At 64.2% G+C, this 95041-nt stretch carries 81 protein-coding genes and 1 other RNA gene; 57 read left to right on the top strand and 25 right to left on the bottom strand.

The genetic code is table 11. The annotated features are described in order from the left end of the window. Positions 1 to 329: 329 nt before the first annotated feature. From rnr to rpiA, 6 genes are all read left to right on the top strand, one after another. A complete protein-coding gene (rnr, locus tag AWB76_RS30265) occupies positions 330 to 2795 on the top strand; it encodes a ribonuclease R (protein WP_061163779.1) in 2466 nt (821 codons plus the stop codon). 103 nt (positions 2796 to 2898) lie between these two features. Further along, entirely contained in the window at positions 2899 to 3642 is a 744-nt protein-coding gene (gene rlmB / locus AWB76_RS30260) for a 23S rRNA (guanosine(2251)-2'-O)-methyltransferase RlmB (RefSeq protein ID WP_061163778.1), read from the top strand. Positions 3643 to 3666: 24 nt separating this feature from the next. After that, on the top strand, positions 3667 to 4566 hold the full coding sequence (locus tag AWB76_RS30255) for an HNH endonuclease (protein ID WP_061163777.1): 900 nt from the start codon (positions 3667 to 3669) through the stop codon (positions 4564 to 4566). Between the two features lie 5 nt (positions 4567 to 4571). After that, positions 4572 to 5405, top strand: coding sequence for an N-acetylmuramoyl-L-alanine amidase (locus AWB76_RS30250; RefSeq protein ID WP_208606628.1), 834 nt, complete (start codon positions 4572 to 4574; stop codon positions 5403 to 5405). Further along, positions 5402 to 5797 (top strand): SirB2 family protein, encoded by a 396-nt coding sequence (locus AWB76_RS30245; RefSeq protein WP_061163775.1) that lies wholly within the window; start codon positions 5402 to 5404, stop codon positions 5795 to 5797. Before AWB76_RS30250 ends, AWB76_RS30245 begins: the two co-directional genes overlap by 4 nt. A 66-nt stretch (positions 5798 to 5863) precedes the next feature. Next, positions 5864 to 6553 carry a ribose-5-phosphate isomerase RpiA gene (gene rpiA / locus AWB76_RS30240; protein ID WP_061163774.1) on the top strand — a complete coding sequence of 230 codons (690 nt, stop codon included), beginning with the start codon at positions 5864 to 5866 and terminating at the stop codon, positions 6551 to 6553. Positions 6554 to 6620: 67 nt separating this feature from the next. Here the strand turns inward: rpiA and AWB76_RS30235 are convergent, their stop codons facing one another. Beyond that, on the bottom strand, positions 6621 to 8039 hold the full coding sequence (locus tag AWB76_RS30235) for an undecaprenyl-phosphate glucose phosphotransferase (RefSeq protein WP_061163787.1): 1419 nt from the start codon (positions 8037 to 8039) through the stop codon (positions 6621 to 6623). 33 nt (positions 8040 to 8072) lie between these two features. Next, complete coding sequence (locus AWB76_RS30230; protein WP_014191659.1) at positions 8073 to 8819, bottom strand: Crp/Fnr family transcriptional regulator; 747 nt, start codon at positions 8817 to 8819, stop codon at positions 8073 to 8075. 316 nt (positions 8820 to 9135) lie between these two features. Here AWB76_RS30230 and AWB76_RS41200 point away from each other — a divergent pair, with 316 nt between their 5' ends. After that, positions 9136 to 9576 carry a hypothetical protein gene (locus AWB76_RS41200; RefSeq protein WP_157696239.1) on the top strand — a complete coding sequence of 147 codons (441 nt, stop codon included), beginning with the start codon at positions 9136 to 9138 and terminating at the stop codon, positions 9574 to 9576. Positions 9577 to 9787: 211 nt separating this feature from the next. Here AWB76_RS41200 and AWB76_RS30225 read toward each other — a convergent pair whose 3' ends face one another. After that, positions 9788 to 10816, bottom strand: coding sequence for a DUF1839 family protein (locus AWB76_RS30225; RefSeq protein ID WP_061163773.1), 1029 nt, complete (start codon positions 10814 to 10816; stop codon positions 9788 to 9790). A gap of 377 nt (positions 10817 to 11193) precedes the next feature. Here AWB76_RS30225 and AWB76_RS30220 point away from each other — a divergent pair, with 377 nt between their 5' ends. The 4 genes from AWB76_RS30220 (at position 11194) to AWB76_RS30205 (ending at position 15494) form a co-directional block, all read left to right on the top strand. Next, the gene (locus AWB76_RS30220) at positions 11194 to 11727 is read left to right on the top strand and encodes a GNAT family N-acetyltransferase (RefSeq protein ID WP_061163772.1); all 534 of its coding nucleotides are present in this window, start codon (positions 11194 to 11196) and stop codon (positions 11725 to 11727) included. 231 nt (positions 11728 to 11958) lie between these two features. After that, the gene (locus AWB76_RS30215) at positions 11959 to 13110 is read left to right on the top strand and encodes a glycosyltransferase family 4 protein (RefSeq protein ID WP_061163771.1); all 1152 of its coding nucleotides are present in this window, start codon (positions 11959 to 11961) and stop codon (positions 13108 to 13110) included. 483 nt (positions 13111 to 13593) lie between these two features. Continuing rightward, positions 13594 to 14346, top strand: a complete 753-nt coding sequence (locus AWB76_RS30210) for a FadR/GntR family transcriptional regulator (protein ID WP_061163770.1) — start codon at positions 13594 to 13596, stop codon at positions 14344 to 14346. Between the two features lie 146 nt (positions 14347 to 14492). Next, positions 14493 to 15494: a Gfo/Idh/MocA family protein gene (locus AWB76_RS30205; RefSeq protein WP_061163769.1), complete on the top strand. Its 1002-nt coding sequence runs from the start codon at positions 14493 to 14495 to the stop codon at positions 15492 to 15494. A 33-nt stretch (positions 15495 to 15527) separates the two neighbouring features. Here the strand turns inward: AWB76_RS30205 and AWB76_RS30200 are convergent, their stop codons facing one another. From AWB76_RS30200 to AWB76_RS30175, 6 genes are all read right to left on the bottom strand, one after another. Beyond that, positions 15528 to 16187: an amino acid ABC transporter permease gene (locus AWB76_RS30200; protein ID WP_061163786.1), complete on the bottom strand. Its 660-nt coding sequence runs from the start codon at positions 16185 to 16187 to the stop codon at positions 15528 to 15530. 125 nt (positions 16188 to 16312) lie between these two features. Next, positions 16313 to 17113: a cystine ABC transporter substrate-binding protein gene (locus AWB76_RS30195; protein ID WP_061163768.1), complete on the bottom strand. Its 801-nt coding sequence runs from the start codon at positions 17111 to 17113 to the stop codon at positions 16313 to 16315. Between the two features lie 114 nt (positions 17114 to 17227). After that, complete coding sequence (locus tag AWB76_RS30190) at positions 17228 to 18250, bottom strand: quinone-dependent dihydroorotate dehydrogenase (protein ID WP_061163767.1); 1023 nt, start codon at positions 18248 to 18250, stop codon at positions 17228 to 17230. 96 nt (positions 18251 to 18346) lie between these two features. Beyond that, positions 18347 to 19174 (bottom strand): arginyltransferase, encoded by an 828-nt coding sequence (locus tag AWB76_RS30185; RefSeq protein ID WP_061163766.1) that lies wholly within the window; start codon positions 19172 to 19174, stop codon positions 18347 to 18349. Positions 19175 to 19285: 111 nt separating this feature from the next. After that, on the bottom strand, positions 19286 to 20017 hold the full coding sequence (gene aat / locus AWB76_RS30180) for a leucyl/phenylalanyl-tRNA--protein transferase (RefSeq protein ID WP_061163765.1): 732 nt from the start codon (positions 20015 to 20017) through the stop codon (positions 19286 to 19288). Positions 20018 to 20064: 47 nt separating this feature from the next. Beyond that, positions 20065 to 20610: an NUDIX hydrolase gene (locus tag AWB76_RS30175; RefSeq protein ID WP_061163764.1), complete on the bottom strand. Its 546-nt coding sequence runs from the start codon at positions 20608 to 20610 to the stop codon at positions 20065 to 20067. A gap of 241 nt (positions 20611 to 20851) precedes the next feature. Here AWB76_RS30175 and AWB76_RS30170 point away from each other — a divergent pair, with 241 nt between their 5' ends. The 3 genes from AWB76_RS30170 to moaE are packed head-to-tail and all read left to right on the top strand — an operon-like array spanning position 20852 to position 22815. Next, complete coding sequence (locus tag AWB76_RS30170) at positions 20852 to 22078, top strand: molybdopterin molybdotransferase MoeA (protein ID WP_341845315.1); 1227 nt, start codon at positions 20852 to 20854, stop codon at positions 22076 to 22078. Between the two features lie 4 nt (positions 22079 to 22082). Next, positions 22083 to 22340 carry a molybdopterin converting factor subunit 1 gene (gene moaD / locus AWB76_RS30165; protein ID WP_061163762.1) on the top strand — a complete coding sequence of 86 codons (258 nt, stop codon included), beginning with the start codon at positions 22083 to 22085 and terminating at the stop codon, positions 22338 to 22340. Position 22341: 1 nt separating this feature from the next. Then, positions 22342 to 22815 (top strand): molybdopterin synthase catalytic subunit MoaE, encoded by a 474-nt coding sequence (moaE, locus tag AWB76_RS30160; protein WP_061163761.1) that lies wholly within the window; start codon positions 22342 to 22344, stop codon positions 22813 to 22815. A gap of 6 nt (positions 22816 to 22821) precedes the next feature. Here the strand turns inward: moaE and AWB76_RS30155 are convergent, their stop codons facing one another. Continuing rightward, positions 22822 to 23361 (bottom strand): group III truncated hemoglobin, encoded by a 540-nt coding sequence (locus tag AWB76_RS30155; protein ID WP_061163760.1) that lies wholly within the window; start codon positions 23359 to 23361, stop codon positions 22822 to 22824. A 224-nt stretch (positions 23362 to 23585) separates the two neighbouring features. Between AWB76_RS30155 and AWB76_RS30150 the strand changes: the two genes are divergently transcribed. The 4 genes from AWB76_RS30150 to AWB76_RS30135 all read left to right on the top strand — a co-directional run bounded on the left by AWB76_RS30150 (position 23586) and on the right by AWB76_RS30135 (position 28730). Next, positions 23586 to 24089: an Rrf2 family transcriptional regulator gene (locus AWB76_RS30150; protein WP_061163785.1), complete on the top strand. Its 504-nt coding sequence runs from the start codon at positions 23586 to 23588 to the stop codon at positions 24087 to 24089. 178 nt (positions 24090 to 24267) lie between these two features. Beyond that, positions 24268 to 26865, top strand: coding sequence for an ATP-dependent chaperone ClpB (gene clpB / locus AWB76_RS30145; protein WP_061163759.1), 2598 nt, complete (start codon positions 24268 to 24270; stop codon positions 26863 to 26865). A 211-nt stretch (positions 26866 to 27076) separates the two neighbouring features. Beyond that, on the top strand, positions 27077 to 27394 hold the full coding sequence (locus AWB76_RS30140) for a helix-turn-helix domain-containing protein (protein WP_061163758.1): 318 nt from the start codon (positions 27077 to 27079) through the stop codon (positions 27392 to 27394). Continuing rightward, on the top strand, positions 27384 to 28730 hold the full coding sequence (locus AWB76_RS30135) for a HipA domain-containing protein (RefSeq protein ID WP_061163757.1): 1347 nt from the start codon (positions 27384 to 27386) through the stop codon (positions 28728 to 28730). Before AWB76_RS30140 ends, AWB76_RS30135 begins: the two co-directional genes overlap by 11 nt. A 68-nt stretch (positions 28731 to 28798) precedes the next feature. On the opposite strand, the gene AWB76_RS30130 is transcribed toward AWB76_RS30135, so the two are convergent. From AWB76_RS30130 to trxA, 10 genes are all read right to left on the bottom strand, one after another. After that, positions 28799 to 29257, bottom strand: coding sequence for a YidB family protein (locus AWB76_RS30130; protein WP_061163756.1), 459 nt, complete (start codon positions 29255 to 29257; stop codon positions 28799 to 28801). Positions 29258 to 29404: 147 nt separating this feature from the next. Next, complete coding sequence (locus AWB76_RS30125) at positions 29405 to 29989, bottom strand: ComEA family DNA-binding protein (RefSeq protein ID WP_061163755.1); 585 nt, start codon at positions 29987 to 29989, stop codon at positions 29405 to 29407. A gap of 214 nt (positions 29990 to 30203) precedes the next feature. Beyond that, positions 30204 to 32411, bottom strand: a complete 2208-nt coding sequence (gene pbpC / locus AWB76_RS30120; protein WP_074171439.1) for a penicillin-binding protein 1C — start codon at positions 32409 to 32411, stop codon at positions 30204 to 30206. 4 nt (positions 32412 to 32415) lie between these two features. Beyond that, a complete protein-coding gene (locus tag AWB76_RS30115; RefSeq protein WP_061163753.1) occupies positions 32416 to 38424 on the bottom strand; it encodes an alpha-2-macroglobulin family protein in 6009 nt (2002 codons plus the stop codon). Positions 38425 to 38520: 96 nt separating this feature from the next. Further along, complete coding sequence (locus tag AWB76_RS30110) at positions 38521 to 39882, bottom strand: MATE family efflux transporter (protein ID WP_061163752.1); 1362 nt, start codon at positions 39880 to 39882, stop codon at positions 38521 to 38523. Positions 39883 to 39922: 40 nt separating this feature from the next. Next, positions 39923 to 41686: an ArnT family glycosyltransferase gene (locus tag AWB76_RS30105; protein WP_061163751.1), complete on the bottom strand. Its 1764-nt coding sequence runs from the start codon at positions 41684 to 41686 to the stop codon at positions 39923 to 39925. Between the two features lie 256 nt (positions 41687 to 41942). Next, positions 41943 to 42197 carry a type B 50S ribosomal protein L31 gene (locus AWB76_RS30100; RefSeq protein ID WP_061163750.1) on the bottom strand — a complete coding sequence of 85 codons (255 nt, stop codon included), beginning with the start codon at positions 42195 to 42197 and terminating at the stop codon, positions 41943 to 41945. 137 nt (positions 42198 to 42334) lie between these two features. Further along, on the bottom strand, positions 42335 to 43162 hold the full coding sequence (locus AWB76_RS30095; protein WP_061163749.1) for a M90 family metallopeptidase: 828 nt from the start codon (positions 43160 to 43162) through the stop codon (positions 42335 to 42337). 113 nt (positions 43163 to 43275) lie between these two features. Next, positions 43276 to 44541 carry a transcription termination factor Rho gene (gene rho / locus AWB76_RS30090; protein ID WP_061163748.1) on the bottom strand — a complete coding sequence of 422 codons (1266 nt, stop codon included), beginning with the start codon at positions 44539 to 44541 and terminating at the stop codon, positions 43276 to 43278. 258 nt (positions 44542 to 44799) lie between these two features. Further along, positions 44800 to 45126 carry a thioredoxin TrxA gene (trxA, locus tag AWB76_RS30085; protein WP_008349330.1) on the bottom strand — a complete coding sequence of 109 codons (327 nt, stop codon included), beginning with the start codon at positions 45124 to 45126 and terminating at the stop codon, positions 44800 to 44802. A gap of 329 nt (positions 45127 to 45455) precedes the next feature. On the opposite strand from trxA, the gene ffs reads away from it, so the two are divergent. The 10 genes from ffs to AWB76_RS30035 all read left to right on the top strand — a co-directional run bounded on the left by ffs (position 45456) and on the right by AWB76_RS30035 (position 54530). Continuing rightward, positions 45456 to 45554, top strand: an RNA gene (gene ffs / locus AWB76_RS30080) — signal recognition particle sRNA small type. Positions 45555 to 45742: 188 nt separating this feature from the next. Beyond that, the gene (locus AWB76_RS30075) at positions 45743 to 47980 is read left to right on the top strand and encodes a DNA polymerase III subunit gamma/tau (RefSeq protein ID WP_061163784.1); all 2238 of its coding nucleotides are present in this window, start codon (positions 45743 to 45745) and stop codon (positions 47978 to 47980) included. A gap of 105 nt (positions 47981 to 48085) precedes the next feature. Continuing rightward, positions 48086 to 48412: a YbaB/EbfC family nucleoid-associated protein gene (locus AWB76_RS30070; protein ID WP_008349334.1), complete on the top strand. Its 327-nt coding sequence runs from the start codon at positions 48086 to 48088 to the stop codon at positions 48410 to 48412. A 50-nt stretch (positions 48413 to 48462) separates the two neighbouring features. Beyond that, a complete protein-coding gene (gene recR, locus AWB76_RS30065; protein WP_061163747.1) occupies positions 48463 to 49059 on the top strand; it encodes a recombination mediator RecR in 597 nt (198 codons plus the stop codon). 13 nt (positions 49060 to 49072) lie between these two features. After that, positions 49073 to 49297 (top strand): DUF1653 domain-containing protein, encoded by a 225-nt coding sequence (locus AWB76_RS30060; protein ID WP_034473750.1) that lies wholly within the window; start codon positions 49073 to 49075, stop codon positions 49295 to 49297. Positions 49298 to 49325: 28 nt separating this feature from the next. Next, positions 49326 to 50531, top strand: a complete 1206-nt coding sequence (locus AWB76_RS30055; RefSeq protein WP_061163746.1) for a CaiB/BaiF CoA transferase family protein — start codon at positions 49326 to 49328, stop codon at positions 50529 to 50531. A 50-nt stretch (positions 50532 to 50581) separates the two neighbouring features. Beyond that, positions 50582 to 51619, top strand: coding sequence for an ABC transporter substrate-binding protein (locus tag AWB76_RS30050; protein WP_061163745.1), 1038 nt, complete (start codon positions 50582 to 50584; stop codon positions 51617 to 51619). A gap of 3 nt (positions 51620 to 51622) precedes the next feature. Beyond that, complete coding sequence (locus AWB76_RS30045; RefSeq protein WP_061163744.1) at positions 51623 to 52453, top strand: ABC transporter ATP-binding protein; 831 nt, start codon at positions 51623 to 51625, stop codon at positions 52451 to 52453. A 12-nt stretch (positions 52454 to 52465) separates the two neighbouring features. After that, on the top strand, positions 52466 to 53290 hold the full coding sequence (locus AWB76_RS30040) for an ABC transporter permease (protein WP_061163743.1): 825 nt from the start codon (positions 52466 to 52468) through the stop codon (positions 53288 to 53290). 256 nt (positions 53291 to 53546) lie between these two features. Beyond that, positions 53547 to 54530, top strand: a complete 984-nt coding sequence (locus AWB76_RS30035) for a glycosyltransferase family 9 protein (protein WP_061163742.1) — start codon at positions 53547 to 53549, stop codon at positions 54528 to 54530. 10 nt (positions 54531 to 54540) lie between these two features. Here the strand turns inward: AWB76_RS30035 and AWB76_RS30030 are convergent, their stop codons facing one another. After that, a complete protein-coding gene (locus AWB76_RS30030) occupies positions 54541 to 55527 on the bottom strand; it encodes a glycosyltransferase (RefSeq protein ID WP_061163741.1) in 987 nt (328 codons plus the stop codon). A 46-nt stretch (positions 55528 to 55573) separates the two neighbouring features. Further along, positions 55574 to 56548 (bottom strand): NADPH:quinone oxidoreductase family protein, encoded by a 975-nt coding sequence (locus tag AWB76_RS30025; RefSeq protein ID WP_061163740.1) that lies wholly within the window; start codon positions 56546 to 56548, stop codon positions 55574 to 55576. An 80-nt stretch (positions 56549 to 56628) separates the two neighbouring features. Between AWB76_RS30025 and surE the strand changes: the two genes are divergently transcribed. From surE to rlmD, 6 genes are read left to right on the top strand one after another with little or no spacing between them, the layout of a single operon-like run. Continuing rightward, the gene (gene surE / locus AWB76_RS30020; protein ID WP_061163739.1) at positions 56629 to 57387 is read left to right on the top strand and encodes a 5'/3'-nucleotidase SurE; all 759 of its coding nucleotides are present in this window, start codon (positions 56629 to 56631) and stop codon (positions 57385 to 57387) included. Further along, a complete protein-coding gene (locus AWB76_RS30015; RefSeq protein WP_061163783.1) occupies positions 57384 to 58475 on the top strand; it encodes a protein-L-isoaspartate(D-aspartate) O-methyltransferase in 1092 nt (363 codons plus the stop codon). The genes surE and AWB76_RS30015 overlap by 4 nt, the downstream gene beginning before the upstream one ends. 5 nt (positions 58476 to 58480) lie before the next feature. Continuing rightward, positions 58481 to 59446 carry a peptidoglycan DD-metalloendopeptidase family protein gene (locus AWB76_RS30010; RefSeq protein WP_061163738.1) on the top strand — a complete coding sequence of 322 codons (966 nt, stop codon included), beginning with the start codon at positions 58481 to 58483 and terminating at the stop codon, positions 59444 to 59446. A gap of 12 nt (positions 59447 to 59458) precedes the next feature. Further along, positions 59459 to 60556 carry an RNA polymerase sigma factor RpoS gene (rpoS, locus tag AWB76_RS30005; RefSeq protein WP_061163737.1) on the top strand — a complete coding sequence of 366 codons (1098 nt, stop codon included), beginning with the start codon at positions 59459 to 59461 and terminating at the stop codon, positions 60554 to 60556. A gap of 48 nt (positions 60557 to 60604) precedes the next feature. Next, positions 60605 to 61381: a 3'-5' exonuclease gene (locus AWB76_RS30000; protein WP_061163736.1), complete on the top strand. Its 777-nt coding sequence runs from the start codon at positions 60605 to 60607 to the stop codon at positions 61379 to 61381. Positions 61382 to 61440: 59 nt separating this feature from the next. Then, positions 61441 to 62856, top strand: coding sequence for a 23S rRNA (uracil(1939)-C(5))-methyltransferase RlmD (gene rlmD, locus AWB76_RS29995; RefSeq protein ID WP_061163735.1), 1416 nt, complete (start codon positions 61441 to 61443; stop codon positions 62854 to 62856). A 91-nt stretch (positions 62857 to 62947) separates the two neighbouring features. Here the strand turns inward: rlmD and AWB76_RS29990 are convergent, their stop codons facing one another. Then, positions 62948 to 63646 carry a Bax inhibitor-1/YccA family protein gene (locus AWB76_RS29990; RefSeq protein WP_008349366.1) on the bottom strand — a complete coding sequence of 233 codons (699 nt, stop codon included), beginning with the start codon at positions 63644 to 63646 and terminating at the stop codon, positions 62948 to 62950. Positions 63647 to 63984: 338 nt separating this feature from the next. Here AWB76_RS29990 and ndk point away from each other — a divergent pair, with 338 nt between their 5' ends. The 17 genes from ndk (at position 63985) to AWB76_RS29905 (ending at position 83499) form a co-directional block, all read left to right on the top strand. Then, a complete protein-coding gene (gene ndk, locus AWB76_RS29985; protein ID WP_061163734.1) occupies positions 63985 to 64410 on the top strand; it encodes a nucleoside-diphosphate kinase in 426 nt (141 codons plus the stop codon). A gap of 150 nt (positions 64411 to 64560) precedes the next feature. Beyond that, positions 64561 to 65703 (top strand): dual-specificity RNA methyltransferase RlmN, encoded by a 1143-nt coding sequence (rlmN, locus tag AWB76_RS29980; protein ID WP_061163733.1) that lies wholly within the window; start codon positions 64561 to 64563, stop codon positions 65701 to 65703. Positions 65704 to 65847: 144 nt separating this feature from the next. After that, positions 65848 to 66996 (top strand): RodZ domain-containing protein, encoded by a 1149-nt coding sequence (locus tag AWB76_RS29975; protein ID WP_061163732.1) that lies wholly within the window; start codon positions 65848 to 65850, stop codon positions 66994 to 66996. Positions 66997 to 67128: 132 nt separating this feature from the next. Continuing rightward, entirely contained in the window at positions 67129 to 68457 is a 1329-nt protein-coding gene (gene ispG / locus AWB76_RS29970; protein ID WP_061163731.1) for a flavodoxin-dependent (E)-4-hydroxy-3-methylbut-2-enyl-diphosphate synthase, read from the top strand. A gap of 6 nt (positions 68458 to 68463) precedes the next feature. After that, on the top strand, positions 68464 to 69813 hold the full coding sequence (hisS, locus tag AWB76_RS29965) for a histidine--tRNA ligase (RefSeq protein WP_061163730.1): 1350 nt from the start codon (positions 68464 to 68466) through the stop codon (positions 69811 to 69813). 101 nt (positions 69814 to 69914) lie between these two features. Next, positions 69915 to 70544: a tetratricopeptide repeat protein gene (locus tag AWB76_RS29960; RefSeq protein WP_061163729.1), complete on the top strand. Its 630-nt coding sequence runs from the start codon at positions 69915 to 69917 to the stop codon at positions 70542 to 70544. 131 nt (positions 70545 to 70675) lie between these two features. Further along, positions 70676 to 71821 carry an outer membrane protein assembly factor BamB gene (gene bamB, locus AWB76_RS29955; RefSeq protein ID WP_061163782.1) on the top strand — a complete coding sequence of 382 codons (1146 nt, stop codon included), beginning with the start codon at positions 70676 to 70678 and terminating at the stop codon, positions 71819 to 71821. 391 nt (positions 71822 to 72212) lie between these two features. Next, entirely contained in the window at positions 72213 to 73553 is a 1341-nt protein-coding gene (gene der, locus AWB76_RS29950) for a ribosome biogenesis GTPase Der (RefSeq protein WP_061163728.1), read from the top strand. Positions 73554 to 73713: 160 nt separating this feature from the next. Next, complete coding sequence (gene hfq, locus AWB76_RS29945; RefSeq protein WP_008349383.1) at positions 73714 to 73950, top strand: RNA chaperone Hfq; 237 nt, start codon at positions 73714 to 73716, stop codon at positions 73948 to 73950. Positions 73951 to 74036: 86 nt separating this feature from the next. Further along, a complete protein-coding gene (gene hflX / locus AWB76_RS29940; protein WP_061163727.1) occupies positions 74037 to 75305 on the top strand; it encodes a GTPase HflX in 1269 nt (422 codons plus the stop codon). Between the two features lie 60 nt (positions 75306 to 75365). Then, a complete protein-coding gene (hflK, locus tag AWB76_RS29935) occupies positions 75366 to 76742 on the top strand; it encodes an FtsH protease activity modulator HflK (RefSeq protein ID WP_061163781.1) in 1377 nt (458 codons plus the stop codon). 11 nt (positions 76743 to 76753) lie between these two features. After that, a complete protein-coding gene (hflC, locus tag AWB76_RS29930; protein WP_061163726.1) occupies positions 76754 to 77656 on the top strand; it encodes a protease modulator HflC in 903 nt (300 codons plus the stop codon). 57 nt (positions 77657 to 77713) lie between these two features. Then, positions 77714 to 77905 (top strand): DUF2065 domain-containing protein, encoded by a 192-nt coding sequence (locus AWB76_RS29925; RefSeq protein WP_061163725.1) that lies wholly within the window; start codon positions 77714 to 77716, stop codon positions 77903 to 77905. A gap of 123 nt (positions 77906 to 78028) precedes the next feature. Beyond that, on the top strand, positions 78029 to 79180 hold the full coding sequence (locus tag AWB76_RS29920; protein ID WP_061163724.1) for an ATP phosphoribosyltransferase regulatory subunit: 1152 nt from the start codon (positions 78029 to 78031) through the stop codon (positions 79178 to 79180). A 155-nt stretch (positions 79181 to 79335) separates the two neighbouring features. Further along, the gene (locus AWB76_RS29915) at positions 79336 to 80682 is read left to right on the top strand and encodes an adenylosuccinate synthase (protein ID WP_061163723.1); all 1347 of its coding nucleotides are present in this window, start codon (positions 79336 to 79338) and stop codon (positions 80680 to 80682) included. Between the two features lie 100 nt (positions 80683 to 80782). Further along, positions 80783 to 81343, top strand: a complete 561-nt coding sequence (locus AWB76_RS29910; RefSeq protein WP_061163722.1) for a phosphoribosyltransferase — start codon at positions 80783 to 80785, stop codon at positions 81341 to 81343. A 263-nt stretch (positions 81344 to 81606) separates the two neighbouring features. Beyond that, the gene (locus AWB76_RS29905; RefSeq protein ID WP_061163721.1) at positions 81607 to 83499 is read left to right on the top strand and encodes a potassium transporter Kup; all 1893 of its coding nucleotides are present in this window, start codon (positions 81607 to 81609) and stop codon (positions 83497 to 83499) included. Between the two features lie 82 nt (positions 83500 to 83581). On the opposite strand, the gene AWB76_RS29900 is transcribed toward AWB76_RS29905, so the two are convergent. Further along, a complete protein-coding gene (locus AWB76_RS29900; protein ID WP_061163720.1) occupies positions 83582 to 85915 on the bottom strand; it encodes a Tex family protein in 2334 nt (777 codons plus the stop codon). A gap of 272 nt (positions 85916 to 86187) precedes the next feature. Here AWB76_RS29900 and AWB76_RS29895 point away from each other — a divergent pair, with 272 nt between their 5' ends. The 3 genes from AWB76_RS29895 (at position 86188) to yoaA (ending at position 89563) form a co-directional block, all read left to right on the top strand. Then, positions 86188 to 86964 carry a flotillin family protein gene (locus AWB76_RS29895; RefSeq protein WP_082864563.1) on the top strand — a complete coding sequence of 259 codons (777 nt, stop codon included), beginning with the start codon at positions 86188 to 86190 and terminating at the stop codon, positions 86962 to 86964. Positions 86965 to 87065: 101 nt separating this feature from the next. Next, positions 87066 to 87251: a DUF465 domain-containing protein gene (locus AWB76_RS29890; protein WP_061163718.1), complete on the top strand. Its 186-nt coding sequence runs from the start codon at positions 87066 to 87068 to the stop codon at positions 87249 to 87251. An 83-nt stretch (positions 87252 to 87334) separates the two neighbouring features. Further along, positions 87335 to 89563: a DNA repair helicase YoaA gene (gene yoaA, locus AWB76_RS29885; protein ID WP_061163717.1), complete on the top strand. Its 2229-nt coding sequence runs from the start codon at positions 87335 to 87337 to the stop codon at positions 89561 to 89563. Between the two features lie 64 nt (positions 89564 to 89627). On the opposite strand, the gene AWB76_RS29880 is transcribed toward yoaA, so the two are convergent. Beyond that, positions 89628 to 90461, bottom strand: coding sequence for an outer membrane protein assembly factor BamD (locus AWB76_RS29880; protein WP_061163716.1), 834 nt, complete (start codon positions 90459 to 90461; stop codon positions 89628 to 89630). A gap of 97 nt (positions 90462 to 90558) precedes the next feature. Between AWB76_RS29880 and AWB76_RS29875 the strand changes: the two genes are divergently transcribed. The 3 genes from AWB76_RS29875 (at position 90559) to phaC (ending at position 94888) form a co-directional block, all read left to right on the top strand. Further along, entirely contained in the window at positions 90559 to 91722 is a 1164-nt protein-coding gene (locus AWB76_RS29875) for an RluA family pseudouridine synthase (protein ID WP_082864562.1), read from the top strand. Further along, positions 91719 to 92555 (top strand): peptidoglycan editing factor PgeF, encoded by an 837-nt coding sequence (pgeF, locus tag AWB76_RS29870; protein ID WP_061163715.1) that lies wholly within the window; start codon positions 91719 to 91721, stop codon positions 92553 to 92555. The genes AWB76_RS29875 and pgeF overlap by 4 nt, the downstream gene beginning before the upstream one ends. 320 nt (positions 92556 to 92875) lie before the next feature. Beyond that, positions 92876 to 94888, top strand: a complete 2013-nt coding sequence (phaC, locus tag AWB76_RS29865) for a class I poly(R)-hydroxyalkanoic acid synthase (protein WP_061163714.1) — start codon at positions 92876 to 92878, stop codon at positions 94886 to 94888. The last annotated feature ends 153 nt before the right edge of the window (positions 94889 to 95041 follow it).

Here is a 95041-nt window from a genome sequence, read left to right as displayed (position 1 = left end):
GAGAGGACTCGAACCTCCACGGTGTTGCCACCGCTAGGACCTGAACCTAGTGCGTCTACCAATTCCGCCACCTGGGCAAGGGTGCGTGTACTGCAATTGCTGCTTTCGCGTGTTGCTCAACAGCAGAGAACGCAATTATATCGAGTCTCATGCGTCTGTCAAGCGTTACGATGCGATGCGCTCAACGCGGCGCCGGGCGCGGCGGATCGGCCCGCGAGCGCCGTGGCGCTTAAAGTCCGGGTGTTAGAATGGCCCGCAACGATGCGCGCATTATTGGTTGCAAAGCACCGCAAAAGTCCCGTCCAACGAGAAAAATCACGACTACGCCCTTGAGCAAATATCCGTATCCGATTCCCAGCCGCGAAGAGATTCTCGGCGTGCTGCGCACGAGCGAGACACCGCATGCCGCGAACGACATCGCCGAGGCGCTGTCGATCAAGCGCCAGGAGCGCGAAGGATTTTTCAAGCGACTGGCGGCAATGGAACGCGACGGGCAAATCCGCCTCGACAAGCGCGGCCATTATCAATTGACGCATCCGTCGAATTTCGTCGCCGGTCGCGTGCAAGGCCATCGCGACGGCTTCGGCTTCCTGATCCGCGACGACGGCCAGGACGATCTCTTCCTGCCCAACGGCGAAATGCAGAAGGTCATGCACAACGACCGCGTGCTCGCGCGCATTGTCGGGTATGACCGGCGCGGGCGGCCGGAAGGACATATCGTCGAGGTGACGGACCGCGCGAACAAACGCATCATCGGGCGCCTCGTCAACGAGAACGGCGCGCTGATTCTCGTGCCGGAAGACAAGCGTATCGGCCACGACATCCTCATCACGCAGAATGCGAAGAAGGCGAAGGTCGGGCAGGTGGTGTCCGTCGACCTGACGGATTTCCCGAGCCGTCATTCGCAGCCGCTCGGGCGCGTGGTCGAAGTGATCGGCGATATCGACGATCCCGGCATGGAGATCGAGATCGCCGTGCGCAAATACGGCGTGCCGCATGAGTTCAGCGACGCCGCGCTCGCCGTCGCCGCCAAGCTGCCCGACGAAGTGCGCCCGGTGGATATCCGCCATCGCGTGGATTTGCGCGACGTGCCGCTCGTCACCATCGACGGTGAAGACGCCCGCGACTTCGACGATGCCGTGTATTGCGAGCCCGTCGCGGTCGGCCGGGGACAGGGCTATCGCCTGCTGGTGGCGATCGCGGACGTGTCGCACTACGTGCGGCCCAACGAAGCGCTGGATATCGATGCGCTCGATCGCAGCACGTCGGTGTATTTTCCGCGCCGCGTGATTCCGATGCTGCCCGAGAAGCTCTCGAACGGTCTGTGCTCGCTGAATCCCGATGTCGACCGCTGTGTGCTCGTGTGCGACATGGTCATCACCGCGCGCGGCGAGATCAAGGCGTATCAGTTTTATCCCGGCGTCATGCATTCGGCGGCGCGTCTCACGTACACCGAAGTCGCGGCCGTGCTCACCAACACGAAGGGCCCGGAAGCGGCGAAGCGCGCCGATCTCCTGCCGCAGTTGCAGAACCTCTACGGCGTCTACAAGTCGCTGCACGCGGCGCGTCAGAAGCGCGGCGCGATCGACTTCGATACGACCGAGACGTATATCGTCGTGAACTCGCAGGGCAAGATCGAGCAGATCGTGCCGCGTCATCGCAACGATGCGCACCGGCTGATCGAGGAATGCATGCTGGCCGCGAACGTCTGCGCGGCCGACTTCCTGAAGCGCAACAAGCACCCGGGTTTGTATCGCGTGCACGCGGGACCGACGGAAGAGAAGCTCGAGAACCTGCGTGCGTTCCTGCGCGGCGTCGGTTTGACGCTGACCGGCGGCGACAAGCCGCACGCGAGCGATTACGCCGCGCTGATCGCGCAAATCCGCGACCGGCCCGACGCGCAGATGCTGCAGTCGATGGTGCTGCGCTCGATGCAGCAAGCCGTGTACAGCCCGGACAACATCGGCCATTTCGGTCTCGCGTATGAAGCGTACGCGCACTTCACGAGCCCGATCCGGCGCTATCCGGATTTGCTTACGCACCGCGCGATCTATGCGATTTTGCAGGGCAAGAAGTATCTGCCGGAAATCGGTCACGATGTGTCGCTGAGCACCGGCCTCACGAAAGCGGCCCGCGAGATGCAGAAAGCCGACGACACCGCGCGCGGCCGTGCGCGCAACAGCGTCGCGATCTGGGAAGAGCTCGGGTTGCATTGCTCGTCGAACGAGCGCCGCGCCGATGAAGCCTCGCGCGACGTCGAAGCGTGGCTCAAGTGCTACTTCATGCGCGACAAGCTCGGCGAGGAATACGGCGGCATGGTGAACGGCGTGACGTCGTTCGGCATCTTCGTGCAGCTGGATTCGCTGTTCATCGAAGGTCTCGTGCATGTGACCGAGCTCGGCTCGGACTACTTCCAGTACGACGAGATCAAAAACGAGCTGCGCGGCGAGCGCACGGGCATTCGCTACCGGATGTCGGATCGCGTGCGCGTGCAGGTGAGCCGCGTCGATCTCGATGCCCGCAAGATCGACTTCCGTCTCGTGCGCGATACGCCGGTGAAGCCGCCGTCGCCGCGTCCGTCGGCGGGTTCGGGCGATGCCGTCAATGCAGCCACGGGCGCGGCCGGTCCGCGCATCCGTCCGTTCAGCGACGACGATGTCCCGAGCACGCGCGCCCGCGGCGGCACGAAGAAGGGCGCGCCGCTCGCATCGGCTCCGCGCGGCGGTGCGGCGAAGAAGCGTGGTGCGGCGTCGAAGCCGGCATCGCAGGGGCGGCCGGCGCGCAAGAAACGCTAGGGCGGCGCGTTAGCACAGCCGCCATCGAATACGCGCGGTCCGATGCTTCGTGCATCGGACCGCGTCGTGCTTTTCAAGTTTTCACCGAAGGTTCGGATCAGTCATGTCACGTCTCAAGGTTCTATACGGATTTCACGCAGTGACCGCACGTTTGCGCGCGGATGCATCGTCGATCGAGGAGGTGCTGTACGACCCCACGCGCAAGGATCGGCGCATGCAGGATTTTCTGCGGACCGCGAAGGAAGCGGGCGTGCGGCTGATCGCAGCCGATGAAGCGCGTCTCTGGGGTCTGTCGGGCAATGTTCAGCATCAGGGCGTGGTGGCGCGCGCGCACGATCTGCCGCTCGCGCAGAATCTGGCCGAACTGCTCGATGCCATTTCGGGCACGCCGTTGCTGCTGGTGCTCGATGGCGTCACCGATCCGCATAACCTGGGCGCGTGTCTGCGTGTCGCGGATGCGGCGGGCGCGCATGCGGTGATCGCGCCGCGCGATCGCTCGGCGGGTTTGAACGCGACGGCGGCGAAGGTGGCGAGCGGAGCGGCGGAGAGCGTGCCGTATATCACCGTGACGAATCTGGCGCGGGCGCTGCGCGAACTCAAGGATGCCGGCGTGTGGGTGATCGGCACGGCGGGCGAGGCGACGGCGTCGCTTTATGAAACGAAGCTGGACGGTCCGGTGGCGATCGTCGTGGGCGCGGAGGGCGAGGGTATGCGTCGCCTGACCCGCGAGACTTGCGATGAGATCATGAATATTCCGATGGCAGGGACGGTCGAGAGCCTGAATGTATCGGTGGCGAGTGGCGTCTGTCTGTTCGAGGCCGTGCGGCAGAGGGCGGTGAAGAAGTAAGGGCCGAGGTATCGAGCATCGTTCATGGCGTTGAATCAGCTTAGTGATCGGCTCGCGTCCGGGAGTGTGTACACGCGCGAGCAGCTAAAGGGCGTCATCGAGACACAAGACGCGACGCTCAATACGGGCGTATTTCGTCCCGCAGGCTTCGATTCGGTCCTGTTGTTCGTGACCGAGAAGAAAACGCCGGATCGCGTTCAGTATCTCGATAAGCTCGAAGGCGATATCTTGCATTGGCAAGGGCAGAACGCCGGGCGTACCGACGTTTGGATCGTCGAACATCGGGCGCGCGATCTCGAACTGCTGCTGTTCTATCGCACGAAGAAATACGAGTACCCAGGCGCGGGATTCAAATACGAAGGCCTATTCGACTATGTGTCGCATGAAGGCGCGTTGCCGGCGAGTTTTACGCTTCGGCGTGTCGATCAAGCTCAGGCTCAAGCCGAACTCGAAGCCGAGTCCGAAGCCGAAGTTCGACTCGAAGAGAGCGGCGCCTTCGATCCCGCGAGCATCGAAGACGCTCGCAAGAAGACGTTCGCCGCGATCGTCATGCGCCAGGGCCAACCCGCGTTCCGCAGGAAATTGCTCGAAGCCTATGAAAGCCGTTGCGCGTTGAGCGATTGTCCGGTCGAAGAAGTTCTCGAAGCCGCCCATATTTGCCGCTACATGGGCGAAGACACCAATGTCGTGGAGAACGGGCTGCTGCTGCGCGCCGACCTGCACACGCTCTATGACCGCGCGCTGATCGCCATCCATCCCGCCACGCATGCCGTGTCGATTGCGCCCGAGCTCGCGGACAGCGAGTACGGCTCGTTCGCAGGACGTGTGCTTCGCCCGCCGAAGAATCCCGAACATCGGCCGAGCAGCCAAGCGCTCCACGCGCACTGGATGCTCGTGCGATCCATCTGGGAAAAGCGATCATGATGGGCATGAAGAAGGTCATAGGCCTGGCCGCCGCAATATCGGCCTGCCTCCTCACCGCCTGCACCACGACCCAGATCGACCGCGGCACCTACATCGCCGACACGCGCTACCACGCGAAAAACTCCGACTCACGCATCCGCTTCCTCGTGATGCACTACACCGAGATCGACGAAGCCGGGTCCCTCGCGGTGCTCACCGGCGATCAGGTCAGCGTGCATTACGTCGTCCCCGACGTCCCGCGCATCGAGAACGGCGAGCCGGTCGTCTATCAACTGGTGCCGGAAGACAAACGCGCCTGGCACGCCGGCCTGAGTTCGTGGCAAGGCGCAACGGAGCTGAACGCGTCCTCGATCGGCATCGAAAACGTGAACCTCGGCCCGATCGGTCCGCTCAGCGACGGCAAATGGCAGCCGTATCCGCCCGCACAAGTCGACGCGCTCATCAAACTTTCCCGCGATATCGTCGCGCGCTACGCCATTGCGCCGACGCGCGTCGTCGGTCATAGCGACATCGCGCCGCAACGCAAGATCGACCCGGGTCCGCTTTTTCCGTGGCACGCGCTGTACGATGCCGGCGTGGGCGCATGGCCCGACGACGCCACCGTCGCCGCGCATCTCGCCGGCCGCGATCCGAAAGCGCCGTGCGACGTGCGCGCGCTGCAGGACAAGCTCAAGCGCTACGGCTACGACGTCGCGACCGACGGCGTGCTCGACGACAAAACCCGCCGCGTCTTCAGCGCATTCCAGATGCATTTCCGGCCGTCGGACTACGCGGGCAATGCGGACGCGCAAAGCGACGCCATCGCCCAGGCCTTGCTCGATAAATACTTCCCTCAATGAACGATTCGTTTCTGACACTACGCGCGATCCACATGGCGTGCGCGGGCCTTTCCATCGCCGGATTCGTGCTGCGCTGGATCTGGATGCTGACGAATTCGCGCCTTCTCACCGCGCGCGCGACGAAAATCTTCCCGCATATCGTCGATACGCTGCTGCTGCTGAGCGCCATCGCGCTGGTCGCGATCATCGGCTTTTCGGCGAATGCGGCATGGCTCGGCGCGAAAATCGCGGGTCTCGTCGTCTATATCGTGCTCGGCACCTTCGCACTGAAGCGCGGCCGAACCAAGGGCGCGCGCGCCGTCTACGGCGTGCTGGCGATCATCGTGTTCGCATTCATCGCGTCGGGGGCGCGCACGCACGATCCGCTCGGCTTCCTGCACGCGTTTGCATGATCCGCGCGGCTGCGTCGCGCGCTCCGATAAAATCTCAGTTTTCTCCGATAAAGCAGCACCGCCCCCATGACTCAAGACGAACTCAAGCAACTGGTCGGCCAGGCCGCCGCCGACTACGTGAACGCGAACGTGCCCGAAGGCTCGATCATCGGCGTCGGCACCGGATCGACGGCCAACTGCTTCATCGACGCTATCGCGAAGTCGAAGGCGCGCTATCGCGGCGCGGTGTCCAGCTCGCTCGCGACCACGGCGCGGCTCGAATCGCACGGCTTCAAGGTGTTCGATCTGAACGACATCGAAACGCTCTCCATTTACGTCGACGGCGCCGATGAAATCGACGCGAGCGGCGCAATGATCAAGGGCGGCGGCGGCGCGCTCACGCGCGAGAAGATCGTCGCGTCGGTGGCGGACGTGTTCGTGTGCATCGCCGACGCGAGCAAGCGCGTGCCGGTGATGGGCACGTTCCCGCTGCCCGTCGAGGTCGTGCCGATGGCGCGCACCGCGATCGGCCGCAAGCTCGCGGCGCTCGGCGGCGTGCCGATCGTGCGCGTGACGAAGGACGGCTCGCCCTACATCACGGATAACGGCAACGAGATCATCGACGTGAAAGGCCTGTCGATCACCGATCCGCGCGCGCTCGAAGCGCAGATCAACGCGTGGCCGGGCGTCGTGACGGTCGGCCTGTTCGCGGCGCGCGGCGCGAACCTCTGCCTGCTCGGCACGGAGACGGGCGTCGAGCGGATCGACTACAAGTAAGTCTTCAGCGAAAAAAGCGAAAGGCCCGGCGACTCACATCGCCGGGCCTTTTTCGTTGCGCCGCCAATCAATACGCGTTGCGTCCGATGAATCCCTTGAACATCGTCATCGCGACGATCTTGATGTCGAACCAGAACGACCAGTTGTGAATATAGAAGAGGTCGAACTTCACGCGGCTCTGCATCTTCTCGACCTTTTCCGTCGCGCCGCGATAGCCGTTCACCTGCGCCCAGCCGGTAATGCCCGGTTTGATGCGATATCGGAACATGTAGCCGTAGACGAGATCCTTGTACAGATCGTCGTGCTCGATCGCGTGCGGACGCGGGCCGACCACCGACATATGCCCGAACAGCACGTTCAGGAACTGCGGCAACTCGTCGAGGCTCGTGCGCCGCAGGAACGCGCCGACCTTCGTCACGCGCGGATCGTTGCGCGTCGCCTGCGTCACCTGACCGTGCTCCCGATGCACGCCCATCGAACGGAACTTGTAGATGCGAAACGGCCGTCCGTCCGCGCCCTTGCGGTGCTGCGTGAAGAACACCGGGCCCTTCGACGTCGCCTTCACGGCGATCGCGATCGCAATCATCAGCGGCGAGAGCGCGAGCAGCGCCGTTGCGGCGAACAGGCGGTCGAAGAGCATCTTCGGCCACATCTGCAAGGTGTGGACCGGCGACGTCGTCAGGTTGATGGTCGCGAGCCCGGCGATATCGGTCATCGAATGATTGAAAAGCGAAATGCTGCGCGTGTCGGGAATCAGCCGGAGATTCACGAAATCGTGCCGCAGCGCGTGCACGAAGCGGTAGATCGTGTGCTCCTGCGAGAGCGGCAACGCGAGCCACACTTCGTTGATTTCGTCGGCGCGCACCTTGTCGACGAGTTCGTCGAAATCGTTCAGCACCGGCAAACGATTGCCTCCCATGCCGATTGCGCTCGTCGGCGGAGATGCGCCGCTGATGCCGCTCGCGTGCAGTTCTTCGTCGCCGGTCGTATCGAGAATGCACACGGGCGTGAAGCCTTGCTCGGGCGTGCTGCACAGGTGCGCGAGCAACGTCCGCGAGAAACCTTGCGCGCCGACGATCGCCACGGTGCGCTGGTTCAAGCCGCGTCCGCGCATCAGGCGCAAGCCGGAATACACCACCAGCTTCGAAGCGATGATGAGCGCGCCGCAGATGATCGTGGAGTAGGCGAACCAGAGCCGCGACACCGAATCCATCCGATGCAGACTGAACGCGAGCAGCAGGCCCGCCGCGACGACCGCCATCCACGCGAGCGTGACGCGCGCGAGCATCATGGCGAATGGCTTGCCGCGCCAGGTTTCGTACACACCGAAAGCAGGGAAGAGCAGGAGGGCGAGTGCGGAGTTGAACGCGATCAGAAGCCTTTCGATATCGCTGACATCCAGCGAGGAAAAGCGTACGTCATGCGCGATCAACCCGCCCGCGACGATGAGACAGACATCCAGAAGACGCGCCAGCCATGAGAACAAGTCGTGGTTTTTTTCTTGCATTAATCCGAGCCGTTAGACACTTGAGGCGGATGCAGCCTCGGTTGCACGAAGTCGCGGAAGTAGTCGGTCGAACTCCCGCTTGACGAGCCCGTAGCACTCGCATGCGCGTGCTTCCAGGCCCTCGCGATCCACGACCTTGATGCAGCCGCGGCTGTGATGAATGAGACCGGCGTCGTGGAGCTTGCCCGCCGCTTCAGTGACGCCTTCCCGGCGCACGCCGAGCATGTCGGCGATCAGTTGCTGCGTGACTTGCAGTTCGTTTGACGCGGTCCGATCGATTTCGATCAGCAGCCAGCGGCAAAGTTGCTTGTTCAGCGAGTGATGCCGGTTGCACGCCGCCGTCTGCGCGACCTGCGTGAGCAGCGCCTGCATATAGAGCAGCATCAGACGGCGCAGGAAGTCCGAACGGCCGAACTGCTCGCGCAGCGCCTGCGCGCTCATGCGATACGCGAAGCCGGGGCACTGCACCTGCACGCGCGTCGGCATGGTTTCGCCGCCGGTCAGAACAGGCACGCCCGTCATGCCTTCGCGGCCCACGGCCGCAATCTCGACCGAACCGCCGTCCTCCATCGTGTGCAGCAGCGAGATGATGGCGGTCGTCGGGAAGTAGACGTGGTGAATGCGTTGGCCCGAGTCGCAGAGGAGTTGCTCGGTGCGCAGCTGCACGAGTTCGAGATGCGGGGTGAGCGCCTGCCATTCGTGTGCGGGAAGCGCGCCAAGCAGATGGTTGCCGTGCAGATCGGACTGGAGGGTCAGCATGATTTGTTCTCTCTCGTGACTTCGCGCGTTGCGCTTCAATTTTTATTTACTGATGTGACCGTTTTCGAAGATTGCCGCTTGCGACTGTTCGAAGAAGCATCACATCAGCCCCGTAGCCGCCCGTTCGCGCGTGAGTTCGAGTTATTGATCGCGCTGGTCGGGGTTGCGGGTCTCTATTAGCGAGGACTGTGCCAATGCGGGCAATCGCAATGCTGGCGGGGCCTCATAACTCATGCACTTTTTGTGATGCAGCGCAGCGCACCATTTTTGTTTCAGTCTTGAACATCGGTGGTCTTAGGAATACGTGCGAGCACCGATGAGTTTCATCAGTGCAAACCCCCCAAATGGCGGTTCGCGCTTTTCCGACCACCGTGCGACAAGCCTCACAGGTCGACATCCCTTCTACAAGGCACCTCCTTTCGTAGGGACAATGAAAAATGATTCATCTGTGTTCCATCGCATCCGTGGGTTATCGAACGCGCATTTATTCACGCCCGGCTTGATTCCCCGCGCAGCCTTTACTGGCGCGGGTTTGCGGGCGACAGGAAAAGTCTGCCGCAAGGCGTTGCATCATGCGGAAACGTTGCGTGCCTTGCACGACGTGAAAAGTCCGTGGGCTACCCCTCGTCCGCAAGTGCTTTCCGGACGCCTCGCGGAGCGTGAAATAGCCCACACAGGGCTTGCAGGAAGTGTTTCGGCGAACGCGCGAATGGCATTGGACCGTAAAACGTTTGCCCGCGTTTCATCGGATTCGTGATGATGCGCAGTCCATTTCGGTTCGATGCCGGATGCCCCGAAATGTTTCATCGAGGACAATCTCATGCGGAACCGTTTAAGCCGCGCGAAAAAGAGCTCGTGAGAATCGTCGCGAATACATCACGCGGTCATGAAAGCGTTTGTACGACGCGGACGTAAGCGATTGAAAAAACCCTTGAAACAAGGGTTCGAATGTGTTTTTTAGAGAGACGTCAGCGCACGATATCCGCGAGGGGCGGAATGACGCGTTCGTACGCATCCTCGATCACATCGAACGATGTCTCGCAAAGCTCGCGCCGTCCATGTGAAAGCGCGCGCGCGAGCCGGCACTGCATGACCATCGTTTCGCTTGCGATCTTGCGCGCGCCCGCATACGTCTGAACCGGAATATCGAAGCCTTGTTCGCGCATCCATTGCAGATAATGCGCGAGCAGTTCGAAGTTCGCGCCGAGCTGTCTCATCACGTTGAACGCGTAATGGCGCGCGTACGGTTCGCCGCGCGCGATCATCGTGTCGACATGCTCGGGAAACGCCGCGCGCCATCGCGTGATGGGATTGTGCATCGGGCGCCGCAGCAGATGCGCGCACAAAAGGTCGGCCGAGACTTCCGCGAGCGGCGTGCCGGATAACGGCTCGCGAACGCGCTTGACGAATTCGACGTGCGGAAAAAGCGCCGGCTCGGCCGCCGCATTCGAGCGCAATATGCCTTCGTAATCCTCTGCGTCGAGAAGGTGATAACCCGTGTGATGAAAGTAGCCGAGACGCTGCGCATCCTGATCGATCACATCAATGCCGATGGTCGTCTTCGCGTGCTCGCGGTGATACGAAGCGGTGCGCATGTCGGGCAGAAAGAACGCATCGACTTCGACGAGCACGATATTCGCGCGGCGCGTCTGCACGAGCGCGCGTTCTTCGAGCGAATCGAAAACGGAAAGCTCCTGCACCTGCAGGCCGTAAAGTTTTTCGATGTCTTCCGGCGGCAGCTTGCCGAGCGTGAACTGATCGGCTTCGAAGTCCTGAGCGACGGCGAACGCGAGCGCGGCGCGCGGCTCGAGCCCGTTGCCATGCAGGATTTCGATCCACAGGTCGACGGGCGCCACCGCTTCGCGCCAGATGCGCTCGCCGCGATGCAGCGCATGCGCGTGATGGCGCCGCGCGCGCATGCGCAGAGGATCGAGAGACACGACGCGGGAACGACTCGCGCCGGAATCCGTCACACCGCTCGTATGGAACGCGCTCATGCCGTGACCTCGGGCCGGAAAGGCCTGCGTTCGATACCGCGTGCGCGCTCGCGCGAGTGTATTTTTACTTGTGCGTCTCTGTCGCGTTCGATGGCGGTATGCATTGTGATTTTCCCATGAAGGTGCCGTATTACGCGAGCGCTATCGACGCCATGCGACGCGCGCGCGGCGGCCCGCAACCAGGGCCGCGGCGTGGTCGCTTTTATCGTCGGAAAGGCGTCTTTTTCCCCGGAACGCCTTTTTGCGTGTGGTCGGGCTTATTTGAAAGGCGCGCGAGGCTTGGGTCGGTGCGATGGCGCACTGAATTCAGGCGGGTCGGCACGTAACGTTTAATCGTCGCAACGCCGGTAATGACCGGTAAAGCATGGAGATAATCGATGAACTGGAAAACGCTGGATTTCGAACAACTCACTGCGCGAGAGCTTTATTTGATATTGCGCGCGCGCAGTGCGGTGTTCGTCGTCGAACAGTCGCATGTCCATCTCGACCCGGACGGCCGCGATGAAACCGGCCTGCATGTTTTCGCGGCCGAAGACATGAGCCGTTCGATGCCCGTGCTCGCCTATGCGCGCATTCACGCGGGCGACGCGGAAGATCCGGAAGTGGTGGTGGACAAGATTTTGACGAGCCCGCTGCGTCGCGGCGACGGCACCGCGCACGCATTGATCGAGCGCGTGCTCGCGGTGAGCGCCGAGCGCTGGCCCGGCCGCGGCGTACGCCTGACCGCGCCCGTCAGCCTGCGAGGTTTCTACGAGGCGTTCGGCTTTCGCAAGACCGAAGGGCCGTTTCTCGAGCATGGCATGCCGTACATCGGTCTGACGAGAAAGAGCCGGCAGCCGCGCGAAGCATCCGGCGCGAGCAAGGCTCAGTTTGCGGCGAGCGAAAACGCCACGACTTACGAGTTGCTATAAGCGCCACCGGAAGACGCGCTGCGTGCGCCGCAACGGGCGCGCGCGGCGAAAGAAGCCAACGCAGAATCAGCATCACAGGCGTGGACCGTCGGGGCATCGAGGCAATAACAAAGCGATAACAACGCAATAACAACGCGATCGGCGCGGCGCAGTCCGCCCCGTTACGCGCCCTCGAAACAATAAGATCGACGCCGCCGGCATGTGCCGGCGAGCGCTAAAACAGCCTATCTCATGCGAATAGTCCATCTCGCCAATCACGCGCAGACGATCGGCAACGGCGCCGTCAACCTGATGGTCGACCTCGCCTGCATGCAGGCGCGCATGGGGCAGGAGGTCGTGGTCGCATCGTCGGGCGGCGGGTTCGAGCCGCTCCTGCGCCGTCACGGCATCACGCATATTCCGCTGCAGCAGTCGCGCCAGCCGTGGCGCGTGCCGTCGATGATCGCGGGCTTCAATCGTCTCATCGATCGTTTCGATCCCGACATCGTGCACGCGCACATGATGACCGGCGCGCTCATCTCGCGTTTCGGCAGCATGCGGCGGCGCTTCGCGCTCGTGACCACCGTGCATCACGATCTGCAGAAGAGCGCGTCGCTCGTGCGCGCGGGCGACCGCATGGTGGCCGTGAGCCGCGCGCTCGCGCTCGATCTGGAGGCGTGCGGCGTCGGACCGGCGCGCATGTCGGTCGTGCTCAACGGCGCCGTGGGCGCGCCGCGGATCATCACCCGGCCGCCCGCGAAGCCGGTGCGGCTGAAGCATCCGAATATCGTGTGCGTGGCGGGGATGTATCGCAGGAAGGGCATCGCGGATCTCCTGCATGCGTTCGCGCTCGTGTCCGAGCAGTCCGCGAGCGAGCGCGAGTTCATGCCCGAGCCGCATCTGTACCTCGTCGGCGAGGGCCCCGATCGCGGCGCGATGGAAGCGCTCGCGGCCGAGCTCGGCATCGCGGAGGTCACGCACTTCGCCGGCTTCGTCGCCGATGCGCGGCCGTACTACGCGGGCGCGGATGTGTTCGCGCTGCTCTCGCGTCAGGACCCGGGGCCGCTCGTGATCGCGGAGGCGCGCGAGGCGGGCTGCGCGATCGTCGCCACGCGCGCGGGCGGCATCCCCGAAATGCTCGACGAAGGCGCGGCGGGCGTGCTCGTGCCCATTGGCGACATCGAGCAGGCGGCGGCGAAGCTGCGCTGGCTGCTGCTCGACCGGCAGGCGCGCGGTCGGCTCGCGGAGCGCGCACGTCAGAATCTCCAGCCGCTTTCCGTCGAAAGAGTGTGCAACGAATATCTGGCGGTGTATCAGCAAGCGCTTACGGAACGGGAAGGGCTGAAACGCCGGCAGGTCACACTCGATACACGCACGCCCCGAACGACAGATGGCGCGATTTAAGCATAGGGCTGACAAATCGCCCCGCTTGCGCCGCGCCACGGCACTTTCGTCCCAACCTTCGGATCATACAAAAGGCAAATCCGAGCCGCCTTCCGTTCGCGTTCGCACAGAAAGCATACGAGATGCTTGCTCAAATGAGTGCATGATCGGTCCGAGGACAAGAGGACCGGGAAAAAAGCACACGCCGCGCTGCGACGCAGGCATTCTTCAGTTTCCCTGATGAACGCCTGCGCGCGCGCGGCGCGAGCGCAAGACATGCACGTGAAGCGGTAAGAAAGAGAAAAACGAAACAGTGACGTCGAGGTCAGAGGGAATACCCTGTCAGGAAATTCCTCACTGGCATTCGAGGCAACGAAGACGCAACGTATCAAGCACGACGAATGGACCTGTCGGGAACCCGTCGTGCCTTTCGCAGCCCGGGGAAAGCGAAAGCGATGCGCTCATATACACGGCTACGGAACAGGCGAGAAGGGGAGAAGCGAGATGGATGACAACAAAGAGCGATCGCTGGTGGCGAAGGTGATGGACGGACTCGTCTCAGGGATCGTCGAGCAAAAATATGGCGCGATACTGCCACCGCAGGACATCCTCTCGAAGGAGTTCGACGTGAGCCGCACCGTCATGCGCGAGGCGCTGTCGATGCTGCTCGCGCGGCACATGCTGGACGTGCGGCCGAAAACAGGCACGCGGATTCGTCCGATGAGCGACTGGCGCCTCATCGACGAGGACGTGGTGAGCTGGCGTTTTCGCGCAAAGCCGGATCAGACATTTTTGCGCGATGTAATCGAATTCCGCATGCTGATCGAGCCGCGCGCCGCAGCGCTGGCCGCGGCGCGCGCGACGCCCGACGAGATCGCCGGGATTCGCGACGCGTTCGACACGCTGTCGCGTCTGCAGGTCGGCGAGCCGGAATATCAGGCGGCCGATGAAGTGCTGCATACGCGCATCGTCGCAGCGAGCGGCAACCAGTTCTTTCGTCAGATGACGGCGATCGTGCGCGGCGCGCTGGTGACGGTCAATCCGATCGTCGACGGCATCGAATCCGTGCGCGAGGCGACGCTCGCGGCGCAGAAGAGCGTCGTCGAGGCGATCGAGGCGAAGGACCCGGCGGCCGCCGAATCCGCGACGCGCGCGCTCGTCGATCTGGCTGCGGAGGAAGTCGGCCGCGCGTTCTCGCTGGAGCGCGTGAACAGCCAGCCGGCGTCGCCGAACATGAACGCACCCGCGGGCGTGTAGCGATCTCTTAAACAACTCGGAGCGTTGAATGCATCGAGCCGGGACCTGTCCCGGCTTTTTGCCGTCTGCGTCCGCCGCGCGCATTCGTCATGCGATGCAATCAGGCACAATGCGTCGCACGACGAACAGGGTGCACGGAGGAAGGTTTGACCGATACGAACATCGCGAACAAGGACACAGCATCGATTCGCTGGGGCATCGTCGGGGCGGGACGCATCGCGCGGCGCTTCGCCGACAGTCTCACGCACGTCGAAGGCGCGCGGCTCGCGGGCGTGTGGTCGCGCCGCGAGGAACCGGCGCGCGCGCTCGCCGAAGCGTTCGATGCGCGCGCATTCGCCGATTTCGACGCATTGCTCGCCAACATCGACGCGCTCTACATCGCCACCTTGCAGGACAGCCATCCGGCGTACGCGTTGCGCGCATTCGCGGCGGGCAAGCCCGTGCTGTGCGAAAAGCCCGCCGCTGTGAACGCGCGCGAACTGCAACGCATGATCGACGCGGCGCGCTCGGCGAACGTGCTCTTCATGGAAGCGATGAAGCCGCCGTTCTATCCGCTGTATCGCCGCCTGCGCGAGCATTTGCAGAACGATCCGATCGGCGAGATCGGGCTCGTGCGCGCGGGCTGCTCGATGGCGAACGTGCCGCTCGATCATCCGTCGTTCTCGCTCGAAGCGGGCGGCGGCGCGCTGCTCGACATCGGCATCTACGAGGCGTTTCTCGCGGTCGACTGGCTCGGCGAGCCGCTCGACGTGCAGACCATCGGACGGCTCGGCGCGACCGGCGTCGACGTCTTCGCGAGCCTGAACGTGCGACACGAGCGCGGCATCGCGCAATTGTTCTGCGGACTCGATCTGCAAGGCCGCGGCGATGCGCTCATCGGCGGCACGCTCGGCACCGTGACGATCCACGAGAACTGGTGGAATCCGTCGCGCGCGAGCATCGTGTATACGGACGGACGCAGGATCGAACTCGACGAGCCTTTCACCGGCGGCGGCCTCAATTACGAAACCGCGCATTTCTGCGAGCTGCTGCGCGCGGGAGAAACCGAAAGCCCGGTGATGCCGCACGCGATGTCGATGCGCATGATCGCGATCATCGACGCCGCGCGGCGCGATCTGAATCTGACGTTTCCCTTCGAAACCGATTGATGAAAAAAAGCCGCTTTTCAGCGGCTTTTTTGTTTAGTGCCTGCCCGGCAGCGCGAGCCGCCGCTCGAAAATCCGCTGCACGAATTCGAGCACGCTGCACAAAATCCAGTAGACGAACGCTGCCGCGAGATAGAGCGGCAGCGGCTGATAGGTCGCCGCGATCACTTCCTGCGCGCTGCGCAGCAACTCGGTCACAGTGATGACCGACACGAGCGACGTGTCCTTGATCAAGCTGATAAGACTGTTCGACAGGCTCGGCACCGCGATGCGCAGCGCCTGCGGCCCGATCACGTAGCGCAGCGTCTGCGCGCGCGACAGCCCGAGACTATAGGCCGCGAGCCACTGTCCGGCGTGGATGCCGAGAATCGCGCCGCGCATGCTCTCGGACAAATAGGCCGCGACATTCGCCGATAGCGCGATCACGCCGGCGGGCGTCGGTTCGAGCGAGATGCCGAGACTCGGCAGGCCGTAGTAGATGACGAAAATCTGCACGAGCAGCGGCGTCCCGCGCATCACGCTGACATAGCAGCGCCCGATCGCGACGAGCGCGCGATTCTGGCTGATGCCCATCAACGCCAGCGCGACGGCCGCGATGAGGCCGAAGAACATCGAGTAGAGCGCGAACTTGATCGTCAGCAGCGCGCCTTGCGCCAGCACGGGCGCCGATTGAACGAGCAGGGATGTCGTTGACATGTACGGGAAACGGAAATCGGGGATGTGCTCGAATTGAAACAAATCGGCACATCATAAACCGGTGACAAAAACGAAGGGCGGCATCGCCAGACGATGCCGCCCCGGGTGACGCGTCAGATCGCGACTTACTTCGCCGGCTTCGTCACGTCGATGCCGAACCACTTGTCCGAAATCTTCGCGAAGGTGCCGTCGGATTCGAGCTGGGTCATCGCGTCGTCGATCGCCTTCGCGAACTTCGGATTGCCCTTCTTGAACGGAATGCCCGACGGATTGCCCGCGCCGACGTTCGCGCCCGTGCGCAGCGGCAGTTGCGAGTTCTTCAGCAGATACGCGAGCATCAGACGGTCGTTGAGCGCGGCGTCCAGACGGCCGGCGGCGAGGTCACGCAGATACTCGGGCGCGCCCGGATACGTCTTCACGTCGATGCCCGGCACCGACTTCGCCATGTCCATGTAGTTCGTGCCGAGACCGACGCCGAGCTTCTTGCCCTTCAGTTCCTCGAGCGTCTTGAACTCGCGCTTGTCGTCGTTGCGCTGGATCAGCTGCGCGTTCGAGTACGTGTAAGCCGGCGAGAAATCGAGTGTCTGCTTGCGCGCATCGGTGATGCCGACCTGGTTCACGATCACGTCGAACTTGCCGGCCTGCAGACCCGCGATGATGCCGCTCCACTCGGTCGTGACGAACTCGGGCTTCACGCCGAGCTTGGCGGCGACGGCCTTGGCGATATCGACGTCGAAGCCGACCAGCTCACCGTTCGGCGCTTTCGAGTTGAACGGAGGGAAGGTGCCTTCGAGACCGACGCGCAGCGTGCCGCGCTGCTTGACCTGGTCGAGCAGGTCTTCGGCGTGGGCGGCGGTCGTGACGGCGGTGAATGCCGCGCCGATCAGGCTGACGGCGACGAGCTTCTTGAGCGTGGACAGTTTCATCGTGTTGTTTTCCTCTTGATGGGCACAGCGTCTTTTTTAGATGCGGCGATCATAGTGAAAATGCAATCGTCGCGTAATATCGTTTGCTTATGTCTATATGCGGCCGTGGCCGGTTCACGCGAGCGCTTCGACACATTCTTTCACGAGCGCCGGACCGCGATAGATCAGCCCCGTGTAGAGCTGCACCAGCGACGCGCCCGCCGCCAGCTTCGCGCGCGCGTCTTCGCCCGAGAAAATCCCGCCCACGCCGATGATCGGCACATCGGTTCCGACTTCCGCGCGCAGCTTGCGAATCACCTCGTTCGATGCATCGAACACCGGACGCCCCGACAATCCGCCGGCTTCGTCGCCGTGCTTCATGCCGGTCACGGCGGTGCGCGAGAGTGTCGTGTTCGTGGCGATCACGCCGTCGATCTTGTGAGCCAGCAGTGTGCCCGCGATCGACCTGATCTGCTCGTCGTCGAGATCGGGCGCGATCTTCAGCGCGAGCGGCACGAGCTTGCCGTGGAGATCGGACAGACGCGCCTGCTTGTCCTTGAGCGCGCCGAGCAGCGAATCGAGTTCGCCCGCGCCCTGAAGCTGGCGCAGATTCTTCGTGTTTGGCGACGAAATGTTGATCGTCACGTAGCTCGCGAACGGATAGACGCGCTCGAGACAGTACAGATAGTCTTCGGCGGCGCGCTCGATCGGCGTATCGGCGTTCTTGCCGATGTTCAGCCCCAGCACGCCGCGATAATGCGCCGCCTTCACGTTCGCGACGAACTGATCGACGCCGCCATTGTTGAAGCCCATCCGGTTGATGAGCGCGTTCGCCTCGGGCAGCCGGAAGATGCGCGGACGCGGGTTGCCCGGCTGCGCGCGCGGCGTCACGGTGCCCACCTCGATGAAGCCGAAGCCGAGCGCCGCGAGCCCGTCGATGCACGCGCCGTCCTTATCCAGACCCGCCGCGAGGCCGACCGGATTGCGGAACGTGATGCCCATGACATTGCGGGGCGAATCGGGACCGCGCTGGGCGAGCATGCCGGCGAGTCCGGTGCGGCCTGCCGCGCCCAGCATGCGCAGCGTCAGGTGATGAGCGTCTTCCGCGTCCATCTTGAACAGATGCGAACGCGCGATCGGGTAAAGGGAGCTGAACACGAAATGATGGCCGGCGACGGCGAATTTTTTTAAGACCGCTATTTTAGCGGTTTCGGCGGGCGTGCCGGTCCGGCTGCGCCGGCGTGGCGGACGCGGCTACTTCGGCTGCCCCGGACCGTGGATGCGGCCGGGCATCGGCAACGTGCCGGCGGATTGCGTGTTCGCGGGATCGAGCAGCGTCCAGTGGCCATCGATCAAACCTTCCAGCGGCCGGAAATTCGCCTTGTAGGCCATCTTTTCGCTTTCGCGAATCCAGTAGCCGAGATAGACGTGCGGCAAGTCGAGGCTCTTCGCCTGTTCGATCTGCCAGAGGATGTTGAACGTGCCGTAGCTCGTCTTCGGCATATCGGGCTCGAAGAACGTGTACACGGACGAAAGCCCGTCGCCGAGAATGTCGATCATGCTGATCATGCGCAATTCGCCTGGCTCGTCCGGGTGGCCCGGATGCGCAGGCTCGCGGAATTCGACGAGCCGCGAATTGATCCGGCTCTGCAACAGGAATTGCTCGTACTGGTCGCGGCTGTCGCGGTCCATGCCGCCGCCCGCGTGCCGCGCCGACTGATAGCGCATGTAGAGCGCGTAATGCTCCTCGTCGTAGTGCAGCGGCGCGACGCTCGCCACCAGATTGCCGTGCTGCTTCCAGACGCGCCGCTGCGCACGATTCGGTACGAAACGCGCGACCGGCACGCGCACCGGCACGCAGGCGCGGCAGCCGTCGCAATACGGCCGATACGTGAAAACGCCCGAGCGCCGGAAACCGGCCTTGACGAGTTCGGTGTAGACGTCGGAGTTGATCAGATGGCTCGGCGTGGCGACTTGCGAGCGTGCGACACGCCCTTCCAGATAACTGCAAGGGTAGGGCGCTGTTGCATAGAATTGCAGCGCGGAAAGCGGTGACAGCGGCAGCTCGTTCGGATGTGTCACGTTGGCGGCTCTCGCAGGCGTCGTCTCGTCGTTGCCGGCCGGCGCGCGAAGTGCTCTTCAGGCGCGCGGCGGCTGCATGTCATGTGTCGCTCGGCGTCACGTCTGTAGCGTTCAGCGTGCCAGCACGTCGAGAAGGACGGATTTGTCGAAGCGCCAGCCGATCGCCGGGTCCGCCGTCGCCCGCCGCAGATGCGCGACGAACGCGCGGCGCGCGATCTCGCGGCCGCCCAGCGACGCCAGATGCGACGTGTTCTGCTGGCAGTCTATCATCTCAATTTGATTGCGGCGCAAGTGTCCGACGAGCGCCGCGAGCGCGATTTTGGACGCATCGGTCTTGTGCGCGAACATCGATTCGCCGAAGAACATCCGCCCGAACGACACGCCGTACAGCCCGCCCACACGCACGCCGTCGAACCACGTTTCGACGCTGTGCGCGTTGCCCGCGCGATGCAACGTTGTGTAGGCATCGACGATATCGGACGTGATCCACGTGCCGCGCTGGCCGTCGCGCGGCGTGTCGGCGCAGGCGCGCATCACGGCCGCGAAGTCGTCGTCGACGCGGACTTCCCAGGCCGGATCGCGCGCGACGCGCTTCAAGGTCTTGCGCAGCGAATCCGACACCTTGAACTCCGCCGGGAACAGCACCATGCGCGGATCGGGACTCCACCACAGCACCGGCTGGCCGTCCGAATACCACGGGAAGATGCCGCGCCCATAGGCGTCGATGAGCCGCGACGGCAGCAGATCCGCGCTCGCGGCGAGCAGGCCCGGCGCGCCGCTCGACGCGCCGAGCGCGCGCTCGACGGGCGGGAAGGGATCGTCGTCGGCGAGCCAGGGAACCATGTTCTCGGGAGGGCGGCGTTCAGTGGGTTCGTCGGACAGCGATGGAATCAGCCGTCGCGCAGCGTGCGGAAGATGTCGCCCGTGTGCAGCGTGAAGTTGCCGGCGGCGCGGTCGGCGAAGAAAAAGCGCAGCGTCTGGCCGACTGTCGGGAAGGCGATCTCGTCCCACGGAATCTCGTGTTCCGCGAAGAGCTTCACTTCCAGACTCTCTTCGCCGGGATCGACTTCGATATCGAGCAGCCGCGCGAGATAGAACAGATGCACCTGATGCACGTGCGGCACGTTGAGCAGCGTGAACAGGTTCTGGATCTCGACGCGCGCGCCCGCTTCCTCGAGCGTTTCGCGCGCGGCGCCTTCGCTCGTCGTCTCCTGCATTTCCATGAAGCCGGCGGGCAGCGTCCAGTAGCCGTAGCGGGGCTCGATCGCGCGGCGGCAGAGCAGCACCTTGTCGTCCCATACCGGCACGGTGCCCACGACGTTACGCGGATTCTGATAGTGAACGGCGCCACAGTTGTTGCAGACGAAGCGCTCGCGGTTGTCGCCGGGCGGAATGGCGAGACCGACTTCGTGGCCGCAGACGGAGCAGAATTTCATGGAAATGGACGTGGGAAGTGTGCTGCGAGTGTATCACCGCACCGCTGCCGCTTTGAGGCGCGCACATGGATTGCGGTATCAGCCGCGTGGCATGACCGGCTTGCCCGGGACCGGCGGTGCGAAGCCTGCCTTCTCGCTACAATAGTTGACCAGAATTGCAGTGTCCCTTTTCAAGATCAGGACGCCTCGTGCGTCCGAAACGAACGCCATGTCATCCACGCCAGCCGCTTCCCGTCCTCCGATGCTCGCTACCGCCGATGCGTTAGCCCGTTTGCTCGACGCCGCGCGTCAGGTGGACGGGCGCGCGCGCGTCGATACGCTCGATGCGCTCGATCGCGTGCTCGCCGCCGATGTCACCTCGCCGCTCGATGTCCCGCCGATGCACACCAGCGCGATGGACGGTTACGCGGTCCGCGCCGCCGATCTCGCCGGAGCAAGCGAAGCCGCTCCGGTCACGCTGCCGGTGTCGCAGCGCATTCCGGCGGGCCACGCGGCCGAAGCGCTCGCGGCGGGTACGGCCGCGCGCATTTTCACCGGCGCAACGGTGCCGCCGGGCGCGGATGCCGTCGTGATGCAGGAGATGGCGCAAGTTTCGGACGACGGCCGCGTCGCGTTCGCGCAGGCGCCCACGGCGGGCGAATGGATCACGCGGCAAGGCGCGGACATCCGGCGCGATTCGGTCATCCTGCCCGCGGGCACGCGTCTGACGCCGCAGGCGCTCGGACTCGCGGCGTCGGTCGGTTGCGCGCAGCTCGACGTCGTGCGGCCCGTGCGCGTCGCGATCTTTTTCACCGGCGACGAATTGCGCATGCCGGGCGAGCCGCTCGAACCCGGCGCCATCTACAACTCGAACCGCTTCACGCTGCGCGCGCTCCTCGCGAAGCTCGGCTGCGAAGTGACGGATCTGGGCATCGTGCCGGACCGGCTGGACGCGACGCGCGAGACGCTGCGGCGCGCGGCGGCCGATCACGATCTCATCCTGACATGCGGCGGCGTGTCGGTTGGCGAGGAAGATCACGTGAAGCCGGCGGTCGAAGCGGAAGGCCGCATTTCGATGTGGCAGATCGCGATGAAACCGGGCAAGCCGCTCGCGTTCGGCGCGGTGCGGCGCGGCGAAGAAGGAACGGAGGCGTTTTTTATCGGCCTGCCGGGTAATCCGGTGTCGAGTTTCTGCACGTTTCTGCTCTTCGTGCGGCCGTTTCTGCTGCGGCTCGCGGGCGTGAAGCACGTCGCGCCGCGCGTCTACTCGATGCGCGCCGATTTCAGCCAGAAAAAGGGCGATCGCCGCAACGAATTCCTGCGCGCGCGCGTGAACGAGGCGGGCGGGCTCGATCTCTTCGAGAACCAGAGTTCGGCTGTGCTGACATCGACGGTCTGGGGCGACGGTCTCATCGACAATCCGCCGAATCACGCGATCAGCGCGGGCGAGATCGTGCGTTTCATCCCATTTTCAGAACTGATGCGGTAGAGAAATGAAGATCGATTTGAGATTTTTTGCGAGCGTGCGCGAGGCATTGGGCGTCGCGAACGAGACGGTCAGCGTGCCGGACACGGTGGTCAACGTCGGCGACGTGCGCGCGTGGCTGCGCATGCGCGGCGGCGTGTGGGAAGAAGCGCTCGCCGAAGGCCGCGCGCTGCGCATGGCCTGCAATCACGTGATGACGAATCCGCAGCAGCGCATCACCGAGGGCTGCGAAGTCGCGTTCTTTCCGCCGGTCACGGGTGGCTGAGATGAACACGCGCTCCAGAATCCGCGTGCAGGAAGCCGATTTCGACATCAGCGCGGAAGTGGCCGCACTGCGCGCCGACAATCCGAAAGTGGGCGCGGTCGCGTGTTTCGTCGGCACGGTGCGCGATTTGAACGAAGGCAGCGCCGTCGAGACGATGGAGCTCGAGCATTACCCCGGCATGACCGAAAAATCGCTCGAAGCGATCGCCGCTCAGGCGCGCGAGCGCTGGCGCGGCTCGGACGTGCTGATCGTGCATCGCGTGGGCAAGCTCAGGCCGCTCGACCAGATCGTGCTCGTCGCGACGACGGCGATGCATCGCGCGGAAGCGTTCGAGTCGTGCGCCTTCGTGATGGACTACCTCAAGACGCAGGCGCCGTTCTGGAAGAAGGAAAAGACCGAAGCGGGCGAACGCTGGGTCGATGCCCGCGAAACCGACGATGCGGCGCTCGAGCGCTGGCAGGGCGAGCGGTCCTGATCGACGTCATTTTTCGTCGGCGGACTTGCCGATGAACTTCGCCGGAAACGGCTCCGCGTCCGGGCGCTCGGGAAAGCGCGGCTCGGGCGCGTCGCCCGTGCGCTGACGCTTGAGCGCCGCGAGCAATGCCTGCTGCTCCGCGGGAATCTGGTAATCCCAACCGAACCTGCTCAGCTGCAGGCTTTGCGCGATGCGCAGCGCTGGCTCCATGAACTGGACGGCGGCGGCCGGCTCGTAACGCGATTCGACCATGTTCAGAAACAGCGACAGCCAGCGCGCGAAATGGCGCGGCTCGATATCGTCGATCGGCCGATGCGCTTCCTGCACGTTCCCGCGATATTGCTTCGATCCGAGCACGAGGCTCGACCAGAACGTCGTCATTTTGGCGAGATGCTCGTCCCAACGGCCGATGAGCGCGCGCGAAAAAATCGGGCCGAGGAGCGGGTCATCGTCAACCCGGCGATAAAAGGCTTCGACCAGCGCGCGGACATTGGCTTCATTCGGTTCGCGCTCGCGCGGGACGTCGGTGAGGTGTTCGGTGTTCATCGTCGATTGGGTGGAACGGAAAAACTCGGTCGGATAATTTTCAACGAAGATTAACAAGATGACGCAAAATGCTGCTTTCGTTGCACGAAAGCGTCTGTTGCGGTCCCGAAGTGTACGAATTGCATGGTTTTCGGGTCGTCTTCGTGCATTTCGGTCGCAGGCCGCCGACGCCCGGCCCGCCTGGCCGATGCGATTTTGCATTCAACTTCTTCCCGCGCGAGATCATGCGACTCACCGATTACACCGATTATTCGCTGCGCGTCCTGCTGTATCTCTCCGTTCGACCCTCGGTTCTCTCGACGATTCAGGAGATTTCGGATGCCTACGGCATTTCCAAGAATCACTTGATGAAGATCGTCCAGCAGTTGGGCGAACTCGGCTGGGTCGAGACCGTGCGCGGCCGCAACGGCGGACTGAGGCTCTCCGCGCGGTCGCAGCAACTCACGATCGGCGATATCGTGCGCAAGACCGAAAGCGATTTTATGATCGTGGGCTGTTTTGCGGGTCAATCGGATCAGCAGGACGGCGTACCGCAACTACGCTGTGTCATCCAGCCGAGTTGCCGTCTGCGCGGCGTGCTGGCGGCCGCGCGCGACGCGTTTCTCGCCGAACTCGACCGGCACACGATCGGCGAGCTTGCGCATCCGCAAAACGAACTGGCGCGGCTGCTCGGCATCGTCAGCGTCGCGCCCGTCGGCATGATCGGACCGATACGCGCATCCTCCTGACGAATCCACCGCGTTCTCTATTGAACGAAACCCGGACGCCGCGGGTCAATCCTGAACTTGGACGGTTGCCGCCGTCATTGTCGAAGAGCAAAAAGTGCACTTTTCGGGCTAAAGCGTGCTTGAAAGTGACAGAAAGCGCCTCATTTTGATCGTATTCAGAATTGGAGCTTTTCAAAAAATGAGAATCGACAAACTCACCACCAAATTTCAGGAAGCGCTCTCCGACGCGCAAAGTCTCGCCGTCGGGCGCGACAACCAGTACATCGAGCCGGTGCATCTGCTCGCGGCGCTCATCGCGCAGCAGGACGGTTCCGCGCGCTCGTTGCTGGCGCACGCGGGCGTGCAGGTTCAGGCGCTGCAGACGGCGCTGAACGAAGCAATCAACCGTCTGCCGCAAGTTCAGGGCACGGACGGCAATGTTCAAGTGAGCCGCGAGCTTGCGGGCCTGCTCAACGCCGCCGACAAGGAAGCGCAGAAGCTCAACGACACCTACATCGCGAGCGAGATGTTCCTGATCGCCGTTGCGGACGACCGTGGCGAAGCGGGCCGTATCGCGAAGCAGCACGGCCTGACGCGCCGTGCGCTCGAAGCGGCGATCAACGCCGTGCGCGGCGGCGCGCAGGTCAATAGCCAGGACGCGGAAAGTCAGCGCGAGGCGCTCAAGAAATACACCGTCGATCTGACCGAGCGCGCGCGTGCGGGCAAGCTCGATCCGGTGATCGGCCGTGACGACGAAATCCGCCGCTCGATCCAGATCCTGCAACGCCGCACGAAGAACAATCCGGTGCTGATCGGCGAGCCGGGCGTCGGCAAGACGGCGATCGTCGAAGGGCTCGCGCAGCGCATCGTCAATGGCGAAGTGCCGGAAACGCTCAAGGGCAAGCGCGTGCTGTCGCTCGACATGGCGGCGCTGCTCGCGGGCGCGAAGTATCGCGGCGAGTTCGAGGAACGCCTGAAGGCCGTGCTGCACGACATCGCGAAGGACGAAGGGCAGACCATCGTCTTCATCGATGAAATTCATACGATGGTCGGCGCGGGCAAGGCCGAAGGCGCAATGGATGCGGGCAACATGCTGAAGCCGGCGCTCTCGCGCGGCGAGCTGCATTGCATCGGCGCGACCACGCTCGACGAATATCGCAAGTACATCGAAAAGGACGCGGCGCTCGAGCGGCGCTTCCAGAAAGTGCTCGTCGATGAACCGTCGGTCGAAGCGACCATCGCGATCCTGCGCGGCTTGCAGGAGAAGTACGAGCTGCATCACGGCGTCGAGATCACCGATCCGGCGATCGTCGCGGCGGCGGAGTTGTCGCATCGCTACATCACGGACCGCTTTTTGCCGGACAAGGCCATCGATCTGATCGACGAAGCCGCGTCGCGCATCAAGATGGAAATCGATTCGAAGCCCGAAGAGATGGACAAGCTGGATCGCCGTCTCATTCAGTTGAAGATCGAGCGCGAAGCGGTGAAGAAGGAGAAGGACGAGGCATCGCAGAAGCGTCTGCAACTGATCGAAGAGGAAATCGACCGGCTCAATCGCGAGTATTCGGATCTCGAGGAAATCTGGACTGCCGAGAAAGCGGCGGTGCAGGGCAGCGCGCAGTTGAAGGAAGAAATCGAGAAGGTGCGTGCGGATATCACGCGTTTGCAGCGCGAAGGCAAGCTCGAAAAGGTTGCCGAGTTGCAGTACGGCAAGCTGCCCGAACTCGAAGCGCGTCTCAAGCAGGTGACGCAGGCCGAATCGCAGGAGCAGAACAACCCGACGCGTCCGCGTCTCTTGCGCACGCAGGTCGGCGCGGAGGAAATCGCGGAAGTCGTGTCGCGTTCCACCGGCATTCCCGTTTCGCGGATGATGCAGGGCGAGCGCGAGAAGCTCTTGCAGATCGAAGCGAAGCTGCATGAGCGCGTGATCGGTCAGGACGAGGCAATCGGTGCGGTGGCGGATGCGATTCGCCGTTCGCGCGCGGGGCTTTCGGACCCGAACCGTCCGTATGGCTCGTTCCTGTTCCTCGGGCCCACGGGCGTCGGCAAGACGGAACTGTGCAAGGCGCTGGCCGCGTTCCTGTTCGATTCGGAAGATCATCTCATCCGCATCGACATGAGCGAGTTCATGGAGAAGCACAGCGTCGCGCGGTTGATCGGCGCGCCGCCGGGATATGTCGGCTACGAGGAAGGCGGTTATCTGACCGAAGCGGTGCGCCGCAAGCCGTACAGCGTGATCCTGCTCGATGAAATCGAAAAGGCGCATCCGGACGTGTTCAACGTGCTGTTGCAAGTACTCGACGATGGCCGCATGACCGATGGCCAGGGCCGCACCGTCGACTTCAAGAACACGGTGATCGTGATGACGTCGAACCTCGGTTCGCAAGTCATTCAGGGCATGGTCGGCGAGCCGCAGGAAAAGGTGAAGGACGCCGTCTGGGAAGAAGTGAAGCTGCACTTCCGGCCGGAATTCCTGAACCGTATCGACGATGTTGTCGTGTTCCATGCGCTCGATCGCACGAACATCGAGTCGATCGCGAAGATTCAACTGGTGCGTCTGCAGGAGCGGCTGGCGAAGCTCGACATGCAGCTCGACGTGTCGGATGCGGCGCTCGAGCAGATCGGCAAGGTCGGCTACGACCCGTTGTTCGGCGCGCGGCCGCTGAAGCGCGCGATTCAGCAGGAGATCGAAAACCCGATCGCCAAGCTGATTCTCGCGGGACGATTCGGGCCGAAGGACGTCATTCCCGTCGATGTGCGGGAAGGGAAGTTCATGTTCGATCGCGTGGTGCATTAAGGGCGATCGGGCCGTCTCACTCACGGGACGGCCATGCTTGCGAAAAGGCAACGGAGCGATCCGTTGCCTTTTTCTTTTTTGAAAATCCGTTCGATCGCATGGATTCGGTGCGAAAGCGCACCGGACTCACAGAAATCTCGTCGATTGCATGGATTATCGCATCCGGATACACTAATTCGATTCTATCCTTGCGAACGCACGGATTCTCATCATGGAAATCGACATTCGGAACGCGAGTGATATCGGCGTCGCGGTGCGCGCCGCCCGCAAAGCGCAGCGGCTTCGTCAGGACGACGCAGCCGGGAGCATCGGCGTCAGCGAGAGTTTTCTCGGCAAGGTCGAAAAGGGCGCCGAGAGCGTGCATTGGGGCAAGCTCTTCCAGGTCCTCGATGGCTTGGGTGTGCGCGTGAGCGTCGATATACCCGACGAAGCGGGCGAGCTTTTCGCGGGCGAGGAAATCAAGCGTGACGCGCGTGTCGAGCGCGCGGAAAAGCGCCGTCGCGCGCGGGAGGACGCGGATGAATCCTGAGTCCATCGCGACGCCCGAAGGCCGGTGCAATCTGATCGCGAGCATCAACGATGTCGAAGTGGGCGTGCTCAACGCCGACGACGATATCTGGTCCTTCTCCTATCTGCCGACGTGGCGCGACAGCGCGGACGGCTATCCGCTGAGTCCCGCGCTGCCGCTGCAAGCGGACGTGTTGCGCGACGGCAGCACGCGTCGTCCGGTCCAATGGTATTTCGACAATCTGCTTCCGGAGGAAGGCCAGCGCACGCTGCTTGCACGCGACGCAGCCATTCGCAACGAAGCCGATGCCTTCGCGCTGCTCGCGCATTACGGCGCGGAATCGGCGGGTTCGGTGACGCTGCATCCACCCGGCGCGCGCGACGAGCAGCCGCCCGCCGAGCGCCGCTTGCCCGACGAAGCGTTGCAGGCGCGCATCGACGCGTTGCCGCGCGTGCCGCTCACGCACGATGCGCTCAAGCGCATGTCGCTCGCCGGCGCGCAGCACAAGCTCGCGGTGGTGCTGCGCGATGACGCGCTGTTCGAGCCCGCGGGCCGCACGCCGTCGACGCATATCCTGAAGCCGGATCATCAGGACACCGACGACTATCCGCATTCGGTCATCAACGAATGGTTCGTGATGAAGCTCGCCGACAAGCTGCGGCTCGGGGTGCCCGGCGTGCATCGGCGCTACGTGCCGTCGCCGGTGTATCTCGTCGATCGCTTCGATCGGGAATCGCGCGCGGGACAATGGCGCCGGCTGCATAGCATCGACGCGTGCCAGATGCTCGATCTCGCGCGCACGTTCAAGTACGAGCAGGGCAGCGTCGAGCAACTCGCGACACTCGCCGCCCGTTGCCGCAATCAGGCGGCGGCGCGCACGCGGCTTTTCTCGTGGCTCGTGTTCAACGTGGTCGTCGGCAATTCGGACGCGCATCTGAAGAACCTCAGCTTCCTCATCTCGCGCGCCGGCATCCAGCTCGCGCCTTTCTACGATCTGCTGTGCGTGGCCGCCTACGGCACGCCGTCGTATCAAAAGACCGAATGGCCGAAGCGCGCATCGTTCGCGTGGGACATTCTCGGCGCGCGTTACTACGACGACTTCGATCGTGCGCTGCTGCTGCGTGCGGGCGAAGTGCTCGGCATCGCAAGAAAAACAGCGGAGCGTCTATTGGATGCGCTCACGGGTTCGATCGTGCGCGCGGCGGCCGATGTGTACGCGCGCGTCGAAGAAGAGAACGCGGCGCTGCTGGCCAGACGGCCGGAACTCGCCGCGACCCTTGGCGGCGAGCTGATGTGTCTGCGCGTGATCCGCTACACGATCATCGCAGACATGACGCGCAAGCTCGCGGCTGCGTGAAAACAAAAGCCCCGCACGGCGCAACGCCTGCGGGGCTTTCGAGCAAATCAAATGCGCGCAGCGCGCGTTCAGCCCTGCTTCGGCTCTTCGCTCTTGCCGAAGAGACCGGCGAGACCGCCGAGCGAGCTGAGCGCGCCCATCAGATCGAGCTGGCCTTCGGGCGGCACCTGGCCATTCGGCGTCGCGCGATCGACGATATGCGGCAGCACCGCCGCGAGCATGCCCGAGAGTTGATCGCCGGAAACGCCGGCCTTCTGCGCGAGCGCGCCGACGTTGTCCTGACCGAGCACGTTCGTGAGCGTGTCCGGGCTGATGGGCTTGTTCTCGCCTGTGCCGATCCACGACTGGACCACATCGCCCGCGCCGTGCTGCTGGAAGCGCTCGATCAGGCCCATGATGCCGCCCGGCTGGCTATTGACGAAGGCGAGCGCCGCCGCGATCAGCGCAGCCTGGCCGGACTGGGCAGGTTGACCTTGTTGTTGCGACGAATTGCCGAGGGTGGAGGCGAGGATATCGATTAGGCTCATGGCAGTCTCACTACGAGAGGTTGCGGGGTGGGTTCGCCCGCGCCACCGGCTCGGAACCGGGTGTGGCGGCGCGGGCATCGGCCGCGAACGGCCGTTCAAGGATGGTCATTCGAAGGCAATTTCCCTTCGACAAGGTTCCCCGAAGAATTACTGACTGGCGGCCGCGGCGCTGGCGGCCTTATCTTTCTTGCTACGTTTCGATTTGCCGGACTTCGCGTCGCTTGCGGCGGACGGGCTCGATGCGCTCGCGGTCGCCGACGCCGCAGCGTCCTTTTTCGACTTCTTCGACGCCTTCGTTGCCGATGCGGGCGCAGCAGGCGCCGTGGCCGGCGTCTGCGCCGCCGTGGCCGCGGGCGAAGTCGCGGCGGTGGCCGCGGTCGAGGACTTGACCGTCGAGTTCGGCGCGGCGCTGCCGCCTTGCGTCGACGAGGTCGCGGGCTTCGACGTCTTGCCCGTAGGCGGCAGCGACGAACCGCCGACCGTCAGGCCGTTCTGCTCCAGATTCGCCACCGACTTGGTGCCGAGCCCCTTGACGCGGGTCGCGAGATCGTCGGCGTCCTTGAACGGGCCGTTCTTCGTGCGCTCGTCGATGATCGCCTTCGACTTCACCGGCCCGAGACCCTTCACCGCTTCGAGTGCCGCTTGATCGGCGGTATTCACATCGACCGCGGCGAAGGCCGCTCCCATCGACAGCATGAACGCTAGGCACAGCATCAACAGCTTTTTCAGCATGACGGCACTCCAGGCTTGAGAGAATGATTGAATCGATAAGTTCGGGCCAATCGGGAAGATGCCGTTAAGGATAGGGCAAAAAACTGTCCCGAACGATGACGCTCGCATTGTGCACGACCCCGCCGCGCGCACTTCGCTCGCGCACAATCTTTAACGTTGTGAAACGCCGGACGGATGACGTTGCGGTTTTCGCCGATGTGCGTTTCGCCGCGCATCACTTCGATGCAGCCGTTTTCGCGAACGCGCCGCGAACCTCGAAGCCGACTTTATCGACGACATCGCCTTGTGCGTCGACCAGTTCGAGCACGTGCCGGCCCGGCCACGGCAGCCACGCCGCGCGGGCGCCGCGGCCATAAGGCTTGCCGTCGAGCCGCCACGCGAGGCGCGCGCCGCTATCGGCGCGTTCGAACCAGACGCGTTGACGCGCGGGCGGAATGTCCGGGTCGAGCGCGAAGATCGTGCCGTCGGTCGGCGCGCCGATGCGTGCGGCCCGCGCATCGGCATTCGCGCCGCTCGCGCTCCGCGCCGCGTTCGCCGTGAGACCGACGGCGCTCATCTGCGTGCCGCGCACGAACCATTCGCTGCGCGCCGGCTCGATATCGTTCTGATACGTGACGCGCGTCGTCACGACGCCCGCGGGCGCTTGCGGCGCGCGGCTATCCGATCGCCGGTTCAGATACTTGACGATCGCGTTCCACGCCGGCGCCGCGCCCGTCACGCCCGAAACGTCCCACATTGGTGCGCCGTCCGCGTTGCCCACCCACACGCCCACGGTGTATCGCGAAGTGAAACCGACCGCCCAGTTGTCGCGCATGTCCTTGCTGGTGCCGGTTTTCACGGCGCTGAAACTGCGCGTGGCGAGCACGCTGTCGAAGCCGAAGGTGCGGGTGCGGGCGTTGTTGTCGGCGAGGATATCGGTGACGATGAAACTCGCGTCGGGGCTGAAGACGCGCGTGCCCGCCGGCGCCGGCCGATGTTCCGCGAGATCGAAGAAAGGACGTGCGACGCCGCCGTTCGCGAGCGCGCGATACGCATTGGCGAGCGTCGCCAGTGTCACGTCCGCGCTGCCGAGCGCGAGCGAAAAGCCGTAGTAATCGCCCGCTTGCGACAAAGGCAGTCCGAGCGCGACGAGCGTCTTCGCGAAACGATGCGGCGTGACCATCACGAGCGTGCGCACCGCCGGCACGTTCAGCGACGAGCCGAGCGCCGTGCGTACACTCACCCAGCCCTTGAAATCGTGATCGTAGTTCTGCGGAATGTAGAGGCCGCCGCCGGTCGCGAGATCGAGCGGCGCATCGTCGAGCAATGTGGCCGCGGTGACGCGCTTTTCGTCGATTGCCTGCGCATACAGGAAGGGCTTCAGCGTCGAGCCGGCCTGACGCGCCGCGAGCACGGCATCGACTTCCGGCGCGTTCGATAAACCGCCCGCCGAGCCGACCCACGCGAGCACCTCGCCCGAGCGGTTGTCGATCACGATGGCCGCCGCGTCGTGCACGTTGCGCGGATGGGCGCGCGCATTCAGCTCGGCGAGCGTGCGCGCGAGCGTATCGCGAACGAAGCGTTGCAGACGGGCGTCGAGCGTCGAGCGCACGCGCGCGCCTGCGCCCGGATGCACTTCGCCCGCGATGCGCCGCGCGAGATGCGGCGCGAGCGCGTCGTCGCCCTGAGCGAAGGCGGGCGCGGACGCCGTGCGAGTGAGCGTGAGCTGCACGTAGCTGTCGAGATTGGTGCACGGATCGACGTTTCGGGCAACGCCGTGCAGCGCCTGCATGTCGCGCAGGATCACGCAGCTGCGCGCGGCGACTCTCGGATACGGCGCGTTCGGCGCGCGCACGAGCGCGGCGGCGAGGGCCGCTTCGCGTTCGTCGAGACCGGAAGGCGCCTTGCCGAAAAGCGTCTGCGACAGCGCGGACAAACCGACGATCTCGCCGCGAAACGGCACGAGATTCAGATACGCCTCGAGAATCTGATCCTTGCGCCACGTGCGTTCGAGCCACAGCGCGCCGATCGTCTGCTCGGCTTTTTCGCCGATCGAGCGTCGTCCGGCGGGCTTGCCGTCATCGTCGATGAGACCGGTGAGCTGCATCGTCACCGTCGATGCGCCGCGCGTGCGCGTGTTCCACAGATTGCCCCACGCCGCCGCCGCCGCGCCGCGCCAGTCGACGCCCGCGTGCTCGTAGAAGCGCTTGTCCTCCGATACGACGATCGCCTCGCGCAACGCGGGCGACACGTCGGCAAGCGCGATCCAGTCGCCGCGCCGCGCGGTCTTGTCGATGCGCGTGCGCGCAAGCGGCTCGCCGTCGCGTGAGAGCAGCACCCAGTCGGAGCTGCGCCATTTCGCGCGCACGTCGTCGAAACCCGGCTGCGCGTGCGCCGCCGCCGACAGCAGGCACGCGATGACGAGAGCGGTGGCGCGCTTCATCGCGTCACTTCGCGGGCTGCGGTTTGACAACCACTGGCGCATTCGGCAGTGCGCCGAACGTCGGTGGCGCGTAAAGCGCTTCGACGCGCGTCGGCGGCAGGCCGAACGTGCCCGGATTGTTCAGGCGCATCGTGTATTCGACGCTCAGCTTGCCCTTCGGCAGATAGTCGTAATACGCGCGATAGCCGTCGAAACCCCGCTCGATGAACGCCGGCCACACGTTGCGATCCCGCTTTTCGCCCTGCGTCGCCGCTTCCGAGTCGCGGCCGAGGCCGGAGCCGAGTATCGTCGCGCCCGCCGGAATCGGATCGTTGACGACGACCCAGGTCATGTCGCCTTGCGCGTCGATATCGAGATGCACGCGCACGAGATCGCCGCGCGAGAGCACGCCTTTTACCGCCGGATCGACCGGCGTGACGGTCTTCACGATCCGGTAGCCCGCCGCGATCGGCGCCTGCAACGCAACGGCCGCGAGGCTTTCGATCGTCGCCCACGGTTTGCCGGCGCCGTCCTGCGTCAGCGTGAGCGAACCGCTGCTCCACGGCAGCATCACGCTGCGCACGTTCGCGGTCTTCGCTGCCGGCGTGGCCGATGCAGGCGCGGGCGCGGGCGCATCGCTCCAGTTCACGCTTTGCGTCGAAGTGCCGAGTTGAATCGACGTGTGACCCGCGACCGGCGTGCTTTCGAAGAGCCGCGAGAATCTGCCGATGGCGAGCGCGCCCCAGAGATTGGCCGTCGTCGTCTGCCACGCGCCGTTCTTCTGCAACGCGAGCAGGCCGGCGACGACGCGCGGCATCTCGTCTTTCCAGCCGGGCGCATCGGCGAAGATGAGCGCGGTGCGCGCGGCGTTCGTCTCCAGGCCGGTCATGAGCCACCACAGGTTGTCCTCGCGTTCGGTCGAGAACGTGAGGCGCGTGCCCTGATACATCAGCCGCGCGCGGATGACTTGCTCCGCCTGCGCGCGTTTCTCGTCGCGATTCGGAATCTCGTCGACGCGCGACAGGATCGCGTAGTAATCGAGCACCGCCGATGTCGGCCACTGATCCGGCGCGACCGTGATCGACCCGAGCATGCGCGGCTCGGCAAGACCGTAGCGCGACAACGCCTCGATCGCGGCGAGCTTCTCGAAGTCGAGATCGATGCGCGGCGTCCAGAACTTGCGTTCGATCTTGCCGTAGACGAAATTCGCGAGACCCGCCGCCATGCGATTGCGCAGATCGTCGGGCAGGGCGAAACGGCGGTCCTGCTTCGCGGATTCGTCGCTGACGGCGAGCAGATACGCCGTGAGGGCGGGGCTGCCGGTCGGGCGCGCGTCGTCGGCGGGCGGGAAGTAGTTGGCGAGGCCGTCGCGGTCGAGGTACGTCGGCATCTTCGCGAGCACGCCTTGCCATTGCGCCGCGTCCATCAGGCCGAGCGCGCGCGAAGTCTGCTGTTCGAGACAGTTGTACGGATAGCGCTCGAACCAGCGCCGCACGCCCGGCAGTCCGTCCGCGAGTTTCGGCTGCAACGATACGGCGATGCCGCCGCGCACGGCGCCATCGCTCGACTTGCTCGCATCGGCGGGCGGCGCGACGGGCAGCGTGAGCGTGCCGTCGACTTGCGCGATGGTCGCCTGCTGCACGTTCACCGGAATCGCCGGGACGACTCTCTGCGTCAGCTTGACGGCATCGCTCGCGGGCTTGGCGCCTGCCGATCCGGCTTGCTCGGAAGCGGTCACGTTCCATTCGAGCGTCGCGGACGAGTCGATGCCGGGCGCATCGGGCGTCGTCACATCCCACGCCACTTCCTGCGACGATTCCGGCGCAAGCTCGACCGTGCGCGCATCGAGCGAGAGCGTGCCGGCGCGCGGCGTGACGACGACGCGCATCGTCCGCGCGGTCGTGTTGCGCAGCGTGAACTGCGCGCGGAACGTATCGCCGACGCGCACGAGCGGCGGCAATCCCGAAATCAGTTGCAGGTCCTGCGTGCTTTGAATCGATGCGCTTCCGGTGCCGAACTGCCCCGCGCCGACCGCCGCGACCGCGACGATCCGGAATCGCGTGAGCGCGTCGTTGAGCGGAACGTCGACGCTGGCTTCGCCCTTCGCATCGAGCGTGACGCGCGGATTCCACAACAGCAGCGTATCGAAAAGTTCGCGCGTCGCGCTGTGGCCGCCGCCGCCGCCCGCGGGCACCGCCTTGCGCCCGAAGTGACGCCGCCCGATGATTTCCATCTGCGCGGTCGCCGTCTCGACGCCGTATGCGCGCTGCTGCAGCATCGCGTCGAGCACGTCCCAGCTCTGATTCGGCATCAGTTCGAGGAGCGCTTCATCGACGGCCGCGACCGCGATCTGCGTGCCCGCCGGCGCGGGTTTGCCATCGGGCAGCGTGACCTTCACCTTCACGTGCGCCTTGCTGCGCACGGTGTACGACTTCGCATCCGGGTTCACGCTGACCGCGAGCTTGTGCGCGGCCGTGCCGACCTTGATCGACGCGAGCCCGTAACGGAACGCAGGCTTGCTCAGATCGACGAGCGGCGTCGGCGCCTGATACTGACGGCCTTCGTACCAGAACGCGCGCGCCCATTCGACCGGCGCCTTCCATCCCCACGTGAAGAACGAATACCACGGCACTTCGCGGATGCGCCCGCGCAATGCGAGCACCGACACGTAGACGTTCGGCCCCCACGATGGCTCGACCTTCAGCTCGACGGTCGGATCCTTGCCGTTCAGTTCGACGACGCGCGTCTCAACGATGCCTTCGCGCTCGACCGCGACGAGCGCCGTCGCGGAACGGAACGGCATGCGCACCTGGAAGCGTGCGGTTTCGCCGGGCTCGTAGCTGGTTTTTTCGGGCAGCACGTCGATGCGGTCGGTGTTCTCGCCGCCGAACCATAGTTCGTCCGCGCGCGTGACCCAGACGGACGTGCTCGCGTTGGCGGCGCGGCCGTCGCCGTCTTTGGCGATCGCGATGAGATCGACGTTGCCCGCTTCTTTCAGCTTTGCATCGCAGGAAACGATGCCGTGATCGTCGCTCTTGCCGCTGCACAGCGTGCCGAGATCCTTGATCTCGGTGTGGTTGTCGTACGCATAGAAACCGCCGACCATGCGTTTGCGCGAACTCGACATCACGCGCGCGACGGCCTTGATCTCCACCGATACGCCCGCGTGCGGCTTGCCCTGCAGATCGAGCGCGATCGCCTGCACCGGCAGCGCGCCGCCGACCGATACCCAATGTCCCGCCTTCACGCCGACCGCGACCGCGGCGGGCCACAAGATCGTGCCGCCGCTGATGGTCTGCGTTTCGCCGTTCGGATCGGCGAAGCTCGCTTCGAGGGCGAGACGCTTCGGCGATTCCACCGCCGGCAGCGGCTTGATCGTGACCTTGCCGGCGCCGTCGCGATCGAGCGTGACGCGCAATTTGTCGGCAATGAGCTTCGTCGTCGTGTCGGCCTGCTGTTCGCTGTCCTCGTCTTCGGCGGGCGCGCTCGCGCCATCGTTCGCGGGCTTTCGATACGGCGCGAAGCTGAACGCTTCGTATTGCGAAGCGAAGGGCGGCGACACATCGCGCACGAGCGCGGAGACCTGGACCGGCAGATTCGATGCCGGTCCGCCTTGCACATAGTCGAGACGCACCGCGACCGGCGTGTCTTCCGCCGCGACGAGCCCCGGAGATTTGGCGTCGCCCGCCGTGACCGAGCCTTTGAACACCGGAAGACGGAATTCCTCGACGCGGAAACTGCCCGACTCGTACGACTGAGTCACTGTGTTGTCGTTGTCGTCATCGTCGTTCGACGAAGCCGCGCCGTTGTCGAGCGTCACGCTGTACTCGCCGAGCTTCGCGGCGACGGGCACGGTGAAGCTGGAATCGGCGCTATGATCCGCCGCCCATTGAAGCGGCAGATGCCATGTCTGTCCGCTGCCGACGTGCCGGATCGTCACGCGGCCCGGATAGCTCGCCGGGAACGCGAAGCCGTCGAGCGTTTCCACGCGCAGCAGATGCTTCATCGATACGGTTTCGCCCGCGCGCAAGAGCGTGCGGTCGAACACGGTGTGGGCGCGCGTCGTGCGCGCGGCGCTCATGTCGGTCGGCACGTTGAAGCGCCACGATTCGATGCCGCGATTCCAGTCCGACGTCACGAACGCCATATCCGTCCCGGTGACGGGATCGTTCACACGCGCCGACACGAAGAATCCGCCATACGCGAGACTGTGCTCGTTGCATGCGCGCGCGGCCGCGAGCGGCTTGCCGATTTTCGCGATGCCTTGCGCATCCGTTTTCGCGGTGGCGATTTCGTCGCCGTTGCAGTCGGTGATGCGCACGTCCGCGTTCGCGACGGGCTTGCCCTTGTCGAGCGTCGTGACCCACACGAGGCTGTTTTCGCGTCCCTGCTTGAAATGCACGCCCAGATTGGTGACGAGCACCGACGTGCGCACGTACATCGCCTGATGCTTGCCGAGCAGCGACGCGCCGAGCGCGGGCGAGGCCAGTTCGACGACGTAGAAGCCCGGCTTCGTCAGCGGAATGCCGACAACTTCGAACGGGCGCAGCGCTTTGGGATCGGCGGCGGGCAGCGTGAGCGTTTCGACGCCGCGTTGCTTGGCGAGCATCGACAGCGAGCGGATATCGATTTGCGGATCGTTCGATGCCGAGCCATCGCTGTTCGGGATGACGACCGGCGCGATGCCGTTGTCGAGCATCGCGGGCATGCGCGCTTCGATCGTCGAGCGCGACATCGAGATGCCGTCGAACATGTCGACGGCGCGCATCCATGTGCGGATGTCGGCGTCGGCGTCGAGTTTGAGCTTCGTGATCTGCGATGTGCCCGAATCGAGCCCTTGCACATGCAGGTCCGCTTCGACGTGACGCAGCGTCACGGGCAGCATCGCGGGCATGCCGGGTTCCGCGAATCGCTCGATGATGCCGAACGTCCCCGACGAGAATTTCGCGAGCGGCGGCATTGGGGCGGTTGCGGTCTTGAGCGGGAAGAGATCGGCGTTGGCGAGCGTGCGGCCGCTCACGTCCTTCAGATGCGCGGGCGCCTCGATGGTGAGATCGGCGCGCTCGGGCAGCGGCGCGGCGAACTCGACGGCGCTTACTTCGGCATCCTTGTCGCTTTCGTCGAAATGGGGCGACGCGTTGCCTTTCGGGCCGCGCAGCGCGAACTTCTGGGCATCGGCACGGCTGATCGGCGCGCTGAAGTTCAGCCGCAGCGGACGCAGCGGCGTGCAGGGCGCCTTCGCGTTTTCGCGTTCGCACGAGAAGCTCGCCGTGAAAGGCTCGCGCACGTTGAAGTCGAAGCGCTTCTCGACATCGTTCGCGATGCCGCTACGCCCCGTCACGCCCGTGCCGTACACGAGCTGCATTTTCGTCGCGGACGGCAAAGTCTGCTGGCACGCGAGCGTCAGCACGCGATCGCTTTCCTTTTCCAATCGGAAATGTTTGAGCAGGGCGGCGCGAGTGGCGTCGTCGACGGCGCGAACCGGGATGCGGTTGCCCAGCGCGTTCGATTCGCACCAGACGTTCTGAAGCACGGAGGCCTGGGTCGCCGGGCCATTTAGGCGCAGCACGAAGGCCTGATTCTCTTCGATATCGCCATAGCTCGGCATGATGCGCGTGACGAACGGTCCGCCCGTCTGGAACGCGAAATGGCGCGGGCCGGACAGCGCGTTGCCGGCCGTGGATGTGAGGCTGTCAGTGAGATCGAGCGCGCAGCGCACGCCGGGCGGCAGATCGTGTTCGAAGTCGAAAGCCCACGTTTTGGCGTCGATCCAGCGTCCCGAGCCGGCAGTCGCCGATGCCTGCGCGCCGCTGCAGACGACCTTGCCGGGCGCGGCGGCGGCTGCATCGCCGAATGCGATCATCGGTTCATCGAACTTTGCGACGACCTGCCGCACCTGGGCGACCTTGCCTTGCGGCGACACGCTCGCGATGCGGGCAGCATCGGCCTGATGATGCGCGATGCCGAATCCGAATGCGGCGATCAGCGTGGTTGCGGCCAGAATCCATTTTTTTGACGTTGTAATGCGGCTCATCCACTCGCTCCGAGTTTTCCTCGATGCGAAATTCTACTGGAGCCTTACGTCAATCTTTCCGGCAATCGCGAACCATCGACGCTTTTGTACGATTGATCAGTCCGCGTCGACGTTCGGCCGATGCCGCGCGCTCACGCGCCGCCAGTAGAGGAACAGGCCGACGCCCGCCACGCCCAGACTCGCTGAATTCGCGATCCAGAAGCCGCGCGCGCCTTGCAGCCATTCGGGCACGCCGCCGCCCACATCGAAGCCGAGCAGATAGCCGCCGCCCAGGCCGATGCCCCACAGCGCGATCGCGTAGATCACGGTCGGCACGAGCGTCACCTTGTACGCGCGCAGGATGAACGCGGTGGTGATCTGGAGGGCGTCGCAGAAGTGATAGAAGAAGATGATGAGCACGAGCGGCATCGCGGCGGCGATGACGTTCGCATCGGGCGTATAGGCGCCGATGATGTGCGGGCGCGCCGCGATCAGGATCACGCCGTACACGAGCGCGAGCACGCACGCCATGCCGATGCCGTGACGCGAAATCGAGCGGGCGTCGTCGTAGCGTTGCGCGCCGAGCGCCTGCGACACCAGCGTCGACGATGCGATGCCGATCGAAAGCGGCGTCATGTACAGCACCGCGCCGAGATTGCCCGCGATCTGATGGCCGGCGAGCGTCGTCGTGCCGAAGCGCGAGATGAAGAGCGCCATGAACGTGTACGACGTGACCTCGATGAGATAGGAGAGGCCCATCGGAATGCCGAGACGCAGAAGCGCCAACTGGCGCCGCCAGACCGGCCAGCAGAAGTGCGAGAAGATGCCGAACGGGCGAAAGAACTCGAACCTGAACAGCACGGTCATGCCGACGCTCGCGAGCACCCAGTTGATGAGCGTGCTCGCGAGCGCGCAGCCCGGGCCGCCGAGCGCGGGCACGCCGAAGCCGCCGAAGATGAACCACGTGTTGAGCGGAAACTTGAGCAGCAGGCCGCCGACCTGCAGGAACATCACGAGGCGCGGCTTGCCGACCGCGTTCGTGAGCGAACTGTAGACGCGAAACGCGAGGCTCGCGGGCAGGCCGAACGAGAGAATGCGCAGATAGTCGACGGTGCGGTCGTGCAGCGCGGGCGGCGTCTTCGCGAGCGACAGCAGCGGCTCGGGATGAAAGAGCAGCACGAAGCCGATCACGGCGAGCACGGCGGCGAGCCAGAACGCCTGACGCGTCTCCTCGCCGATTTCGCTTTCGCGGCCCGCGCCGAAAAGCTGACCGGCGATCGGCTGCAACGCGACGAGAATCCCCGTCAGGCCGATATACACCGAAATATAGATGGAGCCGCCGAGACCGAGCGCGGCGAGATCGGTCGCGGAGAAGCGGCCGACCATCGCGGTGTCGATGACGCCGAACGCGATCACCGCAAGCTGGCCGATCAGCACCGGCCACGCGAGCGCGGCGATCTTGCGCACGTCGTTCAGCATGCCGGTCGTGCTGCGGGAAGCGGGTAGCGCGCGCATCGCGTTACTGCGCCCGGCGCAGGCTCTTCGGACGCAGCGGTTTCTTCGCCGGCGGCGTGGGACGCTCGATGCGCACGTAGAGACGGAAACGCTCGTCGCGGTCGGCGACGCGCCGGCCTTCCCACACGAGCTTCCACTGGAACGCCGACATCGACGACGGCTCGCCGTAATCCGACGGATCCTGGCGCAGGATCACGTCGCAGTCTTCGTCGAACGCGAAATGCATGCCGCCGAAATAGGCGAAGGTGGCGATCTGCGCGTCGCCCAGCCGCACGGGCGAGATGCAGGTGTAGTCCGGCGGCAGATGATCGGCGATCTGCTCGGCCACGTCGCGATACGTCCGGCTGTAGTTCACGACCGGCAGCCACAGCGTCATGAGCAGCACCCACATGAGCGTCGTGCCCGCGCTCGACAGCACGACGCTGCGCCACAACACCTTCGGATGCCGCGCGAGCCGCCAGCGCGCGAGCAGGAACCAGCAGACCGTCACGGCCACCGCGCACACGAAGGAAATCAGCTTGAACTCGGGATGAAAGCCCGGCGCGAGACGCGCGAGATTGCGGGCCATCGGCGCGGGAAAGCCGAACATGCCGGCGCTCCACACGAGCCAGACAAGCGAGCCGATGATCGTGAAGCTCAGCATCGCGAACCAGTCGATCGCGTTGATCGCGCCGCGCTTGAGCGTGGGCAGCGCGAAGGTCGCGAGCACCGAAAGCGGCGGCAGAAGCAGCATGAAGAGCCGGTTGGTTTCGTGCGCCTGCAGCACGACCAGCACGAGCAACGGCCCGATGATCGACAGCGGCACACCGACGTGCGGCGAGCGGCGCAGCCCGCCCCAGCTGACGAACGCCCAGATCGCGAGCGGCCACGCGGGCCAGGTGAAGAGCGGCAGATTCTTGATCGCGTAGCCGAAGATCGCTCCCGGCGTGCCGGAGAAGAACGAAAAGCTGTTGCGCCACCATTGACGCAGCCACCATTCGCCATCGTCGGGGAAGTAATGGAGCGCGGGGAGCACCCACGCGCCGATCAGCACGATCGCGACCGGCAGGCCGTAGATGATGAGCGGCGCGGCACGGACCTGTTTCACGATGATGGTCATCGCGAGCGTGCAGAGCAGGAGCGCGAACACGAGCACGGGCGAGCTCGACAGCCCGACGACGCCAATCGCCAGGCCCCAGACCAGGCCGCCGTGGATCGGCTTGTCGAGGCTGCGCACGAGAGCGTAGAGGAGCATCGCGGTGCCGGCGAACTGCGCGAGCTGCGGCGTGGTTTCGTGGCCGCGCTCGGCGAGGCCGAAGCACGCGAGCAGGATCAGCAGGGCGCCGTCGGCGAGCGTGCGGCCGTAGTCGCGCGGCTCCGGCTCACCGCCGAAAGCGTATTTGAACGGCTGGGCCTCGTCGCGCCGGCCGAGCAGATAGGCCGAATACCAGACGAACGCGCAGGCGAGACAGAAGAGCAGGCCCGTGACCACGCGCGACGCGTTGCTCGCGTCGACCCACGGGCTCAGCAGACGAATGGCCGATGCGCCGAGCCAGTACATCAGCGGGCCATCGGCGGTTGGCGCCTTGCCGACGAGGTTCGGCAGGAGCCAGTCGCGCGCGTCGCCGTTGGCCATCGTCCACATGACGCCGAAGCCCGCCGCATCCTCGTTCTTCCACGGATCGCGGCCGAACAGGCCGAACGACGCATAGGTGATACAGATGGCGAGCAGCAGCCAGCGCGGCAGGGCGCTGGTGGCGGAGGCGGTCAGACGAACGACAGATCGCATGCGAGAAGGCTTGTTGGAGGACGGTCCGCGGATCTCGCGCGGCGCGAGCGCGGGGCCAAGGCAACCGGCATTGTAGTCGCGCGGTGGCGTTAAGGGCGGTTCATCGATGCTCGCCGTAACCGGGCGCAACAATGCTTACCGAATGCAGCAAAGGCGGGGCCGCCTGTCGACGGCGGCGGCGAAACAGTGACACGATTCGTCAGCGACAAAAAAGGGCAGCCAAAGCTGCCCTTTTTGCTTGAAGCCGAAGCCCGACTTACTTCTTGGTGGAGAAGCGTGCGAACTTGTTGTTGAACTTCTCGACGCGGCCCGCCGTGTCCATGATCTTTTGCTGACCCGTGTAGAACGGATGCGATTCCGACGACACTTCGATCTTCGCGAGCGGGTAGGTCTTGCCGTTGAATTCGGCGGTTTCGCGCGTCTGGATGGTCGAGCGGGTCACGAACTTGAAGTCGTTCGACATGTCGATGAACAGAACTTCGCGGTAATCCGGATGAATGCCTTGTTTCATGGTCTTTCCTGATATCTGGCGGTAGCCAACCCGTTGCACTTGTCTGTGCCGCGCGAGTCACTTGCCTAGGGTCGAAAAACGGCGATTATGCCAGAAAATCAGTCGGTTGACATCTTTTTCGGCGGTTGCGGCGCAACTCACGCGACGAGTGCGCCGATGCCCGCCGGGTCCTGCCGGTAATAGCGCGCGAGCAGCCGGTAGAGCTCGGGATACTCGGTTTCGAACGCCAGCGGCGTCACGAAAAGCGCCTCGCTGCACACCGCGAAGAATTCCGACGGATGATCCGCCGCGTACGGGTCGATCAGCGATTCGCGCTCGAAGCGGCTCCAGCGCCGCTCCGGCACGGCGTCGACGCGCGCGCAGAACTGGTCGTAGGCGTTGTCGAAGATGTCCGACCACGCGGTCGAATCCAGCGGCGCGTGCCAGCGCCGATAGAGCGGCGGATGACCGTCGGCCTCGCCCGTGACCATGTCGATCTTGTGCGCGAACTCGTGGATCACGACGTTGTAGGCGTCGGAGCCATCCGCCATCTGCGCGTCTTCCCACGAAAGGACGACCGGACCGCCTTCCCACGCTTCGCCGCTCGCATCGTGCTCAATTTCGTGCACGACGCCGTCCTGGTCTTCGACCGTCTTCCGGATGATGAACTCGCCCGGATAGACGATCACGCCGACCCATCCGCGATACAGATCGAGGTCGAGATTGAGCACGGGCAAGCAGGCTTGCGCGGCGATCGAGACGATCATCTGATCGGTCAGCTCGAGATCGTGCGCCGTCGAGAATTCCTTCTGCGCGATGAAAAGACTCGCGGTTTCGCGCAAACGCGCGAGGTCGTTCGCGTCCAGATGGCCGAAGCACGGGTACGTGTCGAGCGTGCGCTGCCAGAGCGCGTCGTCGATCGCGTATTTGCGCAGCGTGCGTTCGCGGCGTTGCGCGCCGAACCAGCGGGAAAAGAGGTTGGCCATAGCTCGTTCTTTTTGCTTCGATGATCCGGATTGTACGGAGCGCGGCGCGCGCGAAGCATAAAAAAACCGCCTGACTAAGCAGGCGGTTTTCTGTCTGAAGCAGCGAAGCGGGATCAGCCTCCGCCGCGACGCATCATGTCGAAGAATTCGGCGTTGTTCTTCGTCTGACGGATCTTGTCGAGCAGGAATTCCATGGCTTCGACTTCGTCCATGTCGTGGATGAACTTGCGCAACACCCAGACCTTTTGCAGCAGGTCCGGCTTGATGAGCAGCTCTTCGCGGCGCGTGCCCGACTTGTTCAGGTTGATCGACGGATAGACGCGCTTTTCCGCGAGACGGCGCTCGAGGTGCACTTCCATGTTGCCGGTGCCCTTGAACTCTTCGTAGATCACGTCGTCCATGCGGCTGCCCGTTTCGATGAGCGCCGTGCCGATGATCGTGAGCGAACCGCCTTCCTCGATGTTGCGCGCCGCGCCAAAGAAGCGCTTCGGACGCTGCAGCGCGTTGGCGTCGACACCGCCCGTCAGCACCTTGCCCGAGGCCGGCACGACCGTGTTGTAGGCGCGCGCGAGACGCGTGATCGAGTCGAGCAGAATCACGACGTCGTGCTTCATTTCGACGAGACGCTTCGCCTTTTCGATGACCATTTCGGCCACTTGCACGTGACGCGCGGCGGGTTCGTCGAAGGTCGATGCGATCACTTCGCCGCGCACCGAGCGCTGCATTTCCGTCACTTCTTCCGGGCGCTCGTCGATGAGCAGCACGAAGAGGATGACGTCCGGATGATTCGCCTTCACCGCATGCGCGATGTGCTGCAGCATCACGGTCTTGCCCGACTTCGGCGACGCGACGAGCAGGCCGCGCTGGCCCTTGCCGATCGGCGCGATCATGTCGATGATCCGGCCCGTCACGTTTTCCTCGCCGCGCATTTCGCGCTCGAGCGGCAGCGGCTTGTTCGGATGCAGCGGCGTGAGGTTCTCGAACATGATCTTGTGTTTCGAGGCCTCGGGCGGCTGCCCGTTGACTTTATCCACCTTCACGAGCGCGAAATAACGCTCGCCGTCTTTCGGCGTGCGCACTTCGCCTTCGATCGTGTCGCCGGTGTGCAGATTGAAGCGGCGGATTTGCGACGGGCTGATGTAAATGTCGTCCGTGCTCGCGAGATACGAAGTCTCGGGCGAGCGCAGGAAGCCGAAGCCGTCGGGCAGCACTTCGAGCGTGCCGTCGCCGAAAATCGTGTCGCCGCCCTTGGCGCGCTTTTTAAGAATCGCGAACATGAGTTCCTGCTTGCGCAGGCGGTTCGCATTTTCGATTTCGAGGCCGTTGGCCATCTCGATCAGTGCGGAGACGTGCTGAGACTTGAGCTCGGATAAATGCATACGGATTTCCCGCCAGGGAGAGAGGTGCGACAGAAAGATTTGGGAGAAGAGGTGAGCGGAACCGCTCGAGACTTAATACTTCTTGAACTCTTGTGATTCTAGCATAGCACACGCCACACGAGCCTCGGGTGGGCTTTGGGCGGGGCTTTTCAGCCGATGTTGTCGCGTGACAACATCGGCTGCATCGGATCGCGCTTTTAGCGCGTCATGATGCGCAAGGCAGGCGCCGGGCGATGCCGCCGCCTGCCGGTGATGCCGTTACAGGTTGCTGTCGAGGAACGCGGTGAGTTGCGACTTGGACAAAGCGCCGACCTTCTGAGCGGCGACTGCGCCGTTCTTGAAAAGGATCAGCGTGGGAATGCCGCGCACGCCGAACTTCACCGGCGTCGACTGATGTTCGTCCACGTTGATCTTCGCGATCTGAAGGCGATCGCCATAATCCTTCGCGACTTCGTCGAGGATCGGGGCAATCATCTTGCACGGACCACACCACTCGGCCCAGAAATCGAGCAGGACAGGTTTATCCGACTTGACGACATCCTGTTCGAAAGAAGCGTCGCTGATGTGCTTGATTGATTCGCTCATTGTCTGAATACCTCTATTGATTCGAGGCCCGCGTTTGATTGCTCGCCACGATACACAAAACTGAGAAAATTTTCGTCGCCAACGGGCAGGTTCGGCCCGCGCGCCGTGCGCCAGAATGACTCGCGAACGGCGGCGAATGATCCGCGGAAGGGCGAGATGCACCACTTCCGGGTGATTCAAATGTCATCTTAGCCTAATTTGCTATCCGTTGCCGGGTCCTGATAGGCCGCATCTGAGGCCGAAAACGCAAAGCGCAAGAGAGCGTCGCAATTGCGCGCATTTCTCCGATGCCTTCCGGGCGAGCCGCACCCCGTGGTACACTTCAACGTGACGGGCCTCCTCGCATGGTGGCGCGGTCAACCTGGTCAGGTCGGGAACGAAGCAGCCACAGCCGTTTTCCACCAGTGCCGAGGGTCGGGCTCGTCACCTTCCGCTTTCTTCGCTTTTCCTCTTTCGTTTTCCCTCTCGCGTTTTCCCCAAGATTGTTCGCGCTAAGCGCACCGTCCGTGTGCGATGTTTTCGCGCGTGCGCATTGGCCGAAAGCGTCGTCTTCAGTTCCGCCTGCCGCCTTTTGCTGCGGCGTTTGCGCCAGGTCGTTGCTGATACAATTTCGCGCATGACCTATCAAGTTCTCGCACGCAAATGGCGGCCGAAATCATTCGAGTCGCTCGTCGGCCAGGAGCACGTCGTCCGGGCGCTCACGCACGCGCTGGATGGCGGCCGTCTGCATCACGCGTATCTCTTCACGGGCACGCGCGGCGTCGGCAAGACGACGCTCTCGCGCATCTTCGCGAAGGCGCTCAATTGTGAAACCGGCGTGACGTCGAAGCCGTGCGGCGTGTGCCGCGCGTGCCGGGAAATCGACGAAGGTCGTTTCGTCGATTACGTCGAAATGGATGCGGCGAGCAATCGCGGCGTCGACGAAATGGCGGCGCTGCTCGAACGAGCCGTGTACGCGCCCGTCGATGCGCGCTTCAAGGTCTACATGATCGACGAAGTGCACATGCTCACGAACCACGCCTTCAACGCGATGCTGAAGACGCTGGAAGAGCCGCCGCCGCACGTGAAGTTCATCCTCGCGACCACCGATCCGCAGAAAATTCCGGTCACCGTGCTCTCGCGCTGCCTTCAGTTCAATCTGAAGCAGATGCCGGCGGGGCACATCGTGTCGCATTTGGAGACCATTCTTCAGCAAGAGAACATTTCGTTCGAATCGCAGGCGCTGCGTCTTTTGTCGCGCGCGGCGGACGGCTCCATGCGCGACGCGCTGTCGCTGACCGACCAGGCCATCGCGTATTCGGCGAATCAGGTCACCGAGGAAGCCGTGCGCGGCATGCTCGGCGCACTCGATCAAAGCTATCTGATCCGCCTCATCGATGCGCTCGCTAGCGGCGACGGCGCGGGCGTGCTCGCGATCGCCGACGAAATGGCGCTGCGCAGTCTGTCTTTCTCGACGGCGCTGCAGGATCTCGCGAGTCTTTTGCATCGGATCGGCTGGGCGCAGTTCGCGCCGACGTCGGTGCTGGATGAATGGCCCGAGGCGGCGGACATCCGCCGCTTCGCGGACATGTTGTCCGCCGAGCAGGTCCAGCTTTTCTATCAGATCGCCACGGTCGGGCGCAGCGAGCTCGGTCTCGCGCCCGACGAATACGCCGGCTTCACGATGACCCTCTTGCGCATGCTCGCGTTCGAGCCGGCGGGTGGACCGGGAGGCGGCATCGTGAGCACGCCTTCGGGCGCGAAGCCCGCGCGCAGCGCAGCGCTTGCCGGTGCGATGGCCGAGCGTGCCGTCGCGCCCGCGCCGGTGGCAAAAGCGCCGGCGCCTGCCGTGGAAGCGGTCATCGTCAAGGCGAAGGAAACGCAGCCGGTCGAAAGCGTCGTCGAAAGCGTGAAGCCTTCCGCGCCCGTCGAAACGAGCGAGCCGGTGCCCGCCAAACCGGCGCCGATGCCGAGCGCCGCGCGACAGGCCGTCGATGAAGCAGCGCCTGCTGCTTCGCGTGTCGCGGATGAAGCCGCGAACTCGCGCGCGGCAGGCGGCGCGAGCGCCGCGCTCGAAGTGCTGCGCAGCGCGGGCATGCGTCTGTCGTCCGATCGCGGCGCGCGCGTTGCATCCGCCGCGCCGACGTCGGCTCCCGGCGCGACCAAACCCGTCGCGAAACCGGCTGCGCAAGTTCAGGTGCCGACGCCTCGCCGCGCACCGCCGGCCGCGCCCGAACCGAAGCCCGCGGCGAGCAACGCGGGCAAGTCGAACGTCGTGCCGCCGTGGGAAGACATGCCGCCCGACGACTATCCGCCAGCGGGATCGGAAGCCGAATATTTCATGCCGCCCGACGACGGCTTCGTACCCGCCTTCGACAGCGGTCCGGACGACATGCGCTTCGGCGCGGAGCCGGCCGCGAAGCCCGCGCCCGTGATCGACACGCCGCCGCTGCCGCCTGCCGTGCCGCTCGATGCGCTTGGCGTGTCCGTCGAATGGGCCGTGCTCGCCGTCGATCTGCCGTTGAAGGGCGTCGCCTATCAGCTCGCGTTCAACAGCGAACTCACCGCCTGCGACGCGAATTCCGTCACGCTCGCGGTTCCGGTCCAGATGTACACCGACGCCATGCACGTCACGAAGCTCAAGGCCGCGCTTGCTGAAAAGCTCGGCCGAGCGATCGAAGTCAACGTCGACGTCGCGCCCGCGCGCCGCACCGCCGCCGCGCTCGATGCCGCCGAGCGCGCGCGTCGCCAGCAGGAAGCCGAGCAGGAGATCAAGCAGGACCCGTTCGTGCAATCGCTGATCCGCGATTTCGGCGCGAGCATCGTGCAGGGTTCGATCAAGCCGATCTCCGCGTCGGGCGCGAATCCGTCGTGAATTGAAGCGCGCGGCGCGTGGGTTTATGTCGCGCCGCCGCACTGAATATCGGGCGCGCGCATCGCGCGTGCTTTTGCCACACGTTTTCCAGGAAGGAGCCGAACCATGATGAAGAACCAACTCGCCGGGCTGATGAAACAAGCCCAGCAGATGCAGGAAAACATGAAGAAGATGCAGGATCAGCTCGCGCAGATCGAGGTCGAGGGCCAGTCCGGCGCCGGTCTCGTGAAGGTGACGATGACCTGCAAGAACGACGTGCGCCGCGTGCAGATCGATCCGAGCCTGCTCGCCGACGACAAGGACATGCTGGAAGACCTCGTCGCCGCCGCGTTCAACGACGCCGTGCGTAAGGCCGAAGCCACCACGCAAGAGAAAATGAGCGGCATGACGGCCGGCATGCCGATGCCGCCGGGCTTCAAACTGCCGTTCTGAGCGCGCGCGCCGAAGCGGTTCGGCGCGTTTCGATGTCGAATGAAGGACACATGAAACAACCTTCCGCCCTGTCGGCGCTCGTGGAAGCGCTGCGCGCGCTGCCCGGCGTCGGACCGAAGTCCGCGCAGCGCATGGCTTATCACCTGATGCAGCACGACCGCGCCGCCGCCGAAAAGCTCGGCAATTCGCTGCTGTTCGCGACCGAGCATCTGAAGCACTGCGAGAAGTGCAACACTTTCACGGAAAGCGACATCTGCGAAGTCTGCAGCGACGAAGAGCGCGATCCGGCTTTGCTGTGCGTCGTCGAGACGCCTGCCGACCAGATCATGCTCGAACAGACGCTCACGTATCGCGGGCTCTATTTCGTGCTGATGGGGCGGCTCAGTCCGCTCGACGGCATCGGGCCGAAGGAGATCCACTTCGAGCGGCTCATCAACCGCGCGCTCGACGGCGAAGTGCAGGAAGTCGTGCTCGCCACCAACTTCACCAACGAAGGTGAAGCCACCGCGCACTATCTCGCGCAAACGCTCAAGAGCAAAGGGCTGAAGGTGACGCGGCTCGCGCGCGGCGTGCCTGTCGGCGGCGAGCTCGAATATGTCGATGCGGGCACGATCGCGCGCGCGATGCTCGATCGCCGCTCCGTTTAAAGGAATCGAATCGATGACAGAGACCGAAGCGCTCGCTCTAGCGACGCATCGTCATTACAAGGGCGGGCTGTACCGCGTGATCGGCGTCGCGCGGCATTCGGAGACCGAGGAAGCGATGATCGTCTACGAACACCTGTGGCCGCACGAGCGCGGCTTGTGGGTGCGCCCCGCCGCGATGTTCAACGAAACGCTCGCCGACGGCACGCCGCGCTTCAAGCCGCTCGATATCCCGTTGTAAAGGCCCGCAAAAAAAAGGAGACACGACCATGAGCGCAACGACGGGACCACTCGCGGGCGTGAAGGTACTGGAACTGGGCACGCTCATCGCCGGTCCGTTCGCCGCGCGTTTCATGGGCGAGTTCGGCGCCGACGTCATCAAGATCGAAGATCCGAATGGCGGCGATCCGCTGCGCAAGTGGCGCAAGCTCTATCCGGAAGTGGGCGGCACGTCGCTCTGGTGGGCCGTGCAGGCGCGCAACAAGAAATCCGTGACGGTGAATCTCAAGGCCGACGAGGGCAAGGAGATCGTGCGGCGGCTTGCGAAGGAAGCCGATGTCGTCATCGAAAATTTCCGGCCGGGTCTGCTCGAAAAGCTCGGGCTCGGCTATGAAGTGTTGTCCGCCGACAATCCCGGTCTCGTGATGGTGCGGCTCTCCGGTTACGGGCAGACCGGTCCGTATCGCGATCGTCCGGGCTTCGGCGCGATCGCGGAATCGATGGGCGGGCTGCGTCATATCACCGGCTATCCGGATCTGCCGCCGCCGCGCATCGGCATTTCCATTGGCGACTCCATCGCGGCGCTGCACGGTGTGATCGGCGCGCTGATGGCGCTGCACCACAAGCAGGTGAACGGCGGCAAAGGGCAGGTCGTCGATGTCGCGCTGTACGAAGCCGTCTTCAACATGATGGAAAGCGTCGTGCCGGAATACGGCGTGTACGGCATGGTGCGCGAGCGCACGGGCGCGTCGCTGCCGGGCATCGTGCCGTCGAATACGTATCCGTGCCGCGATGGCAGCATCGTGATCGGCGGCAACAGCGATCCCATCTTCAAGCGCCTCATGAACGCGATCGATCGCGCGGATCTCGCCGACGATCCCGCGCTCGCATCGAACGACGGACGCGTGCCGCGCACGCAGGAAATCGACGACGCCATCGCCGCGTGGCTCTCGACGCGCAGCATCGACGAAGCGCTCGCCGTGCTCAACGCCGCCGACGTCCCGGCGGGCCGCATCTACAGCGTGGCCGACATGTTCACCGATCCGCAATACATCGCGCGGCAGATGCTGCAACGTTTCCCGTGGCAGGACGGCCACGAGATCACGCTGCCGAACGTGACGCCGAAGCTCTCGGAAACGCCGGGCGAAACGCGCTGGCTCGGGCCGCAACTCGGTGAACATACGGATGAAGTACTTCAAACGCTCGGGTATGATGCCGACGATATTGCGCGGCTGCGCGCGGCCAAGGTGATCTGAGCCTCGAGCCGGACAGCGCTGACAACGATAAAACCAGGAGACACACAACGATGAAACGCAGAACGTTCATCGCGAGCGGCGCCGTGCTCGCGGGCGGGGCCATGTCGGGCATGCCGCTCGCGTTCGGGCAGAGCAAGCTGGAGCAGACCAAGGTATCCATTGCGGTCGGCGGCAAGAATCTCTTCTACTATCTGCCGCTCACGATCGCGGAGCGTCGCAACTATTTCAAGGACGAAGGGCTCGACATCGAAATCGCCGATTTCGCGGGCGGCGCGAAGGCGCTGCAGGCGGCGGTCGGCGGCAGCGCGGATGTCGTGTCCGGCGCGTTCGAGCACACGTTGCTGCTCCAGGCGAAGAATCAGTACTTCCGCGAATTCGTGCTGCAAGGGCGCGCGCCGCAGATCGTGCTTGCCGTGTCGAAGAAGGCGATGCCGAACTACAAGTCGGTCGCGGACCTGAAGGGCAAGAAAATCGGCGTGACGGCGCCGGGTTCGTCGACGTCGATCATGGCGAGCTTCGTGCTCGCGCAGGCCGGGCTGAAGGCGACCGATGTGTCGTTCATCGGCGTCGGCGCGGGCGCGGGCGCAATCGCCGCGCTGCAATCCGGCCAGATCGACGCCATCGCCAATCTCGATCCGGTGATGACCAAGCTCGATCGCGCGGGCGATATCCGCATTGTGTCGGACACGCGCACGCTCGCCGATACCGTCAAGGTGTTCGGCGGCAACATGCCGGCGGGATGCCTGTACGCGTCGCAGAGCTTCATCACGAAGAATCCCAACACGACGCAGGCGCTCACCAACGCGATGGTCCGCGCGCTGAAGTGGCTGCAGACGGCGTCGGGCAAGGACCTCATTTCGACGGTGCCGGAAAGCTATCTGCTCGGCGATCGCGCGCTGTATCTCGATTCGTGGCAGCACGTGAAAGAGGCGCTGTCGCCCGATGGCCTGATGCCCGCCGATGGTCCCGCGACGTCGCTCAAGACGCTTCAGGCCTTCGACGAAACGGTGAAGGGCAAGCCGATCGACCTGTCGAAGGCCTGGACCAACGACTTCGTCAAGAAGGCGCTCGCTACGGTCAAGGTCTGATCGATGCCGTCGCCATCGAAATATGCGCTCGAACTCGCGGATGTCACCTGCACGTTCGCGTCGCGCGAGAATCGCCGTGATCGCTATACGGCGGTCCGCGATACGACGCTCGCGATCGCGCCGGGCGAATTCGTGTCCGTGGTCGGGCCGACCGGCTGCGGCAAGTCGACGTTGCTCAACGTGTCGGCGGGGCTGCTCGAGCCATCGTCGGGGACGGTGAGCGTCTTCGGCGAGAAGCTGAAGGGCATCAACCGGCGCGCGGGCTACATGTTCCAGGCCGACGGTCTGATGCCGTGGCGCAGCGCGCTCGACAACGTGACGGCCGGCCTCGCGTTTCAGGGCGTGCCGAAGGCCGAAGCCGGCAAGCGCGGCGAGGAATGGCTGAAGCGCGTGGGTCTCGGCGGCTTCGGCGATCGCTATCCGCATCAATTGTCGGGCGGCATGAGAAAGCGCGTCGCGATGGCGCAGACGCTCATCCTCGATCCCGACATCATCCTGATGGACGAGCCGTTCTCCGCGCTCGACATCCAGACCCGTCAGCTGATGGAAAACGAGCTGCTCGATCTGTGGGCCGCGAAGCGTAAGGCCGTGCTCTTCATCACGCACGATCTGGACGAGGCGATTTCGCTGTCCGACCGCGTCGTCGTGCTGGCGGCCGGACCCGGTACGCATCCGATCGGCGAATTCGTGATCGATCTGCCGCGCCCGCGCGATGTCGCCGAGATCCGCTCGCATCCACGCTTCGTCGAACTGCACGCGCAGATCTGGGGCGTGCTGCGCGAGGAAGTGTTGAAGGGCTATCAGCAGCAGCTGAAGCCCGCCGCCGCCGAATAAGACGATACGACCATGTGGAACAAGCTGCGCCCGAATCGAGCGAATCTCATCGTGTGGCAATGGCTGTTGCTGCTCGCGTGCTTCGTGCTGTGGTACGTGCTGACGAGCCCGACGCTCCTGCCGCCTTTCTATTTCGACGACGCCGACAAGGCCGCGTTCTTTTTCGGCGAGCCGCAGAAAGTGCTCGTGCGCATCTGGGAGTGGTTCACAGGCGGCGAGATCTACATCCATCTGTGGGTGACGCTGATCGAGACGGTGCTGGCGTTCGTCATCGGCACGGTGACGGGACTGGGCGTCGGACTCTGGCTCGCGCTCGCGCCGACGACGAGCGCGCTCCTCGATCCCTACATCAAGGCGGCCAATTCGATGCCGCGCGTGATTCTCGCGCCGATCTTCGCGGTGTGGTTCGGCCTCGGCATCTGGTCGAAGGTCGCGCTGGGCGTGACGCTCGTGTTTTTCATCGTGTTCTTCAACGTGTATCAGGGCGTGAAGGAAGTCAGTCCGGTCGTGCTCGCGAACGCGCGCATGCTCGGTGCGAATCGCAAGCAATTGCTGCGGCACGTCTATCTGCCGAGCGCGACGAGCTGGGTGTTTTCCAGTCTGCATACGTCGGTGGGACTGGCGTTCGTCGGCTCGGTGGTCGGCGAATATCTCGGCTCGGCGCGTGGCGTCGGTTATCTGATTCTGCAGGCCGAAGGCACCTTCGATATCAACACGGTGTTCGCGGGCATTCTCGTGCTGACCGCGTTCGCGCTGGTGCTCGATGGCATCGTCGCGCTGGTCGAGCGCAGGCTCATGAAGTGGCAGCCGAAGAGCGGCGAGACCGAGAAGCTTTAATGGCACCGGCGCGCGCCCGATAACGCGCCGCAAACCGTGCCAGACCGATTTCGGATTAACCGTTCTGGCACGGCATCGTCGACATCGCTATCATGCTGAGCTGGACAGGCGTCCCGCGGCTGGCGGCAACAGGCCGGCCGTGATTCGGGTGAACGGACGCCGCAGGCACATCAAGTCGTAACGCAAATCGCGCGACACTCTGCAGCCGGACACCATGCGCGCCATCTGCGCGGCGTCCGTTCCCGCGAGACCAACAATGAAACTGCGAACTGGCGGTTCGATTGCGGTGGTATTGCCATCGCCGATCGGCGACAGCCTCATCGGGCTTGTCCTCGTCGACAATCTCATCCGCAATGGATATCGCCCCGTCGTGTTCGGCTGGGTCGCGGAGCAGCTCGCCGACTGGTTTCCGCAGGTGACGGTAGGGCGTCCCGACGCCTGGCAGCGCGCTTTCGACACGGTGATCGAGCTTCGCCCGACCGATTACGCATCGGCATTGAGCCGCTCGGGCAAGACGCTCTGCCTCGCGGCGCTGCCGGAATACGGCGGCTCGAAGCACATGGTGGACCGTATCGTCGATATCGCGAGCAACGTGCTGGGCCTCTCCGATGTCACGCGCGAAAACGGCCTCGTCGTGCCGGCCGGCGTCATGCGCGGGCGGTTCGATAATCGCGTCGTGATTCATCCGACCGGCAGTCATCCCGAAAAGATGTGGAGCCGCAAGAAGTTTCTGGCGCTCTCGCGTGTGCTCTCGCGTCGCCGGTTGCAGCCGAGCTTTCTCGTCGCGCCGGCCGAGTTCAGCGTCTGGAGCGATATCGCGCAGGAAGGGTGTGAGGTCAACGCGCTGCCGCAACTGAGCGAAGTCGCGGCGTGGATCGCGGAGTCGTCGTGGTTCATCGGCAACGATTCCGGTCTCGGGCATCTCGCGTCCTGCATCGGCGTGCCCACGTTGTCGCTGTTCATGCGTCAGGGTCTCGCGCGCTCGTGGCGTCCGGGCTGGGGTCCGGGCGCGGTCGTGTTGCCGCCGTCGTTGCTGCCCTTCGGCGGGCTTCGCGAACGGCTGTGGCAACGTCTGCTCACCGTGCGCCGTGTGACGTCGGCGTTTCAGACGCTGCACGGCAAGCATGCGCGCGCGTTGCATCACTACGCGGCGGCCGATTTCGGCGATGCCGCATCCACGCAGGCGACACACGCCGCGCGCATCGGCATGCTGCCCGGCGCGCAATCGCGGCGCTTCTGACCGGACCCGTCTACGCCGCGAAGCGCGAATAGACGCGCCAGCAGCGAAGCGCGCGCCACATTTCGCTGGCATTGGTCGCGCCCTTCAGCATCACGCGGACATACCCCGATTGCAGGAACTGCCGCGCGAAAGGCTTGCGCAGTTCGTCGTCGTTCAGACGCTTTCGCAGCACGTGCAACAGATGACCGCTCTCGCGGTTGGCCTGGCGCAGCAGAATCCGGCTCAGCGTCCGATCGGTCTGCGGATCGAGCGCGGCGGTCACGAGCGCGTCGATCACGCGCAGATAACCGGCGGCGCGGCGCGCGACGGCGGCATGCGAAGGCGAATTCGTGATCGATGCCGGATTGCGCCGATAGCCATAGAAAGCTTCGCGCACGAAGCCGACGCGTTGCGCGCGCAGTCCGGTCTGCAATGCCCAGATGATGTCCTCGTGCACGACGCCTTCCTCGAAGCGCAGTCCGTGCTTTGCGACGAAATCGCGTCGCACGCATTGCAGCCAGACGCAGACGACCCAGTCGTCGTTCGGCACGGTGCGCTTGAGCCACGTCGCGCCGTCGCAGATTTCGCCCCACGGCTGGCGTTCGTACATCGGTTGCGGATCGGCGGGCGGCGGCAGGGCTTCGAAGCTGAAGCCGTTGCCGATCACGACATCGAGTTCATGCCGGCGGCCGTAGTCGATCCACGTGCGCAGCGCGCCGGGCTTCATCCAGTCGTCGCCGTCCGCGAACGCGATCCATTCGCCGCGCGCGAGCGTCAGCCCGGCATTGCGCGTCGCCGATACGCCGCGATTGTCCTGCGCCACGACGCGGATGCGCGCATCGCGCGCCGCCATCGATTCGAGCACGGCGAGGCTGCCGTCCGTCGCGCCGTCACAGATCGCGATGATTTCGAGATCGACGCCTGCCTGATCGAGCACCGAGCGCAGCAGCGCGTCGATCCACGCCTCGCAGTTGTAGACCGGCACGATGACGCTGACGTCGGGGCGTGTGCTCGTCATCTCGATTCGAAGGAAGTCTGAAAGGGCGCGATGGTAGCAGTCCGCGTTACGGCTCGATCACGATCTTGCCGGTCACGCGGCGATTCATCATGTCGTCGAGGGCTTGCGGGGTTTCGTCGAGCGAATAACGTTTCGTGACGACCGGCCGCAGCGTGCCTGACTTGATCCAGTCGACCATCGTCGCGAATTCCTGATCGGCGAGCGCGTGCTCGCGCTGCATGTGGCCGCCCCAGAACACGCCGACGATGCTCGCGCCTTTCAGCAGCGCGAGATTGAGCGGCAGCTTCGGAATCTCGCCATTCGCGAAGCCGACGACGAGATACCGCCCCCGCCAGCCGATACTGCGAAACACCGGTTCCGCATACGCACCGCCGACGGGATCGAAAACGACATCCGGCCCGTTGCCGCCGGTCAGCGCCTTGATGCGCTCGCGCAGATCTTCGCGCGCATAGTCGATGACTTCATCGGCGCCATGTTCGCGGCAGAACGCGAGCTTCTCCGCACTCGACGCCGCCGCGATCACGCGCGCACCGATGATCTTGCCGATCTGGATCGCCGCGATGCCGACGCCACCCGCCGCGCCGAGCACGAGCAGCGTGTCGCCGGCCTTGAGCGCGCCGCGATCGACGAGCGCGTGATACGACGTGCCGTAGGCGAGCGTGAACGCGGCGGCATCGGCGAGATCGACGTCATCGGGCAACACGATGCAATCCGTCGCCTTCGCGCGCGCCTGTTCCGCGAACGCGCCTTGTGCGGTGTAGGCGGCCACGCGCATGCCGGGCGCGAGACGCGTGACACCAGCGCCGACTTCGCGCACGATGCCCGCGAACTCCGCGCCGGGCGTGAACGGCAACGGCGGCTTGAACTGATATTTGTTCTGGATGATGAGCACGTCGGGGAAATTCACGCTTGCTGCTTTGACGTCGATGACGACTTCGCCTGCTTCCGGATGCAGGTCGGGCAGCGTTTCGATCGAAAGCGTGTCGGGCAATCCGTGTTCGTTGCATCGTACGGCGCGCATGGTTTCTCCTCGTTGAACTGGGCTCAGTGTATGGCAGTTCGAGTCGTCGTCGCGCCACTTTCCTCGGTTACAATCGCCGGATGCGAATCCTACTCAGCAACGACGACGGTTATCTGGCGCGCGGCATCAATGTGCTGCACGACGTCCTGCAGCCGCTCGGCGAAGTGACGGTGATGGCGCCCGAGCAGAACTGCAGCGGCTCGTCCAACTCGCTCACGCTGTCGCGGCCCCTGAGCGTTCATCAGGCGCCGAACGGTTTCAATTTCGTGAACGGTACGCCGACCGATTCCGTGCACATCGCGCTCACGGGCATGCTCGAGCAGCAGCCCGATCTCGTCGTGTCGGGCATCAACAATGGCCAGAACGTCGGCGAAGACACGCTGTACTCGGGCACGGTCGCGGCCGCCACCGAAGGCTTCATGTTCGGCATCCCGGCGATCGCGTTCTCGCTCGTCGGACGCGACTGGCTTCATCTTGACGACGCCGCGCGCGTCGCGGCCGAGATCGTCGCGCATTTCCTCGAACATCCGATGCCGGGCCATCCGTTGCTGAACGTGAACATCCCGAGCCTGCCTTACGATCAACTGCGTGAATGGAAAGTGACGCGCCTCGGCAAGCGCCATCCGTCGCAGCCTGTGATCCGGCAAACCGATCCGCGCGGCAACCCGATCTACTGGATCGGCCCGTCGGGCGACGCGCTCGACGCGAGCGAAGGCACGGACTTTCATGCGGTCGCGAACGGCTTCGTGTCGATCACGCCGCTGCAGCTCGATCTGACTCATACGAAGCTCATGGCCGAGACGCGCGAATGGGCGCGCGCCGGGAGCGCTCGCACATGAGCGACGAGCGCGCCAAGCGCTTTCCGCTGGCGCTCGCGGATCTGGTTCGCGAGCCGCGCAAGCCCGCGGCGCGCCCGCAGGATTCGCGCGGCAAGCAAGCCGCCGTCGCCGCGCTCAAGCCCGCGACGCCGCAGCCAGCGAAGCCTGCCGGATCATCGACATCGCGCGCGGCCAACGCGACGATGAAAAATCCCGCGACGGCCGCGGCGTCCGCGAAGCCGGCCACGTCGGTTTTTCCCGCGCGTTCCGGCGCGAAGACTGCAATTAACGCAGCGAAACCGGTTCCGTCCGCGAGCAAGAGCGCGGCGCAGACGCATCATTCGGCGCATGCGCCGCGCACGAGCGCATTGCGCACCGCGCCGAGGACCGCCGAGCGTGATTCGAACGCCGCTTCGACCGCGACGAAAAAAGGCGCGCCCAATGTCGCGCTCGCGAGCACGCAGACGCTGACGTCGGAACGGGTGCGCGAGCGCATGGTCGAACGCCTGCGATCGAACGGCATCACCGATCCGCGCGTGCTGAACGCCATGTCCGTCGTGCCGCGCCACATGTTCGTCGATCCGGGGCTCGCCGCGCAGGCTTATGAAGACGCCGCGCTGCCGATCGGTCATCACCAGACCATCTCGAAGCCGTCGGTCGTCGCGCGCATGATCGAGCTGGTCGCGACGGGACGCGTATTGAACAAGGTGCTGGAGATCGGCACCGGCTGTGGCTATCAGGCGGCGGTGCTGTCGCAAGTTGCCACTGAGGTTTATTCGATCGAACGCGTGCGTCCGTTGTCGGAGCGCGCAAAGCTCAATCTTCGGCCGTTGCGTGTGCCGAACATCCGGCTGCATTACGGCGATGGCCGCCTCGGCTTGCCCGCGGCCGCGCCGTTCGACGCGATCGTGATCGCGTGCGCGGGCCTCGACGTGCCGCAGGCCTTGCTCGATCAACTGGCGGTGGGCGGCAAGCTTGTCGCGCCGGTCGGATCGCAGGCCGCGCAGTCGCAGGTGCTGACGCTCGTCACGCGTGTGTCGGCGACGCACTGGCGGGAAGAGCAGCTCGATCGCGTTTTCTTTGTACCCTTAAAATCCGGAGTGATTTGACACCGATGAGTATCCTGCGTGCTTTGCGAGATGGAAGTGCGGACCTGTCCTTGAGCGCGGCGCAGCGCGGCGTGTGCGTGCTGGCGTTGTCCGCGCTGGCGGCGTGTTCGACGCGCATGGACATGGCGCCGGTCGTCGACAGAACGGGCGCGCCCATCGGCACGACGGGGGCGCAGACGCCGGACAACGGCCCGCCGCCGCCGGGCTATTACCGTGTGAAGCCGGGCGACACCCTATATCGGATCGCACTGGAAAACGGTCAGAATTATCACGACATCGCGGCGTGGAACAACCTGACCAACCCGAATCAGATCGAAGTCGGTCAGTTGATGCGCGTGGCGCCGCCGGGCGCGAACGTCGCGGCGGCCACGCCCGGTGTGGCGACCGCGCCGATCGTGGGCGGCGGCGTGCAGACGCAGCCGTTGAACGGCGCGAACGCGTACGCGAGCCCGCAGCCGGGCGCGACTGCGCAGCCGCCGTACTACGGCGCGAATTCCGGCATGGGCGCGGCGCCCGGAACGGCCGGCGCGGCAGCGGGCATGGCATCGGCGCCGGGTGCTCCGGGCGTGCCTGGCGCGGATGCGAACGCGACCGCGGCCGCTGCGCAGCCTGCGTTCATCTGGCCGGCGCGCGGTCCGATCATCGGCACGTTCGACGACGCGAAGAACAAGGGTTTGAATATTGGCGGTGCGGCGGGAGATCCGGTGAACGCATCGGCGGATGGCCGAGTGGTTTACTCCGGAAATGGGCTGCGCGGCTATGGCAATCTCATTATCATCAAACACGACGCGACTTTTCTTACGGCGTACGCACATAACCGTGCTTTGATGGTAAAAGAGGGGGACGCGGTAACTAAAGGGCAGAAGATCGCTGAGATGGGGAACAGCGATTCGGACCGCGTGATGTTGCATTTCGAAGTTCGCCGGCAGGGAAAACCTGTTGACCCACTGAAGTATTTGCCGCCGCAATAAAGCGAAACCATCATGCCAAAAACGAAGCGCCGCCTGCCGCAAGCCGAGACTGAGTCGATCAGCCGACCTTTGCAAGTGTCGGTGGAAGACGGTGCTTCGACCCAGGATGAAGAGATCGACAACGTCGATGTCGACGTCGATTCAGAGGAAGAGGGCGGCAGTCGCGAAAAAAGCCGCGAGGAAGCAGGCGAAGGCGCAAACGATTCCGCGCCGGACGCCGACGATTTCCGCTCGATTCTGCAGGCCGAACTCACGGCCGACACCATCCAGCATTACCTGAACCGCATCAGCGTGAAGCCGCTATTGACCGTCGAGGAAGAGCAGCGTTATTCGCGGCTCGCGAAGGCGGGCGAATTCGACGCGCGGCAGGTCATGATCGAGCGCAATCTGCGGCTCGTCGTCAGCATCGCGAAGGGTTATCTCAATCGCGGCGTGCCTTTGCTCGATCTGATCGAGGAAGGCAATCTCGGCCTCATGCACGCCATCGAGAAATTCGATCCGACGCGCGGCTTCCGGTTTTCGACCTACGCCACCTGGTGGATTCGCCAGAGCATCGAGCGCGCAATCATGAATCAGGCGCGCACGGTGCGTCTGCCGGTGCACGTGATCCGCGAACTGAATCAGGTGCTGCGGGCGAAGCGTCATCTGGAAAAAAATTCCGCCAATTCGAACGACAGCGTTGCGCCCGAGCGCCGCGACGCGAGCATCGACGATATTGCGTATCTCACCGGCAAGACGCCCGAGGAAGTCACCGATATCCTCGCGCTCAACGAGCACACGGCTTCGCTCGACGCGCCGCTCGACCTCGATCCGGGCAGCAGCCTGCTCGATCTGCTTTCGGACGACCAGAGCCAGTCGCCGGACGCGGAAGTGCAGCATCGCGAACTGGAGTCGCTCACGCGGCTGTGGCTGTCGCGTCTGTCCGACAAACACCGGCACGTAATCGAACGGCGTTTCGGGCTGAACCATATCGAGCCCGCGACGCTCGAAGAGCTCGCCGACGAAATGGGTCTCACGCGCGAACGCGTGCGCCAGATCCAGCAGGAGGCGCTCGTGCGGCTCAAACGCTTTTTCGCATCCAACGGCGTTCGCAAGGACGCCGTGCTTTAACGCTTATGCGACGCCTCGCAGGTTCGGGGCGTCGCGTTTCAGGATTCAATGACACCGATTCTCGTTTTCGATATCGAGACCATTCCCGATGTCGACGGCATTCGCCGTCTCGAAGATTTGCCCGACGATCTCTCCGACCGCGAGGTTGCCGAACATGCGTTCGAAGCGCGCCGCGAGCGCGTCGGCAATGACTTTCTGCCGCATCATCTGCAGCGCGTCGCGGCGATTTCCTGCGTGTTTCGCGACAACACCGGCTTTCGCGTGCGCTCGCTCGGCACGACCGCCGACCGCGAAGCCGCGCTGATTCAGTCGTTTTATCGCGTGATCGAGAAATACACGCCGCAGCTCGTGTCGTGGAACGGCGGCGGCTTCGATCTGCCCGTGCTCCATTACCGGGCGCTCGTGCACGGCATCGCCGCGCCGCGCTACTGGGATCTCGGCCAGGACGATCGCGAGTTCAAGTTCAACAATTACATCAGCCGCTACCATATGCGGCACATCGACCTGATGGACGTGCTCGCGATGTATCAGGCGCGCGCCAACGCCCCGCTCGACGCGCTCGCGAAGCTGTGCGGGTTTCCCGGCAAGCTCGGCATGGACGGCGGCAAGGTCTGGGACGCGTATTGCGACGGTCATATCGACGAAATCCGCAACTATTGCGAGACTGATGTCGTCAACACGTATCTGATGTACTGCCGTTTCCAGATGATGCGCGGCGGTTTCACGCCCGACGAGTACGCCGACGAAATCAACTTCGTGAAGAACGCGCTCGCGCAGGAAACGTCGCCGCACTGGGCGCAATATCTGGCGGCGTTCGCCAAATGAGCGCGTGACGTTCGTCTACAATCTCGCCTTTGCCCCACGAAAAGTCAGGAAGTACGCAGGTGTCCGAAGCCGCTCGAAAAACTACGCATCGCCGCTGCGCCGCGCCGGCGAAATCCGTCACGCCCGATCCGAACTTCGTCGCGCCCGAGATCGAAATCGAGTCGCTCGATATGGAAGCGCGCGGCGTCGGCCGCACGGTCAACGAGGACGGTGAGCCGGGCAAGGTCATCTTCGTCGAGGGCGCGCTGCCCGGCGAACGGGTGAGCTATTCGAGCTATCGCAAGAAGCCGAGCTTCGAGCAGGCGCAAGTGGTGAGCGTGCTGCGCGAAAGCGTGATCCGCGCGAAGCCGAAGTGCCAGTTTTTCGGCATTTGCGGCGGCTGCTCCATGCAGCATCTCGACGTGCGCGCGCAGATCGCCGTGAAGCAGCGCGTGCTCGAGGACAACCTGCAGCATCTGTCGAAACTGCGCGCGGAGACCATGTTCCGGCCGATTCACGGGCCGTCGTGGGGATACCGTTATCGCGCGCGGCTGACCGTGCGGCACGTCGAGAAGAAGGGCGGCGTGCTGGTCGGTTTCCACGAGCGCAAAAGTAGCTATGTCGCCGACATGACGAGCTGCGAAGTGCTTCCGCCGCACGTTTCCGCGATGCTCGTGCCGCTGCGCCATCTCGTGGCGGGGCTGTCGATCCGCGATCGCATGCCGCAGATCGAGCTGGCGGTCGGTTCGGATATGACGGCGCTCGTGCTGCGCATTCTGGAGCCGCTGACCGAAGCCGACGAAGCGCTCCTGCGCACGTTCGCCGACGAACACGGCGTGCAGTGGTGGCTCCAGCCGAAGGGTCCGGACACGGTTTATCAGTTCTACCCTCTCGATAGCGAACTGGCTTACACGCTGCCGGAATTCAATATCCGCATGCCGTTCAAGCCGACGGATTTCACGCAGGTCAATCACCAGATCAATCGCGTGCTGGTGAGCCGGGCGCTTAGCCTGCTCGCACCGGAGAAAACCGATCGCGTGCTGGATCTGTTTTGCGGCATCGGCAATTTCACGCTGCCGCTCGCGCGCGTGTCGCGCGAAGTGGTGGGGATCGAAGGCAGCCAGGCGCTGACGGCCCGCGCGCTGGAGAATGCGAAGGCAAATGGCGTCGATGGCCACACGTCGTTCGCGTGCCGAAATCTCTTCGAAGTCACCGCCGACGACCTGCGCGCGCTCGGCCCCTTCGACAAATTCCTCATCGATCCGCCGCGCGAAGGCGCGCTTGCCGTGTGTAAGGCGCTGGCGGACATCGCCCAGAGCGGCGACGGACCGTTGCCGGAGCGCATCGTCTATGTGTCGTGCAATCCGGCGACGCTCGCCCGCGATGCCGGCCTGCTCGTGCACGAAGCGGGTTACCGGATGAAGGGCGCGGGCGTGGTCAACATGTTCCCGCACACGTCGCACGTCGAATCGATCGCGTTGTTCGAACGCGACTGATCCGGCGGCAGGCGATCGCAGGCACAAAAAAACCGGCCCGAAGGCCGGTTTTTCGTTTCAGCGCGTCGAATCGCCGATCGCCGATCGCCGATCAGTTGCGGTTGCCGCCGAAGATGCCGAGCAGCGCCAGCAGGTTCGTGAACACGTTGTACAGGTCGAGGTAGATTGCGAGCGTGGCGCTGATGTAGTTCGTCTCGCCGCCATTCACCACGCGTTGCACGTCGAACAGCATATACGCCGAGAAGATCACGATGGCGAGCACGGAGATGGTCATCATCAGCGCGGGCAGTTGCAGGAAGATGTTCGCGAACGCGGCCAGCAGAATGACGATCACGCCCATGAACAGGAACTTGCCGAGGCCCGAGAAATCACGCTTGCTGACGGTGGCGATGGTCGCCATGGCCGCGAAGATCACGCCCGTGCCGCCGAACGCCATCATGATCAGCTGTGGCCCGTTCGAGAAGCCGAGAATGAAGCTCAGCAGACGCGAAAGCATCAGGCCCATGAAGAACGTGAAGCCGAGCAGGACGACCACGCCCATGCCGCTGTTCTTGGTTTTCTCGATCGCGAACATGAAACCGAACGCGATCGCGAGAAACGCGATGAAGCTCATGGCCGGGCTGGTGGCCGCGAACAGCGAGAAGCCCGTCGCGACGCCGACCCATGCGCCGAGCACCGTCGGCACCATCGACAGCGCGAGCAGCCAGTAGGTGTTGCGCAGCACGCGGTTGCGCACCTCGACCGAGGTGACGCTGCCATTACGGCCAAAGCTATAGGGTGATTCGTTCATGGTTTCTCCTTGCTCCAATTGTCTGTCGTTCGGTCTTCCCGCGACTTTTTCCGTCACACACGAATGATAAGGTGCGCGGACTTAAGCCAGTATTAGAACCGCTTTGATGCCGCTGCTTCGTGCAGTTCCCGTTGCAATGCCACGTTTCGTTCCAATATGGCCCCGCCGCGCGCCGATTTCAATAGATCGAAAGGCTAATTCGGCCGTCCGGACGCTCAAGTCCTCGCAGGGTTTGATCCTTACGATGACGTAAGGTTTCAATCGCAATCATACCTTGCTTCGTGCTACAATTGTCGATTCGTTTTAATCCGTAAACCGTTCATTTTTTGGAGTTTTTCATGGCGATCGAGCGCACCCTGTCGATTATCAAGCCGGACGCAGTGGCAAAGAACGTTATCGGCCAGATCTACAGCCGTTTCGAGAACGCAGGTCTGAAGATCATTGCGTCGCGTATGGTTCACCTGTCGCGCGCCGACGCCGAGAAGTTCTACGCCGTGCACGCCGCACGTCCGTTCTTCAAGGATCTCGTCGAATTCATGATTTCGGGCCCGGTCATGATTCAAGTGCTGGAAGGCGAAAACGCCATCCTGAAGAACCGCGACCTGATGGGCGCGACCGATCCGAAGAAGGCGGACAAGGGCACGATCCGCGCCGACTTCGCTGACAGCATCGACGCGAACGCCGTGCACGGTTCGGACGCAGCGGAAACGGCGGCGCAGGAAGTTGCATTCTTCTTCCCGCAAGTGAACGTCTACTCGCGTTAATTTTCGCGTTGTAAGCCGCGGTGGTCTTTCGGTCATCGCGTGCATCGCGCCTCGACGCAATAAAAAGCGGTACGACAAGAAGCAGGAATTGGCGCGAACGGTCCCGGGAAGCAGATTCCGGGCTTCGCAATCTGAAATGGCAGACTTGACATGACGAGCAGCACCACCGTCAATCTTCTCGATCTCGACGCCGCCGGGCTCACCGCGTATTGCGCGAGCCTGGGCGAAAAGCCGTTTCGCGCCAAGCAATTGCAGCGCTGGATCCACCAGTACGGTGCCGAAGACTTCGACGGCATGACGGATCTCGCGAAATCGCTGCGCGAAAAACTCAAGGGCCGCGCCAATATGGCGATGCCCGACATCATTAGCGACCACGTTTCCGCCGACGGCACCCGCAAGTGGCTGATCGACGTCGGTAACGGCAACGCGGTCGAAACCGTGTTCATCCCCGAAGAAACGCGCGGCACGCTGTGCGTGTCGTCGCAGGCGGGCTGCGCGGTGAACTGCCGGTTCTGTTCCACCGGCAAGCAGGGCTTTTCCCGCAACCTGACGACGGCCGAGATCATCGGCCAGTTGCGCATGGCGGAGTTCGCGCTGCGCAAGTCGCTCGGGCGCGAAGTCGGCGGGCCGGGCAAGGGCGAGCGCGTCGTGACGAATGTCGTGATGATGGGCATGGGCGAGCCGATGCTCAACTACGACGCCGTCGTGCCGGCCATGCGGCTGATGCTCGACGACAACGCCTACGGCCTGTCGCGCCGTCGCGTGACCTTGTCCACGTCCGGCGTCGTGCCGATGATGGACCGCCTCGCAGCCGATTTGCCGGTGGCGCTCGCGGTGTCGCTGCACGCGCCGAACGATCCGCTGCGCGACATGCTGGTGCCGCTCAACAAGAAGTACCCGTTGCGCGAGCTGATGGCCGCGTGCCAGCGTTATCTGAAGGTCGCGCCGCGCGACTTCATCACGTTCGAATATTGCATGCTCGACGGCGTCAACGACACCGAGGCGCACGCGCATGAACTGCTCGCCGTGACGCGCGACGTCCCGTGTAAATTCAACCTGATCCCGTTCAATCCGTTCCCGGAATCGGGCCTGACGCGCTCGAAGAACGAACAGATCAAGCGGTTCGCGCAGGTTCTGATGGACGCGGGCGTGGTCACCACCGTGCGCAAGACGCGCGGCGACGATATCGACGCCGCCTGTGGCCAGCTTGCGGGCGCGGTGCAGGATCGCACGCGTCTTGCCGAGCGCATGGGCCGTGCGGGAAGCAGGACGATCGAAGTTCGGGCGGTCTGACACGCCGCCCGGATGCGGTACGAAAAACCGAACATTTTGTTATAAAGCGGTCTGCCATGGCGCTGCGGCTGTATCGTTCGCGTGGTTTTAGAAACCGAACGGCGCAATGGCGCTATAGAGAAGAATCGATACGAGGAATTTGGCATGAGTGAGCCGCAGCACCCGACGCCTTTTGGCAGTCATTCCGATAACCGGCCCGGCAGTCATCATGACGCTCAGGGCGGTGCGGAAGGCGCGGCATCGAATCCGGGTCAGACGGGGAATCTGGACTCGATACAGGCGGTTGGCGCGCGTCTCGCGCAGCTCCGCCAGGCGAAAGCATGGTCGATCGACGACGTTTCCGCGCGCCTGAAGGTGTCGCCGCAGAAGCTGCTCGCGCTCGAAGCGGGCGATATAAGCCATTTGCCCGATCGCACGTTCGCGGCGGGCATCGTGCGTAGTTACGCGAAGATTCTGGGTGCCGATCCCGCGCCGTTCACGCAGGCGTTCCGGCGCGACGGCGGTGACATCGAGCAGAATCTGAAGGTTCCGGCGTCGGCGGGCACGGGTCTGCCGCGCGCGCGCGTGTCGGTGCCGCTCGGCAATTCGTCGGGCCGCAAGCGTTCGTGGATCTGGGGCGTGCTGGCAATCATCGTCGTGCTGGCTGCGCTCGTGATGTGGCACACCGGCGGCGACTCGAGCAACTGGCTCGCACGACTGAAGGCGGCGACGGGCCTCGGCTTGTCGTCGACGTCCGCGCCGGCGGCGGGATCGAACGAATCGTCGGGCACGACTTCCGCGCCCACGCCGGACGAGGCCGCCGCGGCCAACACCGGCGAAGCGTCGCTGCCCGAAGTGGCGGCGGCGCCCGGCGAGCAGCCGATGCCGCGTCCGCTCGGCACGAATGCACTGCCGGCTTCGTCATCGACGCTGTCCGCGGTGCAGGGCGCGAGCGCGCCGGCTGCGGCGGCGCCCGCATCGGCTGCGAAGGGTGCGTCGGCTGCGAAAGCTGCATCGGCTGTCGCGACTGCGGCGGCGGCATCCGCGCCGGCCGTGGCGGGCAGCGGCTCGGGTGCAATCGAATTGAAAGTCAAGGAAGATAGCTGGTTCAGCGTGCGCGGCAAGGACGGCAAGGAACTGTTCTCCGGTCTCGTTCACGCGGGCAGCACGCAGCGCGTGGAAGGCGAGGCGCCGTTCAAGGTGACCGTCGGCAACGTGAAGGGCGTCGAGTCCTTGTCGGTCGACGACGAACCCGTCGATGCCAAGCGCTATTCATCCGCACGCGGAAACGTCGCGCGACTCTCGCTGCCCTGAGCTTGCGAGATCGACCGGTTCGGCGCGGCGGACAAGTCGAGGGCGTCACGGTGCAGGCCGTGACGCCCGTTTGAGGTTCCACAGACGCAACCCGGCGCCGTATCGGCGGCAAGGTTGCAAAAGGGTTTTTCGATGCAATCCGAAGCTCAATCCCTGATCAGCAGCAAGATTTGTTCGACCGAGCCGGTCTTCGGCGGTCCGTTGCCGCGCCGTTCATCGCATGCCGTCGACGTGCGCTGGGGCGGTCAGCTCGTGACGATCGGCGGCGACGCGCCGGTGCGCGTGCAGTCGATGACCAACACCGACACCGCCGACGCCATCGGCACCGCCATCCAGATCAAGGAACTGGCGCAGGCGGGCTCCGAACTCGTGCGCATCACGGTGAACACGCCGGAAGCGGCGGCCGCCGTGCCGCATATCCGCGAGCAGCTCGACCGCATGGGCGTGACGGTGCCGCTCGTCGGCGATTTCCATTACAACGGCCACCTGCTGCTGCGCGACCATCCCGCGTGCGCGGAGACGCTGTCGAAGTACCGCATCAATCCGGGCAACGTCGGCCAGGGCGCAAAGCGCGACACGCAATTCGCGCAGATGATCGAAGCCGCGATCAACTATGACAAGCCGGTGCGCATCGGCGTGAACTGGGGCAGTCTCGACCAGGACCTGCTCGCGCGCATGATGGACGAAAACGCCGCGCGTTCGAATCCGTGGGAACTGCAAAGCGTGATGTACGAGGCGCTGATTCAATCGGCGGTCGGCTCGGCGGAACGCGCGGTCGAACTCGGTCTCGGCCGAGACAAGATCATCCTGTCGTGCAAGGTCAGCGGCGTGCAGGATCTGATCGCCGTGTACCGCGAACTGGCGAAGCGTTGCAGCTTCGCGCTGCACTTGGGTCTCACCGAAGCGGGCATGGGCTCGAAGGGCATCGTCGCATCGACGGCGGCGCTTTCGGTGCTGCTGCAGGAAGGCATCGGCGACACCATTCGCATCTCGCTCACGCCGGAACCGGGCGGCGCGCGCACGGGCGAAGTCGTCGTCGGCCAGGAAATCCTCCAGACGATGGGCCTGCGTTCCTTCACGCCGATGGTCATCGCGTGCCCCGGCTGCGGCCGCACGACGAGCACGCTGTTCCAGGAGCTCGCGTCGCAGATTCAGACGTATCTGCGCAGCTCGATGCCCACGTGGCGCGACCAGTACCCCGGCGTCGAGAAGATGCACGTCGCGGTGATGGGCTGCATCGTCAACGGGCCGGGCGAATCGAAGCACGCGAACATCGGCATCAGCTTGCCGGGTTCGGGCGAGAATCCGGCGGCGCCCGTTTTCGTCGACGGCGTGAAGGTGAAGACGCTGCGCGGCGAGCGCATCGCCGAGGAATTCCAGCAAATCGTCAGCGACTATGTCGAGCGCACCTACGGGCAGGAAGCAGGCAAGCGCGAAGAGACGTCCACCGCAACCCTTTGAAGACAGATGACTGAACAGAAGAAACGGCTCGAGAAACTGAGCGGCGTGAAGGGCATGAACGACATCCTCCCGCAGGATGCCGCGTTGTGGGATTTCTTCGAAACCACCGTCAAGTCGATGCTGCGCGCATACGGCTATCAGAACATCCGCACGCCGATCGTCGAGCATACGCAGTTGTTCACGCGCGGTATCGGTGAAGTGACCGACATCGTCGAGAAGGAGATGTACAGCTTCACGGATGCGCTCAACGGCGAGCATCTGACCATGCGCCCGGAGAACACGGCGGCGGTCGTGCGCGCGACCATCGAGCACAATCTTCTGTACGACGGCCCGAAGCGCCTGTGGTACGTCGGCCCGATGTTCCGTCACGAGCGTCCGCAGCGCGGGCGTTATCGCCAGTTCCATCAGGTCGGCGTGGAAGCGCTCGGCTTCGCGGGACCGGATACCGACGCCGAAATCATCATGATGTGCCAGCGTCTGTGGGACGACCTCGGACTCACCGGCATTCGCCTCGAGCTGAACTCGCTCGGCCAGGCGGAAGAGCGCGCGGCGCATCGCAAGGAACTGATCGCGTATCTGGAGCAGCACGCCGATTCGCTCGATGAGGAAGCGAAGCGCCGTCTCTATACGAATCCGCTGCGCGTGCTCGACACGAAGAATCCGGCGATGCAGGAGATCGCGCAGAACGCGCCGAAGCTCGTCGATTTTCTCGGGGATGAGTCGCGCAAGCATTTCGAAGGCGTGCAGCGGCTGCTCAAGGCGAACAACATTCCGTTCACGATCAATCCGCGTCTCGTGCGCGGTCTCGACTACTACAACCTCACCGTGTTCGAGTGGGTCACCGACAAGCTCGGCGCGCAGGGCACGGTCGCGGGCGGCGGCCGCTACGATCCGCTCATCGAGCAGCTCGGCGGCAAGCCGACGGCCGCCTGCGGCTGGGCGATGGGCGTCGAACGTATTCTCGAACTGCTGAAGGAAGAGCAACTCGTGCCGGAAGCCGAAGGCACGGACGTGTATGTCGTGCATCAGGGCGAGAAGGCGGCGGAGCAGGCGTTCATCGTCGCGGAGCGGCTGCGCGACACGGGCCTCGACGTCATCCTGCATTGCAGCCCGGACGGCGCGTCCGCGAGCTTCAAGTCGCAGATGAAAAAGGCCGATGCGAGCGGCGCGGCATTCGCCGTGGTGCTTGGAGAGGACGAACTCGCGCAAGGTATGATCGGCGTCAAATCGCTGCGCCGTTCGGTCGACGAAACGTCCGGCGGGCAAAAGAACGAGCAGGTGAACGTTCCGGCGGAAGACTTGACCGAATACCTAATCAATGCGATGGTTGCAACCGCCGATGACGAGGGTGCCTGAGATTCAGGCGCATGGCTGCGCGCCGGTGTGGATCGGGACGATCCGGCATCGCGCGCGGCACTCGTTGAGGGAATTGAAACGCAGGAAGGATTAGCTGGACGATGAGCTATCACGACGAACAAGAATCACTCGAAAGCGTAAAGGCCTGGTGGGCCAAATGGGGTAACACCACGACCTGGATTGTGCTCGTGGCGCTCGTCATTGGCGCCGGGTACAACGGATGGAATTTCTGGCAGCGCCGTCAGGCAGCCGAAGCGTCGGTGCTCTACGACCATCTGCAGCAGGCCGTCGACGGTAACGATCAGGCGCTGGTCACGCGCGTCGCGGCCGACATGGAAGACAAGTTCGGCAGCACGGGTTACGCGCAGATGACGGCGCTCGCGGCCGCGAAGTCGCTTTACATGGCGGGCAACACGGCGGGCGCGAAGGCGCAGTTGCAGTGGGCCATCGACCACGCGAAGGACGACGAGTACAAGCAGATCGCGAAGCTGCGTCTCGCGCTCGTGCTGCTCGACGAAAAGAATTACGACGCAGGCCTGAAGCTGCTGGCGGAGCAACCGCTCGAAGCGTTCAAGGGCGTGATCGCCGACCGCCGGGGCGACCTGCTCGCCGCGCAGGGCAAGCGCGATGACGCGCGCGCGGCCTACAAGGTCGCGCTCGGGGCGCTGCCCGAGAACGACACGTCCGCGCGCCAACTGATTCAGTTCAAGCTCGACGCACTCGGCGGCTGATCCGCATCGATTCAATCGGTATCCGTCGATCCAGCCATCAGTCAATCAGCCGCCCGCCACAGCGTCGCGATGAAGCGACGCGGCGGGCAGCGTCGATCAACCCCATTCACCTTTTCATGTTGCGTCCATCGATGACTTTTTTGAAACGCTATGCAGTGCCGCTCGCTTGCGCGATGACCGTCTTGTTGACCGCTTGCTCGTCGACCAAGGATGAACGCCGCGTGCCGGTACCGCTCGCGGACTTCAAGCCGGTGTTGAACGTCAACCAGGCGTGGAAGGCGAGCGTCGGCAAGGCCGGCCGCTATCTGTTCTCGCCGGTCGCGGTGGGCGATTACGTCTACGCCGCGGGCGCGAACGGCTCGGTTGCCAAGATCGACGCGAAGACCGGTCAGGACGTTTGGCGCGTTAAGCTCAAGGACGATCTGTCGGCGGGCGTCGGCAGCGACGGCAATCTGACGGCCGTGGGCGGCCTGAAGGGTCAGGTCGACGTGCTCGGCCCCGACGGCAAGCTGCTGTGGACGGCCACCGCGCCGGGCGAAATCGTCTCGCCGCCGCTCGTCGGCAACGATCTCGTGATCGTGCGCACGATCGACGGCAAGGTCATCGCGTTCAACGCGCAGACCGGCGAGCAGAAGTGGGTCTTCCAGTTGCGCGCCGTGCCGCTGAATCTGCGTGTCGCGGCGGGCATGACGTTCGCCGGCAATCAGGCGGTGCTCGCGGGCTTCCCGGGCGGCACGTTCGCGGCGATCAACCTGCAGACGGGCGACGCCTACTGGCAGGCGCCGGTGTCGTATCCGAAGGGCGTGACGGAAGTCGAGCGCATCAACGACGTGACCGGCGCGCCGGGGCTCGTCGGCGCGCAGACCTGCGCCGTGACGTTCCAGGGCCGCATCGGCTGCTTCGATGCCAACTCGGGCCGCCCGGTTTGGGAAAAGAACTTCTCGAGCAACAGTGGTCTCGCGCAGGACGAGCAGATCGTCGCGGCCGGCGACGACTGGTCGGTGGTCAACGCGTTCCGCGCGTCGGACGGCTCGCAGATCTGGAAGACGGACGTGCTGAAGAACCGCGATGTCAGCGTGCCGTTCATTCTCGGCCGCGCGGTCATCGTGGGCGACTACAAGGGCTTCGTGCACTTCCTGAACACGGAAAACGGCCAGGTGGTCGGCCGCGCGCCGACCGACGGCAGCGCGATCACCGCGGCGCCTGTGCTGGCGGGCAATACGCTCGTCGTGCAGACGAACGACGGCGATATCTACGGTTTCCGCCCGAGCAACTGATCGAAACCGGGGCCGCGAGCGGGAGACGCTCTCGCGGTCCAGGGCGTCAAGCGCATCGTCGATGTCCGACGGCGCGGCAGGCTCGCCACGACGGGCCGCACGAGAAAGAAGCGTTGCGCCGCGCGCGCATCGCGATAAAACCCGCATGCAAAAGCAGGGTGGCACGAATGAAGCGCGTCGCGCGATGGCGCCACGCAAGACGAGCCTCGGCCGAGGCAAGACCGGCGAACGACCGCCGACGATTCGACGAGCCGGCGCGCCTCGCGTGCGGCAGGCCGAATCCATGATAATTTTCGACAAGCGCAGCCATTGCGCGGCGTAGCGGAACGCAACGAGACGTTTGTACCGCCCGTTCCGCGTTCGCCTTGCGTTCAACCTTGAACAAAATCAGATGAAACCCGTGATTGCCCTCGTCGGGCGCCCCAATGTTGGGAAATCGACTCTTTTCAACCGGCTGACGCGCTCGCGCGACGCGCTCGTCGCCGACTTGCCCGGTCTGACCCGCGACCGCCACTACGGCGAAGGCCGCGTGGGCGGCGAACGGCCGTATCTCGTCGTGGACACGGGCGGCTTCGAGCCGGTCGCGAAGGACGGCATCCTGCACGAAATGGCGCGGCAGACGCGGCAGGCCGTGGAAGAGGCCGATATCGTCGTGTTCATCGTCGATGGCCGCAACGGGCTCGCGCCGCAGGACAAGTCGATCGCCGATTACCTGCGCAAGACCGGCCGGCCGCTCTTTCTCGTCGTGAACAAGGCCGAGGGCATGAAGTACTCGGCGGTCGCTGCGGACTTCTACGAGCTCGGTCTCGGCGATCCGCGCGCGATCTCGGCGGCGCACGGCGACGGCGTCGTGGAGATGATCAACGACGCGCTCGACATCGCGTACAAGGATCAGCCGGAAGAGACGGACGAAGAGAAGGCGCAGCACGGCGTCAAGATCGCGATCGTCGGGCGTCCGAACGTCGGCAAGTCGACGCTCGTGAACACGCTGATCGGCGAAGAGCGCGTGATCGCGTTCGACATGCCGGGCACCACGCGCGACTCGATCTATGTTGATTTCGAGCGCCAAGGCCGCAAATACACGTTGATCGACACGGCCGGCCTGCGCCGGCGCGGCAAGGTGTTCGAAGCGATCGAGAAGTTTTCGGTCGTGAAGACGCTGCAGTCGATCGCGGACGCGAACGTCGTCATCCTCCTGCTCGATGCGCAGCAGGACATCTCCGAGCAGGACGCGCACATCGCTGGGTTCGTGGTCGAGCAAGGCCGCGCGCTCGTGGTGGGCGTGAACAAGTGGGACGGTCTGGATTCGCATGTGCGTGAGCGCACGAAAGCGGACCTGACGCGCAAGCTCAAGTTTTTGGACTTTGCTAAATTCCACTACGTTTCCGCGCTGGAGAAGACGGGCATCGGCGCGTTGATGAAATCGGTCGACGACGCCTACGCTGCCGCGATGGCCAAACTGCCGACGCCGAAGCTCACGCGCGCGCTCATCGAGGCGGTGGAATTTCAGCAGCCGCGTCGTCGCGGCCCGGTGCGTCCGAAGCTGCGTTATGCGCACCAGGGCGGGCAAAATCCGCCGATCATCGTCGTACACGGCAATGCGCTCGACGCGATCACGGAGACGTACAAGCGTTATCTGGAAGGACGTTTTCGCGAAACTTTTGGACTCGCCGGCACTCCACTTCGCATAGAGTTCCGGTCGAGTCACAACCCTTACGCGGACAAGGACTGAGAACCGCGCGAGCCTTACGTTTCGGTGCTGTCGGCCATTTGGCCGACCCGGCGCCGAAAACGTGGAACAGCGAAAATCAGCTATAGTGTAGCGATTGTCGGCGGATCTCTTTTTCTTCGTCCACAATACTTCCAACCTGCAAAAAAATACGGAGTTTGCTATGAGCAACAAAGGGCAATTGTTACAAGACCCGTTTTTGAACGCACTGCGTAAAGAGCATGTGCCGGTCTCCATCTATTTGGTCAACGGCATCAAGCTTCAAGGCAACATCGAATCTTTCGACCAGTACGTCGTGTTGCTCCGAAATACGGTTACCCAAATGGTCTACAAGCACGCCATTTCGACGGTCGTGCCGGCCCGCCCGGTGAATTTCCACCCGGACGCTGAACCGTCCTAAACCTCGTCGCGGCCGGCGCGAATTGTCCATTCAAAAGCGAACATTAAGCAACTCGCCGGTCGCTTCAAATATCCGAATACATTAATTTGATCAACGCAGCGCTTGTCGGCATCGACTTCGGAAAGATCGATTTCGAAGCCAGTCTGGAAGAACTCAGCCTGCTCGCACAAAGTGCGGGCGCCCATCCCGCCGTCACGCTCACCGGCCGCCGTCAGAGTCCCGATGCCAAGATGTTCATCGGCAGCGGCAAGGTCGAGGAACTGCGTCTGCAGTGCGAAGCGAACGACGTCGAACTCGTCATCTTCAATCACGCCCTCGCGCCCGCGCAGCAGCGCAATCTCGAAGTCGCGCTGAATCGCCGCGTGGTCGACCGCACGAGCCTCATTCTCGATATCTTCGCGCAGCGCGCCCGCAGTCACGAAGGCAAGCTGCAGGTCGAGCTCGCGCAACTGCAATATCTGTCGACGCGACTCATTCGCGCGTGGACTCACCTCGAACGTCAGAAGGGCGGTATCGGCCTGCGCGGCCCCGGCGAAACGCAGCTCGAAACCGACCGCCGGCTGATCGGCGAGCGCATCAAGGCGCTCAAGTCGCGGCTCGAAAAGCTGCGTCGTCAGCACGGCACGCAGCGCCGCCAGCGCGTGCGTAACCGCACGATGTCGGTGTCGCTCGTCGGCTATACGAACGCGGGCAAGTCCACGTTGTTCAACGCGCTCACGAAGGCGCAGGCGTACGCGGCCAACCAGCTTTTCGCCACGCTGGATACCACGTCGCGCCGCGTGTTCCTCGGCGAGGAAGCGGGGCATGTCGTCGTGTCGGATACGGTGGGGTTCATCCGCGAATTGCCGCACCAGCTCGTCGCCGCCTTCCGCGCCACGCTCGAAGAAACCATTCACGCGGACGTGCTGCTGCATGTCGTCGATGCATCGAGCGCGGTGCGCCTCGATCAGATCGATCAGGTGAACGAGGTGTTGCGCGGCATCGGCGCGGACAATATCCGGCAGATCCTCGTGTTCAACAAGATCGATGCGGTGCCTGAGCTCGCGGCCCGTGGCGAGGCGGTTGAAAGGGACGAGTATGGTAATATTTCGCGCGTTTTCTTGAGTGCACGCACGGGTCAGGGGCTCGATGCGCTGCGCGCTGCCATCGCCGAAATTGCCACGGCGGAATCCGAAGAAACCGATGCGGGCCTACCCAGCGTGCTCGCCGAATTTCCCGAGCCGCACGAGGCGTCCGAAGAAACGCAATCCACGCAGTCCGGGTCAAACGCCACACAGGGCACGAACGCGCAGCCGGATGACCGCCGGCAGTCCGTTGAGCGTGACGATCACGAGGTTCCCGAGCACGGACATTGAGTGGCTTCGGAATCGAATCGACCCAGCGTCGACCCCGGCTGTCTAATGGTGAATCACCGAGTGAACGACTACAAAGAGCGGACTAACCGGCAAGCTGAACATGCCGTCTTTTCGATCAACGATCCGCGCTGGGGGCGGGGCGACGGCAATGGCGTGAAGAACGACACGAAGCGTCCGCAGGACGGCAAGCGCCCGAACGGCAAGGACGAAGGTCCGCCCGATCTCGACGAGATGTGGCGCGAATTCAACCGCCGCATCGCGGGCGTGTTCGGCAGGAAGCCTGGCAACGGCGGGTCGCGCGAGAATGGCCGCGGCACGAAGATCGGGCTTGGCATCGTCATCGGCGTGCTGATCGCCATCTATCTCGGCAGCGGCGTGTTCGTCGTGCAGGACGGCCATGTCGGCGTGGTCTCGCAGTTCGGGCAATATCGTCAGACGGTCCCGCAAGGCATTCACTGGCGGCTGCCGTATCCGTTTCAGTCGAGCGAAATCGTCGATACGTCGCAAATCCGCTCCGTCGAAGTCGGGCGCGGCACGGCGCTCTCGCAGGGCAATGTGCGCGACGCGTCGGTTCTGACCAACGACGCGGATATCGTCGACGTGCGCTTCGCCGTTCAGTACCAGATCAAGTCGCCCACGGATTTCCTGTTCCGCAGCATCAATGCCGACGACAGCGTCACGCAGGCCGCGCAGTCGGCGATCCGCGAGATCGCGGGCGGCCTCTCGACGGACGACATGCTCTACAAGGATCGCGAAGCGCTGCGCTCGCGGTTGATGGAAACCATCCAGCGTTCGCTCGACACCTACCGCACCGGTCTGCAGGTGACGGGCGTCGCGGTGCAGAGCGTGCAGGTCCCGCAACAGGTGCAGTCGGCGTTCGAGGAAGCGGCGCGCGTGCGTCAGGACAACGAGCGCGCCCGCGATACCGCGCAAGCCTATGCGGATCAACTTCTGCCGCGCGCGAAGGCCGATGCTGGCAAGCTGATCGACGAGGCGAGGGCATACAGCAATCGCCAGGTCACGCAGGCGCAGGGCGACGCCGAGCGCTTCAAGGAGGTCTACGCAGAATACGCGAAGGCGCCCGCGGTCATCCGCCAACGCATGTACCTGGACACGATGCAGCAGATCTACTCGCGCACGACGAAAGTGTTCGTCGACAGCAAGGCCGGCAATAACGTGGTGTATCTGCCGCTCGACAAGCTCGTCGAAGCCAATCGGCAGCAGGCGAAGGAATCGGCGGACGCGGCGAGCGCGCCTGCCGCCACGGAAGCGCCTCAGGCGCGTGCGCAGGGCGCGGTGAGCGCGTCGGCGCCCGCAGCGGCTGCGCCCGCCAGCGCGGCAAGTGCCGCCAGCGGCGCGAGCGCGAATGCCGGCGGCGATCCGCTGCGCTCGCGCGACGCATTCCGCTCCCGCAGTCGTCAAGACGACCTGCAATAAGGAGCGCGAACATGAATCGAATTTTTGCGCTCATCGTCGCAGTCGTGATCGTGCTGTTCATCGGATCGTCGATGATCTTCACCGTCGACGAAAGACATGCCGCCGTCGTCGCCGCTCATGGCGAAGGCAGTCCGCGTCTCGAAGGCCCCGGTTTGCACTTCAAGCTGCCGCCGCCGTTCCAGACGCTTACGCTCATCGACACGCGCACGCTCACCATCGACGAATCCGGCGCCGACCGTTTCTCGACGTCGGACAAGAACGAAGTGCTGGTCAACACGGTGGTCAAGTACCGTGTCGCCGATCCCCTGAAGCTCTTCGAAAGCAACGAAAAGAACACGCAGACGGCCGAGGAGCGCATCACCGCGCTCACCCGCACCGCGCTCGCGAGCAGCTTCGCGAAGCGTTCGCTGACCGATGCGCTCGGCGCTCAGCAGGCGATCGAAACCGACGCGCAGAAGAGTGTCGAAGGCGCGGCGGCGGCGTTCGGCGTGCAACTGGTCGATCTGCAGATGACGCGCATCGACTTTCCGTCGGCGGTGGCCGATTCGGTCTACAAGCGCATGATCGCGGCGCGCCAGCAGGCGGCGGCGAACGAGCGCGCGAAGGGCACGGCGGAAGCGGACAAGATCAAGGCCGACGCGGAACGCACGCAGCAGGCCATCCTCGCGGACGCCTACAGCCAGGCGCAGTCGATCAAGGGCGAAGGAGACAGCAAGGCGGCGGCCATAGCGGCCGATGCGTACGGACGCGATCCGCAGTTCTACCAGTTCTATCAGAGCCTCGAAGCGTATAAGAAGACGTTCAAGCCGGGCGACGTGATCGTCGTCGACCCGAGCAGCGATTTCTTTCGCTTCATGAAGAGCCCGACCGGCGGCGCGACGGACACGTCGGCGCCGGCCACGGCGAAGCGCTGATTCCCGTGCGCGCCACGCGGCCGGCAGAGACTGGCCGCGCGGCATATAAGAATTCCCTTGGACATGGCCGAGACGTTACTGCTCGCTCTTGCGTTGATGCTGATCATCGAAGGTATGTTTCCCTTCGTTTTTCCGACCGCGTGGCGCGATACCTTTCGCCGCATCGCGGAGCGGCCGATTCACCACATCCGCATCGGCGGGCTGGTCGCGATGGTGCTCGGCCTGATCCTGCTCCTGATCGCAACGTGAGCCGCGCCCGGCAGCGCGCCGCCATTTCGCCTATCTTGTCCTTATCCTTTCGTCCCTGACCGCTCAAGTCCGCGAGCGCCGCGCGAACCTCGCCGAGCCTCGCGTCCCGTAGGAAACGTATCGATGTCCACCTGGTTACTTCCCGAGAATATTGCCGACGTCTTGCCGTCGGAAGCCCGCAAGATCGAAGAGTTGCGCCGATGCCTGCTCGACCGTTTCCGTTCGTACGGCTACGAGCTCGTCATGCCGCCGATGCTCGAGTATCTCGAGTCGCTGCTCACGAGCGGCGGCAGCGACCTGAATCTGCGCACCTTCAAGCTCGTCGATCAATTGTCCGGCCGCACGCTCGGCCTGCGCGCGGACATCACGCCGCAGGTGTCGCGCATCGACGCGCACTTGCTGAACCGTCAGGGCGTGACGCGCTTGTGCTACGCGGGCGTCGTGCTGCATACGCGTCCGCGCGGGCTGCACGCGACGCGCGAGCAGATTCAGATCGGCGCGGAAATCTACGGTCACGCCGGGCTGGAAGCGGACCTCGAAATCCAGCAACTGATGCTCGATTCGCTGCATCTCGCAGGTCTGAAGAAAGTGCGTCTCGACTTGTGCCACGCGGGCGTGCTCGCGGCGCTGCTGGAACTGGAGCCGGCGGCGGCGTCGCTCGGCGAAGCGCTCTACGACGCGCTCGCGAGCAAGGACGTGCCGCGTCTGCACGAACTGACTGCGCATCTTGGCCAGGTGCCGCGCGAGGCGCTGCGCGCGCTGCCGTCGCTGTACGGCGATGCATCGGTGCTGCAGATCGCGCGTGGCCGTCTGCCGAATCTGCCGGTGATCGCGCGCGCGCTCGACGATCTCGCGTTCCTCGCGGGCAAGGTCGAAGGCGCGGAGGTGATGATCGATCTCGCGGATCTGCGCGGCTACGCGTATCACAGCGGCGTGATGTTCTCGGCCTATGTCGACGGCGTGCCGAACGCGGTCGCCCGCGGCGGCCGGTACGACGACGTCGGTCTTGCCTACGGCCGCGCCCGTCCCGCGACGGGTTTCTCGCTCGATCTGCGCGAAGTCGCGCGCATTTCGCCGATGGACGCGCGCGGCAGCGCGATCCTCGCGCCGTGGAAGCACGACGAACCGCTGCGCGCGGCGATTCTCGCGCTGCGCGACGCGGGCGAAGTGGTGATCCAGGCGCTGCCCGGCCACGAGCACGATCTGGACGAATTCGCGTTCGACCGCGTGCTCGTCGAGCGCGACGGCACGTGGACGGTAGAAACGCGTTCCTGAAGCGGCTGATGAATACAGTCGCTTGATCGGCAAGGGATTTTCTTTAGCCGATTCCAATCGCGCGAGCGTGACGAAATCGCGAAACGCGGCCCGAAAAACTCGGAACCTCGCGCGAACATAGGTAAAATACGTTTTTAACCAGCTAACGAATCAACATGTCTGCCAGTGCAGTGAATGTGAACCCGGGGCGCAACGTCGTCGTGGTGGGCACCCAGTGGGGTGATGAGGGCAAAGGCAAGATCGTCGACTGGCTGACGGACCACGCCCAGGGCGTCGTGCGCTTCCAGGGCGGTCACAACGCCGGTCATACGCTCATCATCGGCGGCAAGAAGACCATTCTGCGCCTCATTCCGTCGGGCATCATGCGCGCGGGCACGGCCTGTTACATCGGCAATGGCGTCGTGTTGTCGCCGGAAGCGCTGTTCAAGGAAATCGACGAGCTGGAAGCAGCCGGCGTCGACGTCCAGAAGCGCCTCTTCATCTCCGAAGCCGCCACGCTCGTTCTCCCGTACCACGTCGCCATCGATCAGGCGCGCGAAGCCAAACGCGGTGCCGGCAAAATCGGCACGACCGGACGCGGCATCGGCCCGGCGTACGAAGACAAAGTGGCCCGTCGCGGCCTGCGCGTGCAGGACCTCTTCGACCGCGCCGTGTTCGAAGAACGTCTGCGCGAGGCGCTCGACTTCCATAACTTCGTGCTCACGCAGTATCTCGGCGCGAAGGCCGTCGACTTCCAGGAAACGCTCGACACGATGCTCGGCTACGCCGACCGTCTCGCGCCCATGGTCACGGACGTCTCCCGCCGCCTCTACGATGCGAACCACGGCGGCAGCAACCTGCTGTTCGAAGGCGCGCAAGGCACACTGCTCGATATCGATCACGGCACGTATCCGTACGTCACGTCGAGCAATTGCGTCGCGGGCGCGGCGACGGCGGGCGCGGGCATCGGGCCGCAGCGTCTGAACTACATTCTCGGCATCACCAAGGCGTATTGCACGCGCGTCGGCTCGGGTCCGTTCCCGAGCGAGCTGTACGACGCCGACAATCCGCAGCGTCAGGATCAGGTCGGCCTGAACCTCGCGACCGTCGGCAAGGAATTCGGTTCGGTCACGGGCCGCCCGCGCCGCACCGGCTGGCTCGATGCCGCCGCGCTGCGCCGCTCGATCCAGATCAACGGCATTTCGGGCCTGTGCATCACGAAGCTCGACGTGCTCGACGGCCTCGACGAAGTGAAGCTCTGCACGGGCTACACGCTCGACGGCAAGCCGGTCGACATCCTGCCGCGCGGCGCATCGGAAGTCGCGCGCTGCGAGCCGGTGTATGAAACCTTCGGCGGCTGGAAGGAAAGCACCATCGGCATCACGCAATGGGACGGCCTGCCGGAAAACGCGCGCGCCTATCTGACGCGCGTGCAGGACGTGGCGGGCGTGCCGATCGACATGGTGTCGACCGGTCCGGACCGTGACGAAACCATCCTGCTTCGCCATCCGTTCAAGGTCTGAGCGCCGTAAGCGCTTCGACCCGGACCGGACGCTGTAAAGAATGTGGCCGCATCAGCGGCCACATTTCGTATATAACCTAAGCATTTGAAAGAGCCTCACCATGATCGCGATGACGGACCCGCGCAACGACGAAAAGAACCTCTGGGTCGGCTGGGATGAATATCACCGGCTGATCGAACTGCTCGCCCTGAAGGTGCACGAATCGGGCTGGAAGTTCGACCAGATCCTATGCCTCGCGCGCGGCGGCCTGCGCGTGGGCGATCAGCTTTCGCGCATCTACGATCTGCCGCTCGCCATTCTCGCGACGAGCTCGTATCGCGAAGCGGCGGGCACGGAGCAGGGCGATCTCGACATCGCGCAATACATCACGATGACGCGCGGCGATCTGTCCGGCAACGTGCTGCTCGTCGACGATCTGGTCGATTCGGGCGTCACGCTCGCGCGCGTGCAGGAGCATCTGAAGGAGCGTTATCCGGCGATCACCGCGGTGCGCTCGGCGGTGCTCTGGTACAAGGCGTGCTCCAAGGTCAAGCCCGACTACCACGTTCAGCATCTTGAAACGAATCCGTGGATTCATCAGCCATTCGAAGAATGGGACACGGTCCGTCCGCACAACCTCGGCGCATGGATCAAGCGCGGCACGCAAAACGGCCGCGGATGAATCGCGACGTCTGATTGTTTCGGATGACAACGCCGTTGCGCCGGGCGCCATGCCGGGTACAACGGCGTTTTTCTTTGACCGAAGCGAAGGCGGCGCGCGGAAAATCGCCATGAGCGCGCCTGCCGACGCGTGCGGGGCACGATGCTACACTCTCATTCGCGTCTCTCGTGGCGCTCGAGCAACACGCGAGGGGACGTTTTCGCGTGCGACGTTAGATAGAATGGCGTTCGTTTCTTTCCGCTCTGGACGGATATCTCGCTTTTATGACTAACACGACTCACGCGCACGAGCATAAACAACCCTTGCCCTCGCTTGCGCTTGCGGCCATCGGCGTCGTTTTCGGCGACATCGGCACGAGTCCACTCTACTCACTGAAGGAAGCCTTCAGCCCGTCTCACGGGATCGCCTTGTCCGAAGCGTCGATTCTCGGCGTGATCTCCTTGCTCTTCTGGGCGATCGTCATGGTCGTCGCCGTCAAGTACGTGCTCTTCGTCATGCGCGCCGACAACAACGGCGAAGGCGGCGTGTTCGCCATGACCACGCTCGCGCTGCGCAGCGTGAAGGAAGCGGGCAAGGTCTCCGGCGTGCTGATGATGCTCGGTATCTTCGGCGCATGCATGTTCTATGGCGATGCGGTCATCACACCGGCGATGTCGGTCATTTCCGCCGTCGAAGGTCTGGAAATCGCCGCGCCCAAGCTCTCGCCTTATGTGCTGCCCATTACCATCGTCATTCTGATCCTGCTCTTCTGGATTCAGCGGCATGGCACGGCGGTGGTCGGCAAGCTCTTCGGCCCGATCATGGTCGTCTGGTTCGTGACGCTCGCGGTGATGGGCGGCGCGCATATCGTGATCGAGCCGCGCATCATCGCCGCGCTCAATCCGTACTACGCGGCTTCCTTCATGGCGCAGCATGTGCTGCAGGCGTATATCGTGCTCGGGTCGGTCGTGCTCGTGCTGACCGGCGCCGAGGCGCTGTACGCGGACATGGGCCACTTCGGCGCAAAGCCGATCCGCTACGGCTGGTACGGCCTCGTGATGCCGTCGCTGCTGCTCAACTATTTCGGGCAGGGCGCGCTGCTGATGCACGACCCGAAAGCCATCGAAAGCCCGTTCTTCCTGCTCGCGCCCGATTGGGCCTTGCTGCCGCTCGTGATCCTGTCGACGGTCGCGACCGTGATCGCATCGCAGGCGGTCATTTCCGGCGCCTATTCGCTGACGAGCCAGGCGATCCAGCTCGGCTACGTGCCGCGCATGAAGATCCTGCATACGTCGGAACTGGCGATCGGCCAGATCTATATTCCGCTCGTCAACTGGATGCTGCTGTTCATCATCCTGTGCATCGTGGTCGGCTTCAAAAGCTCCGAGAATCTCGCGGCTGCGTACGGTCTCGCCGTCACCGCGACCATGTTGACGACCACCATTCTCGTTTCGGTCGTGATGGTGAACCTGTGGGGCTGGAACCGCTGGCTCGTCGGCGGGATGATCACGGTGTTCCTCGTGATCGACGTCGGCTTCTTCGGCGCGAGCCTGCTCAAGATCGAGCAGGGCGGCTGGCTGCCGCTGTGTATCGGCGGGGCGCTCTTCTTCCTGCTGATGACCTGGTACAAGGGCCGCATGATCGTGAAGGATCGCACGGCCGCGGACGGCATTCCGCTGATGCCGTTCCTGCAAGGGCTGCTCGCGCATCCCCCGCATCGCGTGTCGGGCACGGCGATCTATCTCACCGGCAGCGACTCGCTCGTGCCCGTGAGCCTCTTGCACAACCTGAAGCACAACAAGGTGCTGCACGAGCGCACCATTTTCATGAACTTCACGACGCGCGACATTCCTTATGTCGATGACGCCCATCGTCTGGAAGTGAAGGATATCGGCGGCGGGCTGTTCCTCGTGAAGGCGGCGTACGGCTTCAACGAGACGCCGGACGTGAAGGCCGTGCTCGAACAGATCACGCGTACGCATGCAATGACCTTCGAGCTGATGGACACGTCGTTTTTCATGGCGCGCGAAACCGTCGTGCCGACGGAGCTGCCGGGCATGTCGGTCTGGCGCGAGCGCGTGTTCGCGTGGATGCACCAGAACGCGGCCAAGCCGACGGATTTCTTCAGTATTCCCGCGAATCGCGTCGTCGAACTCGGCACGAAGATCGAGATCTGACGCTTCGGCATCCGGAAGCGCAAAAGAAAAACCCCACGTTGGAAAACGTGGGGTTTTTTTCTGACGGCTTATCGCGTTAGCGTTAGCGTTTCAGTTTGGCGAACGCCGCGGCCATTGCACCGGCCGGTTCCGGCTCGCGACGCTGCTGCGGACGCTGGCCCGACCGACGATCCTGCGAACCGCGCGATTGCGACGCACCCGCGCCGCCCGTCGAAGATGCCGGCGCGAGGTCATCGTCGAGACGCATGGTGAGCGAAATGCGCTGGCGCTTCACGTCGGTCTCCAGCACCTTTACCTTGACGATCTGGCCGGCCTTCACGACTTCGTGCGGGTCCTTGATGAACTTCGTGGACAGCGCCGAGACGTGCACGAGGCCGTCCTGATGCACGCCGATATCGACGAATGCGCCGAATGCCGCAACGTTCGTCACCACGCCTTCGAGAATCATGCCCGGCACGAGGTCCGAAATCTTCTCGATGCCTTCCTTGAAGGTCGCGGTCTTGAACTCGGGGCGCGGGTCGCGGCCGGGCTTTTCCAGCTCGGCGAGGATGTCGCGCACGGTCGGCAGGCCGAAACGATCGTCGACGAATTCGGTCGGAGAAAGGCCCGTCAACGCTTCGCGCTTGCCGAGCACATCGCCGATATGCTTCTTGATCTTCGCGAGAATGCGCTCGACGACCGGATACGCTTCAGGGTGCACCGACGAACGATCCAGCGGATTTTCGCCGTTGTTGATGCGCAAAAAGCCGGCTGCCTGCTCGAAGGTCTTGTCGCCGAGACGCGGCACTTTCTTCAGATGCTCACGCGACGGGAACGGCCCGTTGGCATCGCGATAATCGACGATATTGCGCGCGAGCGTCGCGTTCAGCCCCGACACGCGCGCGAGCAGCGCGACGGATGCCGTGTTCGCATCGACGCCGACGGCGTTCACGCAATCCTCCACGACCGCATCGAGCGAACGCGCGAGTTCGCGCTGATTCACGTCATGCTGATACTGGCCGACGCCGATCGCCTTCGGCTCGATCTTGACGAGCTCGGCGAGCGGGTCTTGCAGACGCCGTGCAATCGACACCGCGCCGCGCAGCGACACGTCCATCTCGGGAAACTCCTTCGCGGCGAGCTCGGACGCGGAATACACCGACGCGCCCGCTTCCGACACGACGATCTTCTGCAGCTTCAAATCCGGATGCTTCGCGATGAGCTCGCTCGCGAGCTTGTCGGTTTCGCGCGACGCCGTGCCGTTGCCGATCGACACGAGCTCGGCCTGCGTCGCCTGCGCGATGCGCGCCAGCTTCGCGAGAGAGCCGTCCCAGTCGCGGCGCGGCTCGTGCGGATAGATGGTGTCGGTCGCGAGCACCTTGCCGGTGCGATCGACGACCGCGACCTTCACGCCCGTGCGCAGTCCCGGATCGAGGCCGATGACGGCCTTCGGACCGGCGGGCGCCGCGAGCAGCAAGTCCTTCAGATTACGCGCGAAGACGCGAATGGCTTCGTGCTCGGCTTCTTCGCGCAATTGCGTGAGCAATTCAGTTTCGATATGCGGCTGCACCTTCACTCGCCAGCACCAGCGGCAGACGTCGGAGAGCCATTTGTCCGCCGCGCGTCCGCGATTTGCGATGCCGAAGTGCTGCGCGATCATCGCTTCGCCCGGATGCGGAACCTGCGCGTCGAGCTCTTCGCCGAGACCGAGCTTGACGCTCAGGACGCCCGCGTTGCGGCCACGGAACAGCGCGAGCGCGCGGTGCGACGGCACGGTGCGGATCGTTTCACTGTAGTCGTAATAGTCCCGGAATTTTTCGCCTTCCTCGCCTTGCTTGCCGTCCACCACGCTCGACATGACGAGTCCCTGGCTGAACAGATGCTCGCGCAGCTTGCCGAGAATCTCGGCGGTTTCGCCAAACTGCTCGGAGAGGATGTCGCGCGCGCCGTCGAGCGCGGCTTTGGTATCGGCGACGCCTTTTTCCGCATCGACGAACTTCGCGGCTTCGGCCTGAGGATCGAGCGTGGGATCGGCGAGGAGCGCCTGTGCAAGCGGCTCGAGACCGGCTTCGCGGGCGATCTGCGCGCGCGTGCGGCGCTTGGGCTTGTACGGCAGATAGAGGTCTTCCAGCACCTGTTTGCTGTCCGCGCCTTCGATCGCGCCGCGCAGCTCGGCGGTGAGCTTGCCTTGCTCGTCGATGCTTTGCAGGATCGTCGCCCGGCGATCTTCGAGTTCGCGCAAGTACAGCAGGCGCTCTTCGAGCGTGCGCAGTTGCGTATCGTCGAGATTGCCGGTGACTTCCTTGCGATACCGGGCGATGAACGGGACAGTCGAGCCTTCGTCCAGAAGCTCCACGGCGGCGGCGACTTGACGCGGCTGCACGGTGAGTTCGGTGGCAATGCGCTGTACGATCTTGAGTGCTACGGTTTCCGTCATGTTTCTGCGCTGTCTGTGGCTCGCCGGCGAGATTCGCGCCGCGTGCGCGGACTCGCGAGAGCGAGACGCCGCGGGCGGAAGACCGTAAGACGAGCCAGGTTCGATCCGGGCTGCTGAGCGGGGCATTTTGCCATAAATGGCGGAGCGCTCCGGCGCGCGGTGATAGAATTTGGGCATCGCACAAGCCGTTTCGCACCTGATTCTTTATCACGTTGCCGTCCATCCATTTGCCCAACTTTCGCCTTTCAACCGCGCCGCTCGCCGCGGCTGTCTTGCTGCTGTGCGCAGCGGGCGCATTCGCGCCGCAGCGCGCGTTCGCTCAGGCCGCCAAGCCGATCGATCCCGGCACTTCCGTGAGCACGCGTCCGCTCGACGCGGCAGCCCCCGGCTCACCGGCCGACGATTCGCTCAAAGCCGATTTCGCCCAGCGCCAGAAAGTGCTCGACCGCCGCACCGAGGAAAACAACTATCGCTACGGCGTGCAGGAGCACGACTGCTACAGCAAGTTCTTCGTGAATCACTGTCTCGACAACGCCCGCAACGCGATGCGCGAAACGCGCCAGCAGATCCGCCAGGAACAGCTTGCGCTCGACGACGAGCGACGCGCCGACCGCGCGAAGCAACGCGACCAGCAGACGGCGATCAAACGGGCGCAATACGAGGCGGAAGCGCCGCAGCGCGCTGCGAACGAGAAGGCGAGCCAGCAGGCCTACGAGGACAAGCAGCGTCAGAACGCGCTGGCCGCCGCCCAGCGCGAAGCCGACGCGCCGCAGCGCGCGGCCAACCAGGCGGCGTACGATCGCAAGCAGGCGGACTATCAGAAGCAGCTCGACGACGCGCGTGCGCGCGGCGTGCAGGACGCGCAGGAACGCGAGCAAAAGGCGCAGCGCTACGAGCAGAAGCAGCAGGAAGCCGCGCAGCATCGCGCGGAGGTGGAAGCACGTCAGAAGGAAGCCGCGAGAAAGGCGCAGGAAAAGGCGCAGCAGCAGGAACAGGAGCGCCAGGAGCAACTGAAAGTGCAGCAGCAACAACAGCAGCAAGGTAAATAGGGCGATCGGGCTCGTCGTGCGGGCCCGCGCCAAGTGGATGAAAGGAGGCGAGCATGCAGCAGCGCTTGAGTGACACCCCGCGCGCACCTCGACAACCCGCCATGGATGCCGCACTGCTGCGCGATCGCATCGCGCAATTGCAGGAAGAGCATCACAGTCTGGACACGCTGATCGAAAAAATGTCCGGCATCGACGACCTGGAGCTGAGGCGGCTGAAAAAGCGCAAGCTCAAGGTGAAGGACACCATCCTCCTGCTGCAATTGCAGCTGGACTCGGACGCGCACTGAACGCCGCGTGCCGGCAGCGGGCTCGTGCCGGCGACGGCGCCTCGCGCGCGGCCGCGCCGCAAACCCGCAGGATTTAGCACGCCTTGAACTCACCCGCACAACCCGGCGACGACGCCAACGCGCCGCTCGCGCTCACCGACAAACGCGGCGTCGAGCTGGACGCCATCTTTTCAGCGCAAGGCCTGCTCGCGCGCGCGATCGACGGTTATCGGCCGCGCGCCTCGCAGATCGAAATGGCGCGCTCGGTCGCCGCCGCGATGGAAGCGTCCGGCCGCGCGATGCCCGAGCCCGCGATGTTCGAGGCGCAGCGCCGCCCCGCGCGCAAGCTCGGTCCATCCGACAAACCCTACGCACCCGACGAACAGCCGGCCGATGACATCGGCATCGCGACGGCGAAGGCGGCCATCGACGGCGGCGAGAATACGCTCATCGTCGAGGCCGGAACGGGTACCGGCAAGACCTATGCGTATCTCGTGCCGGCCATGCTGTGGGGCGGCAAGGTGATCGTGTCGACGGGCACGAAGCATCTTCAGGACCAGCTTTTTCAGCGCGACATCCCGACCGTGCGCGACGCGCTCGCCGTCCCGGTATCGGTGGCGATGCTCAAGGGACGCGCCAACTATCTGTGCCATTATTACCTGGAGCGCACCGCCGACAACGGCCGTCTGCCGAGCCGGCAGGATACGTCGCATCTGCAGGAAATCGTCCGTTTCGCGAAGATCACGCGCACCGGCGACAAGGCCGAGCTCGCGAGCGTGCCGGAGAATTCGCCCGTCTGGCCGATGGTCACCTCCACGCGCGACAACTGCCTCGGCCAGGAGTGCCCGCATTACAAGGAATGCTTCGTGATGCAGGCGCGCAAGGAGGCGCAGCAGGCGGACATCGTCGTGGTGAATCACCATCTGTTCTTCGCCGACGTGATGCTGCGCGACACCGGCATGGCCGAGCTTCTGCCGACGGCGAACACCATCATCTTCGACGAAGCGCATCAGTTGCCCGAAACCGCGACGCTCTTTTTCGGCGATACGCTCTCGACCACGCAGTTGCTCGAACTCGCGCGCGATACCGTCGCGGAAGGCCTGTCGCACGCGCGGGACGCCGCCGACTGGACCAAGCTCGGCGCGGCGCTCGAGCGCGCGGCGCGCGATGTGCGGCTCGCGTTCAAGGAAGATTCGGTGCGGCTGTCGCTCGGCCAGTTGCCGGACAGCCATCCGATCTTCGAGGCGCTCGACACGCTGGAGACGCATCTTTCGGCGCTCGCCGCGGCGCTGTCGGCGCATGCCGAGCGGGCCGAATCGTTGCAGGCGCTGGTGCGCCGCGCGCGCGAGTTGCAGGATCAGCTCGCGGGCTGGACGACGCCGCCAACTTCGCTCGAACGTGCCGTGGTCGCGGACGAGGACGTCGCGAAACAGGCCGCGAAGGACGAGCCGAACGAGATGGTGCGCTGGATCGAGGTGTTTTCGCACACGGTGCAGTTGCACGAAACGCCGCTATCCGTCGCGCCGATTTTCGCGAAGCAGCGCGCGGGCGTGCCGCGTGCGTGGATTTTCACGTCGGCGACGCTGTCGGTGCGCGGCGATTTCACGCATTACGCGGCGCAGATGGGCCTCAACGCGCGCCGCTCGATGACTTTGCCGAGCCCGTTCGATTATCCGTCGCAGGGGCTTTTGTACGTGCCGCGCAATCTGCCGCAGCCGTCGTCGCCGCAATTTACCGACGCCGTCTTCGAAGCCGCGCTGCCGGTCATCGAGTCGGCGGGCGGCGGCGCGTTCGTGCTGTGCACGACGTTGCGCGCGGTCGATCGCATCGCCAATCGGCTGCGCGATGTGATCGAGCGGCGCGGCTGGGACAATCCGCTGCTCGTGCAGGGCGACGCGAGCCGCACGGAGCTGCTCGACCGTTTCCGCGCCTATGGCAACGCGATTCTCGTGGGCAGTCAAAGTTTCTGGGAAGGCGTCGATGTGCGCGGCGATGCGCTGTCGCTCGTCGTCATCGACAAGCTGCCGTTCGCGCCGCCCGACGATCCGGTGCTCGCCGCGCGCCTCGACGCGCTCACGAAGAAGGGCCTGAGCCCGTTCGCCGTGCATCAGTTGCCGCAGGCGGTCATCACGCTCAAGCAGGGCGCGGGGCGGTTGATTCGCGCGGAGACGGATCGCGGCGTGCTGATGATCTGCGACACCCGGCTCGTCGACAAGCCTTACGGCCGGCGCATCTGGCAAAGCCTGCCGCCGTTCAAGCGCACGCGCGAGCTGGACGTGGTGCGCGAATTTTTCACCGATGCGGCGAAGTGGAAAGCGGAGCTGGCCGAATAAGAATCGGCGTCCTAAGTTTTCATCGACACAAAAAAACGGCCGGTTGATAACCGGCCGTTTTGCTTTACCAGATCTGATACCAGGGCTTCTCGGCGTTCGCGCGGCGCTTGCCGGTGACGTACGGGCTGTCCGGGAATGTCGCTGCCAGCACGCGCTTGGTGTCGTCGGCGAGTTGCGGCTGATCGAGCTTCTCGTACGACAGCATCATGATGTGCAGCGCGTCTTCCGTTGCCGGCGCGTTCTTGTATTCGCGGATGGCGAGTTGCGCGCGGTTGATCGCGGCCACATATGCGCCACGGCGATAGTAATAATCCGCCGCGTGCACTTCATGCGATGCGAGCGCGTTCACGATATAGCGCATGCGCTGCGCGGCATCGGGCGCGTACTTGCTTTGCGGATATTTGTCGACGACGACCTTGAACGCGTCATAGGACTCGCGCAGCGACTTCGGGTCGCGCTCGCTCATGTCCTGACCCGAGAAGCGGCCGAAGAGGCCGAGGTCGTCGTTGAAGTGGATCATGCCCTTGAGATAGTACGCATACGCGATCTCGGGATGATCCGGGTGCAGCTTGATGAAACGGTCGATGGCCTGGTCGGCGTTGGCGGTTTCGCTGTCCTTCCAGTCACAGTACGCGACGTTGATCTGCGCCTGCTGCGCGAAATGGCCGAACGGATCGCGGCCTTCGAGCGCTTCGAAATACTTCGCGCACTTGCCCCAGTCGCTGCCGGATAGCGCGTCCTGAGCCTCCGTATATAATTTGTTGTTATTCCATGTTGCCGTTTCGTCGGTCTTCTCGGGCAGGCCGTGACAGGCCGTAACGATGGCGACGCTTGCGGCCAGCGCCAGATACTTGATCGATTGACGCATCGAGAGATGAATGGTGTTGAAGGCTCGCATCAGTGCTTGCTGTTCCTGGCTGAATCTAGTTGATTCTTCGCTGTTCTAGCTGTTTTTCCGGCGCGGCTTTTTATCCATGCCGCCGAATCTCGTTCAAATGACCCGCTCAAGTACTCGTCGTACCAAAGACCAACCCGAAGATTATAGCCCATGCGCCACCCGCGACGACTCAGCGTCGGCCGATTCGGGCGGCGGCACGGACCGCGAAGCGCCACGCACGGCCCGCGTGCCCGATGAACTCGCGGGCGACCGCCTCGACAAGGTGATCGCGAAAATCTTCCCGGAGTTCTCGCGCAGCCGATTGCAGGGCTGGATCGAGGAAGGCCGCGTGCTCGTCGACGGCGCCGGCGCGAAAGTGCGCCAGCCCGTGCCGCTCGGCGCGACGATCACGCTCGTTCCGGACCTTCTGCCCGAGCAGCTCGCGTTCGCGCCGGAGCCGGTGCCGCTGCATATCGTGTACGAGGACGAGACGCTCGTCGTCGTCAACAAGCCCGCGGGCATGGTCGTGCACCCGGCGGCGGGCAACTGGAGCGGCACGCTGCTCAACGGCCTGCTGCATCGTTATGGCGACGCCGCCGCCGGACTGCCGCGCGCGGGCATCGTGCATCGGCTGGACAAGGAAACGTCCGGGCTGATGGTCGTCGCGCGCACGCTTCAGGCACAGACCGACCTCGTGCGCCAGTTGCAGGCGCGCACGGTGAAACGCCGCTACGTCGCGTTCGTGTGGGGCAACATGCCCGACGAAGGCACGATCGACGCGCCCATCGGCCGCGATCCGCGCGAGCGCACGCGCATGGCGGTCGTGAAGACCGCATCGGGGAAGCCGGCGCGCACGCATTTCCGCACTGTCGGCCGCACCACGTGGCACGGCCAGCCTGTCAGCGCCATTCATTGCGATCTGGAAACCGGCCGCACGCATCAGATTCGCGTGCATTGCGCGCATGTCCAGCATCCGTTGCTGGGAGACCCGGTGTACGGTCACGCGCGCGGCAAGCGTTCGGTCCGGCCGCTGCCCAACGAATTCGCGCGACAGGCGCTGCACGCATGGCGGCTCGGCCTGATCCATCCCGCGACGGGCAAGGACGTGCACTGGCGCGCGGACGTCCCTGAGGATATCGCGGCGCTCGCGGCGGAACTCGGGTTCGGCCAGGACGAGGAAGTCGAATTCGACGAAGACGAAGGCTTCGCCGAAGTCTACGTGGTGGGCGAGGACGAAGAAGACGACTGGGACGACGAAGACTACGAGGACGACGAAGCATGACGCGCGACGCAGCCGAACTGCCATCGAAATATTGTCTGTGGCCGCAATGGAACGTGTCGCCGCGCGTGCGCGCGTTCGTCACGACGCGTGAAGGCGGCGTGAGCGAAGCGCCTTACGATGGCGGCGTGCCCGGCGCGGGCGGTCTCAATCTCGGCTTCTCGTCGGGCGATGCACCGGACGCAGTGAAAGAAAACCGCCGTCGCGCGCTCGCGCTGACCGGCTCGCGCGATGCCGCGTGGCTCGAACAGATTCACGGCACGCAGGTCGAGGACGCGCACGCGGTCATCGCGCGCCTTGCGCAGGGCGAGCGCACGCGCGCCGATGCCAGCGTGACGGATCGCGCGGGCGTCGTGTGCGTCGTGATGACCGCCGACTGCCTCCCCGTGCTTTTCTGCGACGACGAAGGCCGCGCGGTCGGCGCCGCGCACGCGGGCTGGCGCGGACTGGCAGGCGGCATCATCGAGAAGACGGGCGAGCGTGTCGCGGCGCTCGCGGGCGTGCCGGCATCGAATCTCAACGCGTTTCTCGGACCGGCGATCGGACCGCAAGCGTTCGAAGTAGGCGAGGATGTGCTCGATGCGTTCGCCGCTGCCGCGCGGGCGGATCGCCGCGACTCGACGAAAGCCGCCTTCAGGCCCACAGGCGGCGCGCCGGCCAAATATTTCGCCGATATCTACGCGCTCGCGCGTCTGCGTCTGGCCGATCTCGGCATCGATGCCACGCGCATCCACGGCGGCACGCATTGCACGGTGACGGAACAGGAGCGCTTCTATTCGTACCGGCGCGACCGCGTCACGGGCCGCATGGCCGCGATGATCTGGCTAAACGATTGACTGCTGTCATGAGTGTTGGAACTTACCCAACAAACGTTTCTTGCCTATGACGAAACCCCTTGCGAATGCAACATTTCGCATGGGGGAAAACGATAATTAAAAAAATATCGCACTGCGGCAAAATCGGGACGAAGCATTGACATGCCTGACATCCTAGAGCAAGAATGTTCCTGGAATTCATTCAATCGGGCACGGCGTAGCAAGGCTCAAGCTTGCCACGCGCATAGAGCGCACCAACACTTGCGCGCTGGTCGAGGAAAGCCCGGCGATGCCTGCGTTAGCAATCCAAGTCTTACGAGACTCACAGGTCAATAGCGGGTATGGCTTCCAAATCTACTTCCTCATCTTCCCGCTCCCGTACCGCCGACAGCACTTCGGCCGAAGCTTCATCCGCCGATCCGACTGGCGTACAGCAGGCGTTCGATCAATGGTTGAACGCGTGGCGCAGCGTCGCTGATCCTGCGCAATGGTCGAAATTCACTCAACAGACGAATACCGCGACTGATGCGGCTGCTTCGCCGTTCGCCGCGTTCAGCGCATTCGCCAACGGGTTCCCGAACGGTTTTCCGTCGAAGGCATTTCCGGCTGCGTTCCCGATGCCCGGCGTGATGCCGCAGATGCCCGACTTCACGAAAATGAACGGCATGGCGGAATTCGCGAAGCTCGCGAGCAGCATGCCGGGCTTCGGTGCGGCGATGCAGGGCCTGCCCACGCTGCCGAAGATTCCGACGGCCGCGATCCCGCCCGAGCGCCTCCATGAATTGCAGAGCAACTATTCGCGCGATGCCGCCGAATTGCTCAAGCAGGCGGGCGCGCAGAGCATCGATCCGTCGTCGCTGAAGGACCGGCGCTTCGTCGACACCGCCTGGCAATCGACGCCCGCGTACGCGTTCACCGCCGCGTGGTATCTGCTGAACGCGCGCTATCTGCAGGAACTCGCCGATGCCGTGCAGAGCGATCCGAAGACGCGCGAGCGCATCCGCTTCACTGTCCAGCAATGGGCCGCCGCCGCCGCGCCGAGCAATTTCCTCGCGTTCAATCCCGACGCGCAGAAGACGCTCATCGAAAGCAAGGGCGAGAGCCTGCGCCAGGGCATGTTGAACCTGCTGAACGACATGCAGCGCGGCAAGATCCTGCAGTCGGACGAATCGCGCTTTTTCGTCGGCAAGAACATCGCGACGACGGAAGGCTCGGTCGTGTACGAGAACGAACTCGTGCAGCTGATCCAGTACAAGCCGCTCGCGCCGAAGGTGTACGCGCGGCCGCTCTTGATCGTGCCGCCGTGCATCAACAAGTTCTACATTCTCGATCTGTCGCCGGAAGGCTCGCTCGTGCGCTATGCGCTCGAAGAAGGGCATCAGGTGTTCATCCTGTCGTGGCGCAATGCGGATCAGTCGATTGCGCACAAGACGTGGGACGACTACGTGCAGGAAGGCGTGCTCGAGACCATCGGCGTCGTGCAGGAGATCACGGGCGAAGACAAGATCAACACGCTCGGCTTCTGCATCGGCGGGACGATCCTCGCGACCGCGCTCGCGGTGGCGGCGGCGCGCGGCGAAGATCCGGCCGCATCGATGACGCTGCTCACCTCGATGCTCGACTTCTCCGACACCGGCGTGCTCGACGTGTTCGTCGACGAGGCGCACGTGCAGATGCGGGAACAGGCGATCGGCGGCAAGAACGGCGCGCCCGCCGGTCTCATGCGCGGCATCGAGTTCGCGAACACGTTCTCGTATCTGCGCCCGAACGATCTCGTGTGGAACTACGTCGTCGATAACTACCTCAAGGGCCGCACGCCGCAGGCGTTCGATCTGCTCTTCTGGAACAGCGATTCGACGAACCTGCCGGGCCCGATGTGCGTCTGGTATCTGCGCAACACGTATCTCGAGAACAAGCTGAAGACCCCGAACGCGCTGACCGTGTGCGGCGAGCCGGTCGACCTGTCGCGCCTCACGGTGCCGACCTTCATCTACGGCTCGCGCGAAGACCATATCGTGCCGTGGAAGTCGGCGTACGCGTCCGCGCCGGTGCTCACCGGTCCGCAGACGTTCGTGCTGGGCGCGTCGGGGCATATCGCGGGCGTGATCAACCCGCCGTCGAAGAACAAGCGCAGCTTCTGGATGATCGACAGCAACGACGAGCGTCTGCCGGCGGACCCCGATACGTGGTTCGAGGCCGCCGCGGAGCATCCCGGAAGCTGGTGGCCGACCTGGTCGAAGTGGCTCGCCGGCAATGCAGGCGAGCAGGTCAAGGCGGGCGCGGCGCAAGGATCGAAGACTCACCCGGTGATCGAGGCCGCACCCGGCCGTTACGTGCTGGAGCGCGATTTCTGAGCGGCGCGCGTGACCGTGCGCGAGAGCGCATGGAACCGTTCGAAACCGCATTAACATTCGATGCCAAAGGAAACTGAAATGACTGACGTAGTGATCGTATCGGCCGCGCGTACGGCGGTAGGCAAATTCGGCGGCTCGCTCGCGAAGATCGCG

It is taken from the genome of Caballeronia temeraria (assembly GCF_001544795.2).
Taxonomy (GTDB): domain Bacteria; phylum Pseudomonadota; class Gammaproteobacteria; order Burkholderiales; family Burkholderiaceae; genus Caballeronia; species Caballeronia temeraria.
This window is presented reverse-complemented; position numbering and strand designations above follow the sequence as displayed.

Bases quoted from the DNA above. Each gene is read 5' to 3' on its own strand.
- rlmN (WP_061163733.1), top strand. From the start codon at position 64,561: ATGACGAGCAGCACCACCGTCAATCTTCTCGATCTCGACGCCGCCGGG.
- AWB76_RS30115 (WP_061163753.1), bottom strand. From the start codon at position 38,424: ATGAGCCGCATTACAACGTCAAAAAAATGGATTCTGGCCGCAACCACG.
- AWB76_RS29915 (WP_061163723.1), top strand. From the start codon at position 79,336: ATGTCTGCCAGTGCAGTGAATGTGAACCCGGGGCGCAACGTCGTCGTG.
- rpoS (WP_061163737.1), top strand. From the start codon at position 59,459: ATGCCAAAAACGAAGCGCCGCCTGCCGCAAGCCGAGACTGAGTCGATC.
- AWB76_RS30215 (WP_061163771.1), top strand. From the start codon at position 11,959: ATGCGAATAGTCCATCTCGCCAATCACGCGCAGACGATCGGCAACGGC.
- AWB76_RS30050 (WP_061163745.1), top strand. From the start codon at position 50,582: ATGAAACGCAGAACGTTCATCGCGAGCGGCGCCGTGCTCGCGGGCGGG.
- AWB76_RS30105 (WP_061163751.1), bottom strand. From the start codon at position 41,686: ATGCGATCTGTCGTTCGTCTGACCGCCTCCGCCACCAGCGCCCTGCCG.
- AWB76_RS30015 (WP_061163783.1), top strand. From the start codon at position 57,384: ATGAGCGACGAGCGCGCCAAGCGCTTTCCGCTGGCGCTCGCGGATCTG.
- AWB76_RS30135 (WP_061163757.1), top strand. From the start codon at position 27,384: ATGAATCCTGAGTCCATCGCGACGCCCGAAGGCCGGTGCAATCTGATC.
- AWB76_RS29960 (WP_061163729.1), top strand. From the start codon at position 69,915: ATGAGCTATCACGACGAACAAGAATCACTCGAAAGCGTAAAGGCCTGG.
- AWB76_RS30220 (WP_061163772.1), top strand. From the start codon at position 11,194: ATGAACTGGAAAACGCTGGATTTCGAACAACTCACTGCGCGAGAGCTT.
- AWB76_RS29975 (WP_061163732.1), top strand. From the start codon at position 65,848: ATGAGTGAGCCGCAGCACCCGACGCCTTTTGGCAGTCATTCCGATAAC.
- aat (WP_061163765.1), bottom strand. From the start codon at position 20,017: ATGGTTCCCTGGCTCGCCGACGACGATCCCTTCCCGCCCGTCGAGCGC.
- AWB76_RS30175 (WP_061163764.1), bottom strand. From the start codon at position 20,610: ATGAAATTCTGCTCCGTCTGCGGCCACGAAGTCGGTCTCGCCATTCCG.
- rho (WP_061163748.1), bottom strand. From the start codon at position 44,541: ATGCATTTATCCGAGCTCAAGTCTCAGCACGTCTCCGCACTGATCGAG.
- AWB76_RS30150 (WP_061163785.1), top strand. From the start codon at position 23,586: ATGCGACTCACCGATTACACCGATTATTCGCTGCGCGTCCTGCTGTAT.
- AWB76_RS30250 (WP_208606628.1), top strand. From the start codon at position 4,572: ATGAAGAAGGTCATAGGCCTGGCCGCCGCAATATCGGCCTGCCTCCTC.
- pbpC (WP_074171439.1), bottom strand. From the start codon at position 32,411: ATGAAGCGCGCCACCGCTCTCGTCATCGCGTGCCTGCTGTCGGCGGCG.
- moaE (WP_061163761.1), top strand. From the start codon at position 22,342: ATGAACACGCGCTCCAGAATCCGCGTGCAGGAAGCCGATTTCGACATC.
- AWB76_RS30210 (WP_061163770.1), top strand. From the start codon at position 13,594: ATGGATGACAACAAAGAGCGATCGCTGGTGGCGAAGGTGATGGACGGA.
- pgeF (WP_061163715.1), top strand. From the start codon at position 91,719: ATGACGCGCGACGCAGCCGAACTGCCATCGAAATATTGTCTGTGGCCG.
- AWB76_RS29900 (WP_061163720.1), bottom strand. From the start codon at position 85,915: ATGACGGAAACCGTAGCACTCAAGATCGTACAGCGCATTGCCACCGAA.
- AWB76_RS29875 (WP_082864562.1), top strand. From the start codon at position 90,559: ATGACCCGCTCAAGTACTCGTCGTACCAAAGACCAACCCGAAGATTAT.
- AWB76_RS29990 (WP_008349366.1), bottom strand. From the start codon at position 63,646: ATGAACGAATCACCCTATAGCTTTGGCCGTAATGGCAGCGTCACCTCG.
- clpB (WP_061163759.1), top strand. From the start codon at position 24,268: ATGAGAATCGACAAACTCACCACCAAATTTCAGGAAGCGCTCTCCGAC.
- bamB (WP_061163782.1), top strand. From the start codon at position 70,676: ATGACTTTTTTGAAACGCTATGCAGTGCCGCTCGCTTGCGCGATGACC.
- AWB76_RS30170 (WP_341845315.1), top strand. From the start codon at position 20,852: ATGCTCGCTACCGCCGATGCGTTAGCCCGTTTGCTCGACGCCGCGCGT.
- AWB76_RS29905 (WP_061163721.1), top strand. From the start codon at position 81,607: ATGACTAACACGACTCACGCGCACGAGCATAAACAACCCTTGCCCTCG.
- recR (WP_061163747.1), top strand. From the start codon at position 48,463: ATGAAACAACCTTCCGCCCTGTCGGCGCTCGTGGAAGCGCTGCGCGCG.
- trxA (WP_008349330.1), bottom strand. From the start codon at position 45,126: ATGAGCGAATCAATCAAGCACATCAGCGACGCTTCTTTCGAACAGGAT.
- AWB76_RS41200 (WP_157696239.1), top strand. From the start codon at position 9,136: ATGAGTTTCATCAGTGCAAACCCCCCAAATGGCGGTTCGCGCTTTTCC.
- ndk (WP_061163734.1), top strand. From the start codon at position 63,985: ATGGCGATCGAGCGCACCCTGTCGATTATCAAGCCGGACGCAGTGGCA.
- AWB76_RS29920 (WP_061163724.1), top strand. From the start codon at position 78,029: ATGTCCACCTGGTTACTTCCCGAGAATATTGCCGACGTCTTGCCGTCG.
- AWB76_RS30055 (WP_061163746.1), top strand. From the start codon at position 49,326: ATGAGCGCAACGACGGGACCACTCGCGGGCGTGAAGGTACTGGAACTG.
- AWB76_RS30230 (WP_014191659.1), bottom strand. From the start codon at position 8,819: ATGCTGACCCTCCAGTCCGATCTGCACGGCAACCATCTGCTTGGCGCG.
- AWB76_RS30245 (WP_061163775.1), top strand. From the start codon at position 5,402: ATGAACGATTCGTTTCTGACACTACGCGCGATCCACATGGCGTGCGCG.
- rlmB (WP_061163778.1), top strand. From the start codon at position 2,899: ATGTCACGTCTCAAGGTTCTATACGGATTTCACGCAGTGACCGCACGT.
- AWB76_RS30060 (WP_034473750.1), top strand. From the start codon at position 49,073: ATGACAGAGACCGAAGCGCTCGCTCTAGCGACGCATCGTCATTACAAG.
- hisS (WP_061163730.1), top strand. From the start codon at position 68,464: ATGACTGAACAGAAGAAACGGCTCGAGAAACTGAGCGGCGTGAAGGGC.
- AWB76_RS30140 (WP_061163758.1), top strand. From the start codon at position 27,077: ATGGAAATCGACATTCGGAACGCGAGTGATATCGGCGTCGCGGTGCGC.
- AWB76_RS30255 (WP_061163777.1), top strand. From the start codon at position 3,667: ATGGCGTTGAATCAGCTTAGTGATCGGCTCGCGTCCGGGAGTGTGTAC.
- AWB76_RS29880 (WP_061163716.1), bottom strand. From the start codon at position 90,461: ATGCGAGCCTTCAACACCATTCATCTCTCGATGCGTCAATCGATCAAG.
- rpiA (WP_061163774.1), top strand. From the start codon at position 5,864: ATGACTCAAGACGAACTCAAGCAACTGGTCGGCCAGGCCGCCGCCGAC.
- surE (WP_061163739.1), top strand. From the start codon at position 56,629: ATGCGAATCCTACTCAGCAACGACGACGGTTATCTGGCGCGCGGCATC.
- AWB76_RS30195 (WP_061163768.1), bottom strand. From the start codon at position 17,113: ATGAAACTGTCCACGCTCAAGAAGCTCGTCGCCGTCAGCCTGATCGGC.
- der (WP_061163728.1), top strand. From the start codon at position 72,213: ATGAAACCCGTGATTGCCCTCGTCGGGCGCCCCAATGTTGGGAAATCG.
- AWB76_RS30200 (WP_061163786.1), bottom strand. From the start codon at position 16,187: ATGTCAACGACATCCCTGCTCGTTCAATCGGCGCCCGTGCTGGCGCAA.
- AWB76_RS30070 (WP_008349334.1), top strand. From the start codon at position 48,086: ATGATGAAGAACCAACTCGCCGGGCTGATGAAACAAGCCCAGCAGATG.
- AWB76_RS30100 (WP_061163750.1), bottom strand. From the start codon at position 42,197: ATGAAACAAGGCATTCATCCGGATTACCGCGAAGTTCTGTTCATCGAC.
- AWB76_RS30000 (WP_061163736.1), top strand. From the start codon at position 60,605: ATGACACCGATTCTCGTTTTCGATATCGAGACCATTCCCGATGTCGAC.
- hfq (WP_008349383.1), top strand. From the start codon at position 73,714: ATGAGCAACAAAGGGCAATTGTTACAAGACCCGTTTTTGAACGCACTG.
- AWB76_RS30125 (WP_061163755.1), bottom strand. From the start codon at position 29,989: ATGCTGAAAAAGCTGTTGATGCTGTGCCTAGCGTTCATGCTGTCGATG.
- AWB76_RS30130 (WP_061163756.1), bottom strand. From the start codon at position 29,257: ATGAGCCTAATCGATATCCTCGCCTCCACCCTCGGCAATTCGTCGCAA.
- phaC (WP_061163714.1), top strand. From the start codon at position 92,876: ATGGCTTCCAAATCTACTTCCTCATCTTCCCGCTCCCGTACCGCCGAC.
- AWB76_RS30225 (WP_061163773.1), bottom strand. From the start codon at position 10,816: ATGAGCGCGTTCCATACGAGCGGTGTGACGGATTCCGGCGCGAGTCGT.
- AWB76_RS30045 (WP_061163744.1), top strand. From the start codon at position 51,623: ATGCCGTCGCCATCGAAATATGCGCTCGAACTCGCGGATGTCACCTGC.
- AWB76_RS30040 (WP_061163743.1), top strand. From the start codon at position 52,466: ATGTGGAACAAGCTGCGCCCGAATCGAGCGAATCTCATCGTGTGGCAA.
- AWB76_RS30075 (WP_061163784.1), top strand. From the start codon at position 45,743: ATGACCTATCAAGTTCTCGCACGCAAATGGCGGCCGAAATCATTCGAG.
- AWB76_RS30035 (WP_061163742.1), top strand. From the start codon at position 53,547: ATGAAACTGCGAACTGGCGGTTCGATTGCGGTGGTATTGCCATCGCCG.
- AWB76_RS30010 (WP_061163738.1), top strand. From the start codon at position 58,481: ATGAGTATCCTGCGTGCTTTGCGAGATGGAAGTGCGGACCTGTCCTTG.
- AWB76_RS30155 (WP_061163760.1), bottom strand. From the start codon at position 23,361: ATGAACACCGAACACCTCACCGACGTCCCGCGCGAGCGCGAACCGAAT.
- AWB76_RS30095 (WP_061163749.1), bottom strand. From the start codon at position 43,162: ATGGCCAACCTCTTTTCCCGCTGGTTCGGCGCGCAACGCCGCGAACGC.
- ispG (WP_061163731.1), top strand. From the start codon at position 67,129: ATGCAATCCGAAGCTCAATCCCTGATCAGCAGCAAGATTTGTTCGACC.
- AWB76_RS30025 (WP_061163740.1), bottom strand. From the start codon at position 56,548: ATGCGCGCCGTACGATGCAACGAACACGGATTGCCCGACACGCTTTCG.
- moaD (WP_061163762.1), top strand. From the start codon at position 22,083: ATGAAGATCGATTTGAGATTTTTTGCGAGCGTGCGCGAGGCATTGGGC.
- AWB76_RS30110 (WP_061163752.1), bottom strand. From the start codon at position 39,882: ATGCTGAACGACGTGCGCAAGATCGCCGCGCTCGCGTGGCCGGTGCTG.
- AWB76_RS29910 (WP_061163722.1), top strand. From the start codon at position 80,783: ATGATCGCGATGACGGACCCGCGCAACGACGAAAAGAACCTCTGGGTC.
- hflC (WP_061163726.1), top strand. From the start codon at position 76,754: ATGAATCGAATTTTTGCGCTCATCGTCGCAGTCGTGATCGTGCTGTTC.
- AWB76_RS30030 (WP_061163741.1), bottom strand. From the start codon at position 55,527: ATGACGAGCACACGCCCCGACGTCAGCGTCATCGTGCCGGTCTACAAC.
- AWB76_RS29890 (WP_061163718.1), top strand. From the start codon at position 87,066: ATGGATGCCGCACTGCTGCGCGATCGCATCGCGCAATTGCAGGAAGAG.